95 protein-coding genes, 1 other RNA gene, 8 pseudogenes and 1 riboswitch (1 of these 105 running past the window's edge) are annotated in these 115,343 nt (G+C 62.7%); of the genes and pseudogenes, 69 read left to right on the top strand and 35 right to left on the bottom strand.

What is annotated here, in order from left to right:
• From BKP54_RS17935 to BKP54_RS17925, 3 genes are all read right to left on the bottom strand, one after another.
• Window positions 1-811, bottom strand: the 5' portion of a protein-coding gene (locus BKP54_RS17935; RefSeq protein WP_025427797.1) for an ABC transporter permease. It extends 56 nt beyond the left edge of the window; the window shows 811 of its 867 coding nt (coding positions 1-811); its start codon is at window positions 809-811; the stop codon falls past the left edge of the window.
• A gap of 78 nt (window positions 812-889) precedes the next feature.
• The gene (locus BKP54_RS17930; RefSeq protein WP_057211169.1) at window positions 890-2,050 is read right to left on the bottom strand and encodes a spermidine/putrescine ABC transporter substrate-binding protein; all 1,161 of its coding nucleotides are present in this window, start codon (window positions 2,048-2,050) and stop codon (window positions 890-892) included.
• Between the two features lie 71 nt (window positions 2,051-2,121).
• Complete coding sequence (locus tag BKP54_RS17925; protein ID WP_084814685.1) at window positions 2,122-3,210, bottom strand: ABC transporter ATP-binding protein; 1,089 nt, start codon at window positions 3,208-3,210, stop codon at window positions 2,122-2,124.
• A gap of 186 nt (window positions 3,211-3,396) precedes the next feature.
• Here BKP54_RS17925 and BKP54_RS17920 point away from each other — a divergent pair, with 186 nt between their 5' ends.
• A complete protein-coding gene (locus BKP54_RS17920) occupies window positions 3,397-4,200 on the top strand; it encodes a LuxR C-terminal-related transcriptional regulator (protein WP_025427794.1) in 804 nt (267 codons plus the stop codon).
• Between the two features lie 338 nt (window positions 4,201-4,538).
• On the opposite strand, the gene BKP54_RS17915 is transcribed toward BKP54_RS17920, so the two are convergent.
• Window positions 4,539-4,835, bottom strand: coding sequence for a hypothetical protein (locus BKP54_RS17915; protein ID WP_128090449.1), 297 nt, complete (start codon window positions 4,833-4,835; stop codon window positions 4,539-4,541).
• 32 nt (window positions 4,836-4,867) lie between these two features.
• Between BKP54_RS17915 and BKP54_RS17910 the strand changes: the two genes are divergently transcribed.
• The 17 genes and pseudogenes from BKP54_RS17910 (at window position 4,868) to BKP54_RS17830 (ending at window position 23,645) form a co-directional block, all read left to right on the top strand.
• Window positions 4,868-5,836 (top strand): sugar-binding transcriptional regulator, encoded by a 969-nt coding sequence (locus tag BKP54_RS17910; protein ID WP_025427792.1) that lies wholly within the window; start codon window positions 4,868-4,870, stop codon window positions 5,834-5,836.
• Between the two features lie 126 nt (window positions 5,837-5,962).
• On the top strand, window positions 5,963-7,405 hold the full coding sequence (locus BKP54_RS17905) for an extracellular solute-binding protein (protein WP_025427791.1): 1,443 nt from the start codon (window positions 5,963-5,965) through the stop codon (window positions 7,403-7,405).
• A gap of 157 nt (window positions 7,406-7,562) precedes the next feature.
• The gene (locus BKP54_RS17900; protein WP_025427790.1) at window positions 7,563-8,486 is read left to right on the top strand and encodes a sugar ABC transporter permease; all 924 of its coding nucleotides are present in this window, start codon (window positions 7,563-7,565) and stop codon (window positions 8,484-8,486) included.
• Window positions 8,487-8,496: 10 nt separating this feature from the next.
• Entirely contained in the window at window positions 8,497-9,354 is an 858-nt protein-coding gene (locus tag BKP54_RS17895; RefSeq protein WP_025427789.1) for a carbohydrate ABC transporter permease, read from the top strand.
• Between the two features lie 3 nt (window positions 9,355-9,357).
• Entirely contained in the window at window positions 9,358-10,476 is a 1,119-nt protein-coding gene (locus tag BKP54_RS17890; protein ID WP_057211104.1) for an ABC transporter ATP-binding protein, read from the top strand.
• Window positions 10,473-11,576 (top strand): annotated as a pseudogene (locus BKP54_RS17885) (ABC transporter ATP-binding protein); the annotation flags it as partial. The gene BKP54_RS17890 and the pseudogene BKP54_RS17885, both read left to right, overlap by 4 nt.
• 19 nt (window positions 11,577-11,595) lie before the next feature.
• On the top strand, window positions 11,596-13,173 hold the full coding sequence (locus BKP54_RS17880) for an FGGY-family carbohydrate kinase (protein WP_084814683.1): 1,578 nt from the start codon (window positions 11,596-11,598) through the stop codon (window positions 13,171-13,173).
• Window positions 13,170-14,207: a 2-hydroxyacid dehydrogenase gene (locus BKP54_RS17875; protein WP_025427785.1), complete on the top strand. Its 1,038-nt coding sequence runs from the start codon at window positions 13,170-13,172 to the stop codon at window positions 14,205-14,207. The genes BKP54_RS17880 and BKP54_RS17875 overlap by 4 nt, the downstream gene beginning before the upstream one ends.
• Window positions 14,207-15,739: a glycerol-3-phosphate dehydrogenase gene (locus tag BKP54_RS17870; RefSeq protein ID WP_038576262.1), complete on the top strand. Its 1,533-nt coding sequence runs from the start codon at window positions 14,207-14,209 to the stop codon at window positions 15,737-15,739. The genes BKP54_RS17875 and BKP54_RS17870 overlap by 1 nt, the downstream gene beginning before the upstream one ends.
• A 12-nt stretch (window positions 15,740-15,751) precedes the next feature.
• Window positions 15,752-16,804, top strand: a complete 1,053-nt coding sequence (locus tag BKP54_RS17865) for a class II aldolase/adducin family protein (RefSeq protein ID WP_025427783.1) — start codon at window positions 15,752-15,754, stop codon at window positions 16,802-16,804.
• Complete coding sequence (locus BKP54_RS17860) at window positions 16,801-18,087, top strand: FGGY-family carbohydrate kinase (RefSeq protein ID WP_084814682.1); 1,287 nt, start codon at window positions 16,801-16,803, stop codon at window positions 18,085-18,087. The genes BKP54_RS17865 and BKP54_RS17860 overlap by 4 nt, the downstream gene beginning before the upstream one ends.
• Window positions 18,084-18,923, top strand: coding sequence for a TIGR01459 family HAD-type hydrolase (locus BKP54_RS17855; protein ID WP_025427781.1), 840 nt, complete (start codon window positions 18,084-18,086; stop codon window positions 18,921-18,923). Before BKP54_RS17860 ends, BKP54_RS17855 begins: the two co-directional genes overlap by 4 nt.
• Before the next feature lie 14 nt (window positions 18,924-18,937).
• The gene (locus BKP54_RS17850) at window positions 18,938-19,876 is read left to right on the top strand and encodes a TIM barrel protein (protein ID WP_025427780.1); all 939 of its coding nucleotides are present in this window, start codon (window positions 18,938-18,940) and stop codon (window positions 19,874-19,876) included.
• A 104-nt stretch (window positions 19,877-19,980) separates the two neighbouring features.
• Window positions 19,981-20,766 (top strand): DeoR/GlpR family DNA-binding transcription regulator, encoded by a 786-nt coding sequence (locus tag BKP54_RS17845; protein ID WP_025427779.1) that lies wholly within the window; start codon window positions 19,981-19,983, stop codon window positions 20,764-20,766.
• The gene (locus BKP54_RS17840; protein ID WP_025427778.1) at window positions 20,763-21,530 is read left to right on the top strand and encodes a triose-phosphate isomerase; all 768 of its coding nucleotides are present in this window, start codon (window positions 20,763-20,765) and stop codon (window positions 21,528-21,530) included. The genes BKP54_RS17845 and BKP54_RS17840 overlap by 4 nt, the downstream gene beginning before the upstream one ends.
• Before the next feature lie 42 nt (window positions 21,531-21,572).
• Window positions 21,573-22,010, top strand: a complete 438-nt coding sequence (locus BKP54_RS17835; RefSeq protein WP_025427777.1) for an RpiB/LacA/LacB family sugar-phosphate isomerase — start codon at window positions 21,573-21,575, stop codon at window positions 22,008-22,010.
• A gap of 357 nt (window positions 22,011-22,367) precedes the next feature.
• Entirely contained in the window at window positions 22,368-23,645 is a 1,278-nt protein-coding gene (locus BKP54_RS17830) for a low temperature requirement protein A (RefSeq protein ID WP_025427776.1), read from the top strand.
• Window positions 23,646-23,885: 240 nt separating this feature from the next.
• Here BKP54_RS17830 and BKP54_RS17825 read toward each other — a convergent pair whose 3' ends face one another.
• From BKP54_RS17825 to BKP54_RS17795, 7 genes are all read right to left on the bottom strand, one after another.
• The gene (locus BKP54_RS17825) at window positions 23,886-24,359 is read right to left on the bottom strand and encodes a 6,7-dimethyl-8-ribityllumazine synthase (RefSeq protein WP_025427775.1); all 474 of its coding nucleotides are present in this window, start codon (window positions 24,357-24,359) and stop codon (window positions 23,886-23,888) included.
• 91 nt (window positions 24,360-24,450) lie between these two features.
• Window positions 24,451-24,600: riboswitch (FMN riboswitch) on the bottom strand.
• A gap of 166 nt (window positions 24,601-24,766) precedes the next feature.
• Complete coding sequence (locus BKP54_RS17820; RefSeq protein WP_025427774.1) at window positions 24,767-25,120, bottom strand: TfoX/Sxy family protein; 354 nt, start codon at window positions 25,118-25,120, stop codon at window positions 24,767-24,769.
• A 194-nt stretch (window positions 25,121-25,314) separates the two neighbouring features.
• Window positions 25,315-26,376, bottom strand: coding sequence for an ABC transporter ATP-binding protein (locus BKP54_RS17815; RefSeq protein WP_025427773.1), 1,062 nt, complete (start codon window positions 26,374-26,376; stop codon window positions 25,315-25,317).
• 4 nt (window positions 26,377-26,380) lie between these two features.
• Complete coding sequence (locus BKP54_RS17810; protein WP_025427772.1) at window positions 26,381-27,169, bottom strand: ABC transporter permease; 789 nt, start codon at window positions 27,167-27,169, stop codon at window positions 26,381-26,383.
• Window positions 27,166-28,041: an ABC transporter permease subunit gene (locus BKP54_RS17805; protein WP_025427771.1), complete on the bottom strand. Its 876-nt coding sequence runs from the start codon at window positions 28,039-28,041 to the stop codon at window positions 27,166-27,168. Before BKP54_RS17805 ends, BKP54_RS17810 begins: the two co-directional genes overlap by 4 nt.
• A 282-nt stretch (window positions 28,042-28,323) precedes the next feature.
• Complete coding sequence (locus BKP54_RS17800; RefSeq protein WP_025427770.1) at window positions 28,324-29,427, bottom strand: ABC transporter substrate-binding protein; 1,104 nt, start codon at window positions 29,425-29,427, stop codon at window positions 28,324-28,326.
• Between the two features lie 187 nt (window positions 29,428-29,614).
• Window positions 29,615-30,493 carry a MurR/RpiR family transcriptional regulator gene (locus BKP54_RS17795; RefSeq protein WP_025427769.1) on the bottom strand — a complete coding sequence of 293 codons (879 nt, stop codon included), beginning with the start codon at window positions 30,491-30,493 and terminating at the stop codon, window positions 29,615-29,617.
• A gap of 173 nt (window positions 30,494-30,666) precedes the next feature.
• Here BKP54_RS17795 and BKP54_RS17790 point away from each other — a divergent pair, with 173 nt between their 5' ends.
• The 7 genes from BKP54_RS17790 to BKP54_RS17760 all read left to right on the top strand — a co-directional run bounded on the left by BKP54_RS17790 (window position 30,667) and on the right by BKP54_RS17760 (window position 39,940).
• Window positions 30,667-31,440, top strand: a complete 774-nt coding sequence (locus BKP54_RS17790) for an N-formylglutamate amidohydrolase (RefSeq protein WP_025427768.1) — start codon at window positions 30,667-30,669, stop codon at window positions 31,438-31,440.
• Between the two features lie 111 nt (window positions 31,441-31,551).
• Entirely contained in the window at window positions 31,552-33,099 is a 1,548-nt protein-coding gene (locus BKP54_RS17785; protein WP_025427767.1) for an amino acid permease, read from the top strand.
• Between the two features lie 95 nt (window positions 33,100-33,194).
• Window positions 33,195-34,559, top strand: coding sequence for a glutamine synthetase family protein (locus BKP54_RS17780; RefSeq protein WP_084814681.1), 1,365 nt, complete (start codon window positions 33,195-33,197; stop codon window positions 34,557-34,559).
• Between the two features lie 86 nt (window positions 34,560-34,645).
• Entirely contained in the window at window positions 34,646-36,031 is a 1,386-nt protein-coding gene (locus tag BKP54_RS17775) for an aldehyde dehydrogenase family protein (RefSeq protein ID WP_025427765.1), read from the top strand.
• On the top strand, window positions 36,028-37,176 hold the full coding sequence (locus tag BKP54_RS17770; RefSeq protein WP_025427764.1) for an iron-containing alcohol dehydrogenase: 1,149 nt from the start codon (window positions 36,028-36,030) through the stop codon (window positions 37,174-37,176). The genes BKP54_RS17775 and BKP54_RS17770 overlap by 4 nt, the downstream gene beginning before the upstream one ends.
• A 234-nt stretch (window positions 37,177-37,410) precedes the next feature.
• A complete protein-coding gene (locus tag BKP54_RS17765) occupies window positions 37,411-38,130 on the top strand; it encodes a ParA family protein (RefSeq protein ID WP_025427763.1) in 720 nt (239 codons plus the stop codon).
• 289 nt (window positions 38,131-38,419) lie between these two features.
• Window positions 38,420-39,940 carry a globin-coupled sensor protein gene (locus tag BKP54_RS17760; RefSeq protein WP_158071705.1) on the top strand — a complete coding sequence of 507 codons (1,521 nt, stop codon included), beginning with the start codon at window positions 38,420-38,422 and terminating at the stop codon, window positions 39,938-39,940.
• A 428-nt stretch (window positions 39,941-40,368) separates the two neighbouring features.
• Here the strand turns inward: BKP54_RS17760 and BKP54_RS17755 are convergent, their stop codons facing one another.
• Window positions 40,369-41,658, bottom strand: coding sequence for an FAD-binding oxidoreductase (locus BKP54_RS17755; protein ID WP_025427761.1), 1,290 nt, complete (start codon window positions 41,656-41,658; stop codon window positions 40,369-40,371).
• Between the two features lie 490 nt (window positions 41,659-42,148).
• A complete protein-coding gene (locus BKP54_RS17750) occupies window positions 42,149-43,576 on the bottom strand; it encodes a L,D-transpeptidase (RefSeq protein ID WP_025427760.1) in 1,428 nt (475 codons plus the stop codon).
• A 166-nt stretch (window positions 43,577-43,742) separates the two neighbouring features.
• Here BKP54_RS17750 and BKP54_RS17745 point away from each other — a divergent pair, with 166 nt between their 5' ends.
• The 3 genes from BKP54_RS17745 (at window position 43,743) to BKP54_RS17735 (ending at window position 45,512) form a co-directional block, all read left to right on the top strand.
• Complete coding sequence (locus tag BKP54_RS17745) at window positions 43,743-44,588, top strand: DUF4432 family protein (protein WP_025427759.1); 846 nt, start codon at window positions 43,743-43,745, stop codon at window positions 44,586-44,588.
• 77 nt (window positions 44,589-44,665) lie between these two features.
• The gene (locus BKP54_RS17740; RefSeq protein WP_025427758.1) at window positions 44,666-45,004 is read left to right on the top strand and encodes a TIGR01244 family sulfur transferase; all 339 of its coding nucleotides are present in this window, start codon (window positions 44,666-44,668) and stop codon (window positions 45,002-45,004) included.
• Between the two features lie 157 nt (window positions 45,005-45,161).
• Window positions 45,162-45,512: a cupin domain-containing protein gene (locus BKP54_RS17735; protein ID WP_025427757.1), complete on the top strand. Its 351-nt coding sequence runs from the start codon at window positions 45,162-45,164 to the stop codon at window positions 45,510-45,512.
• A gap of 276 nt (window positions 45,513-45,788) precedes the next feature.
• Here BKP54_RS17735 and BKP54_RS17730 read toward each other — a convergent pair whose 3' ends face one another.
• Genes BKP54_RS17730 through BKP54_RS17720 form a run of 4 tightly spaced genes read right to left on the bottom strand, consistent with a single transcriptional unit; the run spans window position 45,789 to window position 49,431 of the window.
• A complete protein-coding gene (locus BKP54_RS17730) occupies window positions 45,789-47,276 on the bottom strand; it encodes a thiamine pyrophosphate-binding protein (protein WP_280951650.1) in 1,488 nt (495 codons plus the stop codon).
• Entirely contained in the window at window positions 47,224-47,436 is a 213-nt protein-coding gene (locus BKP54_RS37115; RefSeq protein WP_280951648.1) for a thiamine pyrophosphate-binding protein, read from the bottom strand. Before BKP54_RS37115 ends, BKP54_RS17730 begins: the two co-directional genes overlap by 53 nt.
• A gap of 45 nt (window positions 47,437-47,481) precedes the next feature.
• The gene (locus BKP54_RS17725) at window positions 47,482-48,435 is read right to left on the bottom strand and encodes a DMT family transporter (RefSeq protein ID WP_025427755.1); all 954 of its coding nucleotides are present in this window, start codon (window positions 48,433-48,435) and stop codon (window positions 47,482-47,484) included.
• Window positions 48,436-48,447: 12 nt separating this feature from the next.
• Complete coding sequence (locus BKP54_RS17720; protein WP_025427754.1) at window positions 48,448-49,431, bottom strand: alpha/beta hydrolase; 984 nt, start codon at window positions 49,429-49,431, stop codon at window positions 48,448-48,450.
• A 217-nt stretch (window positions 49,432-49,648) separates the two neighbouring features.
• Between BKP54_RS17720 and BKP54_RS17715 the strand changes: the two genes are divergently transcribed.
• The 4 genes and pseudogenes from BKP54_RS17715 to metF all read left to right on the top strand — a co-directional run bounded on the left by BKP54_RS17715 (window position 49,649) and on the right by metF (window position 54,786).
• Complete coding sequence (locus BKP54_RS17715; protein WP_084814679.1) at window positions 49,649-50,395, top strand: ribonuclease; 747 nt, start codon at window positions 49,649-49,651, stop codon at window positions 50,393-50,395.
• Window positions 50,396-50,513: 118 nt separating this feature from the next.
• Window positions 50,514-52,163 carry an energy-dependent translational throttle protein EttA gene (gene ettA / locus BKP54_RS17710; protein WP_025427752.1) on the top strand — a complete coding sequence of 550 codons (1,650 nt, stop codon included), beginning with the start codon at window positions 50,514-50,516 and terminating at the stop codon, window positions 52,161-52,163.
• Between the two features lie 660 nt (window positions 52,164-52,823).
• Window positions 52,824-53,842, top strand: a pseudogene (locus BKP54_RS17705) (metalloregulator ArsR/SmtB family transcription factor).
• 2 nt (window positions 53,843-53,844) lie between these two features.
• Window positions 53,845-54,786: a methylenetetrahydrofolate reductase [NAD(P)H] gene (metF, locus tag BKP54_RS17700; RefSeq protein ID WP_025427750.1), complete on the top strand. Its 942-nt coding sequence runs from the start codon at window positions 53,845-53,847 to the stop codon at window positions 54,784-54,786.
• A 512-nt stretch (window positions 54,787-55,298) separates the two neighbouring features.
• Here the strand turns inward: metF and BKP54_RS17695 are convergent.
• The 5 genes and pseudogenes from BKP54_RS17695 to BKP54_RS17675 all read right to left on the bottom strand — a co-directional run bounded on the left by BKP54_RS17695 (window position 55,299) and on the right by BKP54_RS17675 (window position 60,883).
• A complete protein-coding gene (locus tag BKP54_RS17695) occupies window positions 55,299-56,237 on the bottom strand; it encodes a DMT family transporter (protein WP_025427749.1) in 939 nt (312 codons plus the stop codon).
• Window positions 56,238-56,649: 412 nt separating this feature from the next.
• The gene (locus tag BKP54_RS17690; protein ID WP_025427748.1) at window positions 56,650-57,843 is read right to left on the bottom strand and encodes a lytic murein transglycosylase; all 1,194 of its coding nucleotides are present in this window, start codon (window positions 57,841-57,843) and stop codon (window positions 56,650-56,652) included.
• 153 nt (window positions 57,844-57,996) lie between these two features.
• Complete coding sequence (locus BKP54_RS17685; RefSeq protein WP_025427747.1) at window positions 57,997-58,782, bottom strand: glycoside hydrolase family 25 protein; 786 nt, start codon at window positions 58,780-58,782, stop codon at window positions 57,997-57,999.
• A gap of 195 nt (window positions 58,783-58,977) precedes the next feature.
• A pseudogene (locus tag BKP54_RS17680) lies at window positions 58,978-59,636 on the bottom strand (class I SAM-dependent methyltransferase); the annotation flags it as partial.
• Window positions 59,633-60,883, bottom strand: coding sequence for a DUF3419 family protein (locus BKP54_RS17675; protein ID WP_025427745.1), 1,251 nt, complete (start codon window positions 60,881-60,883; stop codon window positions 59,633-59,635). The gene BKP54_RS17675 and the pseudogene BKP54_RS17680, both read right to left, overlap by 4 nt.
• Window positions 60,884-61,060: 177 nt before the next feature.
• Here BKP54_RS17675 and BKP54_RS17670 point away from each other — a divergent pair, with 177 nt between their 5' ends.
• Both BKP54_RS17670 and BKP54_RS17665 read left to right on the top strand, forming a co-directional pair.
• Window positions 61,061-62,623, top strand: a complete 1,563-nt coding sequence (locus BKP54_RS17670) for an EAL domain-containing protein (protein ID WP_057211114.1) — start codon at window positions 61,061-61,063, stop codon at window positions 62,621-62,623.
• A 64-nt stretch (window positions 62,624-62,687) separates the two neighbouring features.
• The gene (locus BKP54_RS17665; RefSeq protein ID WP_057211116.1) at window positions 62,688-64,043 is read left to right on the top strand and encodes a serine hydrolase; all 1,356 of its coding nucleotides are present in this window, start codon (window positions 62,688-62,690) and stop codon (window positions 64,041-64,043) included.
• Between the two features lie 38 nt (window positions 64,044-64,081).
• Here BKP54_RS17665 and BKP54_RS17660 read toward each other — a convergent pair whose 3' ends face one another.
• From BKP54_RS17660 to BKP54_RS17650, 3 genes are all read right to left on the bottom strand, one after another.
• Window positions 64,082-65,074 (bottom strand): lytic transglycosylase domain-containing protein, encoded by a 993-nt coding sequence (locus BKP54_RS17660; RefSeq protein WP_057211119.1) that lies wholly within the window; start codon window positions 65,072-65,074, stop codon window positions 64,082-64,084.
• A gap of 116 nt (window positions 65,075-65,190) precedes the next feature.
• Window positions 65,191-65,826, bottom strand: a complete 636-nt coding sequence (locus BKP54_RS17655) for a LysE family translocator (protein ID WP_025427742.1) — start codon at window positions 65,824-65,826, stop codon at window positions 65,191-65,193.
• A 94-nt stretch (window positions 65,827-65,920) separates the two neighbouring features.
• On the bottom strand, window positions 65,921-67,135 hold the full coding sequence (locus BKP54_RS17650; RefSeq protein WP_025427741.1) for a pyrophosphate--fructose-6-phosphate 1-phosphotransferase: 1,215 nt from the start codon (window positions 67,133-67,135) through the stop codon (window positions 65,921-65,923).
• Window positions 67,136-67,541: 406 nt separating this feature from the next.
• Here BKP54_RS17650 and BKP54_RS17645 point away from each other — a divergent pair, with 406 nt between their 5' ends.
• The 18 genes and pseudogenes from BKP54_RS17645 to BKP54_RS17560 all read left to right on the top strand — a co-directional run bounded on the left by BKP54_RS17645 (window position 67,542) and on the right by BKP54_RS17560 (window position 87,208).
• Window positions 67,542-68,249 carry a DnaJ family molecular chaperone gene (locus BKP54_RS17645; RefSeq protein WP_025427740.1) on the top strand — a complete coding sequence of 236 codons (708 nt, stop codon included), beginning with the start codon at window positions 67,542-67,544 and terminating at the stop codon, window positions 68,247-68,249.
• Window positions 68,246-69,010 (top strand): N-acetylmuramoyl-L-alanine amidase, encoded by a 765-nt coding sequence (locus BKP54_RS17640; RefSeq protein ID WP_025427739.1) that lies wholly within the window; start codon window positions 68,246-68,248, stop codon window positions 69,008-69,010. The genes BKP54_RS17645 and BKP54_RS17640 overlap by 4 nt, the downstream gene beginning before the upstream one ends.
• A 228-nt stretch (window positions 69,011-69,238) precedes the next feature.
• A complete protein-coding gene (locus BKP54_RS17635; RefSeq protein ID WP_025427738.1) occupies window positions 69,239-69,766 on the top strand; it encodes a transglycosylase SLT domain-containing protein in 528 nt (175 codons plus the stop codon).
• A 331-nt stretch (window positions 69,767-70,097) separates the two neighbouring features.
• Window positions 70,098-71,288 carry an FAD-binding oxidoreductase gene (locus BKP54_RS17630; RefSeq protein ID WP_084814689.1) on the top strand — a complete coding sequence of 397 codons (1,191 nt, stop codon included), beginning with the start codon at window positions 70,098-70,100 and terminating at the stop codon, window positions 71,286-71,288.
• Window positions 71,289-71,385: 97 nt separating this feature from the next.
• Window positions 71,386-71,785, top strand: an RNA gene (rnpB, locus tag BKP54_RS17625) — RNase P RNA component class A.
• A 588-nt stretch (window positions 71,786-72,373) separates the two neighbouring features.
• On the top strand, window positions 72,374-72,814 hold the full coding sequence (mraZ, locus tag BKP54_RS17620) for a division/cell wall cluster transcriptional repressor MraZ (protein ID WP_025427736.1): 441 nt from the start codon (window positions 72,374-72,376) through the stop codon (window positions 72,812-72,814).
• Between the two features lie 14 nt (window positions 72,815-72,828).
• Window positions 72,829-73,854, top strand: a complete 1,026-nt coding sequence (gene rsmH, locus BKP54_RS17615; protein WP_025427735.1) for a 16S rRNA (cytosine(1402)-N(4))-methyltransferase RsmH — start codon at window positions 72,829-72,831, stop codon at window positions 73,852-73,854.
• Window positions 73,855-73,861: 7 nt separating this feature from the next.
• Window positions 73,862-74,245 carry a hypothetical protein gene (locus BKP54_RS17610; protein WP_025427734.1) on the top strand — a complete coding sequence of 128 codons (384 nt, stop codon included), beginning with the start codon at window positions 73,862-73,864 and terminating at the stop codon, window positions 74,243-74,245.
• Window positions 74,245-75,993, top strand: coding sequence for a penicillin-binding protein 2 (locus BKP54_RS17605; protein ID WP_025427733.1), 1,749 nt, complete (start codon window positions 74,245-74,247; stop codon window positions 75,991-75,993). The genes BKP54_RS17610 and BKP54_RS17605 overlap by 1 nt, the downstream gene beginning before the upstream one ends.
• A 67-nt stretch (window positions 75,994-76,060) precedes the next feature.
• Window positions 76,061-77,523 (top strand): annotated as a pseudogene (locus BKP54_RS17600) (UDP-N-acetylmuramoyl-L-alanyl-D-glutamate--2,6-diaminopimelate ligase).
• Window position 77,524: 1 nt separating this feature from the next.
• Window positions 77,525-78,964, top strand: a complete 1,440-nt coding sequence (locus tag BKP54_RS17595; protein WP_025427731.1) for a UDP-N-acetylmuramoylalanyl-D-glutamyl-2,6-diaminopimelate--D-alanyl-D-alanine ligase — start codon at window positions 77,525-77,527, stop codon at window positions 78,962-78,964.
• A gap of 236 nt (window positions 78,965-79,200) precedes the next feature.
• Window positions 79,201-80,300: pseudogene (gene mraY / locus BKP54_RS17590) on the top strand (phospho-N-acetylmuramoyl-pentapeptide-transferase).
• Window positions 80,301-80,307: 7 nt separating this feature from the next.
• Complete coding sequence (gene murD, locus BKP54_RS17585) at window positions 80,308-81,699, top strand: UDP-N-acetylmuramoyl-L-alanine--D-glutamate ligase (RefSeq protein WP_025427729.1); 1,392 nt, start codon at window positions 80,308-80,310, stop codon at window positions 81,697-81,699.
• 99 nt (window positions 81,700-81,798) lie between these two features.
• Window positions 81,799-82,953, top strand: a complete 1,155-nt coding sequence (gene ftsW, locus BKP54_RS17580; protein ID WP_025427728.1) for a putative lipid II flippase FtsW — start codon at window positions 81,799-81,801, stop codon at window positions 82,951-82,953.
• Window positions 82,954-82,956: 3 nt separating this feature from the next.
• Entirely contained in the window at window positions 82,957-84,081 is a 1,125-nt protein-coding gene (murG, locus tag BKP54_RS17575; RefSeq protein ID WP_025427727.1) for an undecaprenyldiphospho-muramoylpentapeptide beta-N-acetylglucosaminyltransferase, read from the top strand.
• Window positions 84,078-85,487 carry a UDP-N-acetylmuramate--L-alanine ligase gene (murC, locus tag BKP54_RS17570; protein ID WP_025427726.1) on the top strand — a complete coding sequence of 470 codons (1,410 nt, stop codon included), beginning with the start codon at window positions 84,078-84,080 and terminating at the stop codon, window positions 85,485-85,487. The genes murG and murC overlap by 4 nt, the downstream gene beginning before the upstream one ends.
• Window positions 85,488-85,489: 2 nt before the next feature.
• A complete protein-coding gene (murB, locus tag BKP54_RS17565) occupies window positions 85,490-86,464 on the top strand; it encodes a UDP-N-acetylmuramate dehydrogenase (protein ID WP_025427725.1) in 975 nt (324 codons plus the stop codon).
• Between the two features lie 297 nt (window positions 86,465-86,761).
• Window positions 86,762-87,208, top strand: coding sequence for a hypothetical protein (locus BKP54_RS17560; protein ID WP_025427724.1), 447 nt, complete (start codon window positions 86,762-86,764; stop codon window positions 87,206-87,208).
• Between the two features lie 118 nt (window positions 87,209-87,326).
• Here BKP54_RS17560 and BKP54_RS17555 read toward each other — a convergent pair whose 3' ends face one another.
• Window positions 87,327-88,637 carry an MFS transporter gene (locus BKP54_RS17555; protein WP_025427723.1) on the bottom strand — a complete coding sequence of 437 codons (1,311 nt, stop codon included), beginning with the start codon at window positions 88,635-88,637 and terminating at the stop codon, window positions 87,327-87,329.
• A gap of 323 nt (window positions 88,638-88,960) precedes the next feature.
• On the opposite strand from BKP54_RS17555, the gene aqpZ reads away from it, so the two are divergent.
• The 11 genes and pseudogenes from aqpZ (at window position 88,961) to ligA (ending at window position 102,452) form a co-directional block, all read left to right on the top strand.
• Window positions 88,961-89,647 (top strand): aquaporin Z, encoded by a 687-nt coding sequence (gene aqpZ, locus BKP54_RS17550; protein ID WP_025427722.1) that lies wholly within the window; start codon window positions 88,961-88,963, stop codon window positions 89,645-89,647.
• A gap of 332 nt (window positions 89,648-89,979) precedes the next feature.
• Complete coding sequence (locus tag BKP54_RS17545) at window positions 89,980-90,906, top strand: D-alanine--D-alanine ligase (protein WP_025427721.1); 927 nt, start codon at window positions 89,980-89,982, stop codon at window positions 90,904-90,906.
• A 32-nt stretch (window positions 90,907-90,938) separates the two neighbouring features.
• A pseudogene (ftsQ, locus tag BKP54_RS17540) lies at window positions 90,939-91,843 on the top strand (cell division protein FtsQ).
• Entirely contained in the window at window positions 91,840-93,171 is a 1,332-nt protein-coding gene (gene ftsA / locus BKP54_RS17535; RefSeq protein WP_025427719.1) for a cell division protein FtsA, read from the top strand. The pseudogene ftsQ and the gene ftsA overlap by 4 nt, the downstream one beginning before the upstream one ends.
• Before the next feature lie 126 nt (window positions 93,172-93,297).
• Window positions 93,298-93,848: pseudogene (locus BKP54_RS37320) on the top strand (hypothetical protein); the annotation flags it as partial.
• A gap of 90 nt (window positions 93,849-93,938) precedes the next feature.
• Complete coding sequence (locus tag BKP54_RS17530) at window positions 93,939-95,147, top strand: hypothetical protein (protein WP_348626746.1); 1,209 nt, start codon at window positions 93,939-93,941, stop codon at window positions 95,145-95,147.
• Between the two features lie 337 nt (window positions 95,148-95,484).
• Window positions 95,485-96,438, top strand: a complete 954-nt coding sequence (gene lpxC / locus BKP54_RS17525) for a UDP-3-O-acyl-N-acetylglucosamine deacetylase (protein ID WP_025427717.1) — start codon at window positions 95,485-95,487, stop codon at window positions 96,436-96,438.
• A gap of 172 nt (window positions 96,439-96,610) precedes the next feature.
• The gene (locus BKP54_RS17520; protein WP_025427716.1) at window positions 96,611-97,477 is read left to right on the top strand and encodes an outer membrane protein assembly factor BamD; all 867 of its coding nucleotides are present in this window, start codon (window positions 96,611-96,613) and stop codon (window positions 97,475-97,477) included.
• A gap of 20 nt (window positions 97,478-97,497) precedes the next feature.
• Window positions 97,498-99,171, top strand: a complete 1,674-nt coding sequence (gene recN / locus BKP54_RS17515; RefSeq protein WP_025427715.1) for a DNA repair protein RecN — start codon at window positions 97,498-97,500, stop codon at window positions 99,169-99,171.
• Window positions 99,172-99,254: 83 nt separating this feature from the next.
• Window positions 99,255-100,217, top strand: a complete 963-nt coding sequence (locus tag BKP54_RS17510) for a hypothetical protein (protein WP_025427714.1) — start codon at window positions 99,255-99,257, stop codon at window positions 100,215-100,217.
• Between the two features lie 81 nt (window positions 100,218-100,298).
• Entirely contained in the window at window positions 100,299-102,452 is a 2,154-nt protein-coding gene (ligA, locus tag BKP54_RS17505) for an NAD-dependent DNA ligase LigA (protein ID WP_025427713.1), read from the top strand.
• Between the two features lie 34 nt (window positions 102,453-102,486).
• Here ligA and BKP54_RS17500 read toward each other — a convergent pair whose 3' ends face one another.
• Window positions 102,487-103,140, bottom strand: a complete 654-nt coding sequence (locus BKP54_RS17500; protein WP_198956844.1) for a CatB-related O-acetyltransferase — start codon at window positions 103,138-103,140, stop codon at window positions 102,487-102,489.
• A gap of 211 nt (window positions 103,141-103,351) precedes the next feature.
• Complete coding sequence (locus BKP54_RS17495) at window positions 103,352-103,762, bottom strand: VOC family protein (protein ID WP_025427711.1); 411 nt, start codon at window positions 103,760-103,762, stop codon at window positions 103,352-103,354.
• A 387-nt stretch (window positions 103,763-104,149) separates the two neighbouring features.
• Between BKP54_RS17495 and BKP54_RS17490 the strand changes: the two genes are divergently transcribed.
• The 6 genes from BKP54_RS17490 to BKP54_RS17465 all read left to right on the top strand — a co-directional run bounded on the left by BKP54_RS17490 (window position 104,150) and on the right by BKP54_RS17465 (window position 108,356).
• Complete coding sequence (locus BKP54_RS17490) at window positions 104,150-104,536, top strand: VOC family protein (RefSeq protein ID WP_025427710.1); 387 nt, start codon at window positions 104,150-104,152, stop codon at window positions 104,534-104,536.
• 196 nt (window positions 104,537-104,732) lie between these two features.
• Window positions 104,733-105,608, top strand: a complete 876-nt coding sequence (gene panC, locus BKP54_RS17485; protein WP_025427709.1) for a pantoate--beta-alanine ligase — start codon at window positions 104,733-104,735, stop codon at window positions 105,606-105,608.
• A 2-nt stretch (window positions 105,609-105,610) separates the two neighbouring features.
• Window positions 105,611-106,432: a 3-methyl-2-oxobutanoate hydroxymethyltransferase gene (gene panB / locus BKP54_RS17480; protein ID WP_025427708.1), complete on the top strand. Its 822-nt coding sequence runs from the start codon at window positions 105,611-105,613 to the stop codon at window positions 106,430-106,432.
• A 418-nt stretch (window positions 106,433-106,850) separates the two neighbouring features.
• Window positions 106,851-107,570, top strand: a complete 720-nt coding sequence (locus tag BKP54_RS17475) for an AzlC family ABC transporter permease (protein ID WP_084814678.1) — start codon at window positions 106,851-106,853, stop codon at window positions 107,568-107,570.
• 3 nt (window positions 107,571-107,573) lie between these two features.
• The gene (locus BKP54_RS17470) at window positions 107,574-107,888 is read left to right on the top strand and encodes an AzlD family protein (protein ID WP_025427706.1); all 315 of its coding nucleotides are present in this window, start codon (window positions 107,574-107,576) and stop codon (window positions 107,886-107,888) included.
• 228 nt (window positions 107,889-108,116) lie between these two features.
• Entirely contained in the window at window positions 108,117-108,356 is a 240-nt protein-coding gene (locus BKP54_RS17465) for a hypothetical protein (protein ID WP_025427705.1), read from the top strand.
• 259 nt (window positions 108,357-108,615) lie between these two features.
• Here BKP54_RS17465 and BKP54_RS17460 read toward each other — a convergent pair whose 3' ends face one another.
• From BKP54_RS17460 to BKP54_RS35865, 7 genes and pseudogenes are all read right to left on the bottom strand, one after another.
• On the bottom strand, window positions 108,616-110,451 hold the full coding sequence (locus tag BKP54_RS17460) for an aminopeptidase P family protein (RefSeq protein WP_025427704.1): 1,836 nt from the start codon (window positions 110,449-110,451) through the stop codon (window positions 108,616-108,618).
• 1,072 nt (window positions 110,452-111,523) lie between these two features.
• Window positions 111,524-112,138 carry a hypothetical protein gene (locus BKP54_RS36100; protein ID WP_198956846.1) on the bottom strand — a complete coding sequence of 205 codons (615 nt, stop codon included), beginning with the start codon at window positions 112,136-112,138 and terminating at the stop codon, window positions 111,524-111,526.
• A 168-nt stretch (window positions 112,139-112,306) separates the two neighbouring features.
• Window positions 112,307-112,822, bottom strand: a complete 516-nt coding sequence (locus BKP54_RS36095) for a hypothetical protein (protein ID WP_198956845.1) — start codon at window positions 112,820-112,822, stop codon at window positions 112,307-112,309.
• A 226-nt stretch (window positions 112,823-113,048) separates the two neighbouring features.
• Complete coding sequence (locus BKP54_RS17450; protein ID WP_025427702.1) at window positions 113,049-113,924, bottom strand: 50S ribosomal protein L11 methyltransferase; 876 nt, start codon at window positions 113,922-113,924, stop codon at window positions 113,049-113,051.
• A gap of 155 nt (window positions 113,925-114,079) precedes the next feature.
• Window positions 114,080-114,679, bottom strand: a complete 600-nt coding sequence (locus BKP54_RS17445) for an SCO family protein (RefSeq protein ID WP_025427701.1) — start codon at window positions 114,677-114,679, stop codon at window positions 114,080-114,082.
• Window positions 114,680-114,865: 186 nt separating this feature from the next.
• Entirely contained in the window at window positions 114,866-115,024 is a 159-nt protein-coding gene (locus tag BKP54_RS36090) for a hypothetical protein (RefSeq protein ID WP_025427700.1), read from the bottom strand.
• Window positions 115,025-115,088: 64 nt separating this feature from the next.
• Window positions 115,089-115,343, bottom strand: a pseudogene (locus tag BKP54_RS35865) (FAD-dependent monooxygenase); the annotation flags it as partial.

Raw genomic sequence — 115,343 nt, 5'->3', positions numbered from 1 at the left:
CCATCAGGATGACCACGACCACGGCCACCAGCGTCACGGCGATCGCCGAGCCGAAAGGCCAGTTTCGAGATTGCAGGAAGAGATCGACCAGCGCGTTGCCGATGAAGAACACCTTGCCGCCACCGAGAAGCTGCGGGATCAGGTATTCGCCGAGCAGCAGGATGGTGACGAGCGCCACGCCCGTCATCACGCCCGGCAGTGACAGCGGCAGGGTGACGCCGAAGAAGGTCGAGACGGGTCTCGCGCCGAGATCGGCGGAGGCTTCGAGCAGCCGGCGATCGAGCTTTTCGAGGCTGACATAGATCGGCATGATCATCAGCGGCAGGTAGCCATAGACGATGCCGAGCAGCACGGCGCCCGGCGTATTGAGCAGGCGCACATCCTCAAGGCCGATCATCGACAGCAGGTTCGGAATGCCGCGCGAGCCGAGGATATACATCCAGGCATAGGTGCGAACGAGCAGGCTCGTCCAGAAGGGTACGACCACCAGCGACACGAGGATAAGGCGGTACCGCGGGTCCGCCTTGACGGCGAGATAATAGGCGACGGGGTAGGCGACCAGCAGGCAGAGCAGCGCACCGACCGGCGCCAGCACCATCGTGTTCCAGAAGGCGGCCGCCCGGGTCGGGAGCCTGGCGAACTGGGCGAAGGTGAACGCCGCCTGATAGCCGCCTTCGGGCGCGCGCTCGCCGAAGGCGAAGACCAGCATGGCGATGAACGGCAGGACCAGAAAGATCATCAGCCATGCCGCCGCCGGCGCCACCAGCGCTGCCGTCACCAGGTTTCTCTTCGTGTTCGTTGCCGCGGGCATGTGAGTTGATCCGTCAAGTTTCATTGGCATTTCGGCCCCTCACCGCGAGGATGAGGGGCGGTCACGTCAAAGTTTCAATCAGGCTGACTTGAACCGCGCCATCAGCTCGGCGCGGCCCGGATCGGTCAAGGTTACCGCGGCGCCGAATTCGAGCGGCGTCAGCGAGGCCTCGTCGGGATAGACGATCTTGTTGCCGGTGACGTCGGCCGGCAGCAGCTTCATCACGCGGCTGTCGGTGGTCGGCGCGCCATTGGCGATATGTTCCTTGACGGCGTTTTCCGGTGCCATCAGGTAGTTGAGCAGCGCATAACCGGCCGCCTTGTTGGCCGCACTCTTCGGGATGGCGTAGAAGTCCGACCAGATTTCGCCGCCGTCCTTGCCGAGCACGAACTGGATTTCCGGCATGTCGCGGTTGAGCTGCGCGCCGTCATTGGTCCAGCACATCGTCATCCAGGCGTCGGTGGCGCGCATCGACGGCTGGTAGTCGCTGTTGATGGCGTAGAGGTGCGGCTTGACCTTGATCAGCAGTTCCTCGGCCTTGGCGAGCCCTTCCGGCTTGGTCGAATTGAAGGAATAGCCGAGCGAGACGAGCGCATTGCCGATGGTGGTCAGCTGGTAGTCGTGGACCATGGCGCGGCCGTCGGCCTCGGTCATGGCGATCTCGAAGAAGTCCTTCCAGCTGGTCACCGGTGTCTTGATCTTGCTGGAGTTGAGCGCGATGCCCGTGGTGCCCCAGTTCTTCGGCACGGCATAGGTCTTGCCGTCGACGACACCCTCGTTGGTGAAGCGCGCGGTCTCGGTCGAGGCGTCGTAGTTCGGCAGCTTGGAGAGATCGAGTTCGTCGATCAGGCCGAGCTTCACATAGGTGGAGATGGTGTAGTTGGTGGGCACGAACAGGTCCCAGCCGGTGCCGCCGGCCTGGAGCTTGGCGAGCATTTCCTCGTTCGAGCCGAAGACGTTGACCTCGACGGCAACGCCGGTTGCCGTCTGGAACGCCTCGAAGGTGGCAGGATCATGATAATTAGGCCAGGTGGCGATCGACATCTGCGTGCCGAGATCGCCGGCAAAGGCCGTCGAATTGAAGAGGCCCGGCTGGCGCGCCAGAACCGCCGTTGCAAGGCCAAGGCCGGTGACGCCGAGGAAGTGGCGGCGGGTGACCGAGCCGCGCTTCAGGCGCATCAGCTCGTCGGCCAATTGCTCGGCGGTGATCGGGGCATTTTCTCTGTACCATTTGGTCATGACGCTGTTCCCTTTATCGTTGACGTTCATGCAAGGCTCAGGGGGCGGCCGGGTCGGGCCGGAAACACATTTCAGGCCGGAAAGACGTGAAGCGCATTCGGATCGAAGGCGAGGCCGACCTTGTCGCCGGGCTCGACGAGATCGCTGTCGCCGAGCGCCCGGCGGTCGGCGGTGACGAGGAAATCGCCGAGGCCATCGACATCGATGGAGTATTCGACCGATGATCCCAGGAAGATGCGGTGCGTGACGGTGCCGGTGAGGGCGGCAGTGGCGGCAGCACCATTGCGTTTCAGGCTGATCGCCTCGGGGCGCAACGCGACCATGGCAGCACCGGCGCTCGGTGTCGTGGTGGCCGGGGCGGCAAACCGCGTGCCGTTGGCAAACAGGATGGAGGCGCCGCCATTGTCGACGGTGGCAGCGATCCGGTTGGTCTTGCCGACGAAATCGGCGACGAACAGGCTTGCAGGGCGATCGTAGATTTCCTGCGGCGGCCCGACCTGGACGATGCGGCCGGCATTCATGACGCAGACGAAGTCGCTCATCGACAGCGCTTCCTCCTGGTCGTGGGTGACGAGCACGAAGGTGATGCCGAGTTCGCGCTGCAGGGTCTGCAGCTCGATCTGCATGGCGGTACGCAGCTTCTTGTCGAGTGCCGCCAGCGGCTCGTCGAGCAGGAGCACCCTCGGCTTGTTGACGATGGCGCGGGCGAGCGCGACGCGCTGCTGCTGGCCGCCGGACATTTCGTGGATCCGGCGCTTGCCGAAGCCGCCGAGCCGGACCATCTCCAGCGCCTCCTGGGCGCGGCGCGAAATCTCGGCACTGGCGATGCGCGGCCGCATCTGCCTGAGGCCATAGGAGACGTTCTGCTCGACGTCGAGATGCGGGAACAGCGCATAGTGCTGGAACACCATGTTGACCGGGCGCCGATAGGCGGCAACGCCGTTCATCGCCTCGCCGTTGATATAGACGGTGCCTTCGCTCGGCTGCTCGAAGCCGCCGATCATGGGCAGGCAGGTGGTCTTGCCGCAGCCGGAAGGTCCGAGCAGCGCCATGAAGGCGCCCCGGGGCACCGCGAAGTTGATGTCCGAAACGGCGGTCACGCTGCCATAGCGTTTGGCGACCGAACGGAATTCGATGTCGTTCGTCGAAGCGGATGTCACGTCTGTTCCCTGCGGTTGTTGTCGGATACCGCCAAGGCTCTGATGCCCCCGCGCTCCACCGTCATTGACAGGCAGCCTAGTCAAAGTGCCCGGTGCCGGTATATACCCCGAGAGAGGTATTTCAACGCGAATTGGCTTGTGGGAGGAGTATACCCCGGAACAGGGCCGGATCGGCGGGAGAGCGGTTTGGGCATCGATCTCGAGGGATTATTTCAGGTCTTGGCGCCCATGGTCGACGGTGCGACCATGGACGACGAGGCTGTGGGTGCGGCCTATCGGCAATTGATGTCGACGCTGATGACCTTCGATTATGTCGTGGTTTTCGCCTATCGCGGCAAGGAACGGCCGATCGACCTCTACAGTACCTTCAATGCCAAGGACCATGTTCTATTCGTCAGCCTCTACCAGGCCGGGCCCTATCTGCTTGATCCGTTCTACCACGCGGCCTGCGAGGGCAAGCCGGGTGTCTGGCGCATGCGGGAGCGGGCGCCGGACCGGTTCTTCTCCAGCGAATACTATCGGACCTATTACGTGCAGACGGGACTGGCGGAGGAGGTCGGCTTCTTCGTGCCGATCAGCGAGCAGATCACCGTCGTGCTTTCGCTGATGCGGCGCGAGGCGACAGGCCCGTTCAGCACGGCGGAATTCGCGTTGCTGAAGAAGGTCGAGCCGCTGGTCTCCGCCCTTGTGCGCCACCACTGGGCCGACCTCGGGCGCCGGTTCGACACGGCGCTGGCAAAGACCGGCCGCAGCCGGAGAAAGTCGGCGCACCCTCCCGCGGACGGCGTCTGGCAGCACCTGAATCTGACCGAGCGCGAAGCCTCGATCATCGAACTCGTGCTGCAGGGTCATTCGTCGGAATCGATCGGCCTGAAGCTTGGGATCTCGACCGGCACGGTCAAGGTCCACCGCCGCAACGTCTACCGTAAGCTCGGCATCTCCTCTCAGACGCAGCTTCTTTCCCTCTACCTGCGCAATCTCGGCCAGTAGGGTTCAGCGCCACACCAGTCTTTCGGGGGGCGTGTTGGCGAAATTCTAAGAGCGCGCCCTTGCTTGACGGGCGGCGTATCCCCGTCGCCCCTCATTCCGGCCCTGTGCCGGAATCCAGCGACCTGACGTCTGTCGGGTCAAAAGACCTTCCAGCCCAAGGCCTTGGGCTGGCTGGATCCCTGTGACAGGCACAGGGATGAGGAGGTTTTTGCACCCTTGGCGTTCCCAGAGAACTGCCAAAGTGTGAAGCGTCGGCTGAGAATGGCTGTGTTGGAGGTGCGGCGCATCCCATTCTCCCTCATTCCGGCCTTGTGCCGGAATCCAGCGACTGACGTCTGTCAGGTCAGAAGATCTTCCAGCCCAAGGCCTTGGGTTGGCTGGATCCCTATGACAGGCACAGGGATGAGGCGTCTCGATGCGCCCTCGGCCCTCCCTATGCCCGCCAGCGGCAGCAGTCCCATCGCCATCGATTCTCGGCCCATTGCACGCTCGTCGGCCAGTCCTTTCTCCTCGTCATTCGCCGCGATCCACAAACCATGAACGCACCGCGCACGTACTTGCTTGACATTTTTTTCACGGCATGAAATTTCTTTCAGCAACGAGATAAAAATATCATGCAATGCAAAAGGTATCATGCGTTGCAACATAACGAACCTGGGTGGAGACGATGGCGATCATCGGTGGTGCAAACCTTCGCGACGACGAAACCAGCATGGCGACGCGCGCCGCGTGGCTGCATTATGCCGGCGGTCTGACCCAGGCCGAGGTTGCCAAGCGGCTGGGGCTGACGTCACTGAAAGCCCACCGCCTGATCATGAAGGCCAACCAGGAAGGCCTGGTGAAGGTCTATATCGATGGCGAAGTGTCGGAATGCGTCGAGCTGGAGCAGAAGCTTTCCGCGCGCTACGGACTTGACTACTGCGAGGTCGTTCCCGACTTCGATGCCGACGATCTGCCGCTGAAGGCGCTCGGCATTTCTGGCGCGCAGTTCCTGAAGCGCGAGATCGAACGCGGCGAAACTGCGCTCGTCGGCGTCGGTCATGGCCGCACGCTTGCTGCTTGTGTCGAGTATCTGCCGCGCACCACCAGCAATAACACCCGTTTCGTCTCGCTGCTCGGCGGTCTCACCCGCAAGTTCTCGGCAAACCCGCATGACGTGATCCACCGGCTGGCCGAGCGTACCGGCGCGGAAGCCTATGTCATGCCCGTGCCGTTCTTCGCCAACACCGTCGAGGATCGCGACGTGCTCTTCAGCCAGCGCGGCGTGCGCGAAGTGTTCGATCTCGCCAAGACCGCCGACCTCTTGTTGGTTGGCATCGGCACGGCAGAGCGCGAGGCGTCGCTGGTTTCGACCGGAATGATCGAGATGAGCGAGATCGAGGAAATTCAGAGGGGCGGGGGCAAGGGCGAGTTGCTTGGCCACTTCTTCGACGAGGATGGTCGCCCGATCGAGACGACGCTGTCGAACCGCACCTTCACGCTCAGCCGCGACGACCTGAAGGATCGGCGCACGGTGGCCGTCGCCGGCGGCAAGATCAAGACGCCTGCCATTCGTGCCGTGCTTGGCAGCGGCCTGCTGAGCGGCCTCATCACCGACGAAAAGACCGCTCGGGCGCTGGCCGCCGACGGAAAATGAGGAGTGCCTGACAAAGTCGAGAGGCGAGGGCGAGGAGGTGTCGCTCTAACGCCTCGGGGGAGGAATACCGGTCGGGTAGCCGGTGATCGCATGATGCAATCATACCCGCAACGGAGGAGAAGACTTATGTACGAGAAGGAGAAAGACCTCATCAGCGCGTTTCTGCGCGGAGAGGTAGATCGTCGCGGCATGCTCAAGGGTCTCGGCGCTGCCGGGATTGCGGCCGGTTCGGCCGGCACGCTCTTCAACATGATGTCGACCCAGGCGCTGGCCGCCGATTTCGACTGGAAGGCGCATTCCGGAAAGTCGTTGAAGCTGCTTCTGAACAAGCATCCCTATGCTGACGCGATGATTGCCAACCTTCAGGCCTTCAAGGATCTGACCGGTATCGAAGTCACCTATGACGTGTTCCCGGAGGACGTCTATTTCGACAAGGTGACGGCAGCGCTTTCGTCGGGCTCGTCCGAATACGACGCCTTCATGACCGGCGCCTACATGACCTGGACCTATGGTCCGGCCGGCTGGATCGCCGACCTCAACGAATGGATCAAGGATCCGACCAAGACCAACCCGAACTACAACTGGGACGATTTCCTCGCCGGCGTGAAGAACTCCTGCGCCTGGAACGGTCAGCCGGGCGGGGCGCTCGGTTCGGAAGACGCCAAGCAATGGTGCATTCCGTGGGCGTTCGAACAGAACAACATCACCTATAACCGCGAGATGTTCGACAAGGCCGGCGTCGAGCTGCCGAAGAACCTCGACGACATGATCGCGGTCGCGGCCAAGCTGCAGAAGGACATCGGCGGCATCTACGGCATCGGCGTCAGAGGTTCGCGCTCCTGGGCGACGATCCATCCGGGCTTCCTGTCCGGTTACGCCAACTTCAACCAGAAGGACTTGAACGTTTCAGCCGACGGTAAGCTGTCGGCAGCGATGAATACGGCCGAGTCCAAGGCCTATCACACCAAGTTCGTGCAGATGATCCAGGAAAGCGGCCCGAAGGACTGGTCGACCTATACCTGGTATCAGGTCGGCGCCGATCTCGGTGCCGGCGCATCGGCGATGATCTTCGACGCCGATTGCCTTGGTTACTTCATGAACGGCGGCGACAACAAGATGGCCGGCAAGCTCGGCTACGCCGCCTTTGCCGCCAACCCGGAAGCCACGGCCTCGACGCCAAACATCTGGATCTGGTCGCTCGCCATGTCCAATTTCTCCAAGGACAAGGACGCCACCTGGTACTTCCTGCAGTGGGCGTCGGGTCCGGAGCACGCGCTGTTCGGCGCCACCAAGATGGACTTCGTCGATCCCGTTCGCCAGTCGATCTGGAAGGACGAGATGTTCCGCGAGAAGCTGAACGGCAAGTATCCGGGCTATGTCGAAATGTTCGACGCTTCGGCCGCCGGCGCCTCGATCAAGTTCACGCCGCAGCCGCTGTTCTTCGACGTCACCACCGAATGGGCGGCGACGCTGCAGAAGATGGTCGCCAAGCAGGTACCGGTCGATGAAGGTCTCGACCAGCTCGTCGAAAGCATCGATCGCCAGCTGAAGGAAGCTGGTCTCGGCTGATACGCCTCCCAAGCGATGCCCGGCGCATTCGGCGCCGGGCATCCCGCGAGATCGGCTTAAGGCCGCCCAAACCAACCTGAGATGCCGGTGGACTGGCGCGGGGCTCGACCTCGCGTGCCGCGTGCTTTCTTCAAGACTTTAGAGAACGGAGCTCCACATGGCTTCAACAGCAACACTCCGCAAACCGGCGTCAGGTTTCAGGATCAGCAGGAAGATGCTTCCCTATGTGCTGAGCCTGCCGGCGCTGCTCGTGTGCATCGGCATTCTCATCCCCTTCTTCACGGCGGTTATCTATTCGTTCCAGCGTTATAGGTTGAGCCAGCCCTGGGCGCGTCAGTTCAACTGGGGCGAAAACTACCTGAACTTCGTCACCGATCCGGCCTTCTGGAACACGCTGAAGGTGTCGCTGCTCTATGCCGGGATCACCGTGACGCTGGAACTGCTGCTCGGTCTCGGCATCGCATTGTTGCTGCAGCGCCGCTCAACGATCAACAACTTCATCTCGATCATGCTGCTGTTGCCGCTGATGATTGCGCCGGCGCTCGCCGCTTTGATGTGGAAGCTGATGACCAATCCGAGTTTCGGCATCCTCAGCTACCTCGCAAGCCTGATCGGCCTGCATGACTTCCGCTGGGCCTCTTCGCCCGACACGGCACTCCTGACCGTCATCCTCGTCGATATCTGGGTCTATACGCCCTTCATCATGATCCTGCTTCTGGCCGGCCTTCGGTCGCTGCCGACCCAGCCTTTCGAGGCGGCGGCGCTTGACGGCGTGCCGCGAAGCTTCGTCTTTTTCCGCATCACCCTGCCGATGCTGACGCCCTATATCCTGACGGCGACGCTGTTCCGGTTGCTCGACAGTATCCAGCAGTTCGACATCATCTATGCGATGACGCAAGGCGGCCCCGGCAACACGCTGACCGTCTTTCAGGTCGAGGCCTATCTCAACTTCTTCCAGTCGACCAATGTCGGCCGTTCGGCAGCGCTTTTGATCATCCTGTGGGCGATCACCTACACGCTCTCCAACGTCTTCATCAAGAACTGGCTGCGCCTGCGCGAACGCGCCCGCGGCGAAGCGTAAGGAGGTTCACATGGAAACCACGTCTCCCATCGAACGGGTCCTGCGCGCTGTCGCCCTGACGCTCGTCGTTGTCTTCTTCATGTTCCCGATCTTCTGGATCTTCCTGATGTCGTTCCAGACGAACGAGACGATCCTGACCATTCCGCCATCGATCGTGTTCTCGCCGACACTATCCAACTATGCGGCGCTGATCACCGGCAAGTTGCAGACGGCCGCCGGTACGCTCGACATCGCCTTCATGCGCAACCTCGGCAACTCGATCTTCCTGTCGGTCGCTTCCGTTGCGGTGGCGCTGGTGCTCGGCGTTCCCGCGGCCTACGCCTTTGCCCGGCACAAGTTCAGGGGTTCGGAAGACATCGCGTTCACGCTGCTGTCGTTCCGCTTCGCGCCACCGCTGCTGGTGCTGCTGCCGCTGACCCAATATTTCCAGTGGCTCGGCCTTTCCAACACCTATTTCGGCCTGATCTGGGTCTACCAGCTGATCTGCCTGCCACTGATCCTGTGGATCGTGCGTGGTTACTTCGAGGATATCTCGGCCGACGTCGAATATGCCTACCGCATCGCCGGCCATTCCTGGTTTGCGACCTTCCGCAAGATCGCCCTGCCGCTCGCCGGTCCCGGTATCGCTGCCGCCGGCCTGCTCGCCTTCATCTTCGCCTGGAACAATTTCGTCTTCGCGCTGGTGCTGGCCTCCGCCGACAAGCAGCCGGTGACCGTGGGCGCACTTGCCTTCGTCACATCCTCAGGCATCCAATACGGGCAGATAGCCTCGGCCATCGTTCTCTCGGTCACGCCGACGCTCGCGCTCGCACTCTACGCCCAGCGTTACCTCGTCGAAGGTTTGTCGCTTGGCGCGGTGAAAGGGTAAGACATGACGACGCTTCACCTAAAAAACATCGTCAAGCGCTACAAGAGCCAGACGGTTCTCGACGACCTGTCGCTCGATGTCGCCAATGGCGAACGCCTGGTGCTCTTCGGCCCGTCCGGCGCCGGCAAGACGGTGCTGCTGCGCCTTGTCGCCGGCGTCATCGAGCCCGACGAGGGCAGGGTGCTGATCGGCGGCGAGGACATGACCGATGTCGATGCCGAACACCGCGGTGTCGGCATGGCCTTCCAGAACTTCGCGCTCTTTCCCCACATGAGCGCCTTCGACAATATCGCCAGCCCGCTGACGGCGACGCGGTCGTCGAAGGATGCGATCACCGCGGGCGTGCAAAAGGTCGCCAAGCTCCTGAAGATCGACCATGTACTGAGCCATCACCCGAAGGCGCTTTCCAACGGCCAGAAGCAGCGCACGGCATTGGCCCGCGCGCTGGTCGGCTCGCCGCCGCTGCTTTTGCTCGACGACCCGTTGCGCAATGTCGACGCGAAACTCCGCTTCGAGATGCGGCTGGAACTGCCGCGCCTTTTGGCAGCAGAAGGTGCTACCGTCGTCTACGTGACCCAGGACTACAAGGAAGCGATGGCGCTCGGCGACCGGATCGCGGTGATGTCGCAGGGGCGCATCCGCCAGATCGGTACGCCGCAGGAAATCTACAACGCACCCGCCGACATCGAGATCGCGCGGCTCTTCGGCGATCCGACGATCAATCTTTTGGACGTGGCGCCGCAGAAGAGCGGTGACGGTGTCTTCGTCGAACTCTCCAACGTCCGGGTGCGGCTTGCCGATTATGACGGCGATGTCTCGGGCAAACCTTGTGTTCTCGGTCTGCGCCCGGAAAGCATCGTCTTTGTCCAAGCATCGGCGCCGGGCGCCATCCCGGTGACGGTGGAGGCGGAAACGCCGCTCAACGAGAAGACCGTGACGCTGGCGATGACCGCGCGCGGCCGTGAAATCCTCGTGTCGCGTCCGGCCGGAACGCCTGGACCGGTGGCAGGACCGGCCCATATCGCCGTCAACGGTGCCCACGCCTTCCTCTTCGACAAGGCGAGCGGCCGGCTTCTGCCGCGCGCCGACATCGCATCCAAGCGCAATGGAGAAGCGGCATGAACGACACCGCTCTTTTGATCAGGGACGTCGATAAGTTCTATGGTCCGGTCGATTACGGCGTCCACGCCGTCAAGAAGCTCAACATGGACGTCCGGAAGGGCGAGATCATCGCGCTGCTTGGCTCGTCCGGCTGCGGCAAGACCTCGACGCTGCGCATGATCGCCGGTTTCGAGGCGGTGTCGCGCGGCACGATCTCGCTTGGCGGACGCGAAGTCCAGACGTTTGCGCCGGTGCGCCGCAACGTCGCCATGGCGTTTGAGGGCTATTCGCTCTATCCGCCGCTGACGGTGCGCGAGAACATCGCCTTTGCGCTCAAGGCGTCCAAGCTGTCGCAGAGCGTCGTCGACGAGAAGGTGGCTGGTATCGCCAAGCTGCTCGAGATCGAGGATATTCTCGGGCGTTATCCGAGCTCGATCTCCGGCGGCCAGCAGCAGCGCGCCTCGCTGGGGCGGGCGCTGATCCGTGATGCCAACCTGCACCTGCTCGACGAGCCGATGGGCCAGCTCGAGCCGCAGCTGCGCGCCGTGCTGCGCGGCCGCATCAAGCACTACATCAAGGAACGCGGACTGACGGCGATCCTCGTCACCCACGACCAGACAGAAGCCAATGCCCTTGCCGATCGCATCGCGGTGATGGAAGGCGGCGTGCTGCAGCAGTTCGATACGCCGCAGAAGATCAAGGAGCGTCCGGCGAACCTCTTCACCGGCACCTTCGTCGGTGAGCCGCCGATGAACGTGTTCGAGGCGAGTGTCACCGGTTCGGACGCCAAGGTCGCCTTCGGCCTCAGGGACGGCGTGCGGCTGGAATATCCGGCGTCGGATTTCTCCCATGCCGTGCGCGACGCGCTGATGAAGCGGCAGAAGGTGGTGCTCGGGATCCGGCCATATGCGGTGCGCCGCAGCGCCGACGGAGTTTCCGGACGTGTGGCGGTCAACCAATGGCTCGGTGACCAGACGCATATCGCGGCAGACTTTGCCGGCGGCACCATGGTGCTGGTCGAGCATGACCGCACCGAACTTGCCGTCGGCCAGCCGATCGGCATCCACCTCGATCCGTCGAGCCTGCATGTGTTCGACGGTGACAGCGGCAAGGCGATCAGCACGGCGTGGAGCTTGCCTGATGCGCGACATCCTCATCGGCATCGATGCGGGAACGTCGGTCATCAAGTCGGTGGCCTTCGACCTTGGTGGGCGGCAGCTTGCCATGGCATCGGTGCCGAACACGTACGAGGCGGTCGGCAGGACCGGCAGCGTGCAGGACCTCAATCGCACCTGGACCGACACGGTCACCACCTTGACCGAGCTTTCGGCCAGGGTCGAGAACCTCGCTGGCCGTGTTGCGGCGGTCGCGGTGACCGGGCAGGGCGACGGCACCTGGATGATCGACAGAGCGGGCGATCCCATCGGTAAAGGCTGGCTCTGGCTCGACGCGCGTGCTGGCGACACGGTGGAGCGCCTACGTGGCGACAGCGGCGATGTCGAGCGTTTCGCCAGCACCGGCTCCGGGCTTGCCGCGTGCCAGCAAGGCGCGCAGCTGCGCTGGATGAGCGACAACGCGCCGGAAATGCTGTCCGGTGTTGCAACCACGTTTCACTGCAAGGACTGGCTCTACTTCAAGCTGACGCAAATGCGTGCCACGGATCCCTCCGAAGCCAACTTCACCTTCGGCAACTTCCGCACCCGCAGCTACAACGACGACGTCATCCGTTTTCTCGGCCTTCAGAAGCTCAAGCATTTCCTGCCAGAGATCGTCGACGGGGCAACGTCGCACCACCTGCTTTCGTCGGAGGCAGCCGGCGCCACCGGTCTTCCCACGGGCACACCGGTGGTGCTCGGCTATGTCGATGTCGTCTGCACGGCACTTGGCGCCGGGCTCTACGATCCAGGCACCGACACCGGCTGCTCGATCATCGGCTCGACCGGCATGCACATGCGCCTTGCCACGAGCGCCGACGACGTGCGGCTCAACCGTGATCTCACCGGCTACACCATGTGCATGCCGATCACGGACACCTATGCGCAGATGCAGTCGAACATGGCGGCAACGCTCAACATCGACTGGATCCTGTCGGTCGCCGGCGGCCTCTTGAAAGGCATGGGCGTCGAAAAGACCAAGGGCGAGCTTCTGTCCCATGTCGACGGCTGGTTGGCGGAGGCCAAGGATACGTCGCTCCTGTTCCAGCCCTATATTTCGGATGCGGGCGAGCGCGGGCCCTTCGTCGACGCTTCGGCGCGCGCTTCCTTCGTCGGGCTTTCGATCACCCACGGCTTCGGCGACATGGTGAAGGCGGTGTTCGACGGGCTCGCCATGGCCGCGCGCGATTGCTACGCCGAGATGGGGCCGCTTCCGGGCCGCATCCGGCTGACCGGCGGTGCCGCACGTAGCGCCTCGCTTCGGCGCATTCTTGGTGGTGCGCTCGGGGCCAGTGTCCAGACCAGCGAGCGCGAGGAGGCGGGGGCGGCAGGAGCAGCCATGATCGCGGCCGTCTCCCTCGGTATCTACCCCTCGATGGCAGAATGCGTGCGTGACTGGGTGTCGCCGCATCAGCGCGCTGCCGAGCCCGCCGACGCGGCGCTTGCGCGCCGTTACGACGGCCTCTTCCCCTCCTACCAGCAGTCGCGCATCGCGCTTCGACCCGTGTGGCACGCACTTTCCCAGGATGCTGCCTCGGGATCACAACAGGAAGAACTGAAATGAAAAAGATAGCCATCATCGGCGACCGGTTCATGCTGCCGGACGTGTTTCGCGACAAGATCGTCGAAGCAAGCGGCGACGGCCATGAGATCCGCACCCTCGAGCTGCCCTGGCCGGATGTGCCGATGGAGCATGGTTACGCCGTCGAAGGCATGGACGGTCTCAAGGAATATCTGGGGAAGGCGGACGATATCGTCGAATTCATCGGCGACGCGGAAATCCTGGTGACGCAGCTTGCGCCGCTCTCGCGCGGCATGCTGACGTCGCTTCCCGGGCTGAAGCTCGTTGCCGTCTCGCGTGGCGGGCCCGTCAATATCGACATGTCGGCGGCACGCGACGCCGGTATCAGCGTCGTCAATACGCCCGGCCGCAATGCCAGCGCCGTTGCCGAGTTCACGCTCGGCGCCATCCTCGCCGAGACGCGGTTGATCCGCACCGGCCACGAGGCGCTACGCAAGGGCGAGTGGCGCGGCGACCTCTACCGCGCCGACCGCACCGGCCGTGAGCTTTCGGAAATGACCGTCGGCGTCATCGGCTACGGCAACATCGGCACCAAGGTGGTGCGGCTGCTGCGGGCCTTCGGCACAAAGGTTCTGGTGCATGACCCCTATGTGCAGCTGAGCGCCGACGATCTCAACGCCGGCGTCGAGCATGTGGCGCTCGACGACCTCCTGTCGCGCTCCGACCTTGTGACGCTGCACCCGCGCGTCACCGAGGAAACCCGGAACATGATGAATGCCGAGACCTTCGCGAACATGAAACCCGGTGCAATCTTCGTCAACACGGCGCGCGGGCCGCTCTGCGACTACCACGCGCTCTATGAGAACCTTGTGAGCGGCCACCTGTCGGCGGCCATGCTCGAGACCTTCTCTGTCGAACCGGTGCCGGAGGACTGGCCACTGCTCCAGCTTCCGAACGTGACACTGACGCCGCATATCGCCGGCGCTTCTGTTCGCACCGTCACCTACGCCGCCGAGATGGCTGCCGAAGAGGTGCGCCGCTACATCGCCGGCCTGCCGCCGGTCAATCCGTGCTGATGACGGGAGGCAAGAACGTGGGTTCCGAGACCGGAATATATGATCTTTTTGTCGTCGGCGGCGGCGTCAACGGTGCGGGGATCGCGCGCGATGCGGCCGGGCGAGGGCTCTCGGTCCTCTTGTGCGAGAAGGACGATCTGGCGCAAGGCACAAGCTCGCGCTCGGGCAAGCTGGTGCATGGCGGGCTGCGCTATCTCGAATATTACGAGTTCCGGCTGGTGCGCGAGGCGTTGATCGAGCGCGAGGTGCTGCTCTCATCCGCGCCGCACATCATCTGGCCGATGCGGTTCGTGCTGCCGCACAATCCGGCCGACAGGCCCGCCTGGCTCGTGCGGCTCGGACTGTTCCTCTACGACCACCTCGGCGGCCGCAAGCGTCTGCCAGGCACCCGCAGCCTTGATCTCAGCACTGCGCCTGAGGGTGCGCCGATCAAGCGGGACTATCGCAAGGCCTTCGAATATTCCGACTGTTGGGTCGATGACGCCCGGCTCGTTGTGCTCAATGCACTCGATGCGCAGAAGAAGGGCGCGCGCGTCTTGACCCGAACCGCCTGCAGCGCCATTCGTCGCGTCGACGGCCTCTGGCAGGTGGAGATGACGGATCTGCGCACCGGCGTGAAATCCGAGGTCAAGGCGCGCTGCGTGGTCAATACAGCGGGGCCATGGGTCAACGATGTCATCGGCCGGATCGCCGGGCTCAATTCCAGCCGCAGTGTGCGACTGGTCAAGGGCAGCCATATCGTCGTGCCGAAATTCTGGGAGGGGCGGCAGGCCTATCTGGTGCAGAACCCGGACAAGCGGGTGATCTTCATCAACCCCTACCAGAACGACCTGGCGCTGATCGGCACGACGGATATCCCCTATGAGGGGCGGCCCGAGGACGTATCCGCCGATGGCAACGAGATCGCCTATCTCTTGAAATCGGTGAACCGCTACTTCAAGCAGCAACTGACCGAAGACGATATCGTCCACTCCTTCTCCGGCGTGCGTCCGCTCTATGACGACAATGCCGAAAACCCGTCGGCGGTGACGCGCGACTATATCTTCGAGGTCGATGCGGCCAACGGCCAGGCGCCGCTTCTCTCCGTCTTCGGCGGCAAGATCACCACCTTCCGCAAGCTGTCGGAACATGCGCTCGAGCGGCTGAAACCGTTCTTCCCTGAGATGGGTGCGGCCTGGACCGCCAAGGCGCATTTGCCGGGTGGCGACATGGCCAATGCCGATTTCGAGCAGTTTCTTGGGGATCTCAAGGCGCGCTATCGCTGGCTGACGGCCGACCTCGCCAAGCATTACGCGCGGCTCTACGGCACGCGCACGCACGATCTGATCGGCAATGCCAAATCGCTCGAAGACCTCGGCGCTGTCTTCAGCCCGCTGTTTCGCGAGCGCGAGGCGCGCTTCCTGATCGACAACGAATGGGCGTCGACGGCTGAAGACCTACTGGAACGGCGGACGAAACACGGCCTGCACATGACACAGGCCGAGAGGCTGGCTTTCGCCGGCTGGCTGGAACGCCAGCAAGTGGCGGCCTGAAGGAGAGTGGGAATGCGCAGTCTGGAATTGGAGGCCTTGCTTGATATCTCGGCGCGGGTCGGCGCCGACCCGCTGCTGGTGCAGGGGGCGGGCGGAAACACGTCGATCAAGGAGGTCGGCACGCTCTGGATCAAGGCCTCCGGCCTCTGGCTTGCCCATGCGCGCCAGCGCGACGTCATGGTGCCGGTGGCGCTCGACCCATTGCTCGAAGCGTTGGATCGCATGGATCCCGCGGCCGAGAAAGCCCAGGACTTCGTCATCTCCGAAATGAACCCTTCCGGCCTCAGGCCGTCGATCGAGACGACGGTACATGCGCTGATGCCGCAGAAGGTGGTGATCCATGTCCATTGCGTCGAAACCATCGCGACCGCCGTGCAGACGATCGGTGCGGCCATCGCTGCCGAACGCCTGACGGGTATCCCGCATGTCTTCGTACCCTATGCGCGGCCGGGGCTGCCGCTTGCCAAGGCGATCGCCGAGCGGCTGCAGGAGAAGACGTCGGTGCTGATCCTCGGCAATCACGGCCTTGCAGTTGCCGCCGAGACCGTCGCCGATGCGGCAATCCTTCTGACCGAGGTCTCCCGCCGGTTGACGACGCAGCGACGGGCGGCGCCATCAGCCGATCTCGCGGCACTGTCCCGCCTTGCGGTCGACAGTGGCTATTGCCTGCCCGACGACGCACGACTGCATGCGGTCGCAACCGACCTCGAAAGCTGCCGGATTGCTGCCGGCGGCAGCCTCTATCCCGACCATGTCATCTTCCTCGGCAAGGGGTCCGTCATCGCCGCGCCGGGCGAAACCGCCGTTTCGATCGAGACCGCCAGGAATGAACGTGGCGAAACCCTGCCGCCGCTTCTGCTGTTTCCCGGCAAGGGGGTACTGGTCGAGAAGACCATTTCCGCAGGCGCGCTCGCCATGGCGCGCTGCCTTGCCGACGTGACGGCCCGCATTCCCGCAAATGGGCGTCTTCGCTATCTGAGCGATGCCGAGAACGCCGAACTGCTCGGCTGGGACGCGGAGAAATATCGCCAGAAGCTCAACCGGGCAGGGCAGGCGCTGCAATGAGTGGAAATCAGAACGCCCTTGTTGTCGGCATCGATATCGGCACGTCGGGCGCGCGCTCCGTGGCGATGGTGCCTGACGGCACGATCGTCGCCTCTGGTGCGGCCAAGCTCGCCGCTTTTTCCGATGACCACCGCGATCCGGTCGGCTGGTGGAAGGCGGTGCGGGCGGCGCTTGGCGAGGTGCTCGAGGCGGTCGATCGTCGACGGATCCGCGCCATCAGCATCGACGGAACCTCGGGCACGATGCTGCCCGTTTCCGCCGACGGTGCGCCGCTTGCCACGCCGATGATGTACAACGATCCGGTTTCCGACCGGACGATGCTGGACGCAATTGCCGCCCATGCACCGAAGGAAAGTGCCGCCCACGGGGCAACCTCCGGTCTTGCCAAGGTGCTGCTGTTCCAATCGGTGCCGGATGTCTTCCGTGTCATCCATCAGGCCGATTGGCTCGCCGGGCATTTTACCGGGCTCTACGACGTTTCCGACGAGAACAATGCCTTGAAGACCGGCTACGATCCGGTGGCGCGGTGCTGGCCGGAGTGGATCTCACGAACTGGCGCGCGCATCGATCTCCTGCCGGAGGTGCTGCCGGCCGGTGCGCCGGTTGCGACGATATCGGCGGCCGCAGCCGAAGCCTTCGGCCTGACGCCGGATGTCATTTTAGTCGCCGGCACGACCGATGGCTGTGCCTCGTTTCTGGCGACCGGTGCCGATCGTCCGGGCGATGGCGTCAGCGCACTCGGCACGACGTTGACGGTGAAGGTGCTTTCCGACCGGGCGCTGTTTGCCCCGGAATATGGCCTCTACAGCCACCGGATCGGCGACATGTGGCTGGCGGGCGGCGCATCGAATACGGGAGGCGTTGTTCTGGCCGAGTATTTTTCCGCAGAGCGCATCGATGAGCTTTCCGCCCGCATCGATCCGGCTGTCGATAGCGGGCTCGACTATTACCCGCTGACGAAGCCCGGCGAGCGCTTCCCCATCGCCGATCCGAATCTTGAGCCACGCCTGACGCCGCGACCCGAGGATGACGCGATGTTTCTGAAGGCAATCTTCGAAGGCATCGCCGGTATCGAAAGCCTTGCTTATCACAGGCTGACATCGTTCGGCGGACCCAAGCTCGGTTCCATACGCACCGTCGGTGGCGGTGCAAGAAATGCGGCGTGGTCGGCAATCCGCGCGCGCAAGCTCGGCGTGCCGTTCCTGACGGTACGTTCGGAAGAGGCCGCAGCCGGCACGGCGCGGCTGGCGCTTGCCGGTGCAAGACAGGCAGGTGTGTTATGAGTACTGTCATCTCAGGCCTCGGCGATATCGCCGATCGTTATGACGCCTTTCTGATCGACCAGTTCGGCGTGCTGCGCGACGGCCGCAGGCCCTATCCTGGTGCTGCCGAAACGCTGGTGCGGCTGAAGAATCAGGGCAAGCGCATCATCATTCTCTCGAATTCCGGCAAGCGCTCGGCGGAAAACGACCGCCGTCTCGTCGATCTCGGCTTCGTCGCCGGCAGCTGGGACTGGTTCCTGACCTCGGGCGAAGTGGCGTGGCAGATCCTGAAAAAGGAAGGCGGGCAGGCAAGCGGGCCTCCGAAAAAGTGCCTGCTGGTCAGCCGCGACGGCGATCTGTCGCCGCTCACCGGGCTCGACCTCGAGCGCACCGAAGATGGCGCGGATGCGGACTTCGTGCTTCTGGCTGCGAGCGAAGGCGATGTCCTGCCGCTGTCGCACTATGAGGCGCTGCTGGCGCCTGCGGCACGGCGCGGCGTGCCGTGCCTCTGCACCAACCCCGACAAGGTGATGCTGACCAAGAGCGGAATGGCTTTCGGGGCTGGGCGGATTGCGGAGCTTTACGAGGAACTCGGCGGCACGGTGCGCTGGATCGGAAAACCATTCGCCGACATCTACGATTTTGCCCTCGACTTTCTCGGTCATCCCGATCCGTCGCGCGTCTGCGCAATCGGCGACAGCATCGAACACGATATCGCCGGGGCGGCAAGTGCCGGCCTTGAGTCGGCGCTGGTGACCACCGGGATACTGGAGCATGCCTCCGACAAGGAGCGGCAAAAACTCTTTGCCGAGCATGGCGCCACGCCCGATTTCATCCTCCCGAAATTTCTCTGGTAGTCAGGAGTACGGTCTTGGCTTTCACGCTGTCGCTCAACACCAATCCGCTGGTCAATCGTTTTGCCGAGCCTGATGATCTGATCGAGACAATCGGGGAGCAGATCCGCATCGGCTACGTGCAGCTGACGCATGAGTTCGTCAATCCGGGCTGGCCGGCGGCAACGATCTCCAAGACCATCCGTCAGTTCAGGGCAGCGCTTAGCCGCACCGGCGTCAGGATCACCTCGGGCATGACCGGGCCCTATGGCAGGCTCAACCACTTCGGCCACCCCGACCCGGATGTGCGACGCTACTATGTCGACTGGTTCAAGACCTTTGCCGATATCTCCGCCGAGCTTGGCGCATCCGGCATGGGCACGCAGTTTGCGATCTTCACGCTGAGGGACTATGACGACCCGGCCCGGCGCGAGGAGATGATGAAGATCGCCATCGACTGCTGGCGCGACGTGGCGGAACACGGCAAGGCGGCCGGTCTTTCCTATGTGTTCTGGGAACCGATGTCGGTCGGGCGCGAGTTCGGCCACACGATCGCCGAGTGCCGCTCGCTCGACCGGCGGCTCGCCGAGGCGGAGTTGCCGCTCCCAATGAAGATGATGGTCGATATCGACCATGGCGACGTCACCTCCGACGACCCCGATGACATCGACCCCTATGCCTGGGCGGGCGCATTTCCCGAGCGCTCGCCGATCATCCACATCAAGCAGTCGTCGATGAACAAGGGCGGGCACTGGCCGTTTACCGCTGCCTACAACCGGGATGGCCGCATCACGCCGGAGAAGCTGATCGATGCGGTCAAGGCCGGCGGCGGCACCGACAACGAGATCTGCCTGGAGCTGTCCTTCCGCGAGCGGGAACCGACCGACCACAACGTTGTGGAGATGATCCGCGAATCCGTGGAGTTCTGGGAGCCCTACATCGATACCGGGTTCAACCGATCATCAAAATCACACTGAAATATCACAAAGTATCATGAGCTAGATTGAAATATAACATAAAGGTGTTATCTTCTCAGGTGTGATGTCGCGCTCTCGCGGCATCGGGATCGAGGCGGATGACGATGAAGCCGGAAGACAGGCGACAGGCGATCATGGATGTTTTGATGGAGGCCGGCACGGCGTCCGTCGAGGATCTGTCACTCCGTTTCGGCGTCAGCAAGATGACGGTGCATCGCGACCTCGACGATCTCGAACAGGCTGGCCTGTTGCGCAAGGTGCATGGCGGCGCTTCGATCCAGTCGAGCCCGCAGTTCGAAAGCGATTTCCGCTACCGCGAGAAGATTGCCGCCGCCGAGAAGAACCGCATTGCCGAATATGCGGCGAGCCTGATCGAGCCGGGGCAGAGCATCCTCATCGACGACAGTTCGACGGCCGGCGCGATTGCCGGCTGCATCAGGGACATCAGGCCGCTGACCGTCATCACCAACAACCTCGGCGTCATCACCGGTCTGTCCGGTGCGCCCGGCATCAACGTCATCGCGCTCGGCGGCCAGTACAGCAAGAAGTTCAACGGCTTTTTCGGCATCGTCACCGAAGAGGCGCTGCGCTCGCTGCGCGTCGATATCGCCTTCCTCTCCAGCTCCGCAGTCGCGGGAACGGCAGCCTTCCACCAGGACCAGGAGGTCGTGCAGGCCAAGCGGCTGATGGTGAAGTCGGCGGCGCGCAAATATCTCATGGTCGATCACGACAAGTTCGGGCGTTCCGCCCTGCATTTCCTGACAGGGCTCGACGCCTTCGATGCGGTGCTGACCGGCGCCGAGGTGGCGGATGAGCATGCCGCGACGCTCCGCGAGGCCGGAATCCCCCTGGTGACGGTCGACAATCGAAAAGCATCGGAGAAAGCATGAACAAGCCGCAGCTCTGGGTGGGCACAAGCTGGAAGATGAACAAGACGCTGGCGGAGGCCATGGTCTTTGCCGAGAGGCTGGCCGCAGCGGACGGAGCGCGCGACGAGCGCATCCAGCGTTTCGTCATTCCACCCTTTACCGCCGTCAGACAGGTCAAGGAACGGCTCGTGCAAACGGGCGTCAAGGTCGGTGCGCAGAACATGCATTGGGACGACGCCGGCGCCTGGACCGGCGAGGTTTCGCCGGTGATGCTGAGGGACTGCAACCTCGATGTGGTCGAGCTTGGCCATAGCGAACGGCGCGAGCACTTCGGCGAGACCGACCGTACCGTGGGCCTGAAGACGGCAGCGGCGGTGCGCCACGGCCTGGTGCCGCTGATCTGCATTGGCGAGACGCTCGCCGAGCGCGAGGCGGGCGAGGCGGATGCCGTCCTGAAGCGGCAGGTTGAAGGCGCGCTGGAACTGCTGGAAGGCGACGCGCGCAAGGCGACGATCCTGCTCGCCTACGAGCCGGTCTGGGCCATCGGCGTCAACGGCATTCCGGCAACATCAGACTATGCCGACGAGCGCCATAAGCGGATCGCCGACGTGGCGCAAGGCGCGCTCGGCGTGCGCGTTCCCGTCCTCTACGGCGGCAGCGTCAATCCCGGCAATTGCGAAGAACTGATCACCCAGGGGCACATCGACGGCCTGTTCATCGGCCGCTCCGCCTGGGACGTCAATGGCTATCTCGACATTCTGCAGCGCGTCTCGAAGGCGATCTGAGCCCTCGTACCCCGCAGATCAACAAGACGGAAAGGAACAATCATGAAGATCGCAATCGGAGCAGACAGCGCCGGCAAGCCCTTGCTCGACGTCATCGCCGCCCATCTCAAGGGCAAGGCCGACCTCGAAGTCAGCGACCTCAGCCAGTCCGGTTTCTACGCCGACCTGTCGCAGAAGCTGGCGCAGACCATCGTCGATGGCGACAACGAGCGCGGCATCCTGTTCTGCGGCACCGGTATCGGCGTCTGCATCTCGGCCAACAAGGTGCCGGGCATCCGCGCCGCGCTGACCCACGACACCTATTCCGCTGAGCGGGCGGCAAAGTCGAACAACGCACAGATCATCACCATGGGCGCGCGCGTCATCGGGCCGGAGCTGGCGAAGTCGATCGTTGATACCTGGCTCGCCTCCGAATTCGACGCGAACGGCCCGTCGGCCGGCAATGTCGACGCGATCGATCGTCTCGACGCGGCGAAGTAAGCGAGCCAACTGCTAGAGCGTTTCCGGTTTAAACGGAGCCACAGACCCGCTCTATCTCTTTGTTTTTACGCATTTCCTGGCGGAAAGCCGATTCGCACTTTTCCTGGAAATGCTCTAATACCGCAATGCACGTTGATCCTCCCTCGCGCATCGCGGCGAGACGCCCGGCAGAGATGCCGGGCGTCTTTTCCTGATTTGCCACTGCCTAATTCGTTTCAGCGTCGTTTGCGCGTCATGTTTGAGGCGCGGCGCTGTCGGGTGTTTTGGCAGACCGCCGGGGCACTGCCGGCTTGACGAAGCTTCTGTAAATATTTGAACATGCTTGCATATCGTCACGTCAGCGAGGAATGCCGCCCCATGCCCGACGCCCCAACGACACCGCCGCATGCCGGAAGCCACCGCCTGGCGCGCATGAGCGGCCGCGACACGCACGAACACCACCGCACAGCCACGACGCTCGAGCTTCTGTTCGACCTGACCTTCGTCATCGCCTTCAGCCTTGCGGCATCGCAGCTTGCGCATCTGATGGCCGAAGGACATTTCAAGGCGGGGCTGATCGGCTTCTTCTTCGCCAGCTTCGCCATCTGCTGGGCCTGGATCAATTTCACCTGGTTTGCTTCCGCCTATGACACCGACGACTGGGTGTTCCGGTGCGTGACCATGGTGCAGATGGTCGGCGTGCTGATCCTGGCGATCGGCCTTCCCGCCATGTTCCGCTCGGTCGACGAGGGTGCCCATCTCGACAATGGCGTGATGGTGCTCGGATACGTCGTCATGCGGGTGGCGATGATCTTCCAGTGGCTGCGCGCCGCCGGCCAAGATCCGGCACGACGGCAGGCCTGCATGACCTATGTGGTAGCGATCACGGTTGCGCAACTCGGCTGGGTCGTGCAGATCTTCGTCGACTTCTCGATCGTTGTCACCTTCGCCATGGTCGTGGCGCTCACCGTCATCGAGATGCTCGGGCCCTATATCGCCGAGACGCGGCATGGCGGCACGCCCTGGCATGCCCACCATATTGCGGAACGCTACGGCCTTCTGGCAATCATCGCGCTCGGAGAAGGCGTCGTCGGCACGGTCGCCTCGATCACGGCGGTGGTGGATGGGGAGGGCTGGAACCTCGACGTGGCGCTCGTCTGCCTTGCGGGCACCGGGCTTACCTTCGGCATGTGGTGGATCTATTTCCTGTTGCCGAGTGCCGAGGTCCTGCACGTGCACCGCAGACGCTCCTTCGTCTGGGGCTATGGTCACATGTTCATTTTCGCCGCGATCGTTGCGACCGGTGCGGGCCTGCATGTCGCCGCCTATTACATCGAGCACAAGGCGCATATCGGGTCGCTTGCGACCGTGTTGACGGTGGCGGTCCCGGTCGCGGCCTATATCGCTCTGGTCTACGGCATGTATGCCTATCTGCTGCGGCAGTCGGAACCGCTTCATGCCTGGCTGCTCGCCGGCACGATGCTGCTGCTTGCGGCGTCGATCGCGGCCGCGATGGCGGGCGTCGACATGGCGATCTGCCTGATCATTCTGATGTTTGCGCCGTTCGTGACCGTCGTCGGTTTCGAGGCGGTCGGTCATCGCCACCGGATGGCGGCGCTGGAACGGTGCCTTGATGAGGCAGAGCCGGTGCATTGAACGCCGGGAATTGGCTATTCGAAACAGCGGTTTGCCGGCTGTTGCTGGCGGCTTGATTCAGGTGGTTCAGAGGTTGATTCAAGCAGGCGCCGCGAAGCGGCTCGATGGTTGCGCATCGGAGCGCTGAGCGAGCCTTGCCCCTCACCCTAGCCTTCTCCCCGCAGGCGGGGAGAAGGTGGCCGGCAGGCCGGATGAGGGGTGGCGGCCGGATACGGCGCGGGCTTGCGGCCCGCCAGCAGATCAGGCGTTGAGCAGCGCCAGCTTGGCGCGGGCGTCGAGGATCTGGGCGCAGGCATTGGCGGCTTCTTCGCCCTTGGCGACGAAGTGTTCGCGGAAGAAGGCGATCAGCGGCGCGCTTTCCTGGAAATTGTGCGGCGTCAGCACGGCCGACAGCACCGGCACGTCGGTATCGAGCTGGACGCGCATCATACCGTCGAGCACCGTGCCAGCGACGAAGTCATGGCGGTAGATGCCGCCATCGACGACGAAGGCGGTGCCGAGGATCGCGGCGTAACGGCCGGTCCTGGCAAGCTTCTGCGCGTGCAGCGGGATTTCCAGCGCGCCTGGCACGTCGAAGATCTCGACGTCGGCGGCACTGCCGCCGAACTTCGTCCATTGGGCGACGAAGGCATCGACACAGCGGTCGACGATGTCGGCGTGCCAGCGGGCACGGACAATCGCAATCTTGGCGGTGGGGTGGGAAAGAATAGTCATGGTCTCAAGCCTTCCAGGGTTTGGCGTTTCCAATTTTCCCGTCGGGCGAACATGCACGCGCGCGAAACCCCGGTGTGGGGTCCACGTTCCTGCTTGCTCTCTTCCATCCGGACTGTGACCGTCGGCTCCGGAATCTGACCGGATCTGCTGACCTCCGAAGTAGACCTCCGAAGCGCTCGCGGGCTTCGATCTTTCGATCGCTACCGCCGGTGGGGAGTTTCACCCCGCCCTGAGAACAAGAGCGACTATATAGATCGGCCGTGCCTGGTCAAACGCATGACGCGACGAAAATCCGGGAAATCGCGACAGATTTTTTCCGTGCCGTATCGCTCCCGGACAAATCTGTTCCCGTCGGGAGCCGCCGTAGTCTGACCTCGGCCGCGTGCCGCGTCGCCGCCACGAGACATTTATCTGCGGACGCGACGCGGGGCTTCGTCTTCGGCGGCGATCGCGCGTGCGGACCAATGGAGCAGCGCCTGCCTGTCATCAAGGCAAGTGACCGGTGCTTCGTAGTAGCGGTGCACGACCACCGGTTTGCCGCCCTTGTTGTAGGTGAACGGCTGACATCCTTCGCTGAGAAGCGCATCTCTCAGGGGCTGATCAACCCTGAAATAGAGGCGATCCTTGATGCTGATGGCGAACTGGCGATCAGCGACAAGATAGGCCCAACCGCCGAAGAAGCGGCCTATGTCAACGGGACCGATATCCGCGAGTTCTTCGTGGATATGGGTGACGAACGCACTCGGCTGCGCTTTAGTCATGGCGGCCGCCGGTGCAAAATGCGCTGTTTTTCATTCGACGGTTCAGGCAATCTCTCCACGGCATGTGCAAGGCAGCTACTGCATGTTTCCTTAAATCCTATTCGATTTAGGGATAAAAACATGCAGCACTTCAAAGCGCTACAGCGACCTTTGCGCGTAACAAGACGCACGCGCTGTAGGGGGACGCTGGAGATCTACTCGCGGATGACGAGCAGGTCCTTGGCGGCAAAGCGGAGCGTGACGTTCGAGCCGAAGGCCGGCGGCGTCAGGCCGGGGTCGTTGAACATGTCGAAGGAGATGACGTCGCCGCCGATGCGCAGCTTGGTGCGGATGACCGAGCCGAGGAAGCTGGTCGAAACCACCTCGCCGGTCAGCGCGGTGTCGCCCCTGGCGCTGTCGGCGATCGAGCCTGCCTCCGGGCGCAGCGCCAGCGAAATGTTGTCGCCACCCTTCATGCCGGCGATCGGCTCCTTCAGCGACACCTGCTGGTTGCCGATGGTGACAGCACCGGCGGCCGGGTCGGCGACCTTGGCTTCGATGATGTTGAGCGTGCCGACGAAGGAGGCGACGAATCGGGTCGCAGGGGTGTTGTAGATCTCGAACGGCGTGCCGATCTGGTCGGCTCGCCCGGAATTCATGACGACGATGCGGTCGGAGATCGACAGGGCTTCTTCCTGGTCATGGGTGACGAAGACAGTGGTGATGCCGAGCTGCTGCTGGATCTGGCGGATTTCCTCGCGCAGCGACACGCGGATCTTGGCGTCGAGCGCCGACAGCGGCTCGTCGAGCAGCAGCACCTGCGGCTTGACGGCGAGGGCGCGCGCGAGCGCCACGCGCTGCTGCTGGCCGCCGGAAAGCTGGTAGGGGAAGCGGTCGGCCAGGTGCTCGAGCTTGATCAGGCTCAGCATCTGCTTGACGCGTGTATCGATCTCCGACTTCTGCGCCCCGGCGACTTTCAGGCCGAAGGCGACGTTGTCGTTGACGTTCATGTTGGGAAACAGCGCATAGGCCTGGAACACCATGCCGATGTTGCGCTGGTTGGGCTTCAGCGTTCCCTGGTCCTTGCTGTCGATGGTGATCGTGCCGCCCGACGGCGTCTCGAAGCCGGCGATCATGCGCAGGATCGTCGTCTTGCCGCAGCCTGACGGGCCTAGGAACGAAACGAACTCGCCCTTGTCGATGACCATGTTGAAGTTGTGCACGACCTGAACCGGGCCGAAGGACTTCTGGATATTGTTCAGTGTCAGGAATGCCATGTGATCAAGCCTTGGCCGGAGCGGATTTCTGGATGCGGGAAACGAGCTGGATCAGACCCATGCTGAGCCAGGTGATGGCGAATGCGATGACCGCGAGCGCCGAAGGCTCATAGGCCTTGTTGGCGCCGACGAGCTGCAGGTACGGACCGAAGGCCGGGCGGTTGAGCAGCGCGGCCATGGTGAATTCGCCCATGACGATCGCAAAGGTGATGAAGGCGCCGGAGAGCACGCCACTCATGACGTTGGGGAAGATGCAGCGAAACAGGATCGTCGGCCATTTGGCGCCGAGGCTTTCGGCGGCTTCCGTCAGCGTGCGGACGTCGATCGCCCGCATCGCGGTATCGACCGCCCGGTACATGTAGGGCAGGGACAGCGTCATGTAGGAGAACATCAACAGCGCATTGGTGCCGGAGATCGAGCCGGTCAGCGGGATCCACGACGAGGAGTTGTAGAGGCGCAGATAGCCGAAGACGATGACGATCGCCGGGATGACCAGCGGCAGAAGGGTGATGAATTCGATGATCGGGCGCACCTGCGGCAGGCGAAGGCGGACCCAATAGGCGGTCGGCACCACCAGCAGCATGCCGAAGACGATGGTCAACACGGCCATCATCATCGAATAGCCGAAGGTCTCGCGGAACTGCAGGTCGGAGAAGACCGAGCGATAGGCGTCGAACGAGTATTCGCCGCGGCGCATGCGCAGCGAGAATTCCAGCGTGCCCAGCAGCGGGATGATGAAGTAGCTTGCACCGATGGCGATGGCGATCCAGGCGCCGAGACGTTGTGCTTTCATTTCTGCCACCGTTCGGCGCGCATACGCAGCCAGATATAGAGAACGTTCGAGATGCCGGTGATGACGATCATGCCGAGCGCCAGCGCATAGCCGAGGTTCGGATTGTGCAGCACGTCGCCGCGGATCTGCGCATAGAGCAGGATCGGCACGATGTTGAGCGAGGACCCGGTCAAGGCATAGGCCGTGGCGATCGCGCCGAAGGCGTTGGCAAACAGCAGGAGCGTGGTGCCGAGCAGGCTCGGCCACAGGATCGGCAGCGCCACCATGCGCCAGTACTGCCAGGTCGAGGCGCCAAGGATTTCAGAGGCTTCGCGCCATTCTTTCTTCAGACCATCGAGCGCCGGCGTCAGGATCAGCACCATCAGCGGGATCTGGAAATACATGTAGGTGATGGTCAATCCGAAAAACGACAGCAGGTTGAAGCCGGTCGAATAGAGATTGAAGCCGAACCATTCGCGCAGGAAGACGGTGACGAGGCCGGTGCGCCCGAGGGTCGCGAGGAAGGCGAAGGCGAGCGGCACGCCGGCGAAGTTCGAGGCGACGCCCGAAAAGGTCAGGAGGCCCGAGCGGATCCAGGTCGGCACGCCGCCGAGCACGATTGCCCAGGCGAGGAAGAAGCCGATCAGCGCGCCGCCGATCGAGGACGCGATCGAGATCCGGATCGAGATCCAGTAGGCGCTGAGGATCGAGGGCGTGAACAGATCGCCGATGTTCTTGAAGGTAAAGCTGCCATCGGGCGTCAGGAACGCGCCGGTGACGAGATAAAGCGTCGGGATGATCAGGAACAGCAGCGCGAAAAGCATGAAGGGGGCAATGCCGAGCCAGTCGATGACGGCTCGCTTGCTGATCAAGGTCGGTGAAGCGGTGCTCATATAGGCTTTCTGTCCCGAGGCTTGCAGTGACCTTTGCGCGTCCGCATGAACGCACAAAGATCGCCTTAGCGCTTTGATTTGCTGCAAAATTCCTTAGATCGATACCGAGCTAAGGAATTGTGCACGAGATTAAACCATGTCGCGCAAAAGCGTGTTGCGGTTTGCGACAACGACATGCGCAAAAACAAGACCTTAAAGCGCAGCAAGCGAATCCTGGTGATCGTGACGCGCTTTAGGGAAACCTCCCCGCGCCGAGGCGCGGAGAGGCGGAAGTCATGGATATTACTGCACGTTTGCGCCGACGACGCTATCCCACTTGGTGGTAATCGCTTCCTTGCCCTTGGCCTGCTCTTCGAGCGTCGGGAAGACAGCCTTTTCGTAGGCTGCTGCCGGCGGCAGCTTGTCGAGCAGTTCCTGCGGGATCTTGCCGTTCTTGGCGAGGTCGTTGAAGCGGATCGGGTGGCAATAGCCCTTCAGCCAGCCGAGCTGACCTTCGTCGGAATAAAGATACTCCATCCACAGCTTTGCCGCGTTCGGGTGCGGCGCGTAGGCCGAGATCGCCTGGACGTAGACGCCGGCGACGACGCCCGAAGCCGGAACGACGACTTCAACCGGCGGGTTGCCGTTGAGGCTGTCGCGCCAGGAAAGGCCGTTGTAGTCCCAGGCGATCACGACCGGGGTCGAGCCCTGCGCGAGCGAGGCGGACTTGCCGATAACCGGAACGAAGTTGCCGGCCTTGTTGACTTCGGCGAAGAAGCCGAGGCCCGTTTCACCAGCCTTGACGGCATCGGTTTCGCCAGCGGCGAGGCCGGCGGCGTAGACGGCCTGAACCGCCTGGTTGGAGGCGCGCGGGTCGCCGGCCATGGCGACCGAGTTGGCGTAGTCCGACTTCTTCAGGTCGGCCCAGTCCTTCGGCACGTCCTTGACGATGTCGGTGTTCACCACGAAGGAGAGAACGCCGTAGTAGTCGCCGTACCAGTAACCTTCGGCGTCCTTGGCCGAATCCGGGATCGAATCCCAAGTGGAGACCTTGTAGGGCTGGATCAGGCCTTCGGCCTTGGCCGACGGACCGAAGGAGAGACCGACGTCGATGACGTCAGGCGCCTGCGGGCCGGTGTTGCCCTTGTTGGCCTTGATGGCTTCGATTTCGTCGCCCGAACCGGCATCCGGGTTCAGCTCGTTGACTTCCAGGCCATACTTGGCCTTGAAGCCTGCGATGACGTCGCCATAGCCGCACCAGTTGTGCGGAAGTGCGATGGTGGTCAGCGAGCCTTCCTTTTTGGCGGCGGCGATGAGCTCTTCGCTCGGCTCGGCAGCGGCGATGGCCGTCGTTGCCAGAAGCATGGCGGTGGAAAGCGAGAGCAGGCGTTGAGTCGTTGAAATCACTGGCGTTCTCCTTATGGGTTTTCAGTCAATTTCGGCGATGCTGTTAAAGAGATGCGATGAAACTTGTGTGACAGCGATCTGTCTGTTCGCGCCGCGCATGTCGTTGGAAGAACAATTCTTTTTTCGACACGGCGCCTTCACTGAAACACACGTGCATAAAATTCCGTGAACGTGCCGGCCACTCCTCCTAAACCGGTTTGCGAAAGATGCGGGTCGAATCGAACAATCCCTCTAGCGTCTTCATCCGGTCGCGGGTTGCGTCCCAGTTGGTGCTCTGGACGGCCTCGATCAGGGCCTCGACCAGAAACAGGATCACCACTGAACTGTCCCAGGCCGAGGGCACCTCGATCTGCGAGCGGAAGACCTTGGAGGCGGATTTTGCCACCGGCGAGCTCCAGCGATCGGTGAAGAGGACGATCTCGACGCCGCGTTCGCGCGCCGATTTCGCCAGCGTCTCCATTTCCTGCTCGTAACGGCGGATGTCGAAGAGAATCAGCACGTCGCCGTGGCGCATGTCGAGCACGTAGTGTGGCCATGCGCTGGCATTCGACGCGATTTCGGTGACACCAGGGCGGATCACCTGCAGATGGGTGAAGAGATAATCGGCAACGGCGCGGGTGATGCGGCCGCCAAGCAGATAGACGTTGCGCTTGCGGTCGGCGATAAGGGCGACCGCCTCGTCGAATTCGCGCGGCTCGATCTGCGCCAGCGTCTCGCGCATGTTGTTCATGGCGGCATCGGCAAAGCGATTGAGCGTGTGGGTGCCCGGCGCGCTTGCGGCCCAGCGGTCATGCTTGGTGATCGGGTTGGAAATCGTGGCTTCCAGCTCCTGGTGCAGCCGCGACTGGAAATCGGGAAAGCCTTTGAAACCAAGCTTTTGCACCATGCGGGCGACGGTCGGAGTCGATACGCCGGCGTTCTCGGCGACCGTGGTGATCGAACCGAGTCCCGATACGGGATAGTTGTCGAGAAGTGTCTCTGCCAACTGTCTTTCCGCGCGGGTCAGCGCGGCGAAGTGGGCGTTGATCACATCCGACACCGTCGTGGGTGTCGCCTTGCTAGTCATAGTCTCCCCTGAACTGGTCTAACGCCAGTTTGTGACAGATTAAACATCGCTGTCACAATTGGAGTCAATCGCAATTTTGAAGAGATCGTTTCAGATTTCGATTGACACTCGCTAATCTCTGAACAAATCTTTTCATTAACGAACGTCTAACGGGGCAAGAGGGGATGCCGGTGTTGACGCGACTTTTGACCGATACAGATGGCGATCCGGTTGCGATCGAGAACGCGGCCGGGAGAGGCGATATCGTTCTCGTTTGCGAACATGCGTCGCGCCGGGTGCCGGAGCGTCTCGGTTCGCTCGGCCTTTCGCCGCAGGCGCTCGAAAGCCACATTGCCTGGGACCCGGGCGCGCTCGCGGTTGCAGAGTTTCTGTCGCGCAAGCTCGACGCGGTCCTGATCTACCAGCGCTTTTCGCGCCTTGCCTATGATTGCAACCGCCCGCCGGAGGCCGACGGCGCCATGCCTGCCGTCAGCGAAGTCTATGAGGTTCCGGGCAACCGCGACATGGCGGAGGAGGAGCGCCGGGCACGGGTCGACGAGATCTACCTGCCGTTTCACGACGCCATCAGCCAGTTCGTGACCGAGCGCAAGGCCAAAGGCCGACCGCCGGTGGTCGTCACGATGCATTCGTTCACGCCCGTCTATTTCGGCAAGCCGCGTTCCGTCGAAGTGGGCATCCTGCATGATGCCGACAGCCGGCTCGCCGATCAGATGCTGACCTTCGCAACCAGGGGCAAGGTCGCCTACGATATCCGCCGCAACGAGCCTTACGGGCCGGCCGACGGCGTTACGCACAGTCTGATCGAATACGGCGTCCACAACGGGCTGCCGAATGTGATGATCGAGATCCGCAACGATCTCATTCGAAACGAGATCGGCCAGAGGGTCATGGCCGATTATCTGGAAGGGCTGCTCAGCAAAGGCGTGGCAGCGCTTTCAGCAAAATAAAGACCCTGGGGAGCGGCTTTGCCGCGGTCCTGTTCCGGCTTGCCGGGGCAGGTGGTGATGGGACCCTGCTGCAATGGGGCGGTCGGGTCTGAAGAAATCAGGGGAAGAAAAATGTCAGACTACAGTGATCTCGACAAAAAGCAGGACATGCAGGTCCTGCATTCGATGGGCTATGCCCAGGAGCTCGAGCGGCGAATGAGCCAGTTCTCGAACTTCGCGGTCTCATTCTCCATCATCTGCATTCTCTCCGGCGGCATCAACTCGCTGGCGCAGGCGACGTCGGGTGCGGGTGGGGCCGCAATCGGCATCGGCTGGCCGCTTGGCTGCTTCATTTCGCTCGTCTTTGCCGTCGCCATGGCGCAGATCAGCTCGGCCTATCCGACGGCCGGCGGCCTTTATCACTGGGGCTCGATCCTCGGCAACCGCTTCACCGGCTGGGTAACCGCCTGGTTCAACCTGCTCGGTCTCGTCACCGTTCTCGGCGCCATCAACGTCGGCACCTATTACTTCTTCATGGGCTCGTTCGGCACGCCGTATTTCGGTCTTGCGGATACGACGCTCACCCGCATCATCTTCCTTGCGGTCATCACGGGCGCTCAGGCGCTGGTAAACCACATGGGCATCGGGCTTACGGCCAAGCTCACCGACTTCTCGGGTTACCTGATCTTCGCAACGGCGATCCTGCTTGCGCTCGTGTGCCTTGCCGTCGCCGACAGCTACGACATCGCCCGCCTCTTCACCTTCTCCAACTATTCCGGCGAGACGGGTGGAAACGTATGGCCGGCGACCTCGGGCACCTGGGTGTTCCTGCTCGGCCTGTTGCTGCCGATCTACACGATCACCGGCTACGACGCCTCCGCGCACACCTCGGAAGAAACCGTAAAGGCGGCAGAATCCGTGCCGCGCGGCATGGTCTCGTCGGTGCTGTGGTCGGCGCTGTTCGGCTACATCATGCTTTGCTCCTTCGTGCTGATGCTGCCGAACATGGACGAAGCCGCCAAGCAGGGCTGGAACGTGTTCTTCTGGGCAATGGACGCGCAGGTTCACCCTGTGATCAAGGACGTGCTCTACCTCGCCATCCTCGTCAGCCAGTGGCTGTGCGGCCTGGCAACCGTCACGTCGGTCTCGCGCATGATCTTCGCCTTCTCGCGTGACGGCGGCCTGCCGGCGTCCAAGGCTCTGGCCAAGGTCAGCCCGAGCTACCGCACGCCGGTGGCTGCGATCTGGACCGGTTCGATCCTCTCCGTGCTCTTCGTCTGGGGCTCGTCGCTGGTCTCGATCGGCGAAACGCCGGTCTATACGATCGTCGTATCGTGCACCGTCATCTTCCTGTTCTTCTCCTTCGCGATCCCGATCACGCTCGGTCTGTTCGCCTGGGGTACGTCGAAGTGGGACAAGATGGGTCCGTGGAACCTGGGCGAGGGCATGTTCAAGCTCTTCGCGGTGCTCTCGATCATCGCCATGGTGCTGATCTTCGTTCTCGGCATCCAGCCGCCAAACGACTGGGCGCTCTACATCACCGTCGGCTTCTTGGCGCTGACTGCGATCATCTGGTTCGGCCTGGAAAACCGCCGGTTCCGCGGTCCGCCGATCGGCGATGAAGTGGCTCGCCGCCAGGCGGAAATCGCCGCTGCCGAAAAGGCGGTCGGCCAAGTCTAACCAATAATAAAATGGGCGGGAGCGCATCTGCAGCTTCCGCCTTTCTTTTTGCGGCCACGGGAACGGCCGCTTGCCGAAACATGGGATGAAATTTGATGAGCTATTCGTTCGAGCAATTGAAAGAGGATGTCGCCGCCGGCCGCATCGATACGGTTCTCGCCTGCCAAGTCGACATGCAGGGCCGGCTGATGGGCAAGCGCTTCCACGCGCAGTATTTCGTCGACAGCGCCTGGCAGGAAACGCATAGCTGCAACTACCTGCTGGCGACCGACATGGAGATGGAGACCGTCTCCGGCTACAAGGCGACGAGCTGGGAGAAGGGCTATGGCGACTACACGATGAAGCCGGACCTTTCGACGCTGCGGCGCATTCCGTGGCTCGAAGGCACCGCACTCGTGCTGTGCGACATGCTCGATCATCACACCCATGCCGAAGTGCCGCATTCACCGCGCGCCATCCTGAAGAAGCAGATCGCGCGGCTGGAGGCGATGGGCCTCAAGGCGTTCATGGCGAGCGAGCTCGAATTCTTCCTGTTCGATCAGACCTATGACGACGCGCGCCAGTCCGGCTATCGCGACCTGCAGCTGGTCAGCGGCTACAACGAGGACTACCACATCTTCCAGACCACCAAGGAAGAGGATGTAATGCGGGCGATCCGCAACGGCCTGCAGGGCGCGGATATCCCGGTCGAGAATTCCAAGGGCGAGGCGTCCGCCGGCCAGGAAGAGATCAACGTGCGCTATGCCGACGCGCTGACGATGGCCGACCGGCATGCGATCATCAAGAACGGCTGCAAGGAGATTGCCTGGTCGCGCGGCAAGGCGATCACCTTCCTCGCCAAGTGGAACTATTCGGCCGCGGGCTCCTCCTCGCATATCCACCAGTCGCTGTGGAGCCCTGACGGCAAGACGCCGAAATTCTTCGACAAGGACGGCAAATACGGCATGTCGGAGCAGATGCGCCAATATGTGGCCGGCCTGCTCAGCCACGCCAGCGAGATCACCTATTTCCTCGCGCCCTACATCAACTCCTACAAGCGCTTCATGGCCGGCACCTTCGCGCCGACCAGGGCGGTGTGGAGCAAGGACAACCGCACGGCCGGCTACCGCCTCTGCGGTGAAGACACCAAGGCGATCCGCATCGAGTGCCGCGTCGGCGGCTCCGATCTCAACCCTTATCTCGCCTTCGCGGCTTTGCTCGCGGCCGGCATTTCCGGTATCGAAGGCAAGATGGAACTGGAAGCGCCCTTCGTCGGCGATGCCTACGGCGGCAAGAACGTGCGCGAGATCCCGCGCACCCTGCGCGCCGCCACCGAGGCGCTGACGGGGTCCAAGATGCTGCGTGCCGCCTTCGGCGACGACGTCATCGACCACTATGTCCGCGCGGCCGAGTGGGAGCAGGAAGAATACGACCGTCGCGTCACCGACTGGGAAGTGGCGCGCGGCTTCGAGCGGGCCTGACAAGGCCGGAAACTTAGATCTCAGTGGCCGGTCCGGTACCAAGGGCCGGCTACGCCGTCATTCGAAATGGAAGCAGGAAGACGATCATGAGCATGATCAAGTGTATTTCTCCGGTGAACGGAGAGGTTTATGCCGAGCGCCCGGCGCTGCCGCTGGAAATGGCCAAGCAGGCCGTCGCCCACGCGCGCCAGGCGCAGAAGAGCTGGGCCCGCCGTCCGCTGGACGAGCGCGTCAACCTGGTACTATCAGGCGTTGCCCGTCTCAACGAGATGGTCGACGAGGTCGTGCCGGAACTGGCCTGGCAGATGGGCCGGCCGGTGCGCCACGGCGGCGAGTTCAAGGGTTTCAACGAGCGCTCGAACTATGTCGCTTCGATTGCTGCCGACGCGCTGAAGCCGATCCTCGTCGAAGAGAGCGACCGCTTTGGCCGTCGTATCGAGCGCGAGCCGCATGGCGTGGTCTTCGTCATCGCGCCGTGGAACTACCCCTACATGACCGCGATCAACACGGTCGCGCCGGCGCTGATGGCCGGCAACACGGTGGTCATCAAGCATGCCAGCCAGACGATCCTCGTCGGCGAACGCATGGTGCGCGCCTTCGTCGAGGCCGGCGTTCCGGCCGACGTGTTCCAGAACGTTTTCCTCGACCATGAGACGACGGCGGCGCTGATCGCGGCGAAAAGCTTCGACTTCATCAACTTCACCGGCTCGGTCGAAGGCGGCCGGTCGATCGAGCGCGCGGCCGCCGGAACGTTCACCGGTCTCGGCCTCGAACTCGGCGGCAAGGATCCGGGCTATGTCATGGAAGACGCCGATCTCGATGCGGCCGTCGACACGCTGATGGATGGCGCTACCTTCAATTCCGGCCAGTGCTGCTGCGGCATCGAGCGCATCTATGTGCATGAATCGCTCTATGACGCCTTCGTCGAGAAGTCGGTTGCCTGGGTGTCGAACTACAAGCTCGGCAACCCGCTCGATCCGGAAACGACGCTTGGCCCGATGGCGCACAAGCGCTTCGCCGCAACTGTGCGCGAGCAGATCGCCGATGCGATCGCCAAGGGCGCCAAGGCGCTGGTCGATCCGAAACTATTCCCGCAGGATGATGGCGGCGCCTATCTCGCGCCGCAGGTGCTTGTTGATGTCGATCACTCGATGGCCTTCATGCGCGAAGAAACCTTCGGTCCGGCGGTCGGCATCATGAAGGTGAAGAGCGACAGCCAGGCGATCGAGCTGATGAACGATTGCCAGTACGGTCTGACCGTGTCGCTGTGGACCCAGGATGCGGACCGCGCCTCGCGCATCGGCCGCGACCTTGAAACCGGCACCGTTTTCATGAACCGCGCCGACTATCTCGATCCGGCCTTGTGCTGGACCGGCGTCAAGGAAACCGGCCGCGGCGGCTCGCTTTCGGTCATCGGCTTCCAGAACCTTACCCGTCCGAAATCCTACCATCTGAAGAAAGTCACAGCATGACGATCACCGCGAACTGGAGCTACCCGACCGCCATCAAGTTTGGCGCCGGCCGGATCAAGGAGCTTGCCGAACATTGCAAGGCTGTCGGCATGAAGAAGCCGCTGTTGATCACCGACCGTGGCCTGGCGCCGATGCCGATCACGCAGAATGCGCTCGATATCCTCGAGGCCAACGGCCTTGGCCGGGCGATCTTCGCCGACGTCGATCCGAACCCGAATGACGTCAACCTCGCCGCCGGCGTCAAGGCGTTCAAGGACGGCGGCCATGATGGCGTCGTCGCCTTCGGCGGCGGTTCCGGCCTCGATCTCGGCAAGTGCGTGGCCTTCATGGCCGGCCAGAGCCGCCGCCCGGTCTGGGACTTCGAGGATGTCGGCGACTGGTGGACACGTGCGAGCGTCGAAGGCATCGCGCCGATCGTCGCGGTGCCGACGACAGCGGGCACCGGCTCAGAGGTTGGCCGCGCCAGCGTCATCACCAACTCCGCCAGCCATGTGAAGAAGGTGATCTTCCACCCGAAGTTCCTGCCAGCCGTCACCATCTGCGACCCGGAACTGACGGTCGGCATGCCGAAAGTGATTACCGCCGGCACCGGCATGGACGCCTTTGCCCATTGCCTGGAAGCCTATTCTTCGCCGTTCTACCATCCGATGTCGGCCGGTATCGCGCTTGAAGGCATGCGCCTGGTCAAGGAATACCTGCCGCGCGCGTACAAGGACGGCACCGATATCGAAGCACGCGCCAACCTGATGAGCGCGGCCGCCATGGGTGCCGTCGCCTTCCAGAAGGGGCTCGGCGCGATCCATTCGCTGTCGCATCCGGTCGGTGCGATCTACAACACCCATCACGGCATGACCAATGCCGTGGTGATGCCGCCGGTGCTGCGCTTCAACCGCAGCGCGATCGAGGACAGGATCGTCAGGGCGGCCGCCTATCTCGGCATTTCCGGTGGCTTCGACGGTTTCTACGACTACGTGCTGAAGCTGCGCGAGGAACTCGGCGTTCCCGACAAGCTTTCCGCACTCGGCGTCGGCACCGACCGTATCGACGAGATGTCGGAAATGGCGATCGTCGATCCGACCGCCGGCGGCAACCCGGTTGAACTGACGCTCGATGCGGCCAAGAAGCTGTTCAGGGAGTGCATTTGACCGCCGGCAAGTCGCTCTAAAGTAACTGACCGTTAATTTTCTTCGGCCCGGGAAACCATTGGTTTTCCGGGCTTTTTCGCGCCCTGCCTGCGGATTGGGCAGGGCGGGGGTTAATCTTCGCCAACGAAAATTTCCAATTCGTTAACCATGTTCTGAAAGGTTCTATTAAGCGGCATTGCCCGGCGAAGCATCGGTTGGGCAGGCCACGGAACACAGGACAGAATGAGGAAGAAGATGGCGGTCATCACATTCGCCAATGCAAAGGGCGGCGCGGGCAAGACGACGGCGGCGCTGATCCTGTCGACGGAACTGGCGAGACAGGGACACCGTGTTGTGGTCCTCGATGCCGATCCGCAGCGTTGGATCACCAGCTGGGCGGAAAACTCCGGCCAGATCGCCAATCTCTCCGTCATCTCGCATATCACGCCGGCATCGCTGGAATGTCATATCCGGGAAATGAAGGACGAAGCCGACTACATCATCATCGACCTCGCCGGCGCCAAGGATCAGATCGTCGCTTTGGCTCTCGCTCTTTCCGACCAGGTGCTGATCCCGGTGCAGGGCTGCGCGATGGATGCGCGCGGTGCCGTGCAGATCCTCGAGCTCATCCGCCAGATCGAGGACAGGTCGCGTGTGCGCATCAACCATTCCGTCGTTCTCACCCGGGTCAATTCTCTGGTGACGACGCGGGCGCTGCAGACCATCAAGACTTTGCTTGCTTCGCGCGGCGTCTCCGTGCTCGACACGCCGATCGTCGAGCGCGTTGCCTATCGCGAGATTTTCGACTGCGGCGGCACGCTTCAGTCGATGGATGATACCCGCGTCAGCAACCTCGACAAGGCCCGCGAAAATGCAGCTGCGCTTGCCAAGGAAGTGCAGGCTCTGACGCCGGTGAGGGCGCGCCGCTCCTGGGCTTCGCGTGCACCATCCTGGGCGACGCGGCGCGCGGCCTGATCAGGGATCGGCATACGAAGTTAGCCGCTTTGAAGACTGCCATAACCGGAATTGATGTTCGTCAATTCCGGTTGAATCGCGTTGCGACCACCCGAAAAGGCTGTTGCCCCTAAGGCTTCCTTTACCATGGGCTTATACCAGTGCTGGTGGAAAGCGATTGCACCTTATGGCGGTTTGCGAGGGTGCAGGTAGCCGCCATGATTGCGGCAAGGATTGTGGATTCGACCTTTCTCGCTTGGTCTCCCGTCCAGCTTCCATGATCCAGCAAGAGCATGCAGGGAAATCGCGCATGAAAACGGAACACGTCGCTGCCGGCAAGGAAGACATTGCCGGTCGTCTCAATTTCATGGCGCTTGACGATGCCGCCAAGGCGAGCCTGAAGGCCCTGAAGCCGATCCTCGAAAAGGAGCTGGCGCCGGCGCTCGACAAGTTTTACGCCCGGGTCAAAAAGACGCCGGAGACGAACCGCTTCTTCTCGTCGGATGCGCACATCAACCGCGCCAAGGGCGCGCAGGTCGGCCACTGGGCCAACATCGCCGACGCCAATTTCAACGACGAATATGGCGCGAAGGTCCGCACCATCGGCCAGGTGCACGCCCGTATCGGGCTGGAGCCGCGCTGGTATATCGGCGGCTACGCGCTGATCGCCGAACATCTGATCACGGAGATCGTCAAAGCGAATTGGCCAAAGGGCGGTCTGTTTTCGCGCCAGACGACCTCGGCGGAAGAGATGAGCGCGATGCTTTCGAGCCTCGTCAAGGGCATGTTCCTCGACATGGACCTGTCGATCTCGGTCTATATGGACGCCTCCGACGTCACGAAGCAGCGCGCGGTGCAGGAAGAGGTACTGGCGACCGAACGCAAGCTCGTCAGCCAGACCTTCGGCGTTGCCCTGAAGAAGATCTCCGACGGTGACCTGACGGCGCGCATCGCCGCCGATTTGCCGGTTGCCTACGAGGGACTCGGCGAGAACTTCAACCATGCGATCAGCGAGCTTGCCCGCGCGATCGGCGGCATCGAGGCCGGCGCCAGCCAGATCCATCTGAGCGCCAAGGAAATTGCGGCAGCAGCCAACGATCTCGCCAAGCGCACCGAACGCCAGGCGGCAAACCTCGAGGAGACGGCCGCTGCCGTCGAACAGGTGACGCGCACCGTCAAGCAGACGGCCGAAGGCGCCGATCAGGCGAACTCGACGGTGATTGCCGCCCGCGCCAATGCCGAGCGGAGCGGCGAGGTGGTCAGCCACGCGATTGAGGTGATGCAGGAAATCCAGACCTCGTCTGCGAGCATCGCCCGCATCGTCGACGTCATTGACGAGATTGCCTTCCAGACCAACCTGCTTGCGCTCAACGCCGGCATCGAGGCGGCGCGTGCCGGCGAGGCGGGCAGGGGCTTTGCGGTTGTCGCTTCGGAAGTGCGGGCGCTCGCCCAGCGCTGCGCCGATGCGGCCAAGGACATCCAGGGCCTGATCGCCAAGTCGCGCGGCCAGGTGGATGATGGCGTCAGCTCGGTCAACCAGGTCGCCCAGTCGCTGCAGCAGATCGTCTCGCAGGTGGTCGAAGTCAGCTCGGTCTTCGGCAACATCCGCGCCAGCACGGCGGAACAGGCCACCGGCCTGCAGGCGGTCAATACGGCGATCGGCCAGATGGATCAGATCACCCAGCAGAATGCTGCCATGGTTGAAGAAGCCAATGCCGCGAGCCAGGCGCTGACGGTGGAATCAGAACAGATCGCGCTGAAGCTGAAGGCGTTCCAGACGTCTACCCAGGTTCACGTCGGCACCGCGTCCGGTTATCGCCGCGCGGCCTGAGCCCACGTATCGCAGTATGGGCAATAGCGCCTCGGATCATCCCGGTCCGGGGCGCTGTCTATTATAGCCAGAGTTTTATGAGCGCACTTGGATCGCCGCGAAGTTCGTAGGAATTTCGGCGTCCGCTGTGATCATGGTAAGTTTTGACCACTCAGTCAGCCCCGAGCTTGTCTTCGTGACGTTCCGTCCCCGGGCTTCACTTCTCCGGTCGTCATCCTCGGGCTTGACCCGAGGATCCCGTTCTGCAGTTCCACGAAAGCACATGCCAATTTCGCGTGGCAGGCCCTGGATCCTCGGGTCAACCGAGGAAGACGGAGGATGGGGTGCCACCTGCGCATGAACGTGCGTCGACATGGCGCCCGTCTCAGACGGAGTTCACCATCTTCGATGTCTGCAAGGGATGTCTCGTCGCGCGTTGACGAAACCGCTCAGAACCGGCGGTCGACCAGATGCTTGGCCTGTGCGCCCGCATGGTAGAAGGCGGACTTGACGCTGCGCCAGGTGTCGGGCGTCACAGGCGTTTCGGCAAGCGGGATCGCGGAGGTCTGGCCGGTGACGTGGTCGGCGAGCGCCTTGCCGAAGACGGTGCCGGGTGCGATGCCGCGGCCGTTGTAGCCGCTGACGGAGACGACGTTCGGCGCCAGCGTATGCATGGCCGGCAGGTTGTTGGTCGTCATGCCGATGCGGCCGTCCCACCAGTATTCGAAGCGGAAATCGCCGATATAGGGGAAGAGCTTGCGCACGGAGCGGGCGGCGAAGGCGCGGTGCGTGCCCTCGGCCATCGCATCGAGCCGGCCGATCGAACCGAAGATCAGGCGGTTCTGCTGGTCCATGCGGAACGAGGTCATGACAAGGCCCGTATCCCATGTGCCCTGGCGCTCCGGCAGGATGCGGCTTGCGACCTTTTCCGGCAGCGGATTGGTGGCGAATTGGAAGTAGGGCAGGATCGTCAGTTCCTGCGTGTGTTCCTGCCACGGGGTCTCGGCAAACATGCCGCCATAGGCATTGGTGGCGAGGATCACCTGCTTGGCCCTGACGATGTTCTGGCCGGCTCTCAGCACCCAGGTTTCGCCCTTGCGTTCGGCGCCGACGAGCGCAGTGTCGGTATAGATCTCGGCACCGGCGGCAAGGGCCGCACGGGCAAGGCCGCGGGCATAGGCAAGCGGCTGGATCGTGCCGGCGCGACGATCGAGAAGCGCACCGGAGAAACCTTCAGCGCCCGAGAGCGCGCTCGATCGCTCGGCCGAGAGAACCTCGACCGGCGCTCCGCGCTTCTTCCATTGGGTCTCGCGGTCGCTGATATCCTTCAAGCCTTCGGCGCCGACGGCCATGTGCAGGGTGCCGTTGCGGACGGCTTCGCAGGAGATGCCGTGCTTCTCGACCAGGGCATAGACCATTGCCGGGCCGTCGCCGAGTTCGCCGAGCAGGCGGTTGCCGGCCTCGAGCCCCAGCGTCGCGATCAGATCGTCGGGCTTGACCCACATGCCGGCATTGACGAGGCCGACATTGCGGCCGGAGCCGCCGAAGCCGATCATCTTCGCCTCGATCGCCGTGGCCTTGACGCCTTTTTCCGCGAGATGAAGTGCAGCCGAAAGACCGGTGAAGCCGCCGCCGATGATGGCGACATCTGTCGTCAGGTCGCGGGCAAGCGGGCGCGTGTCCGGCGCTGCCGGTGCCGTCGCATGCCAGAGGTTGGGCAAGGTGCGCTCGGTCGCCATCGCGGACATTCCTTCGGTCAAGGGCCTGAAATTTAGAGGTGGCTAAGTGATAGGGCCATCGCCTCGAAAATTCTCATGACAATGTTTCATGAGGTCATGAGGGGTTTCATGAGGTCATGAAGGTTGACTGTGGGGCGTCCGCAAAAAAATGACCGCAGCCGGTTCGTGGGCGGCCGCGGTCTGGGTCGTGTCGGTGGAGTAGTCGGGTGTAAATGTCTTTGCCGGGTCGGCGGTCCGCCGCACCGGCCCTATGGGTTCCGATGAAAATAACCTGACCGATGACGTCATCGATCAGGCAAGCTCATTTTCAACGGAGACATGTCGCTGTCACTCCCCCAATTGGGGGACGGGATGCGAAAAAAGCTGCGATTTCAGTCAATTCCACCGGGGTTCCTACGCGGCAACGCTTGCCACGGTCGGCAAAGAAGAAAGCCCGGGTGGTACCCGGGCTTTGATCGTTTTCTGCGGGATGTATCGAGCGGCTGATGCCTCAGTCTGCGAATTCGACCGTGACGCCGACACTCACCATCTTGGCAAGTTCCGTTGCGTCCCAGTTGGTCAGGCGAACGCAGCCGTGGCTCTGGGTCTTGCCGATCTTGGAGGGCTCCGGCGTGCCATGAATGCCGTAGGTCGGCTTCGAGAGCGCGATCCAGACCGTGCCGACCGGGCCGTTCGGCCCCGGCTGCAGCGTCAGGATCTTGTCGTTGTTGCCCTGCTTGAAGTTGATCTTCGGGTTGTAGGTGTAGCCGGGATTGAGCGCGATGCGCTCGACATTGACGATGCCTGACGGCGAGGGCGTGTCGGACGAGCCGATCGTTGCCGGGTAGGCGGCGACGAGCTTGTCGGCGGCATCATAGGCCAGAACCTGCTTGCGGGCCTTGTCGGCAACGATGCGCGCGACCTTTTCCTTGCGGTTTTCTCCGGGATTGATGACCTTGATGATCGTGCCCGGAATGGTGAAGTCCACGCCTGGGTTGAGCTCGCGCAGATAGGTCTCGTCCATGTGGAACTTCTCGCCGAGCATTTCGGTCGTCGCGGTGAAGGACATGTGCGGCAGCATCGCCTTGTGGGCGTAGTCGTCGGGGATCGAGGCGACATAGGGGCCTGCGGCATCGGCGGCCGTGATCGTATAGCTGGTGATCGGCAGGCCGCCGTTCATGCGCAGGCGCTCGAGGATATCTTCGGTGTTGTTCGGATCGAGCGTTTCGCCGGTTGACTGCTGCCAGGCCTCGATCGCCTTGGTGACGTTCGAGCCCATCTTGCCGTCGATGACGCCGGGCGAGAAACCTTCGCGGTCGAGGAAGACCTGCAGCGCGGTGATTTCGGCGCGCGACTTGGACTTGACCGATATGGCCGGCGGCATGGACTGCCGCAATGGCTGCTCATATTGCGGATCGATCGCCGCCTCTTCGCTGCCGTCGATCAGGCCGGGCAGGCTGTTGGGCAGGTCGTTGCGCTCGACCGAGGGCGGCACCACGTCGCGATAGGCCGGATCGCGATAGTCTTGAATGGATCCGGTGACATCGCCCGGCTCGGAATAGCCGTAGCCGCGGTCGCCGTTGCGGCGGTTGGAATAGACATCGACGTCGCCCTGGCGGCGATAGGCGCGATAGCCGTCGGACGGTACTACGGTTGCGACCACGTTGCCCCAGTTGTCGACCAGCACGGTGCGGCCGCGACGGTCACGCATGGTGCGCACTTCATCGGGGCCCGGCATATAGTCGAGAATTTCGCCTTCCGGCGTCACCAGCATCACGTCGCCATTGCCGCGGCGATTGCGGCCGTAACCTTCCTGAGCAAAGGCGGATGCAAGATCCACGGCGAGGAAGCCGGCTGCGGCGAGGAGCGAGAGGCCGGTGCGGGTCGCTGACGTCACGATAAAACCTGTTCTCATGGTGGTTGATGTGGCGCGGTACATTTGGATTTCGACGTTAATGTGAAAAAAGTGAATTCATCATGAATAAGCGGTTAAATTCTATCTAGGCGCACCCTTAGCAGCTTTCAACCGATGAAAAACAGCCCCTGTCGGCTATCATGTCTTTGTGATCGCTGTGATTCCCGTGAGTTGGACTGGAGGCTGGTGCATGCGAACGAGATTTGATGCACCCGATAACGAACAGGAGAATCATCTGCTGTTCGACCGTCTGTCGGCACTCGATATCGCCGCCTTCGTCGTTGATGGCGTCGATCTTTCGCCGGGTACCGCGATCCCCTCCGATGGCGACCCGCGCATCGACCGGGCACTCGCCGGTTTTCTCTTTACCTGCGGACCAGACCACATCCGCCATCCCGAACCGATTGCCGGCCGCGGGGAAGGCACGCGCTATCCCTTGCACGGTTCGCTTGCCGGCACGCCGGTCAAGCACACGCACATGTCCGCCGACACCACGCTTTGCATCGCCACCGTCGAGGTCAATCTTGCCGATGGCGGCCACGCGCTCCTGGAACGGCGCTGGCATGTGGATGCGGACCGACATGAGGTGATGCTGGAAGACCGGCTCACCAACACCGGCGCCGGCGCCTTTCCGCCGATGATGATGTACCACCTCAATATTGCCGGCCGACTGGTCGGCGACGCGACCCGCATAACCAGTCCCTCTTTTGCCGAGGGTGAACGGGCCTGGCGCTTCGGCGAGGGCGAGAGCGCGCATTTCTGCATCCCGGCCAGCGTCGGGGCCGACGGCTGGTCCGAAGTGGCGCTTTCGCCGCTGGTCGGTGCGGGCGGGAAGTGCTTGGCGGTGCGCTTTCGCGCCGACACGCTGCCTTACTTGCAGATGTGGCGCTGTCAGCGTGGTGCGGCCGATGTCATCAGCATCGAGCCTGCGTCGCATCGCCTCGCCAAGCGGCCGGAGCTTGCTGCTGCCGGTGAGCTGCAACTGCTCGAGCCCGGGCAGACACAGACCTATGCGCTTGCCTTCGGTGTCTCCTGACTGAGCGATTGGAATTGACGCCGGCGGGCACCGCGCCTACATCAGTGGCCAAGGTTTTTTGCAGGGATTAAGCGACCATGGACATCCGCCCGATCAACGATGAATACTCGGTTTCCGGCCAGATCACGGTCGAAGACCTCGACCAGATCAAGGCGCTTGGCTTCAAGTCCATCGTCTGCCACCGCCCCGATTTCGAGGCGCCGGACCAGCCGACCTTCGATTCCATCGCAGCGCGCGCGCAGGAGCTGGGCATCGAGACCATGCACATCCCGGTCGGCCCGATGGGCGTGACGGCGGATGCGGTCCAAAAGATGGTCGACGCGCTTGACGAATTCCAGCGCCCGATGCTCGGCTATTGCCGCTCCGGCGCTCGCTCGACGGCGGTCTTCCAGCAGACACAGCATATTCGCGGCTGAGCCGGCCTACCGCAGCATAAGGGCGCACTTCGTGCGCCCTTTGCGACGATGTGTCCTCGGGTCCACATAGCCCCCAAGGGATGCATGCCCCAGGGAATGCGCACCTGACGCGCCGGCTCGACCGCGGTTCGGATACACGAACGGCGGAGGATATGGCATGACGGGAATACATTTGATCGAACGCGAGCAGTGGGCTGAAAAGCCCGATGTCTGGCAGGGCGAGTTCCAGGGCGGCTCCTATGGCGCCGACGTTTCGGTGATGTTTTATACCACCGACAAGGTTGGCGGCGGGCCGAAGCTGCACCGTCATCCCTATCCCGAGACCTTCATCATCCGCACCGGCCGCGCGCTGTTTACCGTCGGCGATCGCAAGATCGAGGCAGAAGCCGGGCAGATCGTCGTGGCGCCGGCCAACGTGCCGCACAAGTTCGAAAACCTCGGACCTGGGCGCCTGGAAACCACCGACCTGCATGTGACCGGTGCGTTTGCGACGGAGTGGCTGGAATAAGCAAGAAGCGGCAACTCAGTATAGAGGAGGACACCACCTCCCTGCGTCGTCGACACGACGCAGCTGGATTCCTGTGACAAGCACAGGAATGAGGGAGCGCTAGGAGGTGTCGCAGCGCGCATGCCGCGTTTGCGGAGATGTGCGATCACGCCGGAAACGGGCTCGGTTGGCCGCAACAGTTCCATGCCCTCATTCCTGTGCTTGTCACAGGAATCCAGCCACGGCGCGTCGGCGCCGTGATTGAAGCGTGCTCGAAGGAAAACCTGCCCGTTCCGCTCAGCCTTTCCTTATTTCGCTCAGCGTGCGCGTCGGGGTGATGGCTTCCGGATCGAGCTTGATCTCGATGATCGCCGGCTTGCCGCTGGCGCGGGCGCGCAGGAATGCATCGGCAAACTCCTCAGTCTTTTCCACCGTCTCGCCGTGGCCGCCATAGGCGCGGGCAAGGGCGGCAAAGTCAGGATTGGTCAGGTCCGTGGCGCTGACGCGGCCGGGATAATCCCGCTCCTGGTGCATGCGGATCGTGCCGTAGATGCCGTTGTTGACAACCACAGTGATGATCGGCAGGCGGTAACGCACGGCAGTTGCGAATTCCTGACCGTGCATCAGGAAACAGCCGTCGCCGGCAAAGCAGATGACTTCGCGATCCGGGTGCAGATGCTTGGCGGCAACGGCTGCCGGCAGGCCGTAACCCATGGAGCCGGAGGCGGGGGCTGCCTGTGTTGCGTATCTGCGGAAGCGGTGGAAGCGATGCACCCAGGTGGCGTAGTTGCCGGCGCCGTTGGTGAAGATGGTGTCTTCCGGTGTGTTCGCCTCGATCCAGTTCATGATCGGGCCCATGCGCACGTCGCCGGGGCCGGTTTCCGGCGGTGTCGACCACTTGAGGTAACCTTCATGCATCGCCCTGGTGCGTGCCGACCACACCGGCTCGGCCGCTGGCGCGAGCCCTTCGAGTGCTGTGACGAAATCGCGGGGGCTGGCGGCGATCGGCAGTTCCGGCCGATAGACGCGGCCGAGTTCGGATGCATCGGGGTGGACATGGACAAGCGTCTGGCGCGGATAGGGCGCATCCATCAGCGTATAGCCGGACGACGGCATTTCGGAGAAGCGCCCTCCGACCAGAAGCACCAGATCAGCTTCCTTGATCTCTTTTGCCAGCGCCGGGTTGATGCCGATGCCGACATCGCCGGCATAGTTGGGGTGCAGGTGGTCGAACAGCATCTGGCGGCGGAAGGAGCAGCCGACAGGCAGGCTCCAGCGCTCGGCAAAGCGCTGGAATTCGGCGACGCTGTCAGCCGTCCAGCGCGTGCCGCCGAGGATGGCGATCGGGCGCTTGGCGCCTTCGAGCAGCGCGCCGAGCTGCTTGATCTGGGACGGACCCGGATGGCCCTCGACCGGCTGGTAGGGCTTTGCCGCTGGCGCCTCGGCGCTGCGCGTAAGCATGTCCTCGGGAAGCGTCAGCACGACCGGGCCCGGCCGGCCTGAGGTCGCGACCGCGAAGGCGCGGGTGACGAATTCGGGAATGCGGGCGGGATCGTCGATCTCGCCGACCCATTTCGCGACCTCGGTGAAGGCGCGGCGATATTCGATCTCCTGGAAGGCTTCGCGCTCGCGAGCCTCGCTCTGGACCTGGCCGATGAACAGGATCATCGGGATCGAATCCTGCCGGGCCACATGCAGGCCGCCGACGCATTGGTGGCGCCGGGGCCGCGCGTTACCATGCAGATGCCGGGCTCGCCGCTGAGCCGCCCCCCAGGCATCGGCCATCATTGCAGCGCCCCCCCTCCTGGCGGCAGACGACGACATCGATGTCGGTGTCGTAGAGCGCATCCAGCACCGCCAGATAGCTTTCCCCCGGTACGCAGGCGATGCGTTTGACGCCATTGGCGACGAGCGCGTCGACGACGAGCTGACCTCCAGTTTTCATGCTTTCCTCCCGATAGTCATTCTTTTGTTTTCAGATCACTTGTTTTCAGATCGCCGGCGAAACCGGAGCGATGCTCGCGGTCTTGTCGACCCGGCGTTCCCGCCAGATGATGTAGAGGCCGGAGCCGATGATGATGGAAATGCCCAGCCATTTCAGCGCGTCGGGCAGGTCGCCGAAGACGAGCCAGCCGAAGATCGTCGCCGAGACGATTTCGAGATATTGCAGCGGCGCCAGCACCGAGGCGGGGGCGGAGCGATAGGCATAGACCCCAAGCACGCCGGAGATAGTGGCGGTGACGCCGACGCCGAGCAGATAGAACCAGGTGTTGCCCTCGGGCCAGACCGGGTCGAAGATACCAGATCCGCTGCCTTCGCCGAGCCAGAGCAGTACGAGACAGAAGAGACCGCCCCAGATGCCGGCATGGAACTGCATCGACCACGGGTCCTCATTCTGCGCCACCATGCGCGTCACCAGCAGGAACACCGCCAGGCCGAAGGCGGCGACGATCGGCAGCAGCGCGATCAGGCCCACCTCCTGCATGCTTGGCTGGATGACAAGGAGCGCGCCGAGGAAACCGACGGCACAGGCGGTGTAGCGCCGCCAGCCGATCGTCTCCTTGAGGAAGATGCTGCCGAGGATGGTGAGGATGATCGGCTCGACGAAGAAGATGGCGATGGCGTCGGCCACCTCCATTACCTTCAGCGTGGTGATGAAGGACAGCATGGTGACGACAAGCAGGCCGCCGCGCAGCGCGTGCAGCCCGGTCTTGCGCCAGGTGAGGTCGAACAGGCTGCCGCGCACGAGCACGATCGGCAGGATGAAGACGACCTGCAGGATGAAGCGCACGGCGGTGATCTGTGCCGACGGTACTGTCGAGATCGCGAGCTTGGCGAAGATGTCGATCAGCGGCGACAACAGCACCGAAAGGACCATCAGCGTCAGGCCGAAGGAGATGCGGTCATTGGCGTTGGAGGTCTTGGGGAGGGACATGTCTGCCATGATGATGTCGGGTCAGGTCCTCTTGCCGGCCACAGCCTTGGCGGCAACAGAATGGCCGACAGAAGATTTGCCGACGGCCGATTGGCACCAGGCCGCAAACTCCGCTGTTGCCTTCTCACGGCCGATCTCGTTGAGCGTCTCGTGGCGCATGCCCTCATGGATCGTTACCGATACATCCGTCATTCCGCGCGCCTTCATGCGCTCGCCGAGCCAGCGGACGGCACCGCCGTTTTCGGTCGAGGGATCGGCGCTGCCGCCGACGAGATGAACAGGCAGGCCGGCGGGCAGGCGCGCCAGCCGGTCGGCCCGTGCGCCGGCAAAGGCGAGCCGCATCAGATCCAGCCAGAGCGACACCGTCGCGTCGAAGCCGCACAGCGGATCGGCGATATATTTGGCCACCTCCGCCTCGTCGCGCGACAGCCAGTCGGAATCGGTCTTGCGATCCTTGATCGCCTGACCCCAGGCGCCAAAAGTGAGCTTCGACAACAGCGGGCTCGGCACATCCGAGCCCTTGAGCGCCTTTTCGATCTTCAGGATCAACTGGCCGCCGCGCCCGGCGATACCAGGGCGGAAATTCGAGTTCCAGACGGCGAGTGCATCGTAGAGACCTGGATCGGTCTCGGCGGCGTTGAGCGCGATCAGCCCGCCCATCGAGTGACCGAAGAGGATGACCGGCAGGCCGCCCGGATGGGCGGCGGTGGCGAGCGTGCGCATGGCCCTGATGTCGGCAAACACCTTGTCGAGACCTGAGCTGTTCGAGAACATGGCCAGCGGCGCATCCGGCGCGCGCGTCGCGCCATGTCCGCGATGGTCGTGGGCATAGACGTGAAAGCCGTGGCCGGCCATCGCCTCGGCAAAACGGGCATAGCGGCCGGAATGTTCGGCAAGGCCATGGCTGACAAGAAGAATGCCACGCGCGTCGGCAGCTGCCGGAAAATGGCGCCAGTTCAAGATAGCGCCTGTCGGGCTCTGATGCGTCCTCACCTGCCCGAACATGCCTTCTCCCGGACCAATCGTCAGACTCTGCCGATATCAAATCGATTTACAGGGGAAAGGCAATCGCTGCTTGTTGATCGTTACGCATGAGGTCACAAGCGATTTCGCGGACCTGTAATTAACAGTTCCAATTTTCCCGTTTTGAGCGATATTTGTTCCCGTTTTGTTTTATCGGGAGAGTGTCATGGCATGTTGGAGTAAAGCGGTATCAAGTCCAATGACAATTGTTGCGATGGCGCTGGCAATGCTGCTTGCTCCATCCTTGTTTGCCTTGGCGCAAGAGAAGGTTGATGCCGCGGCGGAAGGCGCCTCGGGCCGCACGGAATATGTGCTTGCCGTCAGCTGGCAGCCGGGCTTCTGCGAGACGCGGCCGCAACGCAAGGAATTCGCCAACCAGACGGCCGAACGTTTCGATGCCACGAACCTGTCGCTGCACGGGCTCTGGCCCTTGCGCAAGAGCTATTGCGGGGTGGCGGCCGAGATGCGCACCCAGGACCGCAAGGGCGACTGGCTCGATCTGCCGAAGCTCGCCATGGCCGATGATACGGCGGCGCGGCTGCTGGTCGCCATGCCGGGCGTTCAATCCGGCCTCGATCGTCACCAATGGTTGCGCAGCGGCACCTGCCAGACGGCACCGGTCGACGACTATTTCGCCACGCAACTGCATATGCTCGACGAGCTCAACCGGTCCGCCGTCGGCGCGCTCTTTCGGGCGCGTATCGGCTCGGAACTCGATGAGAAGGCGATCAAGCAGGCTTTCGACCAGAGCTTCGGCGCAGGGGCCGGCGACCGGGTGCGCATGCGCTGCCAGACGGTCGCGGGACGCAGCGTCATCACCGGCCTGACGATCGGCTTGACGGGAGACGTTTCGGGCAAATCCAGCCTCGCGCCGCTGATCCAGGCGGCGGGGCCGACGGAGTTCAAATGTGCCAAGGGCATTGCTGACGCGGCAGGCCGCGGATAGCGGCTGACAAGGCGCTCCGGCATGGGATAGGCGGGGGCAAACGCCTTTGGCGATTGCCCCTTTGCACTAATTCGCCTACATAGCGGGCAAATTTCCTTCCCATGCGGAGCATTCTTTTATGGCACGTCAGTTCATCTATCATATGGCCGGGCTCAATAAGGCCTATGGCGCGAAGAAGGTCCTGGAGAACGTTCATCTGTCGTTCTATCCGGACGCGAAGATCGGTATCCTCGGCCCGAATGGTGCCGGTAAGTCGACGGTGCTGCGCATCATGGCCGGCCTCGACAAGGAATATACCGGCGAGGCCTGGATCGCCGAAGGTGCGACCATCGGCTACCTGCCGCAGGAGCCGCAGCTCGACCCGACCAAGACCGTGCTCGAAAACGCCATGGAAGGCGTTGCCGCCAAGACGGCGATCGTCGAGCGCTACAACGAGCTGATGATGAACTATTCCGACGAGACGGCGGAAGAGGGCGCAAAGCTTCAGGACATCATCGACAGCCAGAACCTGTGGGATCTCGAGAGCCAGGTCGAAATGGCCATGGAAGCGCTGCGCTGCCCGCCGGGTGATGCAGACGTCACAAGTCTTTCGGGCGGTGAAAAGCGCCGTATTGCGCTCTGCAAGCTGCTTCTGTCGCAGCCGGACCTGCTGCTGCTCGACGAACCGACCAACCACCTCGACGCCGAGACGATCGCCTGGCTCGAAAAGCACCTGCGCGAATATCCCGGCGCCGTGCTGATGATCACCCACGACCGCTACTTCCTCGACAACGTCACCGGCTGGATCCTCGAACTCGACCGCGGCCGCAGCATTCCCTACGAGGGCAACTATTCGGCCTACCTCATCGCCAAGGCCAAGCGCATGCAGCAGGAAGGCCGCGAAGAGGCTTCCCGCCAGAAGGCGATCGCCCGCGAGCAGGAATGGATCGCATCCAGCCCGAAGGCCCGTCAGGCCAAGTCCAAGGCGCGTATCCGCTCCTACGACGAACTGGTCAACGCCGCTGAAAACCAGCGTCCGGGCGACGCGCAGATCATCATCCCGGTCGGCGAGCGTCTCGGCCAGGTGGTCATTGAAATGGACGGCGTCACCAAGGGGTACGGCGACCGCCTACTCATCGACGGCCTGTCGCTGAAGCTGCCGCCGGGCGGCATCGTCGGCATCATCGGCCCGAACGGTGCCGGTAAGACGACGCTCTTCCGCATGATCACCGGCCAGGAACAGCCCGACAGCGGCTCGATCCGTATCGGCGAAACCGTGCACCTCGGCTATGTCGACCAGAGCCGCGACGCGCTCGACGGCAACAAGACCGTCTGGGAAGAAATCTCCGGTGGTGCCGAAGTCATCAAGCTCGGCAAATACGAGATGAACTCGCGCGCCTATTGCTCGACCTTCAACTTCAAGGGCGGCGACCAGCAGCAGAAGGTCGGCAATCTTTCGGGTGGTCAGCGCAACCGCGTTCACCTCGCCAAGATGCTGAAGAACGGCGGCAACGTGCTGCTGCTCGACGAACCGACCAACGACCTCGACACCGAGACGCTGGCGGCACTTGAAATCGCGCTGGAAAACTTCGCCGGTTGCGCCGTTATCATCAGCCACGATCGCATGTTCCTCGACCGTCTGGCGACCCACATCCTCTCCTTCGAAGGAGACAGCCAGGTCGAATGGTTCGAAGGCAACTTCGAAGACTACGAGAAGGACAAGATCCGTCGCCTCGGCCCGGATTCGGTCAACCCGAAGCGCGTCACCTACAAGCGCCTGACGCGCTAACACTCTGGCACGTCGCGTGAGCCTCGGCTTGCGCGACGTGCGCCCCGCTCAAAGCGTAGCGATTTCCAGGATTCGCTTGCTGCGCCGTAAGCTCTGGTTTTGCACATTTCGTTATCGCAAAACCGCAGCGCACCTTTGGGTGACGTGCTTTCAGCCCTGGCTCGGAAACGATTTAAGGGAGAAGGCATGCCACAGCTTTGACGTTGCGGCATCCTGCCCCGTCTCGTTTCGCGCCAGTCTCAGCCGCCTGCTTGCATATGTCGTATCCCGAACCGATGGCTGGTTCGGGCGATACGCTCTCCCGCCAACCATTCCATAGAATGCGTCATGGACGCTGCGGTGCGTGACCCTTGCCGCTGGCCCTCTCGTTGAAACCGCTTCTTTGGATGCGTCGTCCACATTGCGCTGCGTTGAGACTGTGGGCATCCGCGGTCAAGGGCGGGAGCGGGCCGCGAGGCGGAGAGCGCAGGGCAGGGTCAGTGGCACGCCACGCCGCAAAGGCATCGTCAACGGGCGGAGCGCAAGCTTCGCCCGTTTGCGTGTCGAAACGGTGGAAAATCCTGTTCCTGGAGCGGCATAGTTTGGTCTCTTCGCGCAAATCCGCTTGCGCTACATCCGCAAATCACATAAACATATCTTTATGTGTTGATGGGGAATGATATGGCGGATCAGAGAGAGCTTGGTCTCGACGCGCTGGTGGATGTGCTGAAGGCTGCGGGTGAGCCGACCCGCATGCGCCTTCTCGCGCTGCTTGCCGCTGGGGATCTCACCGTCACTGATCTTACCGAAATTCTCGGACAATCGCAGCCCCGCATTTCGAGGCACCTGAAGCTCCTGGCCGAGGTCGAACTCGTCGACCGCTATCAGGAAGGCGCCTGGGCCTATTTCCGCCTTCGCCAGGAGGGCGCCCGCGTGTCGCTGGTCAGGGCGATGCTTGCATCCGCCACCGGCGACGACGCAGTTCTGTCGCGCGATGCATCCCGGCTCGTCACCTTGAAGAAAGCGCGGGCCGAAAAGGCGCAGGCCTATTTCAGCCGCAACGCGGCCGGCTGGGACGAGCTTCGGCGCCTGCATGTCAGCGAGCGGGATGTGGAGACGGCACTGCGCGACATGGTTGGCGACGAGCCGGTCGAGAGCCTGCTGGATCTTGGCACCGGCACAGGGCGCATCCTGCAACTGTTCGAAGGGCTCTATCGGCGCGGCATCGGCATCGATGCCAGTCGCGACATGCTGGCCGTTGCCCGCTCCAATCTCGACCGCGCCGGCATCACCAAGGCGTCGATCCGCCACGGCGATATCTTCAACTTGCCGCTTGATGGCCAGTTCTTCGATCTCGTCACCATCCACCAGGTGCTGCATTTCCTCGATCAGCCGGAAGCGGCGATCGCTGAGGCGGCACGCATGCTGACGCCGGGCGGGCGGTTGGTGATCATCGATTTTGCGCCGCACGGGCTGGAGCACTTACGCGACGAGCATGCCCATGCGCGGCTTGGCTTCTCGCATCAGGCGATGACCGACTGGCTGGCAAAGGCCGGCTCGCCCTGGAAAAGACGACCGATCTGTCGCCGGAAGGCACGGACGGAGGAAAACTGACGGTGACGATCTGGCTTGCGCGCGATCAGCGGGCCGTCGAGGAGAGCGAAGCGCCACATCAGCGCATGCAAGCAGGGGGAATTTGAGAATGACGGCACAGACGCTTTATCCCGCCGAGCGCGGCAATCTGCGGCTTTCCTTCGAATATTTCCCCCCCAAGACCGACGAGATGGAAGCACAGCTCTTTCAGACTGCGGAAGATCTCTCGGTCTTTTGTCCCGCCTTCGTCACTGTCACCTATGGGGCCGGCGGTTCGACCAAGGCGCGGTCTCTGACAACAGTCAGACGGATGATCGAGGAGAAGGGCTTTGCCAACACGGCCGCGCACCTGACCTGCGTCGGCGCGCCGAAGGCCGAGGTGGACACTGTTATCGACGAATTTCTCGCTTTCGGCGTTCGGCACTTCGTCGCATTGCGCGGCGATCCGCAGGGCGGCATCGGCAGCACCTATCAGCCCTTTCCCGGTGGTTACGAGAGCAGCTCCGACCTCGTGCGGGCGCTTCGCGATCGTGGTGACGTCGAAATCTCTGTGTCGTCCTATCCGGAAAAGCACCCGGAAAGCCCTGATGTGGCGGCTGACATCGACATGCTGAAGCGCAAGGTGGATGCGGGCGCGACGCGGGCGCTTACCCAGTTCTTCTTCGACAACGACGATTTCGAGCGCTACCTCGAGCGCGTCCGCCGGACCGGCATCGAGATCCCGATCGTGCCCGGCATCCTGCCGATCAACAATCTCGGTCAGGTGCAGAAGTTCGCCGGTCTTTGCGGCGCCAGCGTGCCGGAGGTGATCGTCACCCGCCTTTCGCATCTGGAAGGCCAGCCGGCCGAGCGCTTCAAGGAGGCGACGCATATTGCTGCCGAGCAGATCGTCGATCTTGCCCGCCGCGGCGTCAGGGACTTCCACCTCTATACGATGAACCGTTCGCCGCTGATCACGGCCGTCTGCGATCTCGTCGGGTTCGAGCGTGCGGACGAGGCGTCGCGGGGCGAGGATATCTCGCTGAAGGCGTTTGCCGGTGCGGCGGCGTAGAACGCAAAACAATCCGAAAAAGCGAAAGCGCATGAAGGTGTCCTTCATGCGCTTTCTTTTTTCCTGCAGCGTCGGGGCAGATTGCTCTTGTCGATCTAGCCCAAAAATTTCTGCCGCAAATTGGATTTCCGGAAAATTAAAGTCCCTATTTCGGTTTGGACTCTCAGCGGCCTGACTTCAGATGAAGAGCATTGTGGCCACGAATACGAACGCTGCACTAATCATGAGGACATTCAACGAATGTGTAAGTCCCATCGAAGACCCTCCTTGCGCTGACGGTTAAAACATAGGGCGAATTAACGGCGCTTGAAAGGGAAACTTGTGCTGCAGTGCGAAAACGCGTGATCACAATTGCCTTGTCAACAGGGCTAATGTTTTGAAATTAAATCGCATTTTATGCCGCCACATTTTTTTCACAATCACTGCCGGAAGGTTAATGTAAACGCTTGTAACCGTGCGTGAGTGCTTCTAAAGGGCACGCTTTCTGCCGTATCCGGCTTGTTCGATTCCTCTTATGCGGCGCGCTTCATCCGCAAGATCCTGCCGTCCAAAACGGCAAGGCCGGCGGCAATCAGCGCCATACCGCCCACATCCGCTGGCTGCAGCGTCTCACCCAGAAAGAGATAGCCGAGCAGGATTGCGCTTGGCGGGACGAGAAGCGTGACCAGCGAGGCGTTGGTGGCGCCGGCTTCGCCCATGATGCGGAAGAACAGGATGTAGCCATAGGCGGTGGAGACGAGCGCCAGCGCCAGGATGGCAAGCGTCGCGTCAAGCGGCGGCATCGGCAGGGCCCAGGGCGTATCGACGAGGGCTGCGACCGGCAGCATCATCAGCGTCGAGGCGGTCAACTGGCCGGCCGCGGTGACCGGCGGGGCAAGGCCGCGAAAGCGCTTGCCATAGGTTGCCGCCAGGCCATAGCTGACGGCGGCAAGCACCGGCAGCATCAGCGCCCAGAGCGGCACGCTGCTGGCGTTGCCGAAAAGCCCGGCGATGGCGCTTGGCCCGATGAGCACGATGGTGCCGGCGAGGCCGAGCAAACAGCCGCCGATCTTGGCGGAGCTGAGTTTCTCGTCGTCGGTCGCCATGTTGGCGATGATCACGGTCCAGACCGGCGTGGTTGCATTCAGGATCGCCGCCAAGCCGGCGCCGATCTGGGTTTGCCCGAGAAAGATGAAGGCATGTGGGATGGCGTTGTTGATCAGGCCCATCAGCAGGAATTCGCGCCAGCGGCTGGCGAGCGCCTGATAGATGCCGAAACGCCTGCGGATGTAGAGATGCAACGCCAGGGCGGCGAGGCCGAGCCTCAGGAACACCAGGGTGAACGGCGGCACGTGCGCGACGGCGACACGGGCAAAGAAGAACGATCCGCCCCAGATGAGCCCAAGCAGGGCGAGAAGCGCCCAGGTCCGCATCGTCATCTGCTGGCTGCCGGTCTGTCCTAGTGCGTTCATGGGTCTGCTCGCGCTTTCTGCGCGGCCGCTGTCGGTCAAATCGACCAGTCGGGATGCGCAATCGAATTGGGCGCTTTCTCCGCTGCATGCCTCCGGCGTCTGAAAGGCTGCATGAAAAGGCGTCACACAGATCTAGCGCGGCGCGTTGAAGTGCACCACCCACTTCTTGCCATCCGCGGTGCGCGAAAGCGCCAAGCATCGATGTCTACTGCATGTTTCCTTAAATCCTATTCGATTTAAGGACAAAGACATGCAGCAATTCAAAGTGCGACAGCGACCTTTGCGCGTCCAATAAGACGCGCGGCGCTGTAGGATCGTTCGATAAGGGAGAACGTCTGTCCACTTCGGCCGGTTTCGATCGAAGCGGACAGACGAATGGTCGCCCGGCCAAAATCCGGCCGGAAGATCGCGTTTACAGCGAGTTCAGCAGTTCCAGGGTTGCCCAGCCGTCGGCGGGACGGCCGAGACGCAGCTGTTCCTTCTGCAATGCTGCGCGGGTGCCCGAGCCGAGGATGCCGTCGACCTTGCCGACGTCGTGGCCAAGGGTCTGCAGCTTGGCCTGCAGCGCCTTCATGCCGGTGTCGTCGAGGCCCGGTTCCGGATTGCCGCCCTCATAGGTCGGGGCGCCGCCAAGGCGGGTCGCGAAATAGGCAGCCGAAGTCGTGTAGATGAACGACTGGTTCCACTCGAGATAGACGTTGAAGTTGGGGTAGGTGAGGAAGGCGACGCCCTTGCGGCCCTGCGGCAGCACCAGAGAGGCTTCGAGATTGCCGAAGGCGGTGTCACCGTTGCGCGGCTTGACGCCGAGCGCGAACCAGTCGCTCGCCTTCATGCCCGGCTGCAGGCCGGTCTTTTCCCAAGGCAACTGCTCGGGAACGCTGACTTCCTGGATCGCCGGCTGGCCGGCCTTGAAGCCAAGGCTCTGGATGAACTTTGCGGCGGTCAGGATTGCGTCCGGCGAGCTCTTCTTGAGATTGACGTGGCCGTCGCGATCGCCATCGACGCCATAGGCGATGATATCTTCGGGCAGCATCTGCACCTGGCCGATTTCGCCGGCCCAGGCGCCTGTCGTCGTTGCCGGGTCGAGGTCGCCGTGCTGAACCATCTCGATGGCGGCGATGAGCTGCGGGCGGAACATTTCCGGCCGGCGGCAGTCATGGGCAAGGGTCACCAGCGCATTGCGGGTGTTAAAGTCGCCCTGAACGGCGCCGAAGTCCGTCTCCATCGCCCAGAAGGCGGTGATGACGGGGGCCGGCACGCCGTATTCCTTTTCGGCACGGGCGAAGACGTCGGCATATTCCTTCATCTTCTGCGCGCCGATATCGAGCCGCGACTTGCTGACGGTGCGTTTGGAGAATTCGGTGAAGGTCTGCTTGAACACGCCCTGGGCGCGGTCGCGGCTCAGCACTTTCTGGTCGATGGCGGCACCGGCGAGCGCACGGTCGACGACGTCGGCCGGAACGCCCTTGGCGACCGCCTCCGCCTTGACGCCTTGCAGGAAGGCGCCAAGATCGCCGCCGCATGCCGGCGCTTGCGCGAGAACGGGGGAGGCTGTCAGCGCGAGGAGCGCGACGGATGCAAGAGCATGCCGGGCTTTGAGGATCATCATAATTCCTTTCTGTCGCCGCAGGGCGCGAAGCGCCGCCGCTGGCGGTCAATGTACCAAAGATGCAATCTGCTGCTGCTCTCTCAGAGCATTATGACGGAAAGAAGAAAATGGGTCGGTTTGCCGCGCTTCTGCACAGAACCGTGGCTGTCGTCATCCCGGCTTGGAAACGGCGGCGACCCAATTCTTCCAGTTCTTGGCCGAGCCGGCAAAGACGTTGATATCGGTGGTGCCGTCAATGCCCGGTATCACGCCGGTGCTGGTATATTGCCAGAATGCCCAGCGGCGCTCGACATAGACTTCGCCCGGATGCTTGGCGACGGAGCGAACCCAGAAGTGGTGCTCCTTGAACTGGTCGACGAGATTGTCGCGGTGGAAATCCACAGAGGTATAGATGATCGGCCGCTTGCCGTAATGGGCCTCCAGCCGGTCCATGAAGCGCTTCATCTCGACGCGGACCTCGTCCGGCGATGGGCGGTGGCGGCAGGTCTTGGATTCGCCGTTCCACTCGACGTCGAGGACCGGTGGCAGGTAGACGGCGCTCTTCGGCACATTGGCGATGAACCAGTTGGCCTGGGCATCCGCGGTCGAGCAGAAATAGTAGAAGTGATAGGGCGCATAGGGAATGCCGGCGGCGCGAGCGCGCTGCCAATATTCGTTGAAGCGCGTATCCACCCTGTCCTTGCCTTCCGTCGCCTTGATGAAGGCGAACGAGACGCCGGAATTCTTCACCTTCATCCAGTCGATATCGCCGTTCCATTTGGAGATGTCGATGCCGTGGATGTTGTGGTGGTGCGGCGTGCGGCCACCGAAATCCTGCGGGTCGGTATCGCTGAAGCGCGGCGGGATCGATGCGGTCTGCAACAGATCGTAGTCGGTCGACGAACAGGCGGAAAGGAGAGTGGCAATGGGCAGCAGTGCCAGAAGAAGCCGGCGCATGGAGGTCCTGTTTCGAAACGAACGACGATCCTGCCTCACACGATGGCTTTCATGATGGTGATGTCCCCCAGTGAGGCGTGAACCTCATTTTCACCATATCATCGTAAAAATTGAGTTAGCTCAAGCGGGAATTGCGGCAGCACTTCGGTCGCCAAGCCGTGCAGCGGCCGGATTTGTCACTGACGCCGCTGTTACGGCCGGGCGGTGGTAGACCGCAAGCCAGGCATAACCCCGGCCGATGGCCCGGCGCTCGAGCTGTGCGCCGTCGCGTCTTGCCCGCTCTCCCAGCACCTCGAACAGTGTTTCGCGCGGGGTCACATGGAAGCGCGTCAGCCAGCCGCGCAGCAGGCGGCGGAAGCTTGCCGGCAGCCGCTCCTGCTGGCCGAAATCGGCAATATGCAGCGAGCCGCCGGGGTTCAGCGCGTCGATCGCCGCTTCGATCGCGCCCTGCCAGTCCGGTATCATTGACAGGGAGTAGGAGATGACAATCCGGTCAAACCGGTTTCGCCGAAAAGCTGGGGCTGGAAGCTGGTGGCGTCGGCGATGCGCAGCGTGGCCGCCGAACTGCCGCGGCGGCTGAGCTTGGTTTCCGCGGAGGCCAGCATCTCCGCGGAGATGTCGAGGCCGAAGAGCCGGGCCTTGGGAAAGCACGTTCCGATGAGCGCGAGGTTGCGCCCCGTGCCGCACCCGACTTCGAGCACGGAGGCGCCCGCGCCCGCGTTCAGCTCGCGGATCAGCGTGTCGCGGCCGAAGAGATAATACTTCCGCGTCAGATCGTAGACGTGCCTTTGATAGCGATACATTTGGTCCATGCGCCGCTGGTGGCTGATCTCGGCGTGCTCCACCCCGCTCATGCTTTCTTCCGGTAGATGTGGAAGCCGCCATAGATGGCCGAGCGATCGGCGTTGCCGAGCTTCAGCGATGTCTCGGCATCATAGTGCCACTGCTCCATCAAAGCCGTGGAGAGGCGGCCGGGAAGGATGCTCTCTTCAGCGGCCGTGCGGAAGATCACTGTCGCGGCTGCGTCTGCGGTGCGGGTGATCTCGGTCCAGAGATCGTTCAACTGCTGGTCGTTCATCCAGTCCTGGGCGTCGAGCAGCACGTAGCGGTCGACCGATCCTGCCGGCTTCTTCGCCAGAAGCTCGGTGAAATTGGCGTGGTGGACCTCGACGCATTCGGCACGATCGCGGACCGTCTCGTAGTTGCCGGCATGCAGGTAGGCCGGAAGCTCGCCTTCGTGCGGCAGGGGATAGCGGCGTGCGAAGGCCTGCCAGGCGAAGTAGTTTTCCTTGAGCGGGAAATGACAGGTCAGCTTTTCCAGGCGGTGGCGAAGCACGGAGGCAAGCGACTTGTCGTTGCTCAGGCTCGCCAGCTCGTCGAACTGCTGCGGCGGGATGCCGAGGCCGAACAGCGAGCTCTTCTGGCTGGTGATCCAGCGAATGAACGGGCGCTCGAACAGCGGCGCCAGTCGCGTGTCGAAGAACTGGCGCTGCTCGCGCATGGAGCTGGCCTGGACGAACTCTTCCGGATTGACGCCATGCAGTCGCGCCAGGATGTGGCTTGCGGCGATGAAGCGGCCAAGCAGGCCGGTGCGATAGATGTTGCGGCCGAAGACGCCGATGCGCCGGCGCCCGGTGACGCTGCGGCCGTTCCAGTAGCTGCGGGTGGCCTGATCGACCTTCGGGGCGATGAACAGGTCGAAGGCCTGCACGTTCGATGGCGTGCCCTGCGTTGCCAGGAACCGGATAACGTCCTTGTGAGCAGGCAGATGGCGGAAGGCGGCAAGCTTCAGCCGGTTGAGCGCGATGTGGTGCGGATTGAGATCGACCACGTCGATGCGACCAGGGCCGGCGGACAGGTAGGTTAGCATGTTGCAGCCGCCGGAACCGATGGTGACGATGCGGTGTCCAGGGCGAAGCTGCATTGCTTCCATGTCGACGATTGGGTCTTCCCAGATCTGCGGATAGACGAGGCCGGAGAAGAGCAGGCCAAACAGGCGCTCGGACAGGCCGGCAAGCGAAAGGGTCTTGTGTTGCAGGAGGGCGTTTTTTAGCTTGGGATTTTTTCTGCCAAAGCCGACGTCAGGGGCAAGTTCGGTCATCTCTGCCGCTCATCCAGTTGAAACTTAGCCGCTTCTAAAGTGACTCGGCTACACTTTGATGACGGGTTTTTTCACAGCTGCTGCGCCGCACAAAAAATGCCGACTACGATTTTTCACCCATAAGAATTCATTAAACCCTGGCGTGCTAGCTCCTCCCTATATTCGGGGGGCGTCGACATGATGTTAAGAACGTTTCTGCCGAAGCCCGAGCAGCGATTTGCAGCTGCCGGCACGGCACTGGGGGCACTGTTTCCAGCGATCTGGCTGACCACGGAAACGTTGTTCACGGATGGATCCTTTACACATTGGAATTTTTCCGGAGCACTTGCGGCGGGCGTCATGCCCTTCGTCGCCGGTGCCTCTTTCTACCGCTGGTCCTATTCACGACGGCTGGAGCGCGAGTTGCGCGCCGCGCGCCGCGCCGAGCGGCGGCTGCGCAACGAGGTTCACCGCGACCGGTTGACCGGGCTTGAAAACCGCTCGGCGCTGGAGGCCGATGTGCTTCGCGCGCTTCGCTCCGATGGCACGGCATTCGAGCGCAGGCCGCTGCTGCTCATCGACCTCGACCGGTTCAAGGCGGTCAACGACACGATGGGCCATGATGCCGGTGACCGGTTGCTGAGCGGCATCGGCACTCGGCTGCGGCGGGCGTTTTCCGGCGAGGCGACGGTCTATCGGCTCGGTGGCGACGAATTCGTGCTGCTTGGTCCGGGTTCTCCGTCGGATGCCGAGGTCGCGGCGCTTGCCGGCCGGGTGAAGGCGCTGTTCGACGCGCCGTTCGATCTTTCGGACGGCCAAGTGGCATCCGGCTGCAGCATCGGCGTTACGTTCCTGGAACCAGGCGACCTGTCGACCGGCTCCGTGTTGAAGCGGGCGGACCTGGCGCTCTACGAAGCCAAGGAAATGCGCGGTAACAGCCATGTCATCTACGCGCCGCACCTTGCGCGAGCCGCGGAAATGCGCGCCGAGGCCGAGCGCGACCTTGCCCGCGCGGTCGCCCAGCGGGAATTCTTTCTGGAATACATGCCGATCGCCGGTGCAGCGAGCGGCGCCATCCGCGGCTTCGAAGCATTGCTGCGCTGGCTGCACCCGGTCCGCGGCGTCATCGACATGGAGGCTTTTGTTGAGCCGCTCGAACAGGGAGCACTGGCACTCTCGGTCGGCAACTGGGCCCTTCGGCAGGCCTGCAGGCAGGCGGCGAGCTGGCCATCGCCGGTCGGCCTGACGGTGGCACCCCTCGCGCTGCAACTGCGGGATCGCGATTTCCTCGGCCATATCAAGGCGTGCCTGGACGAGGCGGGACTGGCGCCCGGCCGGCTGACGATCGAGGTGGCAGAAGCGTCCTCGACCGGCGATATGGGGCTGATCAGTGAAAATCTGCACGGTCTGCGTGCGCTCGGCGTGCGCATCGCGCTGAGCGGTGGCGCTGCTGCCTCGCTGCCGCTCAACCTTGTCGGGGAGCTTAAGCCGGACCAACTGACTGTGGATTTGCCGGCGATCCGCAGGTCGCATGGCAGCGAGCGCAGCGTCGCGCTGCTCGCCTGCCTCGTCAAGACAGGGCAGGTGCTGCGGCTGCCGATGGCGGTGCGCGGCATCGCCAGGGAAAGCGAAATGGACTGCGCCCGCACCGCAGGCGCTGTAGAAGCCTGGGGGCCATGGATATCCCCGGCATTGCCCGCGCGCGACCTCTCAGCCCTGTTGCGCGATAGGGACGGCGAAGACGCCCGTCGGCTCGCATAAAGGCAAGGGCTTTTCCTTTCGTTCAAATGCTGCTTCTCTCTCTCGCGTCAGACGGGAGAATGCGATGGCACGCGTATTGAAAACTGTCGGGGCTGCTGTTGTCGTGGCCATTGCCTGCGTCGGTGGGTGGCTGGCCGTGGCGCCGCCGGGGCTGCTGAAGGTCGGCGATGGCTACGCCGCCAAGATCGTCTGCTCGAATGTCTTCATCGCCGGGCGTGACGGGCAGGCGGTGCTTGCCGACGACGTCCAGGCGCCGGGCCATCCGTTGTTGAAATTCATCAGCGTCTCGGTCGACCGGGAGAAGCGGCTGGTGTCTGCCCGCATCTTCGGCTTTGCCGCCCCGGCCCATGCGGTCTATCGCCCAGGGCTCGGCTGCGCCAACGTTTCCGACGACGATCTCGCTGCCCTGGCTCCCGCGGTGGAGCCGTCGACGCCTGACATCGCCCGATCGGCCGATGTCTCCTGGCCGGACGGCGACAAGGCGGATATCGATCCGGCCGTTCAGGCATTGATCGAGGATGGCAACCTTGCCGGTCCTGGCATGCGCGCGATCTCGGTGGTGCGCGACGGACATCTGATTGCCGAGACCTACGGCGCGGGCTTTAATCGCTCGACGCCGCTTCTCGGCTGGTCGATGACCAAATCGGTGACATCAGCGCTGATCGGCATGCGCGTCGCCGAAGGGCACATGGACGTGACGCGCGCCGGCCTGCTGCCGGAATGGAGCGGCGACGCGCGCGCCAAGATCAGGCTTGCCGACCTCATGGGAATGGAGAGCGGCCTCGAGTTCAACGAGGGCTACGGCAATGTCAGCGATGTAACGCGCATGCTCTATCTCGAAAGGGACATGGCGGGCTTCGCCGCAGCCAAGCCGGCGACATCGAAGCCGGGCTCGACCTTCAGCTATTCCAGCGGCACGAGCACGCTGTTGTCGCGGCTCTGGATGCAAAGCTTCGACGACCCCGCCGCAGCGCTTGCCTATCCGCGCGATGCCCTGTTCCTGCCGCTCGGGATGACGAGTGCGGTGCTCGAGACCGATGCCAGCGGCACCTTTGTCGGATCGTCCTACATGTATGCAACGGCGCGCGACTGGGCGCGTTTTGCGCAATTCCTGCTTCAGGACGGCAACTGGAAGGGTAGGGGGCTGTTGCCTAGGGATTATGTCGCTTTCATGCGGACGCCGACCAAGGCATCCGGCGGCGAATATGGCGCGGGCCAGGTGTGGCTGCAGGAGAATGGGGTTCGCGCCGGCACAGGCGTCTTTCCTGCCGATGCCTTCTGGATGCTCGGGCATGACGGGCAGGCGATCTTGCTGGTGCCTTCGCTTCGCCTTGCGGTCGTGCGCCTGGGGCTGACGCCGTCACGCGGTGGTTACGACGTGCAGCAGCTCAACGCCAAAATAATAGAGGCGCTCGATTGAGCGCCTCCTGAAACGTTCACCAAAACGATCCGGCGTCGTTATTTCATGCCGAGTTCTTCGAGCAGGCCCTTGCGCTTGGCGTGGTAGTAATAGCCGCTGGCATAGAGCTTGACCGCGCCGTCGTGCTTGTTGTCGGCAACCATCCAGGCGCCGTGCAGGTACTTGGTCGCATACATCAGGTTGGTTTCCGCATCGAACAGGCCTTCGGCCGGGCCTTCGTAGCCGAGCCCCTTGGCGGTGTTGTAGCGGATCTGCATCAGACCGTAATTGCCCTTGCTGTAGGCGCGCGGGTTGTAGTTGCTCTCGCGCTTGACGACGCGGTGCACGAGCTCGACGGGAATGCCGTTGAGGTCGGCGTAATGCTTGATGAGCTTGTCGAGTTCCGGGCGCGAGCTGGTCGGCGCCTTGGTCAGCTTCATCGAATCGGGAATGACGCTGGCAACGGCGGCGACGCTCGAACCGATCACGCCCATCTTCGGCTTTTCGGTGGGCACGATCATGCGGTTGGCGACGAGCGTTTCGAGGCCGACGGGCTCGCCGGTGTCGAAGTCCGATTCCATCGCGGCAGCAACGGCAAGCGTCGAAACGGGAAGATCCTGGACGCGGCTCGTCTTCGGCGAGACGAGGGCGGATGCGCTTTCCGGCAGGACAGCGGCATTGGCAGAAGCTGCTACCGGCGTCGCCATGGCGACGGCCTGCGCTGCGCCCGGCTTGCCGCCGGGAACGGCGACGACCGTCGGTGCCGGACCGGCGGCCTGCGCGAGATCAGTGCCGACGGGAAAGGTGGTTGCCATGCCGGCCGTTTGTGCCGACAGGGCAGCGGATGCCGCGGTTGCCGCGCCATCCGGTGTCGGAAGGGCATAGGCCGTCATTTCGGTGCCGGGTTTTGCAAGCGGGGTGACCGTCTGCACGGCCGTAAGCTCTTCCACCGAGGTATGCTCGACAGTCGAGCACCCGGAGACGAGTGTCGCCGACAGAATAGCTGCCACGCCAAACGTCTGTTTTGAAAGGGAAATACGGAATTTCGGCATGCTGTCACTTTCGTGCTTCTGGGCCCCGCAGCCCCGGCAAATCAACGGCGATTAGCCGCCATGCGTGAATCTCCATTAACCCATGGGGCGTCGCGCAGCAAGCGCACGAGCGAATTTCAGGCCGACGCCCGCTTCATGGTTGCCGTCAGAAGCCCGGCGCCGATGAGCAGCGAGCCGCCCGTGCGGTTGACGATCCGCCTGATATTCGGCTTCGAAATCGTGCTTTTGGCGGCGGTCGCAAGCGCTGCATAGAGGCTTGCGTTGAGGATGGCGAGCGTCAGGAACGTTACCTCGAAAATCGCCATCTGGGTAAAGAGCGGCTGCGACAGATCGAGGAACTGCGGCAGGAAGGCGACGAAGAAGACGATGCTCTTCGGGTTGAGTGCGGTGACGGCATAGGCATGGAAAAAGATGCGCAGCGGCCGTTCCTTGGCGGGCGCATGCTCACCGGTACCTTCGCTTCCGGCAACCGGTGCCCGCCAGAGCTGGATGCCGAGCCAGACGAGATAGGCGGCCCCCACCCATTTCAACACGGTGAAGACCGCAGCGGAGGTGGCGAGCAGTGCGCCGAGCCCGAGCATCGATGCGGTCATGGCGGTGAAATCACCGAGCGCCACGCCGGCAACCGTCGCGCCCGCCGTCTTGCGGCCATGGCCGAGCGCATAGGAAATGACGAGCAATATGGTCGGGCTGGGAATGGCGAGCAGCACTGCAGAGGCAGCGGCAAAGGCAAACCAGTGTTCGAACGACATGAAAAAGGCTCCGCGCTTGAGGGCTTTCCGAGACTGATCTCGGGAGGGAGCCACCAAGGCGCGGAGCCGTCAACTGTTAATCAGAGATCTCTGATCAGTCTTCCGCCTGCCACTTCTGGCCAATGACATCCATGACGTTGCCGAACCACTTCGTCGAGGTGTCGAAGTGCTTGCCGCCCTTGATGCGCGGGAACTCGATGGTGCGCAGCTTGCCGCCCTGATCCTCGTCGTGGCCGGTGACGCCGGAGACCTTGTTAAGCGCGCTTTCGACCGCCAGGTCGACCATGCTCTGGATCAGGCGGAGATCGTCGACGTTTGCCGGCGCGGAGCGGGCGTAGTAGCCCGACTTCTGCACCATCGACCGCTCGGCGCCGAGAAGGGCCGCGAACTGCTTGGAGAACCAGTTGCCGACATTGATGGTGTCGATCTTCACGTGGCCGAAGGCGTCGCGCTTGACGGTTTCGCCGGCAGCTTCCCGCTCAGCGACGATCGCGTCGAGGCAGGCGCCTTCGCTGACGAACAGCGTGACGAAGCCCGAGTGGTTCATGACGGCGCGCAGCCGCTCGGCCTCGGCCTCGAGGTCGAACTTGATCTCGGGCAGGTAGAGGCCGTCGATGTTCTTCAGCTGCTTGTTCATCATGAAGCCGTCGACGAACTGCTTGTCCTCAGTCATCTGGACATAGGAGCGGGCGGTTGCCGCCGTCAGCCAGCCGCAGTGACGGCCCATGACTTCATGGACGACGAGCGTGCGCGGGGCAGCGCTCTGTTCGTTGCTGACATGATCGAAGAAGCGGGCGCCATGTTCGGCGGCCGTCCAGGCGCCGAGTGACTGGCGGATCGGCACCACGTCGTTGTCGACCGTCTTCGGCAGGCCGACGACCGTCAGGTCGTAGCCATTGGCGCCGAGATAGGCGGCAAGGTCGGCGGCGGTGGTGTTGGTGTCGTCGCCACCGATCGTGTGCAGGATGCCGATGCCGTCGGAGGCGAGGCGCTCGGCAGCGACGCGCAGCGGGTTTTCACCCTCCTTGACCAGGCCGCGCTTGACGCAGTCGGCAGCGTTGGTGAGCTTGACGCGGCTGTTGCCGATCGGTGAGCCGCCGTGGCGGTGCAGGATATGCGCATTTTCGCGCATGTCCCTGGTGATCTCGATGCGGTCGCCAAGCAGCACGCCCTGGTAGCCGGAGCGGTAGGCCACCAGCTCGTAGTCGGGCGCGATGTCGGTGTAGCGTTCGATCAGGCCACCAACGGCGGATGACAGGCAAGGCGCCAGCCCGCCGGCCGTCAGCATTGCGACTTTCTTCTTGGCCATGTTTCCTCCTCGGGATTCGGCATGCAATTGGTGGGGCCTCTCTAGCGTAAATCCGATGGAAGTTAAATGACAGGTCTGTGGATGTCCGGTCGGCAAGTGCTTGGGTTTTGTCGCCTCGGTCTCGAAAACGACCGTGGACATGATGCCGCGCAAACCGCGGCGGCAAGAGGCAGGCTCGGCGCCAACCCGCTGTGGGGCAGGGGGTTGAGCCTCTTCCCGAAGGTGCTGACCTGTTCCCCAGGGAACAGATGGGAACCCTCGCGCTGGCGCAACGTTACCGCAACGGATTGACAATAGTGAGGGGCCATCACAAATTCGTCATTCCCGTGGTTCGCCGCAGGCCACCGCTTGCAATTTGCCACCACAATAGTCCATGCTATAGGCTGGAGAGACAGGAAAATCGTGCATGTCATTCTGGGATAGCCTCCTCAAAATCGTCACCGCCACCGGCAACGCACTTGCCGGTGTGGTCGAGGCCGTGCGCACACTGTTCGAAGGCGACCCGGAAACCCGGCGCAAGGTGGCTTTCTCCGTGGCGATGATCGCGCTTTCGGCCAAGATGGCGAAGGCCGACGGCGTCGTGACCGAGGCGGAGGTCTCGGCCTTTCGCGATATCTTCGAGTTTCCCGCCGATCAGGCCCAGAATGTTGCCCGTCTCTATAACCTCGCGCGCCAGGACGTCGCCGGTTTCGAAGCCTATGCCGAGAAGATGGCGTCGCTCTGCTCGTCCTGCGAGAGCAATTGCCCGATCCTGGAAGACATCATCGACGGGTTGTTCCACATCGCCAAGTCCGACGGCGCGGTGCATGAAAAGGAACTGGCCTTCCTGATGCGGGTCGCCGAGATCTTCCACATGGACGAAGCGCATTTCGAACGGATCATGGCGCGCCACGTGCACAGCGACGGCCGCGATCCCTATCAGGTGCTCGGCGTTTCGCCCAAGGACGACTTTGCTAAGATCCGCAAGCACTACCGCGTGCTGGTGTCCGAGAACCATCCGGACATGCTGGTTGCGCGTGGCGTGCCGCAAGAGTTCCATGCGATCGCCAATGACCGCATGGCCGCGCTGAACGCCGCCTATGAGGCGATCGAGAGAGAACGCCGCGCCGCATGACGTCGAAATACTGCGACTACTCGGGTGCACGTTTCATGCCGTCGCCCAACTTCGGCGACCGTGCGGATGCGCGGGTGCCCGATATGATCGTGCTTCACTACACTGGGATGCCGACGGCGAAATCTGCGCTCGAATGGCTGTGCCGCCAGGAAAGCCAGGTTTCGAGCCACTATTTCGTCCACGAGGACGGTCGCGTCGACCAGCTCGTGCCGGAGACGCTGCGGGCCTGGCATGCGGGCAAAAGCTTCTGGAAGGGCGAGACGGACATCAATTCCTGCTCGATCGGCATCGAGATCGCCAACGCCGGTCACCCCGGCGGGCTACCGGATTTTCCCGAAAAACAGATCGCTGCGGTCGTCGAATTGTGTCGGGACTGTGGCGAACGGTGGTCGATCGCCCCGGAACGGGTCCTCGCACACAGCGATATTGCGCCAATTCGCAAGGTCGATCCGGGTGAAAAATTTCCGTGGGATCGCCTGCATCGCGAGGGCGTCGGGCACTGGGTGGAGCCGGCGCCGATCGGCGGCGGTCGCTTTTTTCAGCGCGGCGATCACGGCCAACCGGTCGAGGCGATCCAGTCCATGCTGTCGCTCTATGGTTACGGCATTGAAGTCACTGGCGAATTCTGCGAAAAAACCGAGGGCGCCGTCGCCGCCTTCCAACGGCATTTTCGCCAGGAAAGGGTCGACGGCATCGCCGATATCTCGACCCTCGATACGTTGCACCGTCTGCTTGCGGGACTACCGCAGTTTGGTGCCTGACGCGCAAAATTTTTGCGTGCTAAATTAGCTTTCCCGGTCTTTTGTCGCACAAATTTGCTGCGTTGCCACATGTTTACCATGATGCGGCATTCATTTGCCGCTGATTGGAACTGCAGGGAACGTCAGGGCGCAACGCTCATTTCCTGTCAATGAAACGATCGGGAAGTGAGGCTTGAACGGCGGGGTGCGCCGTGCCGCCCATTCCCCAGACCGGAGACTTCAAACTACATGAGAATATCGTCTGTTGCTGCGGTGGCGGCATGCTTTGGCATGTTCTTCGCCGGGATTGGTACGTCGTATGCGGGGAATATCGACAAGACCATCAAGACCTCATCCCTCAAGTCAGTTACACGGACGACAGGTTACCCGAAACCGGAAATCTTAGAAGGCACGCAGTACACAATCCTGATCCAGTCCTACGCCAAGCAGTACGGCGTTCCGGCGGACCTGGCCCATGCGGTGGTCAAGGTCGAAAGCAATTTCAATGCCATGGCGCGCGGCAGTGCCGGCGAAATCGGCCTGATGCAGATCAAGCCGGCGACGGCGCGCATGATGGGCTATTCCGGCTCCTCCAAGGGTCTCTACGATCCCGAAACGAACATCAAGTTCGGCATGAAGTATCTTGCTGTGGCGCATGAGCTTTCCGGCGGCACCACCTGCGGCACCATCCTGAAGTACAATGCCGGCCACGCTGCCAAGCGCATGAACCCGGTCTCCAAGCGTTACTGCGGCAAGGTCCAGAGCATCATCGACTAAGTGATGCCGTCCGTATGGCGCGCACCAGGTCGTGCGCGCAAAGCATGTTTTACAGCGCCGCGCGTCTTATTAGACGCGCAAAGGTCGCTGTAGCACTTTAAACTTGCTGCATAATTTCGTCCTTAATCGGATCCGATTTAAGGAATTATGCAGTAAGGGGCATTGTATTCTATCGAATACCGAGCATCATCCGCTGACCGTCCTTGAGCGGTGGCAGATGCTCCAGCCGGACAGGTCTCGCGTTCCGGCGAACTTCGAAATGTGATGCCCCCGCAGTGTCATAACTGCACTGACATGCTATCTCCGCCTGATCGAGATGATGGGGACGGACATGTCGGAAAGCTTTGATTTCATCATTGTCGGCAAGGGCATGATGGGGGCGGCCGCAGCACGGTACCTGGCGCTTTCCGGCGCACGGGTGGCCTTGGTCGGGCCGGACGAGCCCAGCGACTGGGCCAATCACGGCGGCGTCTTTTCCAGCCATTACGACAATGCCCGAATCACCCGCACGATCGACGACGATCCCGTCTGGGCGCGTCTCGCCAAGCGTTCCATCGACCGTTACAGAGAGATCGCCGGGCAAAGCGGCATCGATTTCTATGCGGAAGTCGGCTGCCTGATCGCCGGCCCGGCGCCGGGCGGAAGCTACGACTATATCGAGAAGGTCGCCAAGGCTCGCGCCGCGCTCGGCGTCGAGGCGCCGCTTCTGGACGAAGATGCACTGTCCGAACGCTTTGCCTGGTTCCGTTTCCCCCAGGGCTTTGCCGGCATCCACGAGGCGCAAGGGGCCGGCTACATCAATCCACATGCGCTCGTTCTGGCGCAGACGATCTGTGCGGAAAAGGCCGGCGCCCGGATTGTCCGCAGCGAAGTGGCGTCCGTATCCGAGGCCGGCGACCGCGTCGTCGTCACGACGACAGAGGGCGCAACACTCACTGCGGGACGCGTGATCGTTGCCGCCGGCGGGTTTTCCCTTTCCGACACGCTTCTTCCCCGACCGATCGACCTCGTCGTCAAGGCGCGCACCGTGTTCTTCGCGGAGGTCGCGGCTGACGATCTGCCAACCTATGACCATATGCCATCGCTGATCGGTGCGTCGCCGGAGCAGGCGAAGAGCTACTACCTGCTGCCGCCGGTCGCCTATGCCGACGGCAAGCATTACATCAAGATCGGCGGCGATCCGACCGACCGCATTCTCAAGAGCGAGCCCGAGGTGCGGGCGTGGTTCCGGGGCAGCGCCGGCGCCGGAGCAGCGGAACACATGGGCGGATTGCTCGCCGAGGTGATGCCCGGCTTCAAGCCCGCTTCGACGCATTTCCGCCCCTGCGTGACGTCGTTCACCCGCCACGGCTTTCCCTATATCGGCTTTGCCGGCGGCGATCGTATTGCCGTCGTCACGGGTGGTAACGGCCAGGCGGCGAAAAGCTCCGACGAGATCGGTCGGCTTGGCGCCAAGCTGGTGATGGATGGTCGGATCGACGATCCGGCCTATGAAACGGATTTCGCCGTCTCGTTCCGCTAAGCACTGAAGTAAAAGTGTGGCGGCGTGCCAAAGCCGAAACGTCGAGATCGCCGTTTTTCTCTGGCGCTCGGCTTCCCGGTCGGTTAAGGACCGCCTGCCAGTTGGCCGGGCAGCCGCGCTCCGCAAGTGCCGAAAGGCCGCGGGGGGAGGAAAGTCCGGGCTCCACGGAAATACGGTGCCGGATAACGTCCGGCGAGGGCGACCTCAGGGAAAGTGCCACAGAAAGCAAACCGCTCCGCTTGCGGAGTAAGGGTGAAAGGGTGGGGTAAGAGCCCACCGCGGACATGGCGACATGGACGGCACGGCAAACCCCACCGGGAGCAAGACCGAATAGGGATGACGCGGGCGCGCAAGCGTCCAGCCTGTTTCCGGGCCAGTCATCCGGGTGGGTTGCAAGAGGCTGCGTGCAAACGTAGTCCCAGATGAATGGCTGCCACGTTCCGTTGTCTTCGGGCAATGGGGCCATACAGAACCCGGCTTACAGGCCAACTGGCGATTTCTTCCTTCTATAGCGCCGCGCGTCTTGTTAGACGCGCAAAGGTCGCGGTAGCACTTCGAATTGCTGCATGTATCCTTAAATCGAATACGATTTAAGGATACATGCAGTAGACGGCGATGCTCTTAGCAGCAGCGAGGCTTTGGGCAGCGCAAGTTCGGCTGACGTCCTTTGCTCTTTGTGCCAGCTAGGACGCGAAAACCATGGCCGCAGCGCCGTCCGCCCGCTTGGCTGCAATCTTGCTGATATTCCGATTTCCCAACGATTTGAAGCCGTTTGGCCGTCGCATTGCGAGGCATCGGGGGTGCTTTCGTAACCCTTCGTTAAACTTAACAACCTATCAATATTTGATCAGCTACCCAGCTGTTCAAGAGCCAATCCCATTGACGCCCATATGGTCCCATGATATCCCATAATGGTACTGCGCAAGGGCCGCGTCGTGGCCCGTCATCGCAAAATTCCAGTGTCTCCCGGCTTCGGGAGATGGGCGGACATGTTGGTGTCCGGCGGGGGCGTTTTGTGGGTGTGGTCGAGTGTTCCCGCGGGTCGATGATAATGGCCCGTCAGTCTTGGGCGGCCGTTTCGCGTCATGAACCGCTTCTTGTCAAATGCTACCAATCGGATCGATGCAAAGGGGCGGGTGTCCGTGCCTTCGGCGTTTCGTTCCGTGCTGTCGGATGGAGGCGTTCGAGAGCTATACTGCTTCCAGGATTTCGTCTTTCCGGCGATCAGCGTCGGTGGGCCGGAGCTCCTGGATCGGTTCGAGAGGCAGATGGCGGCCGAGGATCCTTTTTCTCCGGCGGCCAACGAGATGTCGCTGCTCGTTCACGGGGGCGGGGTCTTCGTCAAGCTCGATCCGGAAGGTCGGTTGATGGTGACGGATTTCATCCGCGACTTCACCGGTATCTCGACCGACGTGATGTTCGTCGGGCGGGGCGATTATTTTCAGCTCTGGGAGCCGCAGGCCTTTGCAAAGGCGCAAGCGGCGGCCCGGGAAGGGCGCAAATCACGGGGGTTGCGTCCGGAATAGAATGGAGAGGCGGAATGGTGACGGAACAAGGCGGAGGAACTTCTGAAGCCGATGGCGGACCGGTCCGTCACATTCCCGTCCTCCTGAGCGAGGTTCTCGCGGCGCTCGATCCGGCCCCCGGCAAGGTCATTCTCGACGGCACGTTTGGTGCCGGCGGTTATGCATCCGCCATCCTCGATGCTGGCGCCGATGTGATCGCGCTCGATCGCGATCCGACGGCGATCGCCGCGGGCCAGTCGATGGCTGCGGCCGCGGGTGGTAAGCTCAAGCTCATTCACTCCCGTTTTTCGCAGCTCGCCGAGCATGCGCCCGCCGGCAGTCTCGACGGCGTGGTGCTCGATATCGGCGTGTCGTCGATGCAGATCGACGAGGCCGAGCGCGGCTTCTCCTTCCAGAAGAAGGGCCCGCTCGACATGCGCATGTCGGCAGCCGGCGTTTCTGCCGCCGACGTCGTCAACCGGGCCAAGGTTTCCGATCTCATCCGCATCTTCGGTTTCCTCGGCGAGGAAAAGCAGTCGGGCCGCATCGCCCGCGCCATCGAAAAGCGCCGGGCCGAAACGCCGTTCGAAACCACCCGCGATCTCGCCGGGTTGATCGAAATCGTCACTCCGCGCAAGGCCAAGGACAAGATCCATCCGGCAACCCGCGTCTTCCAGGCGCTGCGCATCTTCGTCAACGATGAACTCGGCGAACTCGCCCAGGCGCTTTTTGCCGCCGAGCGGGCGCTGAAGCCGGGCGGCCGTCTCGTGGTCGTCACCTTCCATTCGCTCGAAGACCGGATCGTCAAGGCTTTCTTCCAGGATCGCTCGGGCAAGGCTGCGGGTTCGCGCCATCTGCCACTGGTGACCGCGCGTGCGGCAACCTTCACACCAGTTGGAAAGCCTATGGTGGCCGCCAGCGAGGAAGAAGCGTCCCTCAATCCGCGCGCCCGGTCTGCCAAGCTCAGAGCCGGTATCCGCACGGAAGCGCCATCGCCGGGAAACGATCTATCCATTTTCAATCTGCCGGAACTGGCGAGCCTTGCACGGTTGGGGGGCTGAGAGAGATATGCTGCGAACACTCGACATAGTCCTGATCGTCGTCATGACGGCAGCCGCCACGGTCACCTACACGATCAAGCATCGTGCCGAAAACAAGCTGGAAGAGGTGCGCAGGCTCGATGCCGCCATCAAGCTGGAAGAAGACACGATCGACCTTCTGCGCGCCGACTGGGCGCTGCTGACGCAGCCGAACCGGCTGGAACGTCTGGTTGGCGCCTTCGGCGCTGATCTGCAACTGGCACCGACGCCGTCGACGCAACTCGTGCGCCCGCAGGAGCTGCCGATGCTGAAGGCCGACGTGCCGCCGACGGAAGAAGAAAAGAAGCTCGCCGCCGCCAAGGCGTCGGAGAAAAAGACCGATAATATCGCAACAGGTTCGGTGGCGCGCTGATGTCGTTTCTCTCCCGCATCATGGTCTTGAAGAGCAAGGCGCATTTCTCCGCAGGCGGCAACAACCTGCCGGCCGAGGCCAAGCTCAACGTCACCTTCCAGGGCACACGCAAGAAGACCACCAATCAGGCGAAGAACCGCGTGGCGATCATCATCGCCAGCTTCGGCATCGTCTATGCGGTCATCGGTGGCCGCCTGGTGCAATACGGCATGGCGCAGCCGGAGACGGTTTCGAGTATCGGCCGCGCCGACAATCTGATGGCCTCGCGCCCGGATATTCTCGACCGCAACGGCGAGATCCTCGCCACCGACATCCGCACGGTCTCTCTCTATGCCGAGCCGCACAAGATCGTCGATGCGGATGAGGCGGTCGAGCGGCTTGCAACCGTGCTGCCCGATCTCAACGCCCGCGACATCTACAACAAGCTGAAGTCGAAATCGCGCTTCCAGTGGCTGCGCCGCCAATTGACCCCGAAGCAGCAGAGCGAAATCCTGGCGCTCGGCATTCCCGGCGTCGGTTTCCGGCCGGAAAAGCGCCGCTTCTATCCGGGCGGCCCGACCGCCGCCCATGTTCTCGGCCACGTCAACATCGACAACCGCGGTGTTGCCGGCATGGAGCGCTACATCGACGGGCAGGGGCTCGCCGATCTCGCCGCCATCGGCATGACCAGCGATGCCAAGCTCGAGCCGGTCAAGCTGTCGATCGACGTTCGGGTGCAGAACATCGTGCGCGACGTCATCGATGCCGGCATGAAGAACTACCAGGCGCTGGCCGCCGGGGCCGTGGTGCTCGACGTCAATACCGGCGAAGTGCTGGCGTTGGCGTCGGTCCCCGATTACGACCCGAACAAGCCGGCCGAAGGTGCCGAAGAGGGCTGGATGAACCGCATGTCGAACGGCACGTTCGAGATGGGCTCCACCTTCAAGACGTTCACGATCGCCATGGGTCTCGATTCCGGCAAGGTAACGCTCAACGACAGCTTCGACGCCTCGGCACCGATCCGCATCGGCGGCTTCACCATCAAGGACTTCCACGGCAAGCGCCGGGTGCTGACCGTTCCGGAAATCTTCCAGTATTCGTCGAACATCGGCACCGCCAAGATCGCCGACCTGATCGGCATTCCCGGCCACAAGGAATTTCTGACCCGGATCGGCCTGCTGTCGAAGCTGCCGACCGAGCTGCCGGAAGTCAAATCCCCGAGCCAGCCGCGCGAATGGAAGAAGATCAACTCGATCACCATCTCCTTCGGCCACGGCGTTTCGACGACGCCGCTGCAGACGGCTGTCGCAGGTGCCGCGCTCGTCAACGGCGGCAAGCTGATCCCGCCGACCTTCCTGCCACGCTCGCAGGAGCAGGCCGATGAACTGGCGACGACGGTCGTCAAGAAAAGCACCAGCGACGACATGCGCTTTCTGCTTCGCTGGAACGGCATCGCCGGTTCGGGCAAGCGCGCGCAGGTGCCGGGCTTCAACGTCGGCGGCAAGACCGGCACGGCCGACAAGGTCGTCAACGGCCGCTATGCCAGCGACCAGAACTTCAACGCCTTTCTCGCAGCGTTTCCGATCGACAATCCGAAGTACATCGTGCTGACTTTCATTGACGCGCCGAAGACCGGCGAAGGCGGCGGACGGACCGCCGGCTCGAATGCCGCGCCCATGGTTCGCGACATCATCAGCCGCTCCGCACCGCTTCTCGGCGTCGAACCGAAGTTCGGAGAAGATGGTTCTGCCATGCTTGTGTCTTATTAGGCATGAAATGAGAATGCGGACGATTCGCGATTCCGGCGAATTGAGAGCGATGTGAGACGTGCGGTTCATGAAGATAAAAGACCTGGCGGGAACGAGCTTCCCTGAACTTTCTGCGCAACTGGATGGCGCTTCCTCGCAGATCGAGTTGCCGGCATTACGGCCGACAGCCGGCATGTGCAGCCAGGAGATCTTTTCGTCGCCGTCTCCGGCACCAAGGCAAACGGCACCAGCTATATCGTCGACGCGCTTGCGCGCGGCGCCGTTGCCGTCGTCGCTGAATCCGGCGTCAAGCCTGATGGATCCTCCGCACCCGTTCTTTCGCTCGGCAACCCGCGCGCCTTTCTCGCGCGCGCCGCCGCCGCGTTCTACGGTCGCCAGCCTGAGACGATGGTTGCGGTGACGGGCACGGCCGGCAAGACCTCGGTCGCCTCCTTCACCCGGCAGATCTGGGCGCATTCGGGCCTTGCTGCCGCGATGATCGGCACGACAGGCGTGGTGGCGCCCGGCCGCAACGACTACGGTTCTCTCACCACGCCCGATCCGGTTTCCCTGCACAAGCTTCTTGCCGAACTCGCAGATGCCGGCGTCACCCATGCGGCGATGGAGGCTTCCAGCCACGGCCTCGACCAGAGCCGGCTCGACGGCGTCAAGCTTTCGGCTGCGGCCTTTACCAATCTCGGCCGCGACCACATGGACTACCATCCGACGGTCGAGCACTATATGGCGTCCAAGATGCGGCTGTTCGAAGCGTTACTGCCGAAGGGCGCGCCCGCGGTTGTCTTTGCCGACGACCAGTGGTCGGAACAGGCGATTGCGGCTGCCCGCAAGGCCAAGCTCGACGTGCGCACCGTCGGCCGCAAGGGCGAATTCATCTCGCTGAAGCGGGTCGAACATTTCCGCCACAAGCAGTCGGCCGAAGTGCATGTCGGCGACGACATCTTCGAAATCCATATTCCGCTTGCCGGCGATTTCCAGGTTGCCAACGCGCTTGTCGCGGCGGGACTTGCGATCTCCACCGGCATCAGCGCCAAGGCGGCGTTCTCCGCGCTTGAAAAGCTGCAGGGTGCCTCCGGCCGCCTCGAACTGGTCGGCCAGACCAGGGACGGCGCGCTTGCCTATGTCGACTATGCCCACAAGCCCGATGCGCTCGAAAATGTGCTGGCCTCGGTGCGGCCGTTCACGACGGGCCGCGTTATCGTGGTCTTCGGCTGCGGCGGCGACCGCGACAAGGGCAAGCGACCGATCATGGGCGAGATCGCCACGCGGCTTGCCGACGTCGTGATCGTCACGGATGACAATCCGCGCTCGGAAGTGCCTGAGGTGATCCGCTCGGAAATCATGGCTGCGGCTCCAGGTGCAACCGAAATCGGCGACCGCGCCGAAGCGATCCGTGCCGCCGTCGGCATGTTGACAAGCGGCGACACGCTGATCGTCGCCGGCAAGGGACATGAGGAAGGCCAGACGGTCGGTTCCGTCACGCTGCCGTTCTCGGATCATGCGGAAGTCCGCAAGGCATTGGGAGGTCTGTGATTTGAACTGGCTCTGGACAAGCAGCGATCTTCTGGCCGCAATGAACGGCCGTCCGGTTGGAAACCTGCCCGAAGGAGTAAGCGGCATATCGATCGACAGCCGCTCGGTCGGCAAGGGCGAAGCCTTCTTCGCGATCAAGGGCGACCGGGTCGATGGCCACGACTATGCGGGCCTTGCGCTCGCCAATGGCGCCGCACTCCTCGTTGTCAGCGAAGGCAAACTGCCGGCGCTCGGCCGCCTCAGCGCGCCACTGATCGTCGTCGACGACGTGCTTGAAGCGATGATTCGGCTCGGTTGCGCGGCGCGCGACCGCAGTGCTGCGAAGATCATCGCCGTCACCGGTTCCGTCGGCAAGACCACCACCAAGGAGATGCTGCGGCACGTGCTGGTGCCGCAAGGGCGCGTGCACGCCTCCGTGGCCTCGTTCAACAATCATTGGGGCGTGCCGCTGACGCTTGCGCGCATGCCCGAGGCCACCGATTTCGGCATCTTCGAAATCGGCATGAACCATCCGGGCGAGATCCGGCCGCTGACGAAGATGGTCCGCCCGCATGTGGCAATCGTCACCAGCATCGCTGCCGCTCATCTCGGAAACTTCGACAGCCTGGACCAGATCGCCGAGGCCAAGGCCGAGATCTTCGAGGGCGTCGTCAATGGCGGCCACGCGGTCATCAACCACGACAGTGCCCAGTACAAGCTGCTCGAAAAGGCCGCGGGTACGGCTGGCGTCAGCTATATCCACTCCTTCGGCGTCAACCCGAAGGCGGAGTTCCGCCTCGTCGAGTTTGCCGGTGCGGCGGACGGTTCAGTGCTTTGGGCCGCCCTTGGCGGCCGGACGATGGAAATCACCATCGGCGCTCCTGGACGTCATATCGCCGAGAACGCGCTGGCCGTGCTCGCGGCGGTGAAGCTGGTCGGCGCCGATGTCGACTACGCCGCCTCGTCGCTGGCGACGATGCAGGCCGAAACGGGCAGGGGCCGCCGGCACCAACTGTTGATCGGCGCGGGCACACTGACGCTGATCGACGAGAGCTACAACGCCAATCCGAGCTCGATGCGCGCGGCGATTTCGCTGCTGCAGGATTCAGCACCGGCGCCGGGCGGGCGCCGCATCGCCGTGCTCGGCGACATGCTGGAGATGGGCGAACACGCCGCCGGCGTTCATGCCGCGCTCGCCAAACCTCTCGTCGAAGCCGGCATCACCGATGTCTGGCTTGCCGGGCCGTTGATGGCCCACCTGCGCGACGCGTTGCCGCCGGAAATCTCCGTCGTCTACCGCGAAACGGTGGACGAACTGAAGGCCTATGCACTCGGCGCGGTTGCGACCGGCGACGTGGTGATGATCAAGTCTTCGAAGGGCACGGGCTGCGGCAAGATCGTGCATGCGCTGATCGAAGCCTATCCGGAGCCCGAGGCCGAGGGGGACGAAGCAACTGCGTGATTGCCGGACTGCAAGCGGTTCAGCGGCAATGATGCAGTCGACCAAATGACGACAACGATCTTCGCGTGCCTCAAGCGGCGCGCTGCGTTGTAGTGGTCGTCGCCGATGCTGGCGGCGGTGGATACAGCCTTGGGTTAGGCAGCGCGGCCTAACACTTTCGCATACAAGCGCGTATCGTTTTTCAGATGATTCTGTTGGACGGTGTCCGATTTTAAACCTTTGGGGAAAGGTCCCTTATGCTCATCTGGCTCGTGGAACTGGCGGACCACTTTCAGTTTTTCAATCTCTTTCGCTACATCACGTTCCGTACCGGTGCAGCGCTTTTCACTTCGGCCTTGATCGTTTTCCTTTTCGGTCCGCGCATGATTGCCTCCCTCCGCATCCGTCAGGGCAAGGGTCAGCCTATCCGCGCCGATGGTCCGCAGACGCATTTCAAGAAGGCCGGCACGCCGACGATGGGCGGGTTGATGATCCTTGCGGGCATCGTCGTGTCATCGCTTCTGTGGGCCGATCTTTCCAGCGTCTATGTGGTCTCGACCCTTCTCGTCACGCTCGGTTTCGGCGCCATCGGCTTTTATGACGACTATCTCAAGGTCACCAAGCAGTCGGACAAAGGCTTTTCCGGCAAGGCGCGTCTCGGCTTCGAGTTCATCATCGCCGCGATTGCCGTGTTCTTCATGATGCAGGCGTCGCTTTCGGGCGGTGCTGCCGGCTCGACCTTCGGCTCCTCGGTCACCTTCCCGTTCTTCAAGGACCTCGTGATCAATCTCGGCTATTTCTTCGTGCTGTTCGGTGGCTTCGTCATCGTCGGCGCCGGCAATGCCGTGAACCTGACGGATGGTCTCGATGGGCTTGCCATCGTGCCCGTCATGATCGCGGCGGCCGCCTTCGGCCTCATCGCCTATCTCGCCGGTAACGCCGTTTTCGCCAATTACCTGCAGATCCATTTCGTGCCCGGCACGGGCGAGCTCGCCGTCATCCTCGGCGCCGTCATCGGCGCGGCCTCGGCTTCCTCTGGTTCAACGCGCCGCCCGCCGCCATCTTCATGGGTGATACCGGTTCGCTGGCGCTCGGCGGCCTGATCGGCACCGTTGCCGTCGCGGTCAAGCATGAATTTGTCATGATCATCATCGGTGGCCTGTTCGTCATGGAAACGCTGTCGGTGATCATCCAGGTGTTCTGGTTCAAGCGCACCGGGCGCCGCGTCTTCCTGATGGCGCCGATCCACCACCACTTCGAAAAGAAGGGCTGGACGGAAAGCCAGGTCGTGATCCGCTTCTGGATCATCGCCGTCATCCTTGCGATGGTCGGCCTGTCCACCCTCAAGCTGCGGTGAGCGGACGATGATCGCGGTCAGCACATTCAGGGGCAAGAAGGTCGCTCTTTTCGGGCTTGGTGGTTCGGGGCTGGCGACTGCGCAGGCGCTCGTCGCCGGCGGCGCCGAGGTGACGGCCTGGGACGACAATCCCGACAGCGTCGCCAAGGCCGGCGAGGCGGGTGTGCCGACAGCGAACCTGCACGGCATCGACTGGCGTGCCTTTGCCGCCTTCGTGCTTTCGCCCGGCGTGCCGCTGACCCATCCGAAGCCGCATTGGACCGTCGACCTCGCGCATGCCGCTGGCGTCGAGATCATCGGCGATGTCGAGCTTTTCGTGCGCGAGCGCCGGGCGCAGGCGCCCGATGCCCCGTTCATCGCCATTACCGGCACCAACGGCAAATCGACGACCACGGCGCTGATCGCCCATATCCTGAGGGAAAGCGGCCGTGACACCCAGCTCGGCGGCAATATCGGCACGGCCGTACTGACGCTTGAGCCCCCGAAGGCCGGCCGCTTCTATGTGGTCGAGTGCTCGTCCTACCAGATCGATCTGGCGCCGACGCTCAACCCGACGGCCGGTATCCTGCTCAATCTCACGCCCGATCATCTCGATCGGCACGGCACCATGCAGCACTATGCCGATATCAAGGAGCGGCTGGTGGCCGGCAGCGGCACGGCGATCGTCGGTGTCGACGACAGCTTCTGCGCACTGATTGCCGATCGCGTCGAGCGGGCGGGCACCAAGGTGGTTCGCATCTCGCGCCGGCATGTTCTGGCCGACGGGATCTATGCCGAAGGCTCGCGCGTCCTTGAGGCGCACGGCGGAACGTCGCGGCTCTTCGTAGATCTCGATGGCATCCAGACGCTGCGCGGCGGCCATAATGCGCAGAATGCTGCCGCGGCAATCGCCGCATGCCTTGCCGTCGATGTCAGCGAAGACGAGATACGCCAGGGGCTGAAAAGCTTCCCCGGCTTGAAGCATCGCATGCAGCCGGTCGGCCGCAAGGGTGCTGTCGTATTCGTCAACGACAGCAAGGCGACCAATGCGGATGCAGCGGCCCCGGCGCTGTCGAGCTACGAGCGCATCTACTGGATCGCCGGCGGCCTTCCGAAGGAGGGCGGCATCACTTCGCTGTCGCCGTTCTTCCCGAAGATCGTCAAGGCCTACCTGATCGGTGAGGCCGCACCGGCCTTTGCCGCAACGCTCGGCGAGGCGGTGCCCTTCGAGATTTCAGGCACGCTGGAAAAGGCCGTGGCGCATGCCGCAGCAGATGCCGAGCACGATGACAAAGGCGCGTCGGCGGTGATGTTATCCCCGGCTTGCGCAAGTTTCGACCAGTATAAGAACTTTGAAATACGCGGCGATGCCTTCGTGACGCACGTCAAGGCATTGCAGGGCGTGACGATGCTGATCTGACGCTCGCCGTCCGCGCGCCCATCCGGCGCGCGACGGGTGGCGGTGATGCCGGGGTTTCGGACGTTTGGCGCAGGCGCGCCTGATAAAGGGGACTGACAGATGGTAAGCCGAGCCGAACGTGGCCCTGTGGCCGACTGGTTCTGGACGATCGACAGGTTCTTCCTGGCGACCTTCATCCTGTTGATGGGCGTGGGCTTCATGCTGTCGTTTGCGGCAAGCCCGGCGGTCGCCGAGCGCATCGGCCTCGACAGCTTCCACTTCGTCAAGCGCCACGCCGTCTTCCTCTTGCCGTCGCTGGTGGTGATGGTCGCCATCTCCTTCCTGTCGCCGAGGCAGGTGCGCCGCGCCGCGATCATCCTGCTCGGCGTGTCGCTCGCGATGATGGTGCTGGTGCTGTTCATCGGCCAGGAGGTCAAGGGCTCGATGCGCTGGATCTCAATCGCCGGCATTTCCATCCAGCCCTCGGAATTCATGAAGCCAGCCTTCGTGGTCGTCTGCGCCTGGTTGTTTTCGGAACATGCGCGCCAGCCGGAAATTCCCGGCAATCTCTTTGCCATCCTGCTCTTCGGCATTGTCGGCGCGCTGCTCGTCGCCCAGCCCGACCTTGGCCAGACGATCCTGACGACCGCGGTCTGGGGCGGCATGTTCTTCATGGCCGGCATGCCGTGGCTGTGGATCATCGTGCTCGCCGGCGCTGCCTTCGGCGGCTTCTTCGTCGCCTATACCATGCTGCCGCACGTGGCCGGCCGTATCGACAAATTCCTGACCGGGGAGGGCGATACCTTCCAGATGGACACGGCGCGCGAGGCGATCATCCGCGGCGACTGGTTCGGCCGCGGTCCGGGCGAAGGCATCGTCAAGCGCATCATTCCCGATAGCCACACCGACTTCGTGTTCTCGGTGGCGGCTGAAGAATTCGGCATCGTCTTCTGCATGCTGATCGTGATGATCTTCGCCTTCCTGGTGCTGCGCGGCCTCAACCACGCCTTCCGCGAGCGCAACGACTTCAACCGCTTCGCCGTTGCCGGCCTCGTGCTGCAGATCGGCATCCAGTCGATGATCAACATCGGCGTGAACCTCGAACTGCTTCCGGCCAAGGGCATGACCCTGCCGCTGATCTCCTATGGCGGCTCGTCCATGGTGGCGATCTGCGTCACCGCCGGCTTCATCCTGGCGCTCACGCGCCATCGCCCAGAGAAGCGCGCCGTGGAGCGTAGCCTGTTTCGGTCCGGCATTGGCGTGCCGGCGGAGTAAAGAATGACCAAAGGCATTATCCTTCTTGCCGCCGGGGGTACCGGCGGCCATCTGTTCCCGGCCGAGGCGCTCGCCCATGAGCTGAAGGCCAACGGCTATTCGGTGCATCTGGTGACCGACAGTCGCGCCGAGCGTTTCGCCGGCAAGTTCCCGGCAGACGAGGTGCATGTGGTGCCGTCGGCAACCATCGGCTCGAAGAACCCCATTCATGTCGTGCGCTCGCTGTGGACGCTCTGGACCGGCATGCGTGCCGCGCGCCGGCTGATCGCCCGGCTGCGGCCGAAGGCCGTCGTCGGTTTCGGCGGCTACCCGACCGTGCCGCCGCTGCTGGCGGCAACCGGCATGGGCGTGCCGTCGATGATCCATGAACAGAACGCTGTCATGGGTCGTGCCAACAAGGCGCTCGCCTCCCGCGTCAAGGCGATCGCCGGCGGCTTCCTGCCCGAGGGCACCGGTACCTTTGCCGCCAAGACGGTGACGACGGGCAACCCGGTGCGTCCGGCCGTGCTCGATGCTGCCAAGGTGCCTTATGTCGCGGCGGCGGGCGAAGCGCCGTTCCATCTCGTCGTCTTCGGCGGTAGCCAGGGCGCGCAATATTTCTCGAAGGCGATCCCCCAGGCGATCTGCCGTCTCGACGACGCACTTCGCCAGCGGCTGACGGTGACGCAGCAGGCGCGTCCGGAAGATCGCGACGGCGTCATCGCCACCTATGAGAAGCTCGGCGTTCCCGCCGAGGTCTCGCCGTTCTTCACCGATATGGCCGAGCGCATCGCCGGCGCCCAGCTGGTCATCTGCCGCTCGGGCGCCTCGACGGTTTCCGAGCTTGCGGTCATCGGCCGGCCGGCGATCCTCGTTCCCTATCCTTATGCGCTCGATCACGATCAGGCGGCCAATGCCGCGGCGATTGCCGCCAAGGGCGGCGCAAAGGTGATCGCCCAGGCGGAGCTGACCGCCGAGCGCCTTGCCGGCATTCTTGCTGAGGCCATGGCCAATCCACAATCGCTGGCGCAGATGGCCGCCAATGCGCGCGAAACCGGAAAGCCGGACGCCGCGCGCTTGCTTGCATCGATGGTAGAGGCTATTGCCAGCGGTTTGACAGTCGAGACATTCAAGGAAAAGCGCTCATGAAAATGCCGAAGACGATCGGTCTGGTTCATTTTATCGGTATCGGCGGTATCGGCATGAGCGGTATTGCCGAGGTGCTGCACAATCTCGGTCACCGGGTGCAGGGCTCCGATCAGTCTGATAGCGCCAATGTCCAGCGGCTGCGCGAAAAGGGCATCGAGGTCTACGTCGGCCACAAGGCCGAGAACATCGGCGATGCCGAAGTGGTCGTCGTGTCGACCGCGATCAAGAAGGACAATCCCGAACTGATCGCCGCCCGTGAAAAACTGCTGCCGGTCGTGCGCCGCGCCGAGATGCTGGCCGAGCTGATGCGCTTCCGCAATGCGATCGCCATCGGCGGCACCCACGGCAAGACGACGACGACCTCGATGGTTGCTGCCCTTCTCGATGCCGGTGGGCTCGACCCGACCGTCATCAACGGCGGCATCATCAATGCCTACGGCACCAATGCCCGCATGGGTGAGGGCAAGTGGATGGTGGTCGAGGCCGACGAGTCCGACGGCACCTTCCTCAAGCTGCCTGCCGATGTCGCCGTCGTCACCAACATCGACCCTGAGCATCTCGACCACTACGGCAATTTCGACGCCGTGCGCGCCGCGTTCCGCCAGTTCGTCGAGAACGTGCCATTCTACGGTTTCGGCGTGCTCTGCCTCGATCACCCCGAAGTGCAGACCATGGTCAGCAAGATCGAGGACCGCAAGGTCATCACCTACGGCGAAAACCCGCAGGCCGACGTTCGTTTCCTCAACATCCGCATGGACGGTGCCACTTCCGTCTTCGATATCGAGATCCGCCGTCGCCGCACCGGCCAGGTGATCTCGATGAAGGATCTGCGCCTGCCGATGCCCGGCCGCCACAATGTGTCGAACGCCACGGCCGCGATCGCGGTCGCCCAGCGCCTCGGCGTCAGCCCCGAGGCGATCGCCAAGGGGCTTGCCTCCTTCGGCGGCGTCAAGCGGCGCTTCACCTTTACCGGCGACTGGAACGGCGTGCGCATCTATGACGACTACGGCCACCATCCGGTCGAGATCAAGGCCGTGCTCAAGGCGGCGCGCGAGGCATGCCAGGGCCGCATCATCGCCGTGCACCAGCCGCACCGCTACTCGCGCCTTGCGAGCCTGTTCGAAGATTTTTCAGCCTGCTTCAACGACGCCGACACGGTTCTGATCGCGCCTGTCTATGCGGCCGGGGAGGAAGCGATCGACGGCGTCAACGCCGAAGAGCTCGTCAACCGCATCAAGGCCGGCGGTCATCGCGACGCCCGGCATGTGGTCGGACCCGAAACAATCGCGCCGGTTGTCAGCAAGATTGCGCAGCCGGGTGATTTTGTGGTTCTCTTGGGGGCTGGCAGCATCACCTACTGGGCCGCTGCCCTGCCACGGGAACTCGCAGACATTTCAGGAAATTGAGCATGAAACAGGTCAACGGTCAGAAACTACTCGAAGCACTCGGAAGCGGAGTCAGCGCCGTTCGCGGCCGCATCACGCCCGATGCGCCGATGGATCGCGTGACCTGGTTCCGCGCCGGCGGTCTTGCCGAGCTGATGTTCCAGCCGCACGACACTGACGATCTCATCACCTTCCTGAAGCTGGTTCCGGCTGATGTACCCGTCATGGTCATGGGTGTCGGCTCGAACCTTTTGGTTCGTGACGGTGGCATTCCTGGTGTCGTCATCCGGCTTTCGGCCAAGGGTTTTGGCGATCTCGAACTCGTCGGCGAGAACCGCATCAAGGCCGGCGCGATCTGCCCGGACAAGAACATTGCGGCGATGGCGCTCGATAACGGCATCGGCGGCTTCTATTTCTACTACGGCATTCCTGGCGCGATCGGCGGCGCATTGCGCATGAACGCCGGCGCCAACGGCTCGGAGACCCGCGAGCGCGTCGTCGAGGTGCACGCGGTCGATCGTCAGGGCAATACGCATGTGCTGTCGAATGCCGACATGGGCTATGGCTATCGCCATTCCGCGGCGGCTAAGGACCTAATCTTCACGCACGCCATCTTCGAAGGTTATCCCGAGGACAAGAACAAGATCCGCACCGACATGGACGCCGTGCGCCAGCACCGCGAAACCGTGCAGCCGATTCGCGAAAAGACGGGGGGATCGACCTTCAAGAACCCGGAGGGACATTCGGCCTGGAAGCTGATCGACGAAGCGGGTTGCCGCGGCATGATGATTGGCAGCGCGCAGATGTCGCCGCTGCATTGCAACTTCATGATCAACACCGGTCAGGCGACGGGCTACGAGCTCGAATATCTCGGCGAAACCGTGCGGAACCGCGTGCTCGAACATTCCGGTGTTCGGCTGGAGTGGGAAATCAAGCGCATCGGTACCTTCATGCCGGGCTACGAGATCAAGGAATTCCTCGGCCGCGGCATCGCCTGAGGCTTATGGGAATAGTTTTATGAAGGGCCGCAGCGGCAACGCTGCGGCCCTTTTCGCTTTTCTGGCGTCCTCAGCCGGAGTCTCTTTCTCTCGCCGTCATGCTTGGGCTTGATCCTCGCATCCACGGGTCCAGGTCGGCATCTTTGCGCGGAGGCTGGATCCAGGAAATTGGATTCAGGGAGACAAGATCAGAGCTTGCTGGCAACGAGGGTCGCGGGCTAAAGCCAACTTGTCATGACGTGCCGCAACCAAGCTGGCACCTGCTAACTTCCGCATACTCTAACGTCTGGACTAACAATGGATCAGGGAACTCTGGGAAAAATCGCTGCCATTTTGAATGCTGGTTCAACAAATTATTCCGTTTTTCTGAAGTTGTACGAGGTGCAACTGGGGAGCCAGATAGATTCAACTGCAATTGTTCAGATGGTGTTGGGGACAGGAGCTGTGTTGGGCGGAATAGAAGAAGTACAAAGTGGGTCGGTGTGGCCGGAGGTTATGGAAGCCGTGCTGTATGTTGGTGACTCTAGCGCTGGTCCATCAAGTACAGCACTTAAATCCGGACAATTCACTTCCTTAGTTGAGCTGCTCAAGGCGCAGGTCGACACGATGGTCAAGACATCAGCAACAATCGAGACCTTCTGGCTTAGCAACGGGCATCCCGCCTATCCCGTGTTTTGGGACTTCGCGTTTCTCTTCAGAACGGATGCAACTGCAACTATCTTCATCGGAGCAAGTTCGGACTAGGCAACTGGTCGGAGACTTGGCTACCAGAACTGGCCCACGGAAAGAGCCGCAGCGTTGTCGCTGCGGCTCTTTCGTTTTTTGTGGAACAGGCCGCGTGTGTGGCGAGGCGCAACAGAAATCAGGCCGAAACCTCTTCTTCCGTCGACAGCACCAGGCAAACGAGCGTGATCGCAGCGGCCCCCAGCAGATAGTAGCCGACATGGTCGAGGCTGTAGTTGGTCGCAAGCCAGGTGGCGATGTAGGGCGCGAGCGACGCGCCGAAGATGCCGGCGAGGTTGAAGGTCATCGACGCGCCGGTATAACGCACCGAGGTCGGGAAGGGGGCGGCGAGTGCTGCGCCAATCGGACCATAGGTGAGCCCCATCAGGCCGAGGCCGAGGATGGAGAACAGGAAGGCGCCGCCGAGACCGCCGGCCATGAGCGGTGCCATGACCAGGCCGAAGGCGCCGATGCCGATGGTGGTGATGATCAGCACCAGGCGGCGGCCGTAGCGGTCCGACAGGATGCCCGAGACCGGGATCATCAGGCCGAAGAAGACGACACCGGTCATCTGCACGACGAGGAACTGCTCACGCGAATAGCCGAGCTTGGCCGTGCCCCAGGACAAAGAGAACACCGTCATCAGGTAGAACAAGACGAAGGTGGCAAGCGCCACGAAGGTGCCGAGCACGAGGCTGCGCTTGTGGAACCGGAAGATCTGCGCGATCGGAACCTGGACGCGCTCGTGCTTGTCGATCGCCTTCTGGAATTCCGGCGTCTCGGTGATCTTCAGGCGGACATAGAGGCCGACGATAACCAGCAGGATGCTGGCAATGAAGGGCACGCGCCATCCCCAGGCGAGGAAGGCCTCATCTGTCATGACTTCGCCGAGGATGAGGAAGGTACCGGCCGACAGGATGAAGCCGATCGGGGCGCCGAGCTGCGGGAACATGGCATACCATGTGCGCTTGCCCTCGGGCGCGTTCTCGGTTGCGAGCAGCACGGCGCCGCCCCATTCGCCACCGAGGCCGAGGCCCTGGCCGAAGCGGCAAAGGGCGAGCAAGAGCGGGGCCGCGACGCCGATCGACGCGTAGGTCGGCAAGAGGCCAATGACGACGGTGGAAATGCCCATGGTCATCAGCGCTGCGACCAGCGTCGCCTTGCGGCCGACCTTGTCGCCGAAATGGCCGAAGATCACTGCGCCGAACGGGCGGGCGAAGAAGGCGATGGAGAAGGTGGCGAAGGATTGCAGCATGGCCGATGTCGGGTCGGACGTCGGAAAGAAGAGATGCGGGAATACGAGCACCGCTGCGGTGGCGTAAACGTAGAAGTCGAAGAATTCGATGGTGGTGCCGACGAGGCTGGCGAACAGCACCCGGGCAGGGGAGTTCACTGCCGGCGTCTGCAACGCGCTATCCTTCGGCGACAGGGAGGTTGTCGCGTCTGTCATTGTTGTCGTTCCTGATATGGATGTCATGCCGTCTTGGGAGGCGGTCGGGGCGTCTTAACGCAAGTTTCCGCATGTTGAAACCCTGAATTCGTAAGAAATGCGAACGAATCCGAGGGGTGGCGCAGCATTATTCCGAGGGTGCATGGCTCGCGCGAATCATAGGCACGGCTGCTCCTAAAATAGGCAGACAAGTGAAGGCCCGGCGTGCGGTTTCGTGTTTTGCGGGCGATGACATCCCTGTCACAACCGGGGTTGACCGGAATCAAAATGTGGCAAACTCTGGGCGATTGAAGCGATCAGCTTCGGTTTTCGGGAGCGAATGCATGTTCAAGAAGCTTTCTGCGGAATTTCTCGGTACATTCTGGCTCGTTTTCGGCGGCTGCGGCAGTGCGGTGCTGGCGGCTGCGTTTCCGGCTGTTGGGATCGGCCTGCTCGGCGTTTCCTTCGCCTTCGGCCTCACCGTTCTCACCATGGCCTATGCCGTCGGCGGCATTTCCGGCGGCCATTTCAACCCGGCCGTTTCTGTTGGTCTGACCGTTGCCGGCAAGTTCCCAGCCTCCAGCCTCATCGGCTACATCATCGCCCAGGTGCTGGGCGCGATCGTCGCTGCAGCCGTGCTCTACGTCGTCGCCAGCGGCAAGGCGGACTTCCAGCTCGGCGACTTTGCCGCCAATGGCTATGGCGAACATTCGCCCGGCGGCTATTCGCTGACGGCCGCGCTGGTGATGGAAGTGGTGATGACCTTCTTCTTCCTGTTCATCATTCTCGGTGCCACCCATGGCCGCGTGCCCTCAGGCTTTGCGCCGATCGCCATCGGCCTGGCGTTGACGCTGATCCATCTGGTGTCGATCCCGGTCACCAACACATCGGTCAATCCGGCCCGCTCCACAGGGCAGGCGCTATTCGTTGGAGACTGGGCGCTTTCGCAGCTTTGGCTCTTCTGGCTGGCTCCGATCGTCGGCGCCGCGATCGCGGGAATCGTCTGGAAAATCGTCGGTGAAGACGATTAATCGCTTCGGCAAAAACGACTGATCGTTAAGCCGAAAATACCGCCAATCGTTAAGGCCTCGCACCGAATTGGTGCGGGGCCTTCATTTTTTAGCGGTTTGTGTTTTGTGTAAACAGGCCGCGCCAACGCGCTGATTTCGTGCCAGAAAGCGTTGTAATCGCAACGTTTTCGAGCACGGCTACCGATCGTTTCCCGACTAAGGTTAATAAAAGTAAACGGTTCATTAACTATAATGCCGTTCTAGTGCCTCCGATGGCCACCGGTGACTCGCGTTGCCGGATTCAGCCAGGCGCAAGCAAGCGTTGCGATAGTGACGTATTTTCGGGGGTATGAATGAACGGCAAGCATGTAGCTGTCCTTATGGGCGGATTTTCTTCGGAGCGACCGGTGAGCCTGTCGTCCGGGGCTGCATGCGCCGATGCTCTGGAAGCGGAAGGTTTCCGCGTTACGCGTGTAGACGTCGCGCGCGATGTCGCTTCGGTTCTGGCCGCGCTGCGCCCGGACGTCGCCTTCAACGCCCTTCACGGTCCGTTCGGCGAGGATGGCACGATCCAGGGCATTCTTGAATATCTGGAAATTCCCTACACCCATTCTGGCGTTCTGGCCTCCGCACTCGCCATGGACAAGGCGCAGGCCAAGCACGTGGCCGCCGCCGCCGGTGTTCCGGTTGCCGAAGCGCTGGTGATGGATCGCCGGGGCTTTGGTCCGAAACATCCGATGCGCCCGCCATACGTCGTCAAGCCGGTCAGCGAAGGCTCGAGCTTCGGCGTCGTCATCGTCAAGGAAGATCAGTCGCATCCGCCGCAGGTCGTTACCTCGAGCGAGTGGCGTTATGGCGACCGAATCATGGTCGAACGTTATGTCGCCGGCCGCGAACTCACCTGCGGCGTCATGGGCGATAAGGCGCTTGGCGTCACCGAAATCATCCCGCAGGGCCACGCCTTCTACGATTATGATTCCAAATACGTAAAAGGTGGCTCGCAACACGTCATTCCGGCACAGGTTTCACCAAATATTTACCAAAAAATACAAACACTCGCATTGAAGGCGCATCAGGCAATCGGTTGCCGGGGCGTCAGCCGATCCGACTTTCGCTTCGACGACCGTACCTCCGGTGAAGGCGAATTGATCTGGCTGGAAATCAACACCCAGCCCGGCATGACCCCAACCTCCCTGGTGCCCGAGATGGCTCAGCATGCTGGCCTTGGTTTTGGCGAGTTTCTGACTTGGATGGTGGAGGACGCTTCGTGCTTGCGGTAAGGGGCAAAAGGGGCAAGAGAGTTCGTGACCCGCTGGGCGCAGTTGCTGCCGAGGCGGATGGCGCACGCGTTCTGCCGCGGCCGCTTCGCAAGGCCGTTCGCTTCCTGGTCAGCCTCGGCAGCGGCCGCGTCCGCTTTCCAGCCCATACCGGCACGATCGCTGCCGTCGCGTTTTTCGCCGCCACCGGCTTTTACGGCATGTCGCTCGGCGGCCATACACAGAACGTCGCGCAGGCATCGACGACGGCGGCCGGCTTTGCCATCGAGGACGTGCGCGTCTCCGGCAACGAGCAGACCTCCGAGATCGATATCCTGCAGCAGCTCGGCCTTGACGGCACGACGTCGCTGGTGGCGCTCGACATCATCGAAGCGCGCAAGCTGATCGCCGAACTGCCCTGGGTGCAGGGCGTTACGGTTCGCAAGGTCTATCCGAGCACGATCGAAGTCACGCTCACCGAGCGCAAGGCCTTTGGCATCTGGCAGCACGGCTCCGACCTGTCGCTGATCGAGCGCAGCGGCAGCGCGATTGCGCCGCTGCGCGACAACAAGTTTGCAGCCCTGCCGCTGTTCGTCGCCGCGACGCCGAGACGGCAGCGGCCGATTTCTACGACGAGTTTTCCCGCTGGCCGGAGATTCGCTCGCGGGTGAGGGCCTTCGTGCGCGTCGCCGGCCGTCGCTGGGATCTGCGCCTCGACAACGGCATCGTCGTCAAGCTGCCGGAACACGATGTCGCCCGTGCGATGAAGGTTCTGTCGGAGATGGAAAGCGAGCACCAGCTGCTCGAGCGCGACATCGCCGCAGTCGATCTGCGGCTGGAAGATCGAACCACAGTTCAATTGACGCCGGATGCGGTCACCCGGCGCGAAGTTGCCTTGAAGGCGAGGGACAAGATGCTGAAGGCGCAGGAGACGGAGAGAAAGAAAGAGGGGCGGATATGAGTTTGTTCGGTTCCTCCAGCTTTGGCCTGCCGCGCCTGAAGCCGCTTTCTTCGAAGCGGTCTCATGTCGTCTCGGTGCTGGATATCGGCTCGACGAAGATCGTGTGCATGATCGGCCGGCTGACGCCGCGCGCCGAAAGCCAGATCCTGCCGAACCGCACGCATAGCGTCGAGATCATCGGCATCGGCCACCAGAAATCCCGCGGCGTGAAGAACGGCGTCGTCGCCGATCTCGATGCGGTCGAAAGCGTCGTGCGGCTCGCCGTCGATGCGGCCGAGCGCATGGCCGGCCTCACCATCGACAGCCTCATCGTCAACATTTCCGCAGGCCGCCTGCAGAGCGACGTCTATACCGCGACCATCGACCTCGGTGGCCAGGAAGTCGATGCCAGCGACCTGAAGAGAGTGCTGTCGGCCGCCGGCCAGCAATCGCTGCGTTCCGACCGCGCCATCCTGCATTCGCTGCCGACTGGCTTCTCGCTCGACGGCGAGCGCGGCATCCGCGATCCGCTCGCCATGTTCGGCGACGTGCTCGGCGTCGACATGCACGTGCTGACCGCGGAGCGGGCGGCGCTGAAGAATCTCGAACTTTGCGTCAACCGAGCGCATCTCTCGGTCGAGGGCATCGTTGCGACGCCCTATGCCAGCGGTCTGGCGGCTCTTGTCGATGACGAAGTCGAACTCGGCTGCGCCGCGATCGACATGGGTGGCGGCACGACGACGATCTCGGTCTTTGCCGAGGGCAAGCTGGTTCACGCCGACGCGGTCAGCCTCGGCGGCCACCATGTGACGACGGACCTGGCGCGCGGTCTTTCGACCCGCATCGAAGACGCCGAACGGCTGAAGGTCGTGCACGGCTCGGCCCTGCCCAACAGCGCCGACGAGCGCGACATCGTCTCGGTCCCGCCGATCGGCGAGGACGACCGCGACCAGCCGACCCACGTGCCGCGCGCTCTGGTGTCGCGGATCGTACGCGCCCGCATCGAGGAAACGCTGGAGCTCATCCGCGACCGCATCCAGCGCTCGGGCTTCAGCCCGATCGTCGGCAAGCGCATCGTGCTGACGGGTGGCGCCAGCCAGTTGACCGGCCTGCCGGAAGCGGCACGCCGCATCCTGGCGCGCAATGTTCGTATCGGCCGTCCGCTCGGAGTTTCCGGGCTGCCGGCTGCTGCCAAGGGACCGGCGTTCTCCACGGCCGTCGGTCTGATGATCTATCCGCAGGTCGCCGACCTCGAAACGCATGCGGCCCAGGGCGGCATGTTCTCGTCGATCGGCAACGGCAACGGCCGCATCGCCCGCATGGGCCAGTGGCTGAAGGAAAGTTTTTAGAGCGCCGCGCGTCCGGATGGACGTGCAAAGCGCGCTCTAAGGTTTGTGACGTGCATAAGCCTTTCCGAAAATCGCAGACGATTTTCGGGGTTATGCGCGGAGTACGGCCGGCACCGAACAGGGACGATGCTGGACGAAGACAAAGTTGGAATTTCAAGGATTTGGTCGGCTCGGCAAGGCGGCCAGAAAACAGAAGGAACGGGTACTATGACTATCAACTTGCAGAAGCCGGATATCACGGAGCTGAAGCCCCGCATCACCGTCTTTGGTGTTGGCGGCGGCGGCGGCAATGCCGTCAACAACATGATCACAGCGGGTCTTGAAGGCGTCGACTTCGTCGTTGCCAACACCGACGCGCAGGCGCTGACCATGACCAAGGCAGAACGGGTCATCCAGATGGGTGTCGCCGTGACCGAGGGTCTGGGCGCCGGCTCGCAGCCGGAAGTCGGCCGCGCGGCTGCTGAAGAGTGCATTGATGAGATCATCGATCACCTGCATGGCACCCACATGTGCTTCGTCACCGCCGGCATGGGCGGCGCACCGGCACCGGTGCAGCCCCGATCGTCGCGCAGGCCGCCCGCAACAAGGGCATCCTGACTGTCGGCGTCGTCACCAAGCCTTTCCATTTCGAAGGCCAGCGCCGCATGCGGCTCGCCGACCAGGGCATCGCCGAACTGCAGAAGTCGGTCGACACCCTGATCGTCATCCCGAACCAGAACCTCTTCCGCATCGCCAATGACCGCACGACGTTTGCCGATGCGTTCGCGATGGCCGACCAGGTCCTCTATTCGGGTGTTGCCTGCATCACCGACCTCATGGTCAAGGAAGGCCTCATCAACCTCGACTTCGCCGACGTCCGCTCGGTGATGCGCGAAATGGGTCGCGCCATGATGGGCACCGGCGAAGCCTCGGGCGAGGGCCGCGCAATGGCCGCTGCCGAAGCTGCGATCGCCAACCCGCTGCTCGACGAAACCTCGATGAAGGGCGCACAGGGCCTCTTGATCTCGATCACCGGTGGTCGCGACCTGACCCTGTTCGAACTCGACGAAGCTGCGACCCGCATCCGCGAAGAAGTCGATCCGGACGCCAACATCATCCTCGGCGCCACGTTCGACGAAGAACTTGAAGGCCTGATCCGCGTATCGGTCGTTGCCACCGGTATCGATCGCACGGCCGCGGAGGTAGCCGGTCGTTCGGCCGACTTTCGTTCGGTAGCAGCGCAGAAGCCGATCATCCGTCCGTCCGCAGCCATTCCGGCACAGCAGCCGGCGGTTGCCCAGCACCAGCCCGCTCCGGTCCAGCAGCCGGTCGCCCAGCCGGTGCAGCAGCAGAACTCCGTCGACCAGATCGCGCTTGCGATCCGCGAAGCGGAAATGGAACGCGAACTCGACATCGCAACCCGCGCCGCCACCCAGGCTCCGGCTCCGATGCAGCAGGCTCACGACGACTTTCGTCCCCAGAGCAAGCTCTTTGCCGGTGCCGCACCGGTAGAAGCCGCTCCGGTCATGCGCCAGCCGGCTCCAGTTCAGCGTCCGGTCGAAATGCCGGTTCACGCACAGGTCCAGCCGCAGCCGGTTCAGCGCCAGGAGCCGATCGCTCCGGTGATGCGCCAGCAGGCCGAGCCGGTTCGCATGCCGAAGGTCGAGGACTTCCCGCCCGTCGTAAAGGCCGAGATGGACCAGCGCGCCCAGCCGGCGCCGCAGTTGCAGGAAGAGCGCGGCCCGATGGGTCTTCTCAACCGCATCACCAGCTCGCTCGGCCTGCGCGAAAGGGAAAGCCCCAGCGTCAACGCCGACATGACGGCCGGTGCGCCGAGTGCGGCTTCCCAGCAGCGCCGTCCGCTTTCGCCGGAGGCCAGCCTCTATGCGCCGCGTCGCGGCCAGCTTGACGATCACGGTCGCGCCGCACCGCAGGCGCGCTCGCACGAAGATGATCAGCTCGAGATCCCGGCGTTCCTGCGCCGTCAATCGAACTGATTTGAAGGCCCGTTCCTTCACCTTGCCGAATGCCCGGGCTACCGCCCGGGCATTTTTGTATTTCTAGCATTCTTTCAATAGGTTGCCGGCGTCGAACGGCGTGTTACAGATGCGTAACAAAACGAAACGAACAGTGATTTGGAATGGTGCCTCAGAACCACTATTTTCAAGCTCGGAATTGGGGATGCATGCGATTCGATCACGCGCTGTCTGTTCGAAACGCAGAGTTCCGGCCTTTGGGCCGAAACTCTCGGGCGCCTTTCTTGCGCCCTGAAAACCGCTGCATCCGCCTGATGTTTGGGCCTTATGGCCATAGGTATTGAAAGTGACGACGAGAATGGGAATCGAACTGCTCGGATTTCAGACCACGATTGCTAGCCCGGTAACGCTCAAGGGAATTGGCGTTCATTCGGGCGCCGAGGTGGAAATCACCTTTCATCCGGCCGAAGCCGATGCGGGCATCGTTTTCCAGCGCGTTCTCGCCAACGGCCGCCTGAGCGAGTTCAAGGCGGTTTCCTCGCAGGTCGGCAACACCGATCTCTGCACCGTTCTCGGCATGTCGCCGGCCACCTCGATCGCAACCATCGAGCATGTGATGGCCGCCATCTACGCGCTCGGCCTCGACAACCTCACCATCGAGGTTCATGGCGCCGAGATGCCGATCATGGACGGCAGCTCCGAACCCTTCATCGATGCGATCGAGCAGGTGGGCGTTCGCGCGCTGGCGGTCAAGCGTCGTTACATCCGCGTGATCAAGCCGGTGCGGATCGAATCAGGTGCGTCCTGGTCGGAATTCACGCCCTATGACGGTATGCGCTTCGAGGTCGAGATCGATTTCGACTGCCCGCTGATCGGTCGCCAGGCCTGGAAGGGCGACATGACGCCTTCGGTGTTCAAGCGCGAACTGTCGCGTGCCCGCACCTTCGGCTTCATGCGCGACGTCGAGCGCCTCTGGGCTGCCGGCTACGCGCTGGGCTCGTCGCTGGAAAACTCGGTCGTGATCTCCGATGACGATTCGGTCATCAATGTCGAAGGCCTTCGCTATACGGACGAATTCGTGCGCCACAAGACGCTCGACGCCGTTGGCGACCTTTCGCTTGCCGGCGCACCGTTTATCGGCTGCTACCGTTCTTATCGCGGTGGTCACAAGATGAACGCAAATGTGCTCAAGGCTCTGCTCAGTGATCCCTCGGCCTACGAGGTCGTCGAAACCGCCACGCCACGTCAGCGCACCCGTGCGCGCGACATGGTTGCGGTTGCAGTTCCGGGCTTCGCGCCCTGGTCCGCATAACAACAAAAAGACACTCTCCTCCAGTCGCCGGCCGAAAGGCCGGCATTTTCATGTCGGCGCCGCCATAAATTTGCATGAATCACCGATCATGACGTTGCGGCATTGAGGCAACTTGCTCTAAAAGCGCATGTCTGGCGGGGTCGATGCCCGCAGAATGGAACGGGAATATCCGATGGTTCTTGCAGTTTCTGTTGATTTGAAAAAGTCAGCGCGTGTGTTCGCCGTGGTAGTCGCGGCCGTTGCCGGCAGCGCCCTGATTACCGCCTGCCAGAACGATCCCGATATCGACATCACCAAGCTGACGGCCGAGACCGATCCGCCGGAGGTGCTGTACAACCAGGGTCTCGCCAACCTCAATGCCGGCAAGACCACGGAAGCGGCGCGCAAGTTCGAAGCGCTCGACCGGCAGCATCCTTTCTCCGAATACGCGCGCAAGGCGCTCGTGATGAACGCCTTCGTCAGCTATCGCAACGGCCAGTACCAGGAGGCGATCAATTCCACCGGGCGCTACCTGAACCTCTATCCGCAGTCGGAAGATGCGGCCTATGCGCAGTACATTCAGGGGCTTGCCTATACCAAGCAGATCCCGGGCGTGACGCAGGACCAGAAGCCGGCCTTTAAGGCGATCGAGGCGATGCAGGCCGTCGTCGACAAGTATCCGGACTCGCAATATGTCGAGGATGCCCAGGCGAAGATCCGCTTTGCCCGCGACCAGCTCGCCGGCAAGGAAATGCAGGTCGGCCGCTATTATCTCGAGCGCAAGGAATACCTCGCCGCCGTGTCGCGTTTCCGCACCGTCGTCGAGAAGTATCCCAATACCAACCAGGTCGAAGAAGCACTGGCCCGTCTGGTCGAAGCCTATTACGCAATGGGCGTGGCCTCCGAAGCGCAGACCGCTGCCGCCGTTCTCGGACACAACTATCCGGACAGCCAGTGGTATGGTGATTCCTTCAAGCTGTTGCAGTCGGGTGGCCTCGAGCCTCGCGAAAGCGGCAATTCCTGGATTGCGCGCGCAGGCAAGAAGCTGATCGGCGCCTGACACGGAAGATTTGACCCCGGATGCTCGCCCAGATCTCGATCCGCGATATCGTCCTGATTGAACGGCTTGATCTGGCGTTCGAGGCCGGCCTGTCCGTGTTGACCGGTGAGACAGGTGCCGGAAAATCGATCCTGCTCGACAGCCTGTCGCTGGCCCTTGGCGGGCGCGGCGACGGCTCGCTCGTGCGTCACGGCTCGGACAAGGGCCAGGTGACGGCGGTCTTCGACGTGCCGATGGGGCACTCGGCACGGCTGATGCTGCGTGACAACGGCGTCGACGATGATGGCGATCTGATTTTCCGTCGCGTGCAGTCGGCCGATGGCCGCACCAAGGCTTTCGTCAACGATCAGCCGGTCAGCGTTCAATTGATGCGGCAACTTGGCCAGACACTGGTCGAAATCCACGGGCAGCATGACGACCGCGCGCTTGTCGATATCGACGCGCACCGCACGCTTCTCGACGCCTTTGGCGGCACGACCGACGAGGCAGAGCAGGTCTCCGGCCTCTACCGCGCCTGGAAAGATGCCGAACGCGGACTGAAGAAGCATCGCGAGCGCGTCGAGGCGGCAGCACGCGAAGCGGACTATCTGCGCTCCTCTGTCGAAGAACTGGAAAAGCTCAGCCCGCGCGATGGCGAAGAGGACGAGCTTGCCGAAAAGCGCGCGCGGATGATGAAGTCCGAGCGGATCGCCGGCGACATCAACGAAGCCTCCGAATTTCTCAACGGCAACGGCTCGCCGGTTCCATTGATTGCCTCGCTGGTGCGCCGGCTGGAGCGCAAGAGCCATGAGGCGCCGGGGCTGCTGGAAGAAACCGTCGAGCTCTTGGATGCCGCGCTGAACCAGCTTTCGGATGCGCAAATGGCCGTCGAGCGAGCGCTGCGCAACACCGAATTCGACCCGAAGGAATTGGAGCGGGTGGAGGAGCGCCTGTTTGCGCTTCGTGGCGCCAGCCGAAAATATTCCGTGCCGGTCGCCGAGCTTCCGGCGCTGGCGGTGCGGATGATTTCCGACCTGGCCGACCTCGATGCCGGCGAGGAGAAGCTGAAGCAACTCGACATGCAGGTTGTTGCGGCACGGGTGGCTTTCGACGCTGCGGCGCGCACCTTGTCCGACAAGCGACAGAACACGGCGTCGGCGCTGTCTGCTGCAGTCATGGCCGAGCTGCCGGCGCTGAAGCTCGAACGTGCCCGCTTCATGGTCGAAGTGCAGAGCGATGCGGCCCAGCCGACCGTCGACGGCATCGATCTGGTCGAATTCCATGTCCAGACCAATCCGGGCACCCGGCCGGGGCCGATCATGAAGGTGGCTTCGGGCGGCGAACTTTCGCGCTTCCTGCTGGCGCTGAAGGTGGCGCTTGCCGACCGCGGCTCGGCGCCGACCCTCGTCTTCGACGAAATCGACACCGGAGTCGGTGGCGCGGTCGCGGATGCCATCGGCCAGCGACTGAAGCGCCTTTCCGGCACGGTGCAGGTGCTTTCGGTCACCCATGCGCCGCAGGTTGCCGCACGCGCGGCGACGCATCTGCTGATCTCCAAGGGACCATCGACCGAAAAGGCCGAGATGATCTCGACCCGCGTCGCCCGAATGGACGACAAGGCCCGCACCGAGGAAATCGCCCGCATGCTCGCCGGTGCCTCGATCACCGAAGAGGCGAGGGCGGCCGCCGCCCGATTGCTTTCCGGCAACGGTTAGTGCCCGCTACGCCTTCTCGCCAAGTTGTCTCCCGGTCGAGCGCGTGTCTTTATTAGGCGTTGCGCGGATATGCGAGCTTTGGCATGTGGGAACAGCTCCAGCAGCGAATTCAGCTTCGACTGGACCAGATGCGCAAGCATCCGGAACTGATCCTGCTCTATTCTCTCGCCTTCGTCGGCTACATCCTGACGATGAAGGAAGCCAACAAACAGCTGGGGGTGATCGGCATCCTGGCGGTGGTGGCCGGCACGGCGCTCATCCCCTATCTGGTCGCGCGACTTCGCGGCGCGCGCAGCATCGAACTGCCGGACGAGAAGGACGATGGCGCCGCACCGCTCGGGTTTCTGCGCTCCAGCGCTGAGGATGACCGCCCGTACCTGGTGCGTGTCCCGCCATCGACGGCGGTTGCCTATGATGTCATCCGCAAGGCGCAGGACGTCTTTCAGAGCGACGCGATCGATCCGGAGGAGGATATGAAAGCCTTCTTCTCCGATCCCTACAGCCTGATCTGCCTGCAGGACTCCGACGACAATATCTACGGTTTCACCGACTACTACGCCTTCGAGAAGAAGCACTTCAAGCTGTTCCTGCAAGGTGACTATGGCTTCGACGACCTGCTTGCCAACGGGTTGCTTGTCCATCCGAAGGCGCGCAAGGCCAAGGTGGTCTATCTCGCTACCATCCTCAATCTCAGCTACCTGCTCGATTCCATGCGCAGCGAACGCCGGCGGCAGAACGGCATCCTCGTCTGGGCGACGGTGTCGGCGATCCTGGAGTACCAGGAGTTTCCGCCCGAAGGTATCGACCTCTATGGCATCGGCTGGGACAAGGGCGGCGCCGCCATCCTGAAAATGTTCGGCCTCGATCCGGTTGGTCGCGTCATGCGCGGCCTTGCGGAAGGCAAATGGATCTACACCAGACGCGGCGTCCACCGGCAGGATTTGGAAGGGATACGCGCGCGCTACCAGAAGCGATACGAGCGCTGGTGTGAGTTGGAGATCCGCCGCTGCGCCGACGTCGAGCCAAGTGTCGCTCCGGCCGGATGATCAGGGGAGACCGATAACGGCCGCTCTTTTCTTTCCCGACAGTTGCTCTAAAAAACGACTCCCAATCCGGAGTCGTCGCGCATGTCCAGTGAACTGAAACCCGTCGAGAAGCTGAACGAAACGGAAGCCGCCGAGGAGCTGGCCTTTCTCGCCTCCGAGCTTGCCCGGCACGACGCGCTCTATCATGGCAACGACGCGCCGGAGATCACGGATGCGGACTATGACGCGCTGAAGCGGCGCAACGATGCGATCGAGGCGCAGTTTCCGGCGCTTGCGCGCGAGGACAGCCCATCGAAGAAGGTGGGGGCAGCGCCATCCGTTACCTTCCAGCCGGTCGTTCATGCCCGGCCGATGCTGTCGCTCGACAACACGTTTTCCGACGAGGACGCCCGCGATTTCGTCGCCTCGGTCTACCGCTTCCTCGGGCAGCTGCCGGATAATTCGATCGCCTTTACCGCCGAGCCGAAGATCGACGGCCTCTCGATGTCGCTGCGCTACGAGAACCGGCGGCTGGTGACGGCGGCGACCCGTGGCGACGGCACAACAGGTGAAAACGTCACCGCCAATATCCGCACCATCGGCATGATCCCGCAGACGCTGCCGGCCGGCGCTCCTGAGATCGTCGAGGTGCGCGGCGAAATCTACATGGCGAAGTCCGACTTTGCCGCACTCAACGCCGAGATGGCAGCGCTCGGCAAGCCGCTCTACGTCAACCCGCGCAACACCGCTTCCGGGTCGCTCCGCCAGCTCGACGCCAAGGTGACTGCCAGCCGCAAGCTGCGCTTCTTTGCCTATGCCTGGGGCGAAATGTCGGAAATGCCTGCCGATACCCAATTCGGCATGGTCGAGGCATTCAAGGCCTGGGGTTTCCCGGTCAATCCACTGATGCAGCGGATTTCGTCGGCCGACGAGCTGCTGACGCATTACCACCATATCGAGCGCGAACGGCCTGATCTCGACTATGATATCGACGGCGTCGTCTACAAGGTCGACCGGCTCGACCTGCAGGCGCGGCTCGGTTTCCGCTCGCGCTCGCCCCGCTGGGCGACGGCGCACAAGTTCCCGGCCGAGCAGGCATTTACGCGGCTGACGGCCATAGACATCCAGGTGGGGCGCACCGGCGCGCTGACGCCGGTGGCACGGCTGGAGCCGATCACCGTCGGCGGCGTCGTCGTGACCAATGCGACGCTGCACAACGAGGATTACATCAAGGGGCTCGGCAACAGCGGCGAACCGATCCGCGAGGGTCGCGACATCCGTATCGGCGACATGGTGATCGTCCAGCGGGCGGGCGACGTCATCCCGCAGATCGTCGACGTGGTGATGGACGAGCGCAAGGAGGGGAGCGAGCCCTATCGTTTTCCGACGACATGCCCGGTCTGCGGCAGCCATGCGGTGCGCGACATCAACGAGAAGTCCGGCAAGGTGGATGCAGTGCGCCGCTGCACCGGCGGCTTCGTCTGCCGGGCGCAGGCGGTCGAGCATCTCAAGCATTTCGTCTCGCGCAATGCCTATGACATCGAAGGCCTCGGCTCCAAGCAGATCGAGTTCTTCTTCGAGAGCGAGGATCCGACGCTGTCGATCCGCACGGCGGCCGACATCTTCACGCTGGAAAAGCGCCAGGAGACGTCGCTGACAAAGCTCGAAAACATCGACGGCTTCGGCCGCGTCAGCGTGCGCAAGCTCTATGACGCGATCAACACCCGCCGCTCGATCGCGCTGCATCGCTTCATCTACGCGCTTGGCATCCGCCATGTCGGGGAGACCACGGCCAAGCTGCTCGCGCGCTCCTACGGCACCTACGAGGCCTTCGGCGCAGCCATGAGCGAAGCCGGCACCTTTACGGGTGATGCCTGGAACGAACTCAACAGTATCGACGGCATCGGCGAAGTCGTCGCCCGCGCCATCGTCGAGTTCTACAAGGAGCCGAGGAACCTTGAAGTGGTGACGCGACTGCTTGCCGAAGTGACGCCCGAAGGGGCGGAGATACCGGTTGCGAGCGACAGCCCGGTCGCCGGCAAGACCGTGGTCTTCACCGGTTCGCTCGAAAAGATGACGCGCGATGAGGCCAAGGCCAAGGCGGAAAGCCTCGGCGCCAAGGTGGCAGGTTCCGTGTCGAAGAAGACCGATATCGTCGTCGCCGGCCCGGGAGCGGGCTCCAAGCTCGACAAGGCGCGCGAACTCGGCGTGCAGACGATGGACGAGGACGAGTGGCTGGCGCTGATCGGGGGCTGATGCCCACGATCAGGGGCGCTGGCAGGCGTTGTCGTTATGCCTGTTCCGCGTCGTAGGCTTCGGATGCTGCCTTCAGCGCGGCGATGTCGTCGGCGCAGATGACATTGCGCAGCGCGTCGAACTTCGACCTCTCCCATCGGTAGATGCCGAGTGAGAGCAACGTCTCGATGTCTGCTTCGGGAAAGCGCTGGCGAACGGGGCGGGCCGGATTGCCGGCAACGATGGTGTAAGCCGACACGTCTCTGGTGACGATCGCGCCCGAAGCGATGACGGCGCCTTCACCAAGGGTGACTCCCGGCATGATCATGGCGCGCATGCCGATCCAGGCGCCGTCGCCGATGATCGTGTCGCCCTTGCCGATATAGGCTTCGCCAATCATATCGATGAACGGATAGAGGCTGACCCAATCGGTGCGGTGGGTGTGGTTGCCACCCATCAGGATTACCGCCTCGGCACCGATCGCGACGTAGTCTCCGATCCGCAACTGGTCGATCGGCCATTGCGGCTCCCAGGCCTTGAGGCTGTAGTCGTCGCCATAGAGGTAGCGAACGACGCTCTCCTCGAAGGAACCCGTCCAAGCGTTGCTGTAGTAGCTGTTGGTGCCGCGCACATGGATATTCGGGTTGCGCACGGTCTCGTGCAAAAGCTCGACCTTGGACCAATGCTTGGCTTCGACATTCATGGACATGGGGCTTCCTCATTCTGCTCATTGCAAGCGTCAGCGACGGCTCACTCGCCTTCTCGACGTATGGGTTCCCCAACTATCCGGTTTTTCGGGCAATTTCTCCCCAAAACCTCTGCGGCCGATAGCCTCGCTCATAGTTGCGTGCACCGGATCAGACAAAAAAAAGCGCCCGCCGCGAAACGCGGCGGGCGCAAGGCAAGGGGATTGCGTCAGATCAGGAGGCCTGCTGCTGGGCGGCTTCCATGTCCATCCACATGAATTCCCAGACGTGGCCGTCGAGATCCTGGAAGCTGATGCCGTACATGAAGCCGTAGTCGAGTGCCGGCTTCCAGGGCTTGGCACCGGCAGCGAGTGCCTTGGCGAGCATGTCGTCGCATTCGGCGCGGCTCGAGGCGGAAAGGGCGGTGATGACCTCGGTGCCCTTGCTGGCATCGCTGATCTCGCCGGTGATGAAGCCGCGGAACTTCGGTTCGGTCAAAAGCATGACGAAAATATTGTCCGAGATCACCGTGCAGGCGGCCGTGTCGTCGGAGAACTGCTCGTTGAAGGTATAGCCGAGTGCCGCGAAAAAGGCCCGGGACGCCTTCAGGTCCTTGACGGGCAGGTTTACAAAAATCATGCGCATGGAATGCTCCTCGTAGGGATTTTCTTGATTGAACATAACTAGGACGTTCGGCGTGACACGCAGCCGACAGCCGTTCAGACATTTTTTGAGAAATGCGAAGTGTCCCCGCTGATGTGGTGTGCAATCATAGGTTTTCAAGCATTTCCGGTTCACCCGAGATTACTGGCAATTCGCTCGGCAAGGTGCCGGCGGCGCGCTCGAAATGGGCGAGCACATCTGGAACGGCGGCGAGTGCCACACGAGGCCGATCAGAGTTTGGCGGTCCATGCTGAATCCGCATCGTTTGCACCTCGCACATTTCTGGCGGATGTTCCATGGTCTCCGGACCTCGTGAAGAGGTGCGGCGAGCAACGATGACTGTCGGCGCCCGGGATGTGAGGAGACACGATGCGTTTGAACCAGGTGACGGTGACGATGCCCGATCTCGATGCGGGGTGGGAGTTCTACCGCACGCTCGGGCTGCAGCCGATCGTCGATGCGCGGCCGCATTATGTGCGCTTCGTCTGCCCGGATGGCGGCAGTTCGTTTTCGCTGCATCAGGGCGAGGCGGGCGGCAGCGGCACAACCGTCTACTTCGAGTGCGACGATCTGGATCTGACCGTCAGCCGGCTGATCGAGGCCGGTATCCTGTTTGCGAGCAGTCCCGCCGACAAGAGCTGGCTGTGGCGGGAAGCCGAAATCTTTGATCCCGCCGGCAACCGCATCGTACTTTATTTCGCAGGCGCCAACAGGCTCGATCCGCCCTGGCGGGTGCCGAGTTCCGCCCACAGCTGAGCTTGCCCGCCCGGACCGTGCGATAATTGGCTTGGCTCTATTCGCAGCGGCACCAATTCCGTTTGTCTTTTTGCGCTGCACAAGATAGAGGTTTGCAGCCAAATTTTGTGCAATTGCCTTTTCGCGGAGCGGGCCAAGAGCCACAGGCCGCGGGGCGGGGCGCTAGCGGCGCCTTCGCGGATTGGAGGGTCCGGATTTGAAGACCATCACCACCATCACCGAGCTGCGCGCAGCCCTTGCCGAATACCGGCGGGCAGGCAAGACGGTCGGGCTCGTGCCGACCATGGGCTATCTGCATGTCGGCCATATGGAGCTTGTGCGCCGTGCGCGCGGGCAAAATGACGTCGTCGTTGCCAGCATCTTCGTCAATCCGCTGCAGTTCGGCCCCAACGAAGACTTGAGCAAATATCCGCGCGATCTCGCCCGCGATCAGGCGATGCTGGAAGAGGGCGGCGTCGACTTCCTGTTTTCGCCAGGGGTGTCCGACATGTATCCGCGACCGATGGAAACGGTGGTCGACGTGCCGAAGCTCGGCTCCGAGCTTGAAGGTTCCGTGCGTCCCGGCCACTTTGCCGGCGTTGCGACTGTCGTCACCAAGCTGTTCAACATCGTGCAGCCGGACCGCGCCTATTTCGGCGAGAAGGATTTCCAGCAGCTGCAGATCATTCGCCGTATGGTCGATGATCTCGCCCAGCCGGTGGAGATCATCGGCGTGCCGACGGTGCGCGAGGCCGATGGGCTCGCCTGTTCGTCGCGCAATGTCTACCTCAGCGCCGCTGAGCGTGAAGCGGCTGCCATCGTGCCGAAGGCACTTGCCGAGGCCGAGCGGCTGGTCGCGTCCGGGATCACCGATGCCGTCGAAGTGGAAAGGGCCGTGACGGCTTTTCTTTCCGCCGAACCGCTGGCTCGACCCGAAGTCGTGGCGCTGCGCGATCCTGGCACGCTCGAAACAATTCAAGAGATCGGTGACAAGCCGGTGCTGCTGCTGCTCTTCGTGCGCTTCGGCACGACGAAGCTGCTCGACAACCGCGTGATTGCCGCCAAATCCGCCCATTTTGCAAAGGTTGCCTGAGAATGAGCGTACAATCTGCCAGACGCCGCCTGAGCCCTGCCAATATCGAGGCGCTGAAGGGCGAGCGCCCGATCGTCAGCCTGACGGCCTATACGACACCGATTGCCCGGCTGCTCGATCCGCATGTCGATTTCCTGTTGGTCGGCGATTCGCTCGGCATGGTGCTCTACGGTCTCGACACCACCGTCGGCGTCACGCTCGAGATGATGATCGCCCATGGCCAGGCGGTCATGCGCGGCTCGGAGCGCTCCTGCATTGTCATCGACCTGCCGTTCGGCTCCTACCAGGAATCCAAGGAACAGGCCTTCCGAAGTGCTGCACGCGTTTTGAAGGAAACCGGCTGTAGCGCCGTGAAGCTCGAGGGTGGCGCCGAGATGGCCGAGACGGTCGAGTTCCTCGTCAGCCGCGGCATTCCGGTTCTCGGCCATGTCGGGCTGATGCCGCAGCTCGTCAACACCACCGGCGGCTATCGCTCGGTCGGTCGCAACGAGAAGGAAGTGGCCAAGATCCGCCGCGACGCCAAGGCGATCGACGATGCCGGCGCTTTTGCGATCGTCGTCGAAGGCACCGTCGAGCCGGTTGCGCGCGAGATCACCGGGGAATTGCGCTCGCCGACCATCGGCATCGGCGCATCGCCGGCCTGCGACGGCCAGATCCTCGTCTCTGACGATATGCTGGGCCTGTTCAACGACTTCAAGCCCCGCTTCGTCAAACATTTTGCCGAACTGGCGCCGGCGATCTCGAAGGCTGCGGAGGAATACGCCAACGAGGTCAAGGCGCGCACGTTCCCGGGTGTCGAGCATACGTTCCAGGTCAAGCGCTGACACATCTCTTTGCACGACCTGGCCGCGCCAACGAGCACACGGCGACTTTGAACAGGAGGGCGCAGGTCATGCGGCTTGCGCCTTATCCCACTGGGGGAGCGATCTTCGGATAAATGCCCCACCGCCAGGTGGTCGGTGGCGAGGCGGCGGTGAAAAAACGGCGATCGCTTATCGACCCGTGCGCATTTCGTTCAAGCCTGCCGCGGTCAGGCATCATAAAATTCAATCATTGTATAAGCGCAATTGAATTGTTGGTCGGGGCGGGAACGCCTATCTGTCCGGCACAGGACGACAGCCGCGCGCGCCTTGAGGTGCACAGTCGCTGTCGCAGTTTTGAAATGCTGCATGTGGCCTTGATCGATCCCGATTAAAGACGGCATGCCGCGGGCGCCCATTGCCGGCGCCGCGGGAGGATTCCATGAGAAAAGACGAATTCTGGGAAGGCGTGCGCGGCGGCTTCCCGATCATGCTAGCGGCGTCACCCTTTGGCGCGCTGTTCGGTGCGCTTGCGGTCGACAATGGTTTTACCATCGCCGATACCGTGTTCATGAGCGCGACGGTTTATGCCGGCGCCAGCCAGATGGTCGGCATCGAGCTGTTCGGCAACCATGTCCAGCCATGGCTGGTGGTGCTTTCGGTCTTCGCCGTCAACTTCCGCCACGTGCTCTATTCCGCCTCGATCGCCAAATACATCCGGCATTTCACCGAGGTCCAGAAGTTCTTTGCCTTCTTCCTGCTGGTCGATCCGCAATATGCCGAGACCGAGAAGCGCGGCGAGCGTGGCCTGCCGGTGACCTTCCCCTGGTATCTCGGCTTCGGCCTGGTGATCTATTTCCCCTGGATCTTCAACACGCTGCTTGGCGCGATCTTCGGTCAGTTGATCGGCGATCCCAAGGCCATCGGCCTCGACGTGCTCTTGCCGATCTACTTCCTCGGCCTGGTGATGGGTTTTCGCAAGCGTGACCGCTTTTTGCCGATCGTTGCGGTTTCTGCCGTGGCGTCGGTTGCCGGCATGCATCTCGTCGGCTCGCCCTGGCATGTCAGCATCGGGGCGCTGGCGGGCGTGCTGCTCGCCGCCTGCCTGCCGCCGACCGAGACGGTTTCGGCACCGCCCGTCGCCATCGAGAAGGAGGCCTGAGCCATGGACCCGCAACACCTCAATCTCATCTATCTGATCATCGCGGCGGCCGTTGCGACCTTCATCACCCGCATCGGTGGCTATGTGCTCATCACCCAGATGAAGCAGATCCCGCCGCGGCTCGAATCGGCATTGAACGCCGTTCCGGCGGCGGTGCTGACGACGCTGGTGGCGCCGGCCTTCGTCTATGGCGGCTTCGACGTCGCGGTCTCGATGTTCGTCGCCTTCGCCATTGCGCTCGGGCTTAATCTCTCCACCTTGCGCATGCTCGTCATCGGCTGGGTGGTGGTGATGCTGATCCGGCATCTCGTCCTGTAGGTTCCTCACCGCCTTTGTGCGGGCAATCCCTGTCGCTGGTCGTGTCGTCGAAGACGGCGCGGGCAGGGCAGGGTGCGCTGAACGCTCCGGCGTTGGCTTCGGGCGCGTCCTGGATTATCATCCTCTGATTGCCGGAGAGGTACGGCTGCGCCGCGCGCCCTGTCTGACGCGCAAAGGTCGCGGTTGCACTTTGACTTGCTGCAGCCTCCCGGTGGTGGAGGAGCGACCATGATTACCAGGATCTCGATTGCCCTTTTGCTCGCGCTTGCGCCTGCGACGGCCTTTGCCAACCAGTGCCCCACCATGATGGCTGCGATCGATGCGGCCATCCCGACGGCCTCTCTTTCCGAGGCCGACATGGCGAAGGTCACGGCGCTGCGCAAGCAGGGCGAAGACCAGCACAAGGCCGGCGATCACGCCGCGTCGGAGGCAACGCTCGGCCAGGCCAAGAAACTGTTGGGAATCTGAAAGGAAAAGCCGGGGCTTCCCCCAAGCCTTTGTGCTTCTTCTTGAAAGCCGGCGTCAGAGCGGGATGAGGAAAACTGCGTGCGGTTTTCCGGCCGCATCCCGCCCCAATTTGCTACAGCGCCGGGCGCTCTCCCGGATTCGCTTGTTGCGCTTTAAGCTCTTGTTTTTGCGCATGTCGTTATCGCAAAACCACTGCGCACCTTTGCGCGACATGCTTTGGGGACTGGAAACGCGCTTCAGCCCCTTCGCAATGCCCCACTCAGCGTGTGATGGCTTTCGTCGCGGTCTTCAGCCAGTTGCGGGTCTCGTCGCCCACCAACAGCGGCATCAGCTTTTCGCGCGTCTCGGCGTGGTAGGCGTTGAACCAGCCCAGTTCCTCGTCGGTCAGCAACGCCGGCAGCACCAGGCGGCTGTCGATCGGGCAATAGGTGATCGTGTCGAAGCCGAGCATCGCCAGGTCGCCGCCGGCGATCTCTTCGGCCGGTTGCACCACGATGAGGTTTTCGATGCGGATGCCGAAGGCGCCGGGGCGGTAATAGCCGGGCTCGTTCGACAGGATCATGCCGGGCAGCAGTTCCTGGGTTGAAAGCCGGGCGATGCGCTGCGGTCCCTCATGCACCGAGAGGTAGGAGCCGACGCCGTGGCCGGTGCCATGGGCGTAGTCGGCGCCAGCCTTCCACAGCGCGATGCGGGCCAAGGGGTCAAGGTCGACACCGCGCGAGCCCTTGGGGAAACGCGCGGTGCTGATGGCGATCATGCCCTTCAGCACCAGCGTGAAGAAGCGCTTCTGCTCTTCCGGAACCGCGCCGACCGCCACCGTGCGGGTGATGTCGGTGGTGCCGTTGATGTATTGCGCGCCGGAATCGATCAGGAACATGGTGCCTGCTTCGATCGCGCGGTCGGTTTCGGTCGTCACGCGGTAGTGCATGATCGCCGCATGCGAGCCGGCACCGGAGATGGTGTCGAAGGAAATGTCCTTGAGTGGGTTTTGCATGCGCTCGCCGACGGTGGCACGGGCGGCTTCCAGCTGGTTGGCAGCGCCGATCTCGGTGACGGTGCCGGGCTCGGCCTTGTCGAGCCAGGCGAGGAATTCGACCATCGCGGCGCCATCCTGCAGATGCGCGCGGGTCGAGCCCTCGATCTCGGCCCTGTTCTTCTGGGCGCGGGGCAGGCGGGCTGGGTCGACGGCCTCGACGACCTTGCCGCCCTTGGAGCGGATCAGCTCGGAAATGGCGAAGGAGGCAAGGTCCGGGTCGAGCATGACGGCAGCACCCGCAGTACTGAGCGTCGACAGGCGGTCGTCGAAGGTCGAGGGTGCTGCGATCTCGGCGATCTGGGTGAGATAGGCTTCCTGCTCGATGCCGGTCTTGCGCTTGTCGAGGAAGATCTCGGCGCGGCCGTCGGCATGGATGATGGCGCGGGCGAGCGGATGCGGCGTGTGCGGCACGTCGGTACCGCGGATATTGAAGGTCCAGGCGACGGAGGAGGGGTCGGTCAAAACCACGGCGCTGGCACCGGCCTTTTCGAGGCCGCCAGCGATGGTCGCGATCTTGTCCTTGGCAAGCTCGCCGGCCTGCTCGATCGGCTGGATGGAGACGCGGCCGAGCGGGGCTGCCGGGCGACCGGTCCAGATGCGGTCGAGCGGGTTGTGGTCGAGGAAGACGAGCGAGCCGCCGAGGACGGCAAGCGCCTTTTCCAGCCGGCGCACTTCAGCGCCTGTGTGCAGCCACGGGTCGATGCCGAGCCTGAAGCCCTTGGTGCCGTTATTTTCCAGCCAGAGATGCGGCGGCTCGCCGATGAGATCGCCGCCGATAAAGACCTGGCCGTCGACCTGTTCCTTCAGCTGGGTCACGTAACGTCCATCGACGAAAACGACAGCCTGACGCTGCGTAATGAGGGCGACGCCGGCGGAACCGGTAAAGCCGGTGAGCCAGGAAAGCCGCTCCGACGATGCCGGCACATACTCGCCCTGGAACTCGTCGGCACGGGGTACGAGAAACCCGTCGATGCCGAGGGCGGCGAAGGTGGCGCGCAAGGCTTCTGTGCGCTCCTTGCCGAACTGGGGCGTGGAGGTGACTTCAAAGGACTGAAACATGAGGGATTTCCGGTAAATTGGGCGGAGAACCGCGGGAAAGATGCGCGATCTTAGCGGAAACGTCCATGGGGAGGAAAGAGGCGAGATCCTGCCGGGCATGCCGGCGGCAGGACGTGCACAGAATCAGAGCATTTCCAGGAAAAGTGCGAAGCGGTTTTCCGTCAGGAAATGTGTAAAAACAAAGAGATAGAGCGTTTTTGCGATTCCGCATAAATCGGAAATGCTTTAGAGGGCAATTGCTCATTTACCATACATATGCGCTTTCTGCATGGCTCCTATGCCAAGAAGCTGCTATCTCTATCGGAATAATAGTTTATAAGCCGCCTCAACGAACACGGACGAACATCCGGTGGTTCAAAAGCCTGCAGTTCCGAGAATAGTTGATCACTCTGTTCTCCTCCTCCCTCAAGGGTGGTCAATTTCGGAACGGTAGACGCCCGCTCGAGCGCTCCTCCTCCTCAGGCTCGCGGGCATGGTTCGGTCTCAAGCCGAACCAGCAGGCGATGCCCCTGGCATCGCCTTTGTTTCGAAGGGCCGCCCGTCATGAAAGACGTGGCGGCCTTTTCGTTTTTCTTCGGCTTGGCTTTTTGGCGCTGGCACCCTGACATCAACGGCTCTTTCGTGCGCCGTTATGGAGCACGTGCCACAAGATGATTTTGCACAAGGTCACAATCCCGATATTGTGGACGAGTTCGGTTTCCCAACAGAGTGCGCCACCCGAAGGAGACGTGGGAGCGTGGTCGAGAAATCAATCCACCGCCGCCTTGTTGCGATCCTCGTCGCCGATGTGGTCGGCTATTCCCGCATGATGGAAGCCGATGAAGCCGGGACGTATGAGACGCTGAAGGAGCGGCGAAGTCATGTGCTCTACCCGGTGGTGCGCGCCCATGGAGGACGCATCGTCAAGCTGATGGGCGACGGCGTGCTGGTCGAATTCGCCAGCGCGATTGACGTCGTCGAGGCCGCGCTCGAGCTTCAGCGGAAGATGGCGGAGGCGAATGCCGGTGTTCCAGAACCCAGCGAGATCCTGCTCCGCATCGGCATCAACATCGGCGATGTCATCGGCGAGGGTTCAGACATTTATGGCGAGGGGGTCAACATCGCAGCGCGACTGGAAGCGCTGGCCGAGCCGGGTGGCATCTGCATGTCCGAGAAGGTGCACAATGAAGTCCGAGGCAAGATCCCCGTCGTGATGAAAGACCTCGGACTGGTGCAGCTCAAGAACATTGCTGCGCCGGTCAGGATCTTCGGAATGGAGACGGCCCGGGCACTGCTCCAAACGACACTTTCTCGCGGCAGGGAATTTACCACCATCGCCGTTCTGCCTCTCACGAACATGTCGGGAAGCACAGAGCAGGACTACTTCGCCGACGGCCTCACCGAGGACATCATCACCGAGCTGAGCCGCTTCCGGAATCTCTCCGTCGTCGCCAGAAACACCACGTTCAGCTACAGGGGCCAATCGGTGAACGTGGCGGAGGTGGGCCGGCAGCTCGGTGCGGAATTCGTCCTCGAAGGCAGTGTCCGGCTGGCTGGCCAGCGCCTGCGCGCCTCGGTGCAATTGATCGACACACAGACAGGGGCGCATGTCTTTGCCGAGAGATTCGATCGCGAAATGGCGGACATCTTCGCGGTCCAGGATCAAATCGTCGATGCGATCATAGGTCGCCTGTTTTTCAATCTTCAAGAGGTGGCCGGGGCCGTTCGCGCAAGGAGTTCGACGACGGATATCTCCGCCTATAGGTCCTGGCTCCGGGCAGGGGCTGCCTGGCGCAACGGTGACGAACAGGGTGCACGCGGGCACATGCAGGAGGCGATCCGCGTCGACCCGACCTATGCGCCCGCTCTCGCCTCGCTAGGATTGCTCTACGCATACTGGCGGTTCAGTGAGCCTGATGCTGCGACAGATGCCGGGCTTGAGGTTGAGTGCCAGGAATATGCCGCGCGGGCGATCGCTGCCGACAGAAACGATCCATTCGTCCTCACCAGCGTTGCTGCATGCTTTCTGTTGGTCGGGAAAATTGACGAGGCCCTGCGCTACTCCGACATTGCGATCTCGATGAGCCCGCGCGACATGAACGTCCTTGTCGCCCGAGGCATGATCCTTTCCTATGCGGGAATGCATGAAGAAGGCTTGGCGCTTGTCGAACGGGGCTGCAAGTTCGAGCCGCTCCTGCCGCCGGCGTTCCTCTCCAGTCTCGGGGACTGCTACTATCTCGCGCGCAGGTTCGATGCGGCATTGACCGCCTACGGAACCCTGATCGATCCGCCGTATTTCTTCCGATTGAACCAGGCGGCCTGTCTCGCCCAGCTCGGCAGGCCAGGCGGCCTGTCTCGCCCAGCTCGGCAGGGCGGAGGAGGCGGCAATCATAACGCGCGCGATGCCCGCGGCGTTCGATGCAGACGTCTACGCCCGAAACACCGCGAAGATTTGCTCCTTGTCAGAGGATGCGGAGCTCTGGCTGAACGGCTTCCGCAAAGCCGGCATATCCATCGCTCAGTTCTCCCACCGCCGTCCGGCGAAGGGATAGGCTGCAAACCGAGACCAGGTCAGGCTTTGCGAAGAAACCCTGCGGCTGTCGCTCCGGACGCGTGCCTCACTTCTCCAGGTGGATCGTCACCCAGCCGTTGCGCCAGATGGTGCGGACATGGCGCAGGTGCTGCCCGTTATAGGCGGCAAGCACCTTCCAGCGCTGCTCGGCAAGAATGCCCGAGAGGATCACCGAGCCGCCGGGGGCGAGGTTGGCGGTCAGTTGCGCTGCCATCTTCATCAGCGGACGGGCGAGGATGTTGGCGATGATCAGGTCGAAGGGGCCGTTGCCGCTGAAGGCGGTGGAGTGAAAGCCGGGGGCCGTCGCAAAGGTCATGCCGGTGACGACGCCGTTGCGGCGGGCATTTTCCTCGGCAACGCGGGTGGCGATCGGGTCGATGTCGGTGGCGAGCACCGTCACATGCAGGAGCTTCCAGGCAGCGATCGCCAGCACGCCGCTGCCGGTGCCGAGGTCGAGCACGTTGCGCACCGTGCGGGTGCGCGCCACGGTCGCCAGCACTTCGAGGCAGCCGGCGGTCGTGCCATGGTGGCCGGTGCCGAAGGCCTGGCCGGCCTCGATCTCGATGGCGATCTCACCGGTGCGGACCTTGTCGCGGTCATGGGAGCCATGCACGACGAAACGGCCGGCGCGCACGGGCGCCAGCCCCTCGAGCGACTTGGCGATCCAGTCGATATCCGGCAGCACTTCGCGTTCGATGGCAAGATGGGAAAAGTCGTCGGCAAGCGCCTCCGTCAGCCGCTCGTTGACGCTCTCCTCGTCGGCCGCCATCATGTAGATCGAGGCTTCCCAGACGTCGCGCTTTTCGTCGACTTCCGTCGTGCCGATGGCAAAATCCTCTTCGCCGAAGACCTCGCTCATGCGGTCGAGCACGGCTTCCGCCTGCTTCTCGGTGGTGGTGACGAAAAGTCTGATCTCGCTCAAGGCTCTGTCCTTCGGCTGGCTCTGCATAATCGCCGCACGCCCTATCCGACGTGCGCCGCTGCAAGCCCCCGCCGCTAGCATGAAAGCTTGGCAAACGCAAAGCGCCGGGCGATGCCGGCGCTAGCAAAGATGTTCGATTGGGGCAGGAGCGGTCCTCAACCCTTGGTGAGGTTCTCGAGCTTCTTGATCGCGGTTTCGGGGTTTTCCCCGTAGGCGATGGTGCCGGAGAAGCTGCCGTCGGCGTCGAGCAGGAACACCGAGGCGGTATGGTCCATGGTGTAGTCGCCGTCAGGCTTTTCGGCGTCGAGCGGCACCTTTTTGGCGTAAACGCGGTAGCCCTTGACCATCTCCAGCACCTTGTCGGCCGGACCGGAAATGCCGGTGATGCGCTTGGACACGTTGGAGACGTACTGGCCGAGAATTTCAGGCGTGTCGCGCTCAGGGTCGACGGTGATGAAATAGGCCTGCAGCTTGTTGCCTTCCGGGTCGACCTTTTCCAGCCAGCCGTTCAGCTCGAACAACGTCGTCGGGCAGACCTCCGGGCAATGGGTGAAGCCGAAGAACAGCGCGGTCGGTTTGCCGGAGAAAGCCTTCTCGGTGATCTCCTTGCCATCCTGCGCCACCAGCGTGAAGGGCACGCCGAAGGGGCCGGAGGCGCCCTGCTGCTTCGACTGGGTCATCTCGTAGGTCAGCCAGCCGAGAACGCCGGCCATGACGACGACGGCGGCCCAAAGGGCGATGCGAATGGTTTTCATGCGTGCTACCGATTTAGTTGGGGCCTTGGCCGGCCATATCAGGTTGATCGGCTTTTGATACCGTCTCCGCCGCAGCCACGCAAATGGGACAATTGCCGCAGGCAATCTCTTTGTGTTGAAGCATTTCCGGACGGAAAACCGCTTCGCACTTTTCCTGGAAATCCTCCGGCAGTAATGCCCGTCAGCTCAGATGCACCAGGCAAGGCCGGACTGGGCGAGCGCCAGGAAGATATCGGCGCCGTTCGCCATCCAGCCGCGGAAGGCGAGAAGCGTCACGACGGCAAGCGCCATCGCAAGACCCGCAAGCAGCGGAAGCCGGATCGATCTCTGCGTTCTCGTGTTCATGACCCTATCATAGCATCCGGAGCGCCAAGGGGAAGGGATCTCCGGCCGGGCCGGAGATCGGCGTTCAGGCGGCCGGCAACACCAGCGGGTCGAGATCGGCGCGGTAGCGCTGGACGGCCTGGGTCGTTTTCGCGTCGAAGGGCAACAGAAGCGGCAGGAGAAGATCGCGCAGGAACAGTGCGACCGGGCCCTTTGCCTGCTTCTTGGCGCCACGGCGGCGGCTGATGCGGACGATGTGTTCCACCCGGTCGCGCCGGAGCGTCTCATAGGCCCTGAAGGCCCGGCTCGGCGCGCCATAGGCGGTGAGGCAGGCGGCGAG

Source organism: Ensifer sp. 1H6 (genome assembly GCF_001976035.1).
Taxonomy (GTDB): Bacteria; Pseudomonadota; Alphaproteobacteria; order Rhizobiales; family Rhizobiaceae; genus Ensifer; species Ensifer canadensis.
The sequence above is the reverse complement of the archived record's forward strand: the minus strand, read 5'-3'. Positions and strand labels throughout refer to the sequence as shown.

Coding starts and splice junctions, on each gene's coding strand:
- BKP54_RS17820 (WP_025427774.1), bottom strand. CDS start 25,120: ATGACTAAAGCGCAGCCGAGTGCGTTCGTCACCCATATCCACGAAGAA.
- BKP54_RS17915 (WP_128090449.1), bottom strand. CDS start 4,835: ATGATACCTTTTGCATTGCATGATATTTTTATCTCGTTGCTGAAAGAA.
- murB (WP_025427725.1), top strand. CDS start 85,490: ATGAAACAGGTCAACGGTCAGAAACTACTCGAAGCACTCGGAAGCGGA.
- BKP54_RS17890 (WP_057211104.1), top strand. CDS start 9,358: ATGACGACGCTTCACCTAAAAAACATCGTCAAGCGCTACAAGAGCCAG.
- BKP54_RS17795 (WP_025427769.1), bottom strand. CDS start 30,493: ATGACTAGCAAGGCGACACCCACGACGGTGTCGGATGTGATCAACGCC.
- ligA (WP_025427713.1), top strand. CDS start 100,299: ATGTCCAGTGAACTGAAACCCGTCGAGAAGCTGAACGAAACGGAAGCC.
- BKP54_RS17865 (WP_025427783.1), top strand. CDS start 15,752: ATGCGCAGTCTGGAATTGGAGGCCTTGCTTGATATCTCGGCGCGGGTC.
- BKP54_RS17740 (WP_025427758.1), top strand. CDS start 44,666: ATGGACATCCGCCCGATCAACGATGAATACTCGGTTTCCGGCCAGATC.
- BKP54_RS17840 (WP_025427778.1), top strand. CDS start 20,763: ATGAACAAGCCGCAGCTCTGGGTGGGCACAAGCTGGAAGATGAACAAG.
- mraZ (WP_025427736.1), top strand. CDS start 72,374: ATGAACCGCTTCTTGTCAAATGCTACCAATCGGATCGATGCAAAGGGG.
- ftsA (WP_025427719.1), top strand. CDS start 91,840: ATGAGTTTGTTCGGTTCCTCCAGCTTTGGCCTGCCGCGCCTGAAGCCG.
- BKP54_RS17630 (WP_084814689.1), top strand. CDS start 70,098: ATGTCGGAAAGCTTTGATTTCATCATTGTCGGCAAGGGCATGATGGGG.
- BKP54_RS17720 (WP_025427754.1), bottom strand. CDS start 49,431: ATGTTCGGGCAGGTGAGGACGCATCAGAGCCCGACAGGCGCTATCTTG.
- rsmH (WP_025427735.1), top strand. CDS start 72,829: ATGGTGACGGAACAAGGCGGAGGAACTTCTGAAGCCGATGGCGGACCG.
- BKP54_RS17670 (WP_057211114.1), top strand. CDS start 61,061: ATGATGTTAAGAACGTTTCTGCCGAAGCCCGAGCAGCGATTTGCAGCT.
- BKP54_RS17495 (WP_025427711.1), bottom strand. CDS start 103,762: ATGCGCATGATTTTTGTAAACCTGCCCGTCAAGGACCTGAAGGCGTCC.
- BKP54_RS17830 (WP_025427776.1), top strand. CDS start 22,368: ATGCCCGACGCCCCAACGACACCGCCGCATGCCGGAAGCCACCGCCTG.
- ftsW (WP_025427728.1), top strand. CDS start 81,799: ATGGTAAGCCGAGCCGAACGTGGCCCTGTGGCCGACTGGTTCTGGACG.
- BKP54_RS17660 (WP_057211119.1), bottom strand. CDS start 65,074: ATGCCGAAATTCCGTATTTCCCTTTCAAAACAGACGTTTGGCGTGGCA.
- BKP54_RS17605 (WP_025427733.1), top strand. CDS start 74,245: ATGTCGTTTCTCTCCCGCATCATGGTCTTGAAGAGCAAGGCGCATTTC.
- BKP54_RS17745 (WP_025427759.1), top strand. CDS start 43,743: ATGCGAACGAGATTTGATGCACCCGATAACGAACAGGAGAATCATCTG.
- BKP54_RS17860 (WP_084814682.1), top strand. CDS start 16,801: ATGAGTGGAAATCAGAACGCCCTTGTTGTCGGCATCGATATCGGCACG.
- BKP54_RS17555 (WP_025427723.1), bottom strand. CDS start 88,637: ATGACAGACGCGACAACCTCCCTGTCGCCGAAGGATAGCGCGTTGCAG.
- BKP54_RS17530 (WP_348626746.1), top strand. CDS start 93,939: ATGGCCGACCAGGTCCTCTATTCGGGTGTTGCCTGCATCACCGACCTC.
- BKP54_RS17880 (WP_084814683.1), top strand. CDS start 11,596: ATGCGCGACATCCTCATCGGCATCGATGCGGGAACGTCGGTCATCAAG.
- BKP54_RS17685 (WP_025427747.1), bottom strand. CDS start 58,782: ATGCGCCGGCTTCTTCTGGCACTGCTGCCCATTGCCACTCTCCTTTCC.
- BKP54_RS17765 (WP_025427763.1), top strand. CDS start 37,411: ATGGCGGTCATCACATTCGCCAATGCAAAGGGCGGCGCGGGCAAGACG.
- BKP54_RS17775 (WP_025427765.1), top strand. CDS start 34,646: ATGAGCATGATCAAGTGTATTTCTCCGGTGAACGGAGAGGTTTATGCC.
- BKP54_RS17655 (WP_025427742.1), bottom strand. CDS start 65,826: ATGTCGTTCGAACACTGGTTTGCCTTTGCCGCTGCCTCTGCAGTGCTG.
- BKP54_RS17835 (WP_025427777.1), top strand. CDS start 21,573: ATGAAGATCGCAATCGGAGCAGACAGCGCCGGCAAGCCCTTGCTCGAC.
- BKP54_RS17650 (WP_025427741.1), bottom strand. CDS start 67,135: ATGGCCAAGAAGAAAGTCGCAATGCTGACGGCCGGCGGGCTGGCGCCT.
- BKP54_RS17645 (WP_025427740.1), top strand. CDS start 67,542: ATGTCATTCTGGGATAGCCTCCTCAAAATCGTCACCGCCACCGGCAAC.
- recN (WP_025427715.1), top strand. CDS start 97,498: ATGCTCGCCCAGATCTCGATCCGCGATATCGTCCTGATTGAACGGCTT.
- BKP54_RS17445 (WP_025427701.1), bottom strand. CDS start 114,679: ATGAAAACCATTCGCATCGCCCTTTGGGCCGCCGTCGTCGTCATGGCC.
- BKP54_RS17770 (WP_025427764.1), top strand. CDS start 36,028: ATGACGATCACCGCGAACTGGAGCTACCCGACCGCCATCAAGTTTGGC.
- BKP54_RS17665 (WP_057211116.1), top strand. CDS start 62,688: ATGGCACGCGTATTGAAAACTGTCGGGGCTGCTGTTGTCGTGGCCATT.
- BKP54_RS17460 (WP_025427704.1), bottom strand. CDS start 110,451: ATGTTTCAGTCCTTTGAAGTCACCTCCACGCCCCAGTTCGGCAAGGAG.
- BKP54_RS17725 (WP_025427755.1), bottom strand. CDS start 48,435: ATGGCAGACATGTCCCTCCCCAAGACCTCCAACGCCAATGACCGCATC.
- BKP54_RS17465 (WP_025427705.1), top strand. CDS start 108,117: ATGATTACCAGGATCTCGATTGCCCTTTTGCTCGCGCTTGCGCCTGCG.
- BKP54_RS17635 (WP_025427738.1), top strand. CDS start 69,239: ATGAGAATATCGTCTGTTGCTGCGGTGGCGGCATGCTTTGGCATGTTC.
- BKP54_RS17760 (WP_158071705.1), top strand. CDS start 38,420: ATGAAAACGGAACACGTCGCTGCCGGCAAGGAAGACATTGCCGGTCGT.
- murD (WP_025427729.1), top strand. CDS start 80,308: ATGATCGCGGTCAGCACATTCAGGGGCAAGAAGGTCGCTCTTTTCGGG.
- BKP54_RS17475 (WP_084814678.1), top strand. CDS start 106,851: ATGAGAAAAGACGAATTCTGGGAAGGCGTGCGCGGCGGCTTCCCGATC.
- aqpZ (WP_025427722.1), top strand. CDS start 88,961: ATGTTCAAGAAGCTTTCTGCGGAATTTCTCGGTACATTCTGGCTCGTT.
- BKP54_RS17905 (WP_025427791.1), top strand. CDS start 5,963: ATGTACGAGAAGGAGAAAGACCTCATCAGCGCGTTTCTGCGCGGAGAG.
- BKP54_RS17845 (WP_025427779.1), top strand. CDS start 19,981: ATGAAGCCGGAAGACAGGCGACAGGCGATCATGGATGTTTTGATGGAG.
- BKP54_RS17690 (WP_025427748.1), bottom strand. CDS start 57,843: ATGATCCTCAAAGCCCGGCATGCTCTTGCATCCGTCGCGCTCCTCGCG.
- BKP54_RS17910 (WP_025427792.1), top strand. CDS start 4,868: ATGGCGATCATCGGTGGTGCAAACCTTCGCGACGACGAAACCAGCATG.
- BKP54_RS36090 (WP_025427700.1), bottom strand. CDS start 115,024: ATGAACACGAGAACGCAGAGATCGATCCGGCTTCCGCTGCTTGCGGGT.
- BKP54_RS17695 (WP_025427749.1), bottom strand. CDS start 56,237: ATGAACGCACTAGGACAGACCGGCAGCCAGCAGATGACGATGCGGACC.
- BKP54_RS36095 (WP_198956845.1), bottom strand. CDS start 112,822: ATGATTGCCGCCTCCTCCGCCCTGCCGAGCTGGGCGAGACAGGCCGCC.
- lpxC (WP_025427717.1), top strand. CDS start 95,485: ATGGGAATCGAACTGCTCGGATTTCAGACCACGATTGCTAGCCCGGTA.
- BKP54_RS17520 (WP_025427716.1), top strand. CDS start 96,611: ATGGTTCTTGCAGTTTCTGTTGATTTGAAAAAGTCAGCGCGTGTGTTC.
- BKP54_RS17510 (WP_025427714.1), top strand. CDS start 99,255: ATGTGGGAACAGCTCCAGCAGCGAATTCAGCTTCGACTGGACCAGATG.
- BKP54_RS17755 (WP_025427761.1), bottom strand. CDS start 41,658: ATGGCGACCGAGCGCACCTTGCCCAACCTCTGGCATGCGACGGCACCG.
- BKP54_RS17815 (WP_025427773.1), bottom strand. CDS start 26,376: ATGGCATTCCTGACACTGAACAATATCCAGAAGTCCTTCGGCCCGGTT.
- BKP54_RS17470 (WP_025427706.1), top strand. CDS start 107,574: ATGGACCCGCAACACCTCAATCTCATCTATCTGATCATCGCGGCGGCC.
- BKP54_RS17780 (WP_084814681.1), top strand. CDS start 33,195: ATGAGCTATTCGTTCGAGCAATTGAAAGAGGATGTCGCCGCCGGCCGC.
- ettA (WP_025427752.1), top strand. CDS start 50,514: ATGGCACGTCAGTTCATCTATCATATGGCCGGGCTCAATAAGGCCTAT.
- BKP54_RS37115 (WP_280951648.1), bottom strand. CDS start 47,436: ATGAAAACTGGAGGTCAGCTCGTCGTCGACGCGCTCGTCGCCAATGGC.
- BKP54_RS17825 (WP_025427775.1), bottom strand. CDS start 24,359: ATGACTATTCTTTCCCACCCCACCGCCAAGATTGCGATTGTCCGTGCC.
- BKP54_RS17560 (WP_025427724.1), top strand. CDS start 86,762: ATGGATCAGGGAACTCTGGGAAAAATCGCTGCCATTTTGAATGCTGGT.
- BKP54_RS17895 (WP_025427789.1), top strand. CDS start 8,497: ATGGAAACCACGTCTCCCATCGAACGGGTCCTGCGCGCTGTCGCCCTG.
- BKP54_RS17715 (WP_084814679.1), top strand. CDS start 49,649: ATGACAATTGTTGCGATGGCGCTGGCAATGCTGCTTGCTCCATCCTTG.
- BKP54_RS17810 (WP_025427772.1), bottom strand. CDS start 27,169: ATGAAAGCACAACGTCTCGGCGCCTGGATCGCCATCGCCATCGGTGCA.
- BKP54_RS17735 (WP_025427757.1), top strand. CDS start 45,162: ATGACGGGAATACATTTGATCGAACGCGAGCAGTGGGCTGAAAAGCCC.
- metF (WP_025427750.1), top strand. CDS start 53,845: ATGACGGCACAGACGCTTTATCCCGCCGAGCGCGGCAATCTGCGGCTT.
- BKP54_RS17785 (WP_025427767.1), top strand. CDS start 31,552: ATGTCAGACTACAGTGATCTCGACAAAAAGCAGGACATGCAGGTCCTG.
- BKP54_RS17610 (WP_025427734.1), top strand. CDS start 73,862: ATGCTGCGAACACTCGACATAGTCCTGATCGTCGTCATGACGGCAGCC.
- BKP54_RS17930 (WP_057211169.1), bottom strand. CDS start 2,050: ATGACCAAATGGTACAGAGAAAATGCCCCGATCACCGCCGAGCAATTG.
- BKP54_RS17870 (WP_038576262.1), top strand. CDS start 14,207: ATGACGGGAGGCAAGAACGTGGGTTCCGAGACCGGAATATATGATCTT.
- BKP54_RS17640 (WP_025427739.1), top strand. CDS start 68,246: ATGACGTCGAAATACTGCGACTACTCGGGTGCACGTTTCATGCCGTCG.
- BKP54_RS17750 (WP_025427760.1), bottom strand. CDS start 43,576: ATGTACCGCGCCACATCAACCACCATGAGAACAGGTTTTATCGTGACG.
- BKP54_RS17900 (WP_025427790.1), top strand. CDS start 7,563: ATGGCTTCAACAGCAACACTCCGCAAACCGGCGTCAGGTTTCAGGATC.
- BKP54_RS17855 (WP_025427781.1), top strand. CDS start 18,084: ATGAGTACTGTCATCTCAGGCCTCGGCGATATCGCCGATCGTTATGAC.
- murC (WP_025427726.1), top strand. CDS start 84,078: ATGAAAATGCCGAAGACGATCGGTCTGGTTCATTTTATCGGTATCGGC.
- panB (WP_025427708.1), top strand. CDS start 105,611: ATGAGCGTACAATCTGCCAGACGCCGCCTGAGCCCTGCCAATATCGAG.
- BKP54_RS17675 (WP_025427745.1), bottom strand. CDS start 60,883: ATGACCGAACTTGCCCCTGACGTCGGCTTTGGCAGAAAAAATCCCAAG.
- BKP54_RS17500 (WP_198956844.1), bottom strand. CDS start 103,140: ATGTCCATGAATGTCGAAGCCAAGCATTGGTCCAAGGTCGAGCTTTTG.
- murG (WP_025427727.1), top strand. CDS start 82,957: ATGACCAAAGGCATTATCCTTCTTGCCGCCGGGGGTACCGGCGGCCAT.
- BKP54_RS17490 (WP_025427710.1), top strand. CDS start 104,150: ATGCGTTTGAACCAGGTGACGGTGACGATGCCCGATCTCGATGCGGGG.
- BKP54_RS17730 (WP_280951650.1), bottom strand. CDS start 47,276: ATGGCCGATGCCTGGGGGGCGGCTCAGCGGCGAGCCCGGCATCTGCAT.
- BKP54_RS17545 (WP_025427721.1), top strand. CDS start 89,980: ATGAACGGCAAGCATGTAGCTGTCCTTATGGGCGGATTTTCTTCGGAG.
- BKP54_RS17805 (WP_025427771.1), bottom strand. CDS start 28,041: ATGAGCACCGCTTCACCGACCTTGATCAGCAAGCGAGCCGTCATCGAC.
- BKP54_RS17875 (WP_025427785.1), top strand. CDS start 13,170: ATGAAAAAGATAGCCATCATCGGCGACCGGTTCATGCTGCCGGACGTG.